We start from the raw sequence: 115,343 nt of genomic DNA, 5'->3' as shown, positions 1-115,343 counted from the left end.
TGATGAAAACCCTGGCCGGGCTGCAGCAGCCGGATGATGGTGAAATAATTTTCAACCATACGGATACTGTTAAAAACCCTTTAGCTATAAAAAAACAACTTGGCTTTTTACCGCAGGATTTTGGCGTTTACCCTAAAATATCAGCTTATGACCTGCTAACGCACATAGCCATACTTAAAGGCTTAACCCATGCCCCCACCCGTAAAGAACAGGTATTGGCGCTATTGGCACAAACCAACCTTTATCATCATCGAAATAAGGAAGTTCACACCTTTTCGGGAGGTATGCGGCAGCGCTTTGGGGTAGCGCAGGCTTTACTGGGCAATCCACAGCTAATTATTGTGGATGAACCAACGGCGGGGCTCGACCCGGAGGAGCGCAACCGCTTTAACAACCTGCTTAGCGAGATTGGTGAAGATAAGATCGTCATCCTGTCAACCCACCTGGTAGAAGATGTACGGAACCTGTGTACCCAAATGGCCGTGATGAATAAAGGAAAAATTATCGCGGCTGGAAAACCATCGGATTTTATAAATACCCTGACCGGCAAGCTATGGCAAAAAACCATTTACAAAGCGCACAAGCCCGTTTACGAGCAGCAGTATCATCTTGTTTCCGCTCAACTTACTATGGGTAAACTCCATATTCATGTTTACGCGGAGAGTGATCCCGGTAACGGGTTTGAACCGGTTAACCCGGCTTTAGAGGATGTGTACTTTCATTTGCTTACCTCCATAAATTAACAGCATGAACTCCTTATTAAAATTTGAGTTGGGCACTTATTTTAAGAAGCCCGGCATTTATATTGTCCTGATTTTACTGTTAGCGGCAGGTTTTTTTATCGGTCTTAAATTATCATTCAGCCCTAGTAGCCAGATATACCGTAATGCGCCTTATAGTATTGCCAATATGGTTGGCTTACTTAGCCTTACCACTATATTCATCACCACCCTATTCTCGGCACAAATACTGTTTAAAGAACATGATGCCGGTTTTGGTTTGATTTTATACAGCACACCAATAACAAAAAGGCAGTATTTGTTAAGCCGCTTTGGTGCCTTGTTAATAATATCATCTGCTTGCTTTGGTATACTTGTAACAGGCTTTTTGATAGGCCATTTGGCTGATAGCGACCGTGCCGACTATGGCGAATTTAACCTTTGGTTTTACCTACAGCCTGTAATTGTTTTGGCATTGCCCAACATACTGCTATGTTCGGCACTGGTAAGCACGGTTGCCTGGTTGGGGCGCAACAAATTAATGGTTTATTTAACCGGGTTGTTTCTTTATATCACCTACCTGGTTATATTAACTTATTCCGGCTCGCCCATGATGGCTGGTGCCTTACCGCAATCCGCAGAAGCGCTTAACCGGTCGGCACAGGTTGATCCCTTTGGACTTTCGGCCTTTTTTCAGCAAACCAATGCCTGGCAGGTCAGCCAAAAAAACACCATGCTGATACAGTTAACCGGCAATATGCTGTTTAACCGCCTAATTTACTTTTTGTGCTCCCTGCTCATTTTATTCATCGCTTATTTTAAGTTTAATTTCCGCATCAGCGGGAGCAGTAAAAGCAAAAAGGAGACAGAGAAAACTGTTGATGATACTCATCCTGCAACCTACAAGCCGCTGCCGGTTATAATACATGGCCGAGCGTACACCTATGCTGTACTTAAAAACCTGGTTACTCAACATATTAAAATACTGATCAAGAGCATACCGTTTTTATTGATAGCCCTTGGGCTGGTATTTTATTTAAGTATGGAATTTTATGGCAGTATTGACCAGGGCATACGCCTGCCCGAACAATATGCCAGTACGGGCTTAATAGCCAACCGCATAATTTATAACCTGCCCGGCCTGCTGCTATTGGTTATGCTGTTTTACGCGCACGAACTTTTTTGGCGAAGCCATACTTACCGTTTTAATTTGATTGAGAACAGTACCCCCGTTTCCGGCAATATACTTTTATCATCTCAATGGATCGCGCTTTCGGTGATGATGTTGTTGTTAACCACCATTGTTATGATAACCGGCATCATCTTTCAGCTCATTTATCAATACCCTCAAATTAACTGGCCGGTTTATGCAACGCTATTTTGGCTTATTAATGCACCGCTAATGATAGGTGCCGCATTAACATTACTGCTGCAATACCTGGTTAACCGTAAATGGCCCGCCTTGCTGGTCATCTGCATCGTGATGTTATTGTTAGCTACCTCAATAGGCAAATCAATAGGTATAACATCTCCATTGTTACGTTTTGCAGCAGCGTACTCAGCCAGGTACAGCGAGATGAATGGTTGGGACGATTATTTGAGAACCTTCAACTGGAGAATGGTTTTTGGCAGCAGTTTAGTGCTGTTTTTATGGATACTTGTTACCTCCGGGGGATATAGGCTATCAAAAGTAAAATTTGCACGATTGGCTTTTCCGTTGGTGATAAGTTTACTATCAGGCTGGTATATATATACTCAACTGCCATCAGTAAATGCGTCCGCAGAATTGGATAACCGGCAAGCGTATGAGCGGTTGTACCGTACATTTAATGGCGCTAACCAACCGGTTATAACCAGTGTAAAAACCAACATAGCTATATACCCACAGCACAACGCCTACCAGGTATCAGGCAAGTACAAATTAATAAATAAAGGCACCACGCCCATAAGCAAACTGCTGATTAATATGGATTCGGATCTGCAGTTCAGATCAGTAATTTATGCTTCGCCTAACAGCAAACAGGTTATCACTCCAAAAACAGGTTTTGTTATCCTTAATAAACCTTTAATACCCGGTGATAGCGCCATGCTTTCCTTTTTATTCTCTTACAAGTGGAATGGTTTTACGGGGCATCAATCCTTTAACGCTATCGTGAACAACGGCTCGTTTGTACGTATCAGTAATTATTTTCCGAGCTTTGGTTATCAGGCAGATATGGAAATAACATCCGGGGCTGAAAGGCGTAAAAGGCACTTAGGCCTTCCCTCACCGTTACGCCGGCTGGAGGCACCACGAACCAATAACGAGTTTATTAATCTGGACATGACCATCTCCGCACCCGAAGAACAAACCGTTATCGGTATAGGTAACTTAGCGCGGCAATGGCATACCAATAAGCGCAGCTATTACAGGTATCTGTCCGGCAAGCCGATTCCCTTCCGTTTCGGCTTCTCATCCGCTGTATACCGGGTACAAAAAGTAACGCACAAAGGGGTAAGTATAGCGGTTTACTATGATGCCCGGCACTTTGAGAATGTAAAGCACCTGATCAGAAACGCGGCGCGTACTTTAGACTACTGTCAGGCTAACTTTGGCCCTTATCCATACAAAATCATTCGTTTTGCCGAAGTATCTTCTTTTACTGATGGATTTGCAGGTACGGCCTACCCGGCTACCATATTTATGACGGAGCACGTGCTTTTTCATGATAATCTGAACACCGGCCAGGGACAGGATGTAATTAACGAATTGGCCGCCCACGAATTATCGCACCAATGGTGGGGTACTGCACAGTTAGCGCCTGATGAGCGTGAAGGATCAAAGGTTTTGACGGAAACTTTAGCCATGTATACGGAACTGATCATGGCCCGGCGGTACCTGGGTGCCGATGCGGTTAAGGAGAAACTGGCCATTCACCAACGTATTTACCTTGATGAGCGGGGCTTTAGTAAGGAAGTTGCCTTATACAAAGCCAAACCCGAGGACACGCACCTTTATTATGACAAAGGTATATTGGTTATGTATAAGCTAACCCGGTTGATCGGCGAAACCAATGTTAACAAAGCCCTGCACAACTTACTTCAAAAGCACACCTATCCGGGCTCCGCTACTGTTGTAACTGATCTGTTAACTGAGCTTTACCGGGTGAGTGATGCTTCCAAACACGATAAAATCAAGCAACTGTTTGTTGATCTATAATGATGACTGCGCCTTTATTTACTTTACCGCCTTAGTAGTTACCTGCACAGCAGCATTGATATTTCTTTTTACCGATCATAATAATTGTTGCTGATTAGCGGCCATTATCAGTTCGGCCACGTTTTTTACACCAAATTTCTGGATCAGGTTTTTGCGATGGGTATCAATAGTAAGCGGGCTTAAAAATAGCTCCTGCCCAATTACCTGGCTGGTTTTACCGGCAGCTATAAGCGCCAGTATTTCTTTTTCACGCCGGGTGAGGCGTGGAGCGCCCAGCAATTCATTTTTTGATGGCCTGCTGATTATTTCCATCACCTCCTTGCTATAGCATATATTACCGGCAACCGCTTCGGCAATACAATGCCGCAACTCGTCAATAGAGCTGTTTTTTAGCAAGTAACCGCTTGCGCCGTTTTGTATGGCCTGCATAATTATGCTACGCTCGGTATGGTTACTTAAAATAAGTATGATGGTTGATACAGACGCGGCCTTAATTTGCTGGCACAATTCGATCCCGCTGATGTCAGGCAGGGTAATATCCAACAAAATTAAATCTAAAGGCCGGGTGCTGATGTAATTCAAAACATCCGCCCCGCTGCAAAAACCACCGGCAATGGATATATTATCCTCATGCTGCAACAATGTTTTCAATCCTTCAATTACGATGGGATGATCATCAACTATGGCGGTAAGTAATTCAGGCATCTGCGTTTGTATTTAGCTCAATATTAATGGTGGTACCCTCGTTTATTACGGATTGTATTTCAAATTTACCTTTCAGAAACGTGATCCGGTTTTTCAGGTTATCAAGGCCCATACCCTTCCGGTTTTCCAGCACGGCGGTATCAAACCCGCAGCCGTCATCCTCCAGGGTAATAAAAAACACCGAATTGTTCTGACTGCATTGCAGCATAATACTCTGCGCTTTTGAATGCTTGATGGCATTAGAGATCAGTTCCTGCGCTATGCGGTATATATTTAGCTGTACACTCAAGGGGATATTTTTCTGAATGTTGAATGCCTGAAAATCTATATGCAAGCCATCGCGCATATAAAATTCACATAAGTCCTTCAATGCTATTTCCAACCCAAATTTCAACAGGGTTTCGGGCAGTAAATTACGGGCGATGCGCCTCAGTTCACTAACAGATGAATCTAACTGACCGATAATACGGTGCAGGTCTTTATCCTGCGATAGACCATGATTTGTACTCGACCAGCCTGACAAGCCTATCTTCACCCCCGCCAGCATACCGCCAAGGCCATCATGCAGATCGCGCGCAACACGTTCACGCTCATGCTCCTCGCCGTCCAGCATAGCCTTGGTTACTTTTAGCTGCTGCTTTTGCTCCATATCACGCAGTTGCTGCTGGTAGTTGATCTCTTTTTGTGCCGAGAGCTTCCGGCTGTTTCGTGCGTTAACGATAACCAAACCAAGCGTTACTAACAGGGTTAAACAACCCAAACCAAGCAACCACTTATACAAATGCTCATTTTTAACCTCTAAAGCGGCTTGTTTATTTTGAGCTTGCAGCGCGGCAATTTTTTGTTGATTTTGTACCGTTCGGTATTTGGTTTCCAATTCGCTTATCTTCAGCTCGGTTTGATCCTTGCTGATGCTGTCCTTTAATGTTTGGTACTTGCTTAGCCAATTATATGCTTCTTTATAATCATTAAGGTTTTGGCTGGTTTTAGCTAATTCCGAATAAATGGTGGCTTTATCATTAACCGCCGCCGTTAATGTGCCGTCCTTAACAATGTCCAGTAAAATCTGCCGTGCTTTAGCATAAGCCTTTTGCTGGCCGTAAACTTCATACTTCCTGAAAAAAAACTGCTGGTACAATTGCTTTTGATTATACTTTTTGGCTAATACCATTCCTTTATCAGCGCTTACCAGTGCACGGTCGAGTTTTTTGGCAGTAGAGTTATACAGCGCTTCGTTATAATAATATAACGGATAATTAACCGACTCGGGATAGGGCATTAACAACGCTTTAGCCTTTTGCAATAGCGGTTCCGCCTTAGCCGGTTTACCATCATAACAATGTATGCTTACGCCGTTCAGGTAAGCGAATAAAAGATTAGGCGAATTAGGGCTTTCGTTTTTCAACAGTTCAATAGCCTTTTCGTTATATACTCCCGCCTTTGCGAACTGATAATTATTCATCAGTATAGTAGAGAGCTGCGTATAAAAATGCGCCAGCATAATTTTTTCACCGGCCTTTTCCGCGTTGGGCAGTACTTTTTCAAGGATGATATGGGTAACAAATTCATAGCCTTTCTTATCCTTGTTCATTAAGGCATAATTGAACCAAGCTGCTGCCCGCCTGCCATAAGTCTTGGGCGTATTAAAAGCAGCGAAGGCTTCTTCGGCCTTTTTAAATGCGGCTGCGGCTTTAACCGTATTCAAATTAAAATAATATTGCCCTTCATAAAAATACGACAAGGCCTTGTAATAAGGATATTTTTCGGCGAGTTGCTTGCCACGCAGCAGGTAGGTTTTGCTTTTAACCGTATCCCTGAACTTCCAGTATTCTACCAGCAAAAAATTCGCATTCGCCTTGGTACTATCGGGCGTTTTAGCATGCAGAACCTTGTCCAGGCTATCCAGGTATCGCTTTTCGTTTAGCGGGATCTGCTGCTGCGCAAAAGTGCGCATAACCATGGTAAGGCATATAATAATCAGATATAGCTTTTTCATTTTACGTGTAGCGGCATGCCCGGTATCTGGCAAAACAGCTATTTCAAATATCCGCCTAAAAAGTTAAAACCGCTATACTTCTCAGCCGTGCCGCTTAAAATACCTAAAAATCAGTAGAAAAAATCACACTATTCAAGGGATTTTATTTCAATGAGCCTTGCAATAGTTTTGCGGTCTATCTATTATTTATATACAAACTATGAAAAAATCTATTTCAAAAAAACTGGTCGCGGCTATCGCTTTTGTCGTTCTGATTGCCGGTTTAACCTCATGCGGTAAAAAAGACAGTGATGACAACACCCCGGCATCCGGAGGGCGCAACGCGAAATTTACGGTTACAGTAACCGGCGCACCCGAATCGGCCTATGTATCATTCGTAATGGTTGGGCTTACCAATAATACTTCAGAAGCTACCGTTTGGAAAGTGAACGGCAAGGTACAAAACAATGAAAGTTCAGTAAGCCTGGGTGAAAACAACTTTAGCGGCAGCACCAAAACTTATGTAATTGAATCTATTAAACCATTGGATGCCATTAGCGTGGGCATACAATGCCTGAGCCCTGCAAACGAGGCCTATAAAATTAGCTACAAGGCTGAAATTAACGGCGAAGTGAAAGAGGATGTTAAGGACTTTACGGTTACAAAAAACACCGATTTTACCCACGATTACACTTACTAAAAGCACGGATACAATAAAAATCATTCGCAGGTTCATTAATTTATTAAAATCAATTTACTATGAAAAAGATCATGATTATTTGTGCAGGCCTGATGTTGTTCGGGTCGACAATTACCAAGGCGCAAGCCATTTTAGATAAGATTGACAAGGCATCAGACAAAGCCGACCGCGCCGGGCGCACGGCAGACCGCTCAAAAAATACCGGTGATAAAATACTCGGCCTGTTTGGTAAAAAGAAAGACGGTGCAGCAGAAACCAAAACTACCGTAAAACTTAGCGGTGTTGATTTTGCGACCCTGAAAGCTTTAAACGAAAAGCTGCAGGCGGCTAAAGGTATTGAAAGCACTAAGATGAAGTACAGCGCGTCGGGATCATCCATCACGCTGCAACATTCGGGCTCTACGTCTGACATCCTCAAGTCGCTGCAAAAAGCCGCTCCGGATGTATTTGCCGAAAAGAATATTGACGGCATGGATGACGGTGAGATCTCAGTAAAACTGAAATAACCTAACCCTTATATAAACCTTGTTGGTAAAGCGGCCTAAAACAGGCCACACCAACAAGGTTTTTTTTAAATATATACGATGAAAAAGATAACATTAAAGGCGCGATTCATCTGCCTGGCATTGCTCACGCTGGCCATTACAGGCTTATCGGCATGCAGTAAAAATGGCGGTGAGGCTGATCCGGATGATTCCGAAAAATATTTTAACTGCAAGATAAATGGCAAATACCGCGAATTTAATTACATGGTAAATGCCAACGATAAGCCCGCTACCGATACCGTGCATTTTGTAGTGATTGGCGGCTGGGAAAAACAGGACATGATTACCGGCTTTGGCATTAACATGCAACTTGCCGAAGGAGCAAAAGAAGCTACCTATTATGCAGATGGCAACAGTGATTTGTTACTCGCCGGTAAATACTACATCCAAAATATGAAGGACGGAAAGATTGTTGGTACCACTATTTACAATGGCGGCGATTTGGACGGAAGCAACTTTACCTTTAAAATAACCAGCTTAACCAAATGGGGCGTTAAAGGCACTTTTTCGGGCAAGCTCCGGTTGCTTGGCGGTGATGAAGTAGTTACTGTTACAGAGGGTAAATTTTCAGCACCATACAATTGATAGTTTTTAAAAACAAACTTTGGAACCATGAAAAAATATTTTTTAATTACCGGGCTGCTTATGTTTTTAAGCAGCCTTTTTGCTTTTAACGCAGCCGCGCAGAACACTGATTTTAAGGAGGATTTTTCAGCTTATAAACCCGGCGCATCTCCACGCAGTATTAAAACAAACGGTGCGGCCATAATAGCAACCCCTGCCGGGCAGCAGGGCAACTGGTTACTGTTACAGGATAAGGCCACTTACAAATTCACCAAACCTACTACCCTGCCTAAAAACTTTACATTGGAATTTGATCTATTGGCGCAGGCAGAGCAAATTAAGGACATTGCACCAGTATCATTCGGCTTTGTAAAGGATAACGCAGCCCGGCAACACATCAGCAACGGCGGTGCCTTTGTACAGTTACATTATTATGATGGTAACGCCGTTAACATTGGCAACTATGATCTGAGTAAAGAAGTAAATACCACGTTTGACCTTTCGCCAACAGCTAACCGCCCGATGCATGTTAAGCTGGTGGTAAGCGGTAACCAAATGGCAGTATACCTGGATGATAATAAGCTGGCAGATACTACATTGTTTCAACAACGGGATGCACGTTACTTTTATATAAGCGGCCCCTGGCAGTATGAGCACGGTGCTAAATTATTTGTGAGTAACTTTAACCTTTCGGCACGCTCATCAAACTAACAATTATGAATAAAAAGGCGGTACTGTTTTTTGCATCTTTTGTGATTACCGTAATGGGTTGTAAAAACAATAGCAATTCAAACACAACTTTAAAACATTCCGCCATTGCTGGTACCGCCACAATTAAACAAAAATGGCATTGGGGCCAGGAGCAAAAGCAAGACGAAAGCGCAGGTTATACACAGGTTGTCAGGGCAGGCAATACGCTCTATATATCAGGTATACCAACAAGTAACCTAAGCCCTGAAGGAATAATCGCGGTTTATAAGGATTTAGAAAAATGCTTGAATGCTTTTGGTGCATCGCCAAAAGATGTAGTGAAAGAAACCCTTTACACTACCGACATTGAGGAGATGAAAAAATACAACGGTTCAAGAAAAAAGTTTTATAAAGGCGACTATCCCGCGGCTACCTGGGTGCAGGTTAGCCGCTTATATGAGCCTGATGCCAAATTGGAAATAGAGTTGATCGCTCAATTGAATGATGTAAATAGGAAATAAAATCCTAAAAAGCTATCATCATTTACAAATAACACTTGTTCTACCTTTGGCAAAACGTTAATATATCTGAACCGGTTCTAGTGACCATAATTATCAATATTCATTAAATAAACATCATACCTTAATATTTGTATTACACCGCTTATGTTTAGCTTTTTGCTTATCGCCCCATAATACTTTTTACCTGTTATTCGTTGTTTGCTATAACAATTTAAGTAAGCAAAACATTGTAATGTATTCGCTGTTTAACAATCTCGTTACAAACAATACATTCCGATATCGTTAAAATATATGTTATTAGCCAAGCAAATATCCATTACCTTTTTTTTGAAACTGATCAAGTGGGATGTGATCGCCATATTTTCATACGCTTGCTTGGTTGGCGCGCTGGATTACGTTACCTTTTTTAAAGACCTGACCATACCGTTAAGTGTTTCCGCCATGATCGGTACACTGCTATCCCTGCTGCTTGCTTTCCGTACCGCCCAATCGTACGAACGTTGGTGGGAAGCACGAATAGTTTGGGGTGCCATAGTTAATGATAGCCGTACCCTCATCAGGCAGTTAATTCACTTTATACCGAACGATGCCAAAAAGGCCCAACATGTTAAGGATTTCGCTATAAGGCAGTCTATATGGTGTTATAGCCTGGCAGAAAGCCTGAGAAAGTGTACGCCATCACAAAAAGTTGAGCAGTACGTACAGCAAACAGGCACGGATAGTATTAACCGCCCCAACCTGTTACTATCCAAACACGCCGAACACCTGGCAGCAATAAGCGAAGCTTATAACATTAACGATAACAAACAGGTTCAAATAGATAATACTATTCAGCGGCTTACCGATTCGATGGGTAGATGTGAACGCATCAAGAATACAGTATTTCCGCGCGCTTACAGTGTATTGATACATTTTCTGATCTACGTACTGACCACCATTTTCCCTTTTGGTTTGGACGACGATCATTGGGCTATTGAGATCTGCCTGGCTACCATGGTACCTGTACTGTTTATAACTATTGAAAGAACCGCCATACTGATGCAGGATCCTTTTGAGAATAAGCCAACAGATACGCCAATGACCAGCCTCTCAAACACCATTGAACGTAATTTGATGGAAATGGCCAATATGCCTGTACCTGAACCGCTACCTCAGCCGGAAAGTTTTTATGTGATGTAACTTTTAAAAATCAATTGCCTGAGGGTTATAAGATCAAAGAAGGATCATACATTCCACAGAAATAATAATTTACTATTGTATATATGATGATGGTTCACTCCCGGCTAAAGGCAACTGGAAACAAAAAGTAGCTCCTTTGCCAAGTTTGCCCTCGATCCATAACTTGCCCGAATGGCGCTTGAGTATTTCGGCAGAAATGTAAAGTCCCAGCCCTAAGCCATCAAAACGCATCTGGGAGTTGCCTGCCCGGTAATACCTGTCAAACAGCCGCGTCATTTCTGTTTCTTCCACCCCTATTCCAAAATCCTGAACACAAACAACAATGTGGTTATCAGCAATCTTCGACCTGATCATTACCTGGTTAGCATCAGGCGAATACTTAACCGCGTTTAAAAGCAGGTTATTTAAAACCTGTTCAACACGATGGCGGTCGCCAACTATTTCGGCAGGTTCATTTGCCTCAATAATTAAGGTATGTTTAGGGGTAATAGGCTGTATATCGTGCACGGTTTCCTCCAGCAGTTTATCAAAACCAAACTGCTCGTTATTGTAAACCATTTTCCCGGCATTTATGCGCGAGGCATCCAGCAGATCACGTATCAACCGTTCTAAACGCAAAATATGCGCGCTTGATTTTTCGGTAAGCTCCTTCTGTTTTTCTGCAGATGCGGCTTTTTGTGCCAGTTGATTGTACAGCTTGATACTGGTTAAGGGCGTTCTCAATTCGTGGCTTACTATACTTAAAAACTCTTCCTTTTGGTGCTCATTGTCTTTTTGCACCTGTATATCGGTATTAGTGCCTAACCATACCGATACGCCGCCGTCATCATCAAGCAACGAGTTCGCCCGGCCAAGGTGCCACCTATATTCCCCCTTATGGTTTTTCAACCTGAATTCGAGCGCGTAATCAGCACCTGTTTCAACAGCATTTTGCCAGGCGGTTTCACAATTATAGGCATCATCAGGATGGATAAACTCAGTCCATCCATTTTTGGTGATATATTCAGGCTCTTTTCCTAAATAATTAACAACCTGCTGGTTTACAAAATTCAGCTTTCCTTCGGGCCCTGCCGTCCAAACCTGCTGGGGCATAATATTGGTGATGGTGCGAAATTTTTCTTCCCGTACTCGCAATACATCAAAGCCGGCCTTACGTTCGCGAATATCCTCAATTGTAGTGTAACCGAGGTATTCTCCCCCATCCCTGAATAAGGTAGAATTAATATTTACCCAGATGCTGTTTCCGTTTTTGCTGATCAGGCAGGTTTCCAAACTAAATGATGGCAGGTGCTTGCTCCATAATTTTTTTTGGAGTATTTGCCAGTCGTTCACAAACTCAGGATGCGAAAATTCTATGATGCGATGGCCTACTAAATCGTTTTTATCCTTACAGCCAAGTAGTGTAACCAGGGCTTCGTTAACCTGTAGTATTACCAGGTCTGACGATATAATTTTATTACCCAACCGGGAGTTCTCGAACACTGTGCGGTAGCGGAGCTGGCTTAACCGGAGCAGTTCGCCGCCGGCGTCGCTAAAGTCGCGCTGATCATTTTCCTGCCTTTGTGTTTGCTTGAGTTCGAGGTTCTCTGCCTGCAATAACCTTACCTCTGTCATTAACTGTTGTATACGTAATTCCTGATCGGTCATTGTGTAGTGGTGGATAAAATGGAAAGATAAGGCATTATTTTATTAACCCGAAACATAACTATTTGTTTTGCTTTTAAGGGGCGGTGGATTTGGCAGTTACAATTACATCTGCTATTTTTACTTACCCTTATATGATGATACAACTACATGGAATACATCAATATATTCCATACTTGCCTATACTTACTTTGAGGGCGCTATGCTATTAAATACAAATGCAATTTTTATTAAATCCATTATTTCGTACGCTTTTTGACCAACTGCCTGAACCGCGGATAATATTAAAACCAGATACACCTGATTTTACCATTGCTGCCATTAACCAGGCTTATACCTCGGCTACCGGCTATACAGCCGACCAGTTGACGGGACACAGTATATGGGATTTTTTTAAAGCTGATGCGGCCGGGAGTTCATCCGCAGAGAAGTTTAAGCAAGGACTGGCAGATGTGCTTCGGCATAAAGCAGCTATGAAGTTACCGATATTCCGTTATGATATTTCGACTGCTGAAAAAACAACACCACGCTGGTGGCAGGTAGAGATATTACCCATTACCGATGAGCAGGGAGAGATAATTTACCTCTCGTGTACTACCAATAATGTAACCATTCATGTTCAGGATCAGGCTGCGATATTACAGATACGGCATAACGAAGCGGCCATGCTGGTACAACAGCAACATGCCGAGCGGGAATTACAGCAAACAGAGCAGGCACTGCGTAGTTCGCAGGATGATCTTACTAATGTACGCCAGCAAACTGAAGATCAGTCAATACGCAATGCTGAACTAACGGACAGCGAATACCGCCTTAACCGCATTATTGCCAATACGCCGTCCGGCCTTTGCATTTTAAAGGGGGATGATTTTATTATAGAAACGATCAATAAACCGCTGCTTAATATATGGGGCCGCAAAGCGGATGACCTGATTGGCAAGCCCCTGTTATCCGCGTTTCCTGAATTTGAAGGACAGCCTTTTCCTAAGTTGCTTTCAGAGATATTGCTTACCGGTAAAACCATGACCATGCCTGAAGAGGCTGTAGTAATTATACAACCCGACGGAAGCCCGAAAAACGCGTTTGCCGATTTTAGCTACGTTCCGCTTTTTGACGTGAACCAAAAGCCGGAGGCCGTGCTGGTAACAGTTAATGAAGTAACGGATATGATTGAAGCGCGCAAGCTGTTACAGGACAGGCAGGATGAATTGGAAGCCATGAATGAGGAGCTTACTGCCGCTAATGAAGAGCTGCAAGCCATGAACGAAGAAATGACGGTTACCAACGAACAGTTGGAGAAAACAAACGAAATGCTTGAGGAAGCCCAAAGCAAACTCGATTCAACCGGCAGATAAAAACGTGCTGAAAAAAAACCGGCCAGCAAACTAATAACTTATTAGTTTGCTGGCCGGTTTTTTTATGTGTTATTATTCCTGATGATGAACAATATCTTCCAGTTCATGCAGATCAGTTTTATGCTTTTTTAGCTTTTTGTATTTCTTTTCCAGGTAATCCTGCGCATGATCTAATTGCTCCTCAATAGCGCCTGTACGTTTACCATGCAGGTAAAACCAAATGCCTGCACCCGCGGCAACTGCGCCGGTTACAGCGGCGGCTATCCACAACGTGGTATTATCTTCTTTTTTGAATGGATTTTTCATAGTCTGTGTTTTTCTAATTCAACATAAAAAATTCCTTTTAGTTGTCGAAATATAAAAATAAAGAGATTTAATTAACCCACGAGTTAAAAACATCCAACCATCACGTCAGTAATAGGCACATTGATGCTTTACCACTAACGCCTTACCCTGTTTGTATTATAGGCTACTAAATACAGGTATTCAGGTTGTTCAGCAAAGCGGTCGTTTACCACGGGCTCCTGTGGTTTTACAGCCTGATTTAAGTGGGCCTTAACCATTGTAAAAGTCGCGTTTAAAATTTCGGGCGTTACGCTTGTAATTACCGTTGGGTAATATTGTTTTTCAAACGCTTGCTTTTCGTCGGCCGTAGCCATTTCTACTTGCCAGTGTTCATCGGGTTTAAAACCATTCTCTAAAGCAGCATTACCCAGATCATAAATATATTCGCTTGCTTTGTATTGTGCTGTTTGCTTGTTGTTGATCATACTTTATTTATTACTTTTTCTTGGTGTTTACGTCGTCTTTTGATACAGATTTTTTACCGGCCTGGTAGTCAGAGGTAGATTTTTTACCTTCGGTAGCCGGTGCCTTTTTTACATTTTTAGTTCCTCTGTCTTTGCTCATGATTACAAGTATTAAATTGGTGTGTAAGTATATTTAAGCTTATTTTTTACTCTTGTTAACTATTTTGTAAATGTCCAGCCGCCTGTCTTTCAGATTTCTCACAGCACCAAAATTGTGCAGTTCCTTCAGCAGGTCAACATCAACATCGGCAATCAGTGTAGTTTCCGTATTTGGTGTGGCCTCGGCCTTGATGCCGTTGCTTGGAAACGAAAAATCCGACGGTGTAAATACCGCCGACTGCGCATACTGAATATCCATATTATGCACCTTAGGTAAATTGCCCACACTGCCGGCAATGGCCACATAACATTCATTTTCAATAGCCCTTGCCTGGGCGCAGCTTCTTACCCGGGTATAACCGTTTTGGGTATCTGTCATAAAAGGCACAAAAAGTATCTGCATACCCTGCTCGGCTAACAGGCGTGGCAATTCAGGAAATTCCACATCATAACAAATCAGGATGCCTATTTTACCACAATCGGTATCATAAGTAGCTATATGGTCGCCTCCTACCATTCCCCAGGCACTTTGTTCAGCCGGGGTAAGGTGTATCTTACGGTACATCTCATACGATCCGTCACGACGGCACAGGTAACCTACATTTTGTAATACCCCGTTTTCCATATAGGGCATACTGCCGGTAATTATGTTGATGTTGTAGCTGATGGCGTATTCCATAAACTTATCCCTTAACGGAATAGTAAAATTGGCGATCTCACGCATGGCATCGGCACCGCTCATGTGGTTATAAGCCGTCATCAACGGAGCGTTGAACAACTCCGGAAACAGCACAAAATCACTTTGGTAATCGCTGATAACATCCACAAAAAACTCGATCTGCTCGCACAGCGATTCCATATTAGGAAAAGGCCGCATTTGCCATTGTACCAGCCCTAATCGGATAATGGATTTTTTAGAGTTGATGTGTGCCGCTTCTTCATTATAATAGATATTATTCCACTCCAGCAGCGAAGCATATTCAAGCGATTGCGTGTCGCCGGGCAAATAGCCTTTTAATATCTTCCTTACGTGGAAATCATTGGCCAATTGAAAAGACAGTGTAGGATCATGTATTTCCTTACCCTTTACCTTTTCGAGATATGCCTTTGGTGTTAGCTGGCTTGAATAGTCCTTATATTTTGGTATACGGCCACCGGCTATAATTGCCCGCAGGTTGTGGCGCTCGCATATTTCTTTACGGGCATCGTACAGCCTTCTGCCGATCCGCATGCCGCGATAATCAGGATGTACAAAAAAGTCAATACCGTATAATACATCGCCCTTATCATCATGAGTAGAAAAAGTATAGTTACCCGTTATTTGGGCGTAGGTATGGTTATCGCCAAACTGATCGTAATTTACAATTAATGATAAGGCACAGCCCGCGATAGCACCGTTAACCAATATACAGATCTGCCCTTCAGGAAACAGCTCTACCAATTTAGCGATATGAGATTCGCCCCAGGATGATGCGCCTTCCCACTCAGAATAAGCCTCTATCATCGAGGCTTTAAGGCCAAGGTAATCGTCCTTGGTTAACTTACGTAATTCGATTTTTAAGTCTTCGTTCTTGATTATTTTTTCCATGTTGTATAAATGATCGCCTGACTGAGCATTAACTCCGTAACATCATGCGATTTTGATAGCGGTTGGTATTATACCTGATATAATTTAATATTAAAGACAACTGTATTGTTTGCTTTAATAATACAGGCAGCCGCGTTTTTTTGATGAGAGCTCTTCTTTATAGCCGCGACAATGAAATTTTTATAGTCGCTTATTTAACTGCCCGGATATTTGTGCGCAGATTATTTATGGTAACCGGGGAATTTTAATTGCCGGGGATACTCACGATATGGCGTATTTGGTCAATATAACATAATTTTCGGCCAATACACAATTCTTCAGGCAGATTTCATGCATACAGTATTCCAGATTACTTCCGCAAAGTCACCTTATAGCAACTAAAAATATTGTTAGAACCTATTAAACGAAGATTTAAGGGTTTGCATATAAATATGCTGATTGCAAAAGGACACTTGTAAACACCTATAATTCCTTTAGCACCTTCACCGCGTAATCAATGCCATCGGCATCTACATCAAGGTGAGTTACAAAGCGGATGCGGTGTTTATCGGTAGTACCGCATTTAATTCCTTTACCGGCCAGTTTGGCTACCACGGCATCCGTAGGCTCAATGGTATCAAACAGTACAATATTGGTTTCAACAGGCATTACATGTGTTACCCAATGGCATTGTGCTAAAACATCAGCCAAAATACGGGCATGATCGTGGTCAGCTTGTAAGCGTTCCACATGATGATCCAGGGCATAGATACCAGCCGCGGCCAAGAAGCCTGCCTGGCGCATCCCCCCGCCTAACACTTTGCGAATGCGCCGGGCCTTTTTTATGGTATCCTGATCTGCCAGTAAAACCGAACCTACAGGTGTACCCAAACCTTTTGACAGGCATACCGATATACCATCAAAGTAATTACCATAATCAAAGGCACTATCTTTAGTGTGGGTAAGGGCGTTAAATATACGTGCGCCATCCAGGTGCAGCTTTAAGTTATGCTCCTTGCATAACTGTGCTATCGGCTTTATCTGCTCCAGGGTATAGCAACTGCCACCGCCCTTGTTTACGGTATTTTCGAGCACTACCAGACTGGTATGCGGATAATGTATATTGTCGGCATTAATTTCAGGCGCTATCATTTCAGCAGTAATTATACCACGATAACCGTTAAGCAAGCGTGTTGATACGGCGGAGTTAAAAGCGATCCCCCCGCCCTCGTAACGGTAAACGTGCGCCGTTTGATCGGCTATCAGTTCATCCATTGGCTGGGTAAAGCATTTAATGGCTATCTGGTTGGTCATGGTGCCTGAGGGGCAAAACAAGCCAGCCTCCATGCCAAACATAGCTGCAGCTTTTTGTTCGAGTTCGTTCACCGTTTCGTCCTCGCCAAAAACATCATCCCCCACACGGGCATTCATCATGGCCTCAAGCATGGCGGGGGTTGGTTTGGTTATGGTATCACTGCGAAAATCGACCGTTAGCTGCATCATGTAAACTTTTATAATTTAATTACAAAGCTAATGTAATCTGCAAAACACCGCTATTCCTTTTTAAACACTATTTAAACTAAACCATCGTTGAAACACCAAGTCAATCCTCATAAAAGCTTAACTTGCACTGCTGTTTTGGGATAATTGAATAATATTAAACCGAGCCGTTATAGTCAAAAATAAAACACCTTACCCTGCGTTAGCGGATATAGCCGACTGCGATATACACCCCGGTTAAACTACCGTTAATTGCTTAATTTACGATAATGAAAAATTGCTGCTTAGTCCTTTTTATACTTACAATAACCACCTTTACCGCCTCTGCACAAAAATGGCAGGCCGGTAGCTTTACCGATGCCAAAGGCATCAGGCAAACCGGCTTAATTAACCCTAACCCCAAAGGTAAAGGCCCTGTTAAAGAGGAAGCCTTTATAGAATATAAGCTTGACGATAAAATGAACCCCATCAAGCTGAGCGCGGGTGAGTTACGCTCATTCACCATCGGGCGCGATAGTTTTGTTGTGGCGCACGCGCCGGGTAACACCCTATGGGCGGGCAAGGAATTTGATTTTGTTAAGGTGGTACTTAACGAGGAAATTAAACTGTACACCGGCAAAGGTGCCGGTAAATCAGGCGGCTTTGGTATCAGGCCGGGCCTGTCGGGCGGGTTTGGTATGGGCGGCGGCGGATATGGCGGTGTTGGCGGCGGCGTAGGTATATCTCTTGGCGGCGGCAATGGCGGCAAGCAAAAAACAGCCTACTATTTTGGGGCTAATACTGCCGAGATGATGCTGCTTACCCCTATCAACTTTAATGATATCATGAGTGATATTATGGGCGATGAACCTGAAGTGGTAAGTCTCATCCAGCAAAACAAATTTAACCTCAATAATATTGATAAGCTGATAGAATACTTTAACAAAGTAAAAGCATCTCACCAGCAATAACAGTTGATCGTTTAGTTACAATTTGTCAATACGTACCCACTGCATTCCGGCAGATTCTGCGGCTTGGGTACCGGCCTCGCCGTCCTCAAAAACCAGGCAATCAGCAGGTGCTACGCCAAGTTTTTCGGCAGCCGACAAAAACGGATCAGGATAAGGTTTACCATGCTCAGTTTCACCGGCACAAACCAGCACCTCAACCAAATCAAGTATACCCAAAATACCCAGCGTACGTTCAACAGCTTTACGCCCGCTGCCTGACACTACGGCTATGCGTACCTTACCTACGTGCGCCTTTAAATGCTCAACCACAAAAGGTATAGGCTGCGTGTGTACTATATATTCATCGTAAAATACCTGGTAACGCTGCTCGGCAAATGTAACCGGGTCAAAAGTGCTGCTATAGCGCTTGTTAATCTCTTCCACTACATTTTTTACCGGCCAGCCGGCCAGTTCGTCAACTATAGCCCCATCAAACACCAAACCGCCGTTTGCGGCAACCTTTACGTATGCTGCCTTATGTGCAGGCATATTGTCGGCAAGTGTACCGTCACAGTCGTATAAAAAAGCCTTATACCCGGCTGATATCCCGGTTAACTTTTCAAATTTAAGTTGATGTGATGCATCCATATCCATGTACAAATATTGGCAAAAATATCAGGGTGTAAGCTATTAGGGTGTAATAAATACATTAAGCTAAATCATCAAAATTAATTATCGATTTATTAACAACATTATAACTCTGAGCCAAAAATCAATCATTTAAAATAAAAATAACATAAATAACCTTTCATAAATTATATCATTATTAAAACAACGCTCCCAATAATTAAAGATTGAAACAATTTGTTGATATTTATTAAAAATTAAGCAATTTTGAAGATCAAATACCCCTGTATATATGGTTAAAAAAAATATAATTACTGAAAATTGCCATTGTTTTTTATGCAAAAACGCTATAAAAGAATGGCATGCAGCAATTTTAACACATAAAAAAATTTATAAAGTTAAAAAAGGAGAAAAAATATTTAAGGAAGGCGAACCGGTAACAGGTGTTTATTTTGTTTATTCGGGCACGGTTAAGGTTTATAAAAAATGGGATGCAGAGAAAGAGCTGATCATTCGTTTTGCTAATGACGGTGCTATATTAGGCCATCGCGGTATAGGTAAGGAAGCGGTGTACCCGGTTTCGGCTTCGGCACTTGAAGCGGGTGTGGTGTGCTTTATTGATATGGATTTTTTTGAAGCCAGCCTGAAGGTAAACCCGGAATTTGCCTACCAACTGTTAATGTTTTTTGCGGATGAGCTGCGCGAATCTGAAAAAAAGATGCGCAACCTGGCACATATGCCTGTTAAAGGCCGCGTTGCCGAAGCGTTGACTATGCTTAGCAAGCAATTTGGCACCAATGCCGGGGGTTATATAAATATCGACCTGAGCAGGCAGGACCTGGCCTCATACGCCGGTGCTACTTACGAAACCGTTTTTCGCGTAATTAACGAGCTGGTTGCCGAGAAACTCATCACCCTATCGGGCAAAAGCATTGCCATAGCTAACCAGGACGGTTTGCTTCAGTTAACCCAGGAGGCGGCACAAGTATTCGCCTGAAACAGGTAGCCGTATATCAAACGGCTATTTTCAAATATTCCCTTCTCACATCATGTTATTTCGGGCTGTTAAGCCTGAATAAAGTTTCCGTTATATTTACGCCAAAGCCTGCCGGTAACAAAACAAATGCTGATAATTGCACGTTATTATACTACCGATTGCATAAACTGAAATGATAACGAATATTTTGATCATTGACGACCAGCCGGACATGCTGGAATTGATGACTGACGTGCTTACCTCTGAAGGTTTTAACGTTACCGCACTGCTTTACACCGATGATGTTATACAAAGCGTTAGCCTGTATAATCCTGATATTGTGCTGCTTGACCACCTGCTTGCCGGTGTAAATGGTGGTGAGTTATGCCGTGAGATCAAAAACCATCCATTAACATCCTCATTACCTGTTATATTATTATCAGGTTACCCTCGCTTGCTGGAGGCTTTCGGCAATTATGGCTGCGATGCCTTTATACCCAAGCCGTTTGATTTGGATGAACTTATCGGTACCATACACCGCTGCCTTGGCGAAAGCCATTACGAACACGCTTAATTATAACTATATACGAGGTGCTGTTATTCAAGCACCTCGTATATAGTAACCGGTTTAGCTTTATTCTTAAGCACCACCTCTCCTATTTTTTCGCAACTGAATGATTCTTTGGCTTTTTCGTAAGTAGCCTCGTTTATCAGTATCTGTCCCTCTTTAGCGGTGGATTGCAGGCGTTGCGCTACGTTAACAATATCACCTATTACGGTATAATCTAACCGCTTGAGTGATGCCGAGCCGATGTTACCCGATACCACTTCGCCGGAATTTATACCAACCGATACACCCGGCTTATACTTGCGGCTGCCCGCGTCTATTTCCTCTGTCGCTTTAATTCGATCGCGCACGGTAAGCGCCGCGTCAATTGCCCTGTCTAAATGGTAATCTCCTCTAAAAACAGCCATTACCGCATCGCCCATAAACTTATCTACATGGCCACCCTGGGCTATAATTTCCTTTACTATCTGGTCAAAAAGCGTATTTAGCAAATTAACCACCGTATTTGGCGGTACCTGCTCGGTCAGTGCTGTAAAGCCGCATACGTCTACAAACATTACGGTAGCCTGCACTAACTCATTATTCAGCAGGCTGTTTTCGAACTCCTTGTGCGTCATAAAGTTGAGCACATTTTCATCAACATACATTTTAAGTATGTTATTTTCTTTGATAGCCTTAATGGTGCTTTGTAACTGGCGTACATGCGCAATGGTTTTTTGCATGGTAACGTCCAGGTCGTCAAAATCAACAGGCTTGCAAATAAAATCAAATGCGCCGCGGTTCATGGCGGTACGTATATTCTGCATATCGCCATAGGCTGAAACCACCACCGCTTTTAGTGTTGGGTTGGCTTCGGGCAAATGGGTAAGCAGGGTAAGCCCATCCATTACGGGCATGTTAATATCGCTCAGTATAATATCCAGGTCGGGGTGTTCTTTAACCTTTTCAAGCGCCTCAACACCGTTTTGCGCAAAAATAAACTCATACACACTCTCCCTTATCTTGCGACGAAACTTTTGTTTTACCAGCAGTTCCAGGTCGGCTTCATCATCAACTACCAGTATTTTGGCCATTACACATTAAGGTTTTTAAGTTTTTGTTTAAGCAGATCAAAATCAAGCGGCTTGGTTAAAAAGTCGTTAGCGCCGTTATCCATTGCCTGCTTGTAGTTCTCTTCATCGCCGTAGGCGGTTACCATCATTACCACAGGAGGTGGTGGCGGATCAGCAAAATCATTACGGATATGGCCAAGCAGCTCAATGCCGCTCATGCCGGGCATATTAATGTCTGACAGGATGAGTACCACTTCGGAGTGTTTATCTTCCAGGTATTTCAAGGCTTCCTCGCCCGACAAGGCAAAGTCAAATTCAATTTCTTGATTGCGTATCTCTTTACGAAAACGCTGTAAAAAAAGCGGCTGTACATCCGCCTCGTCATCAACAACCAGTATTTTCATAGAAGCGATAAAATTAATTAATTTTTAACAGATAGCGGAACGCAGATCACAAACTCGGTGTATTCACCCTCTTTGGTTTGCACATCAATTTTACCGTTGTGGCCTTTTACTATAATATCATAACTTAATGACAGGCCTAAACCTGTACCCTCGCCGGTAGGCTTTGTGGTAAAAAACGGTTGCATAATCTTGTCTTTAATATGCTCAGGTATGCCTATACCGTTATCGCGCACAAACACCTCTATCATTCCCTTTTTAGCGATGGTAGCCACCTCAACCACCGGGCGATACTTAGGATCGCTTTGTTTTTGCTTTTGTTGCGTAGCATAAAAAGCGTTGGTAAATAAGTTGAGCAACACGCGCCCAACATCCTGCGGCACCACCTCAACGGTTGGCAGGTTTTCGCTAAAGCGGGTAATCAACTCGGCGTTAAATGATTTGTCCTTAGCGCGTAAACCGTGATAGGCCAGCCTCAAATATTCATCAGCCAGTTTGTTAATATCGGTAGCCTCCTTAATGTTGCTGCTTTGGCGGCTATGCTGCAGCATACCTTTTACAATACCATCAGCACGCTTGCCGTGGTGACGTATTTTTTCGAGATTCTGCTTTATGTCGGCAGCTATGGCCAGGGCTTCCTCTTTGTCGCCTTTGGCAAGCTCCTCTTCCATTTCATCAATAAGCTCGGCGCTTACTTCCGAAAAATTGTTGACAAAGTTTAACGGATTCTGTATCTCGTGGGCTATGCCCGCGGTAAGTTCACCCAGCGAGGCCATTTTTTCAGACTGAATTAATTGTGCCTGGGTAGCTTTCAGCTCCTTTACCAGATCCTGCAATTCATTACGCTGCTTGGTAAGCTCGGATGTACGTTCGGCAACAACCGCTTCCAATTCATCCTTTTTAACAGCCATAACACGTAGCTCCTGCTGCTGCTTTTTAGTACTTGCCCAACGTGCGAATATCCATACAAAGGCAAGCAATACACCTATCTGAAAATAATCATCATATTCGGCATAGAACTTTGGCGTAATCAAATCTACAACCGCATCCAAAAAGCCTACAATCACTAAAGGCATATGGGTATTAATAAAGCTTTTCAGCGGTTTAAAATCAGGCTCTTTTAAGGTATAGGCTACTATAAACCCTAAAATCAACGGACCTAAAAACGGGGTAATTTCATCCGGGAAAATTCTTTCAAAAAGAAAAAATGATACGGCAACACCAATGGCCGACCACCTAAGCGTCTGATTCCATCTATCAAATAACTCCGTATGTTTTACAGAGGTGCGTAAACGTGTTAAGAGCAAAAAAGCACCCAGGTATACAAAAAAATACATAATTGAAATAAAGCAGGCCGGTTAATTTTAATGCTGGCTACCAAATATAACATTTCCGTTTATTAAACCATTACAGCCTATAAATAGAAACATTTGAATATATTAGCCTTGAATTTGAAGTTTTGGTATTGAACGCTTATTTCGATAGTATTTAAATACCGATTTACAAGTACACGTTTATACAGATGAAGCACCTGCCACGTTGGTTAATTGATACAACTTACACTGTTTTAGGGATTCTTTTTTGCGGGTTCGCGCTTAAAAGTTTTATGATACCTAATAAGTTTTTTGATGGCGGCGTAACCGGTATTGCCTTGCTTATACATGAGCTTTACCACCTTAACATCGCCTATGTAATTGTACTGGCCAATATTCCATTTGTTATAATGGGCGCTTACCAGGTTAACGCCCGCTTCGCGTTAAAAACGCTGGCTGCTATAATAGGTCTTGGTTTGTGCCTGCTGTTTTTGCCTTACCCGCAAATAACATCAGACAAGTTGCTGGTATCCATTTTTGGCGGGGTGTTTATGGGTATTGGCGTGGGTTTGGCCATTCGCGGCGGCTGCGCTTTGGATGGTATTGAGGTATTGGCCCTGTATACCGGGAAACGCATCAGCTTTACCATCAGCGAGATCATTTTAGGCATCAACATCGTCATATTCTTGATAGCAGCTATTGAAGTTACGCTACCTACCGCATTATACTCTATACTAACCTATTATGCCGCATCGCGCACCATCAGTTTTGTGATTGAAGGACTTGAAGAATACACCGGCGTAACCATTATTTCGTCAGAAAGTGAGGAAGTAAAACGCCGCCTGGTGATGGAATTAGGCCGTGGTATTACCGTTTACAAGGGCGAACGCGGCTTTTTAAAGGAAAGTTTTGATGTGAGCCACCCGGTTGATATTGTATACACTGTAGTTACCCGCCTTGAAGTTAGGCGGCTGCGCAACCTGGTACATGATATTGACTCTAAGGCGTTTGTATTTACCAGTACCATTAAAGAGGCTGCCGGCGGCGTGCTTAAACGCCGGGCAAGGCACTAAGCGTGCTTAATAATAAAACCGGCCACCTGCTGCTGCTCGTGCTCGGTCAACAGATCACCCTTGAATGTCCAGCTACCATCAATAAAAGTAATCTTACCTAAATAATCCGGATTGAGTTCATCGGGTATATCCGTGTTGTTTTCGGTAGTTTCTAGCGGTTCGGTGTATAAAAAGCTTTCGTTGTCGGTAGCATTTTTTAGCAGGCGGTAAACGCCGGTATCGGTAAGCTCGCCGCTATCATCGCGCTTTAGTATAGGCTCAATAATTATTTTTCTGACAGTTCCGTTATCTGCAGATGTTTTGAATGCTACCGGGTTGATCATGATTAGTCTGTTTAATTTGTTAACCCATAATACAGGCCATCTGTTTTAACAGTTAATCACTATAACGGTCGTTTCGCCAAGGGTATGCCGTGTTGGAGTAGCCCCTATCTTCCCAAAAACCCGGCTTATCAGCTGATAAAAACTCGATACGTTTTATCCACTTAGCACCTTTCCAGGCATAAAGCTGCGGAGTGATCATGCGCACCGGGCCGCCATGCTCGTGCGGCAGCGGCTGGCCTTCGTAGGTATGCACCAGCAGTACGTCCGGTTTAAGGGCTTCCTGTAAAGATACATTGGTGGTATAAGTATCATAACCATAGCACATAATATGGGTTGCCGTTTCCTTTGGATGAACCAAGGCCGCCAGATCAAGCAGGCTTACACCCTTCCAATGCATGTTGAGTTTTGACCAAGTGGTTACACAGTGAAAATCGGATGTATCCTTGGTTTGCGGCAGATCCATAAACTGTTTCCAGGTTAACCGCACCGGGTTTTCTACTTCGCCATCAATAGTTAGCCGCCACCGGTCTAAGCCTATTTTAGGCTGATAACCCAAATCAAGCACCGGCCATTTTGAGGTTGCTGTTTGCCCTATCGGGATAACGGGCATACCGTGCCGGTTAGGTTCGCCTGAGCCTTTGGGTTTATCGTCGGCAACGGATGGTGTATTGCGCATCTGCTCCTCAAAACGGGCCTTTAGTTTCATGCGGGCCTCAATAATGCGGTTAAGCTTATCCTGATCTTCCATAGCGATTGTTTTACTTTTCTGCCCGCAAAAGCTTTGCCATCATCCGGCTAAAAAACTCCGGCGTAACGCCTATGTAGGCGGCTATATCTTTTTTAGGCAATTGATTAATCAATGTAGGGTATCTGCGGCAAAAATTATTGTAACGGTCTTCAGCCGTAAGACTTAAATTATCCATCAGCCGCTGCTGGTAAGCTACCAGTGAATTTTCGGTTATGATCCTGAAAAACCGCTCGAACTTGGGCACTTCGTGATACAAAAGTTCCTGTTTTACCTTGGAGAGCAGTAGTATTTCGGTTGGCTCAATGGCATCTATATTTAAAGTACCGGGCTTTTGGCTAAGCAGGCTATACATATCGGCTATCCACCAGCCTGCCGGGGCAAAGTTCATTACATGCTCCAGCCCGTGCTCATCAACCGTATAGCCACGCAGGCAGCCACTGTTTACAAAAGCCGAATATTTGCAAACCTCAAATTCCTTCAATAAAAACTGCTTGCGTGTCAGCTCCTTTGGATGCAGCAGGCTTAAAAAATATTGCCTTTCCTCATCGGTAAGGCCAATGTATTTGCCAATGCTTTTCAGTATCAGATCGGTTGACATAGATAGTATCGCGATAAAAACGCAATATACCACTAAAAGCGCCGCCGTTTATCTAAAAAATAATGAACAGCGAACTACGCACCTGCTCTTTTAAGTTACGGCTGCGGTGGCCTTTGCCCTCGGTATCTTCCATCAGCAACACCTCACCTGCCGCGAACTGCCGCCTTTCGCCGGTTGATGTTTCAATTTCTACACCGCCATCAAGCAGTACAACGTACTGCCTTTGCGGTGCGGCATGAAAATCATCATAAGTTGGTACTACTTTACGGAAGATCAGCTCCTTTATTTTCACCTTTTCCGAGAAATAACCTATCGGCCCGCCCTCATGCAACGGGTAATATACTTCATCAAACTGACTGTCGCCGTTTTCATCGGCATAAACCCGGGTTACTTTAAATGCTTCCATCATTTTAATGTTTATCGTATTTATGAAACTGCATCGATGTATAAAATGCCAGCAGCCTGTCGCGCAGTTTTTTAATGAAACACATATTGATTAGCCAGATCGATCTCCTGCTGAATGATGGTATGCGGACGGCCATCAAATACCCTTACATTTACATCAGCGTTTAGTTTTTTCAGCAACTCCACGCTTTCCTCAACCCTGGTTAAGGGCACATGCGGGTCAGGGTCGCCGGTGGTTATCAGCACCGGGGTTCCGTTAAAATCGCCGGTATATTTGCCTGCATTAAACTGCTGGCCTATTAATCCGCCGGTGAAAGCTACCGCACCACCATATTTTTTGGCATTAAGGGCGATATACTCCAAGGTTAAACACGCCCCCTGCGAAAATCCCGCGAAATAAATTTTTTTGGCTGGGATGCCTTTCCCGATGATCTCATCAACCAGTTCGCCAATTACCTCAATAGCCGAGTTAAGCGCGGGCTGGTTTTGATTGTCAGCCGCCATAAAGCTGTAGGGGTACCAGCTATTATTGCTGGCCTGCGGCGCATAAATAGCCAGATCATCCGTATTTAATTCATCCGCCAGGCTGATAATATTCTCTGCCGAGCCGCCCCTGCCATGTATCATGATCAGGGCACCGCCGGCTTCGGCAAGTGGTTTGCCGGCGGTGATATATTGTTTATGATGTGTGTACATTACTTAAACTAATTTTGGTAAGGTAGTTTCTAAACTTGCACGGTATTGCTCGTATTGTGCAGGCAATTTAAGGTGCTGACCTAACTCTTCAACCGGTTCATCAACAGCGAAACCCGGATTATCAGTAGCTATCTCGAACAATACGCCACCTGGTTCGCGGAAATACAGTGAGTAGAAATAGTTACGGTCTATCTTCTCGGTAATATGTAAACCAAGAGATGCAATTTTATCGCGATACTGCATTAGCACTTCCTCATTTTTTACACGGAACGCTACGTGGTGTACTGAACCGCCCGCCACATGTCCGGCAACCTCTCCCGGTACTTCAACCAGGTCAACAATGTTGGCATTATCAACCGCGTCGGTAACAAAACGGTAGCGGTTAACATGCTGTTCCAATAATTTGTAACCGAAAACGTTGGTCAGAATATCGGCAGTTGGCTGCATTTTGTTGGTGGTAATGGTGATGTTATGAAAACCTTTGGTCGCGTTTTCAGCCTTGATCTCATCAGTTTCCCAAGGTAAACGGTTGTCGGCTGTTTTTGATACGATCAGTTCCAGTTTCAATCCATCAGGATCAAGAAAAGTTAAATACTGCTCACCAAACTTTTCGGCCACTTTGTTATAGATCACATTATGATCTTCAAAGCGTTTTTGCCAAAAATCTAAACTGCCTTCTGGTACTGAATAACCTATCTCGGTAGCCTGACGTGCTCCACGCCTGCCGGTCATGATATTTTCCCAGGGAAAGAAGGTCAGGATAGTGCCCGGCGTACCTTCTTTATCGCCATAATATAAATGGTATGTTTCAGGATCATCAAAATTCACGGTTTTTTTAACCATGCGTAAGCCTAAAGTTTTGGTATAAAAATCGTGGTTGCGTTTGGCATTGCCTGCTATTGCAGTGATGTGGTGGATGCCGTTGATTGTACTTTCCATAGTGTTTAATATTTAGTTTGTGTTTTGATTTATTGTTTTAACACTACAAATGTACCCCGCATTTTTGCCTGCCGACTTGACATAGGACAAGAAAGTATTTTATGATATTTTTTTCTGAAAACAAAAAAGCGATGGTTTTACGCATCGCTTTACATCATTTTATAGGGAGATCAAATCCTTCTTAATCGTTCCTCAAACTTTTAACCGGATTGGCATAGGCTGCTTTTAAAGATTGATAGCTAACGGTTACAAGCGCTATCAGCACAGCGCAAATACCTGCTATGGCAAATACCCACCAGCTAATGGTTATCCGATAAGCATAATTTTCGAGCCATTGATGCATGATATACCATGACACGGGAAAAGCCACCAACAACGATGAACCGACGAGCTTTACAAAATCTGCAGATAGCATAGCGACTATACCTTGCGCGCTTGCGCCCAGCACACGCCTTACCCCTATCTCCTTAACCCGTTTTTGTATGGCGAACGTGGCCAGACCAAACAAGCCAAGGCACGAAATAATTACCGACATGATGGAGAATATATTAAATAGCATACTTGTACGCTGCTCGGTAACGTAAAGTTTAGCTATATCCTGATCTACAAAGCCATAATTGTATGGATAATTTGGATACAGACCATGAAACACATCCTTCAATTTCCCGATCACCTGTTGGTAATTGGCACTATTGGTACGGATGACCACAAACCCCGCGCGGCTATTATGCCTGATGATCAGTGGTTCAATAGCTTGTTGAACGGGTTTAAAATTAAAATCCTGCACTACACCTATGATGGTACCGGCATTACCATTGGTTGATATTTTTTGTCCGATGGCCGAGGCCGGTTTCATACCCATTGCATTCAACGCGGTTTGGTTAACCAGGTAGGTGCTATCATCGGCAATTGAGTTGGCGTTGAACATTCGTCCTGCTATGAGCTTCATGCCAAAGGTTTTCAGAAAGTTTGCATCAGCACCAATATGCGGAAACACGGTTTGCGTGTTAGGGTCTTTGCCGCTCCACACCACATCGGTAGTTCCGGTGGTAAGGTTGGTTGGCAGGTGATCAATAATGGTATAATCAGTTATGCCATTGTTCAAACTTAAAAATTGCTTTAAGGCATCATAATTCGCTTTCTGGTAGCCCACTTGAGGCACCTGTACATATAACAGGTTTTGCTTATTAAAGCCGATATTCCTGTTTATGATAAAATCAAGCTGATTATTCACTATCAAGGTACTGATAATGAGTACTACTGATACCGCAAACTGGAAGATAACCAACCCACTGCGCAAATAGGAAAGCTCACCTTTGGGCGCCTTGATACCTTTTAACGCTTTTACCGGATTAAATGACGATATAAATATGGCCGGATAACTGCCGGAGATCAACCCGACAACAACGGCTATTGCCATCAACTGCGCAATCAACCTGCCATTTAATAAATTAATGCTGATATTTTTTGAAGCCAACTCATTAAACAAGGGCAGTAAGAGCCAGGCTAATAACACGCCAATCATCAATGCCAACAAAGCCACCAATAATGATTCGCCCATGAGTTGAATGATCAGGTCGATACGGCGTGCACCGATGGTTTTTCGCAGGCCAACCTCCTTTGCACGGGTGCTACCCAACGCGGTAGAAAGGTTCATGAAATTGATGCAGGCAATAACCAATATGAATATGGCGGCAATACTGAATATCTTTACATTTTGTAGGTTGCCCTGCCCTTCAACATCAAGCTGTAAACCGGCGGTAAGGTGTATATCGGTTAAGGGTTGCATTGTAAAGCTGCTTTTAGTATTGGATTGATCATTCTTCTGATGAATCAAATCAATCTGCTTTTCGAGTGAAGCTATGGACGATGATGTCGCCTCAAAATGCTTATTCAGTTTTACATAACTATAAGCCGAAAAGTTACCCCAATCATTCCCGTTAGAGACATTATAATAGCTGATGGGCAGCAACATACTGAACTGCAAATGCGCGTTATGCGGCAGATTTTTAAGAACGCCGCTTACTACATAATCGCTGTTGTAGCCGTTTTCCACTTTTAAAGTTTTACCAACGGCATCCTCAGTACCAAAGTATTTAACAGCAGCCGCTGCAGTGATTACCACATGGTTAGGCTGATCAAGTACATTGCCATTGCCCCGTATCAACGAATAACTAAAGAATTGCAAAAAATTAGCGTCGGCGTAGAGGATGCTCTTTTCATCAAATTTCTTGTCGGCAACACTAACCGTAGCAGATACAGGCACAACGCGGGTCACCATCTCAACAGCAGGAATTTGTTGTTTAAGGGCATCAACAACCGGTGGAGGCGTTACGGCGGCTACCGAGCCGGAAACATTGGAGGTAAGCCGGTATATATCAGCAGCATTCGGGGTAAACTTATCATAGCTTTTTTCATCCTGCACCCAAAGCATGATAAGTATGCTGCAAGCCATGCCCGTTGACAAGCCAAAAAGGTTAAGAAATGTAAACAACTTAAACCTTTTAAGGCTGCGAAAGGCGGTGATAAAGTAATTCTTAAGCATAGTTTTACATTAAGCTATACTATTGCAACCAAAGCAATGCCAAATCAAAATTGACTTAATATCAGCACTATAATTAAATAATGTGTTCGGTTATGATGCAATGGATGTTCGATTGCGATGGTGTTTACAAGCCCAGTATCGCCTTCATATCAGCAATGAGCTTTTCGGCCAAAGCAGTTGCTGCTGCCTCGCTGGTTGACTCCGAATAGATGCGGATGATCGGCTCGGTGTTCGACCGACGCAAATGTACCCATTCTTTACCGAATTCTATCTTCAAGCCGTCTATTGTGCTGTACGGTTGATCCCTATATTTTTCTTCGACTTGCTTGAGCAGGTTGTCGATATCCATACCCGCCTGCAGTTCTATCTTGTTCTTGGAGATATAGTACTCCGGGTAGGTTTTTCTAAGTTGGGAGATGGTTTTATTTTCTTTTGCCAGATGCGTCAGGAACAGGGCGATGCCTACCAGCGCGTCCCTGCCGTAATGTAGTTCCGGGTATATGATACCGCCATTGCCTTCTCCGCCAATGATGGCGTTGGTTTCTTTCATCTTGTTCACTACGTTTACCTCACCTACCGCAGCGGCGGTGTAGGTACTATTATGGATTTCGGTTACATCTCGTAAGGCCCTGGTGGATGATAGGTTGGATACTGTATTGCCGGGGGTATGTTTCAGGATGTAGTCCGCTACGGCTACCAGGGTGTATTCCTCGCCGAACATCGTGCCATCCTCGTTTACAAAGCATAGCCTGTCCACATCAGGGTCAACCACAATACCCAGGTCGGCTTTGTTTTCTTTTACTGTTTCCGCTATCGCCGTCAGGTTCTCGGGCAATGGCTCGGGGTTATGCGGAAAGTGGCCGTTGGGTTCGGTATACAGTTCGTATATGGTTTCTACGCCTAACGCTTTTAACAGGGCCGGTACATAGATGCCGCCGGTTGAATTTACGCAGTCTATGGCTATTTTGAAGTTAGCTTGTTTGATGGCTTCCTTATCTACCAGTGGCAGATCCAATATCAGGTCGATATGTTTTTGCAGGTAGCTGTCGTCCTGCGTTACTTTGCCCAGGCTGTCTACATCGGCATAGGTAAAATCGCTGGCTTCGGCGATGTCCAGTACTTCCTTACCATCGGTATCGCTGATGAACTCGCCTTTTTCATTCAGCAGTTTCAGGGCGTTCCATTGTTTGGGGTTATGGCTTGCCGTCAGGATGATGCCGCCCGCGGCTTTTTCCAGCGGTACGGCTACTTCTACTGTTGGTGTGGTGCTCAGGCCGAGGTCTATCACATCGATACCCAGGCCTTGCAGGGTGCCGGTTACCAGGCTGCTCACCATTTCGCCCGAGATGCGGGCATCACGGCCGATCACGATCTTGTTGATACCGGCTTTTTTTACCGCCCAGCTACCATAGGCTGAGGTGAATTTTACAATATCAAGCGGCGTTAGCCCCTCGCCGGCTGCGCCGCCAATGGTGCCTCGGATTCCGCTTATTGATTTGATTAGTGTCATTATATTAGTTTAGTTATTCCTCAAACTTCCATTTTACAAAGGCTTCAATAGCCTCATATTCAGCCAAACCGAGCGCGTTATATAAACGGGCGGTTTCACGGGTTCTATCCTCTGCCCTAACCCAAAACTCGCGCGCGTCATCACCCGGAAATACCGGCAGATCCTTTTGCGACTGGTGCTTGAATATGGCCAGCCTTTTACGCTCCACCTCCTGCGGCGATAGCGGTACAGCCATCTCTATTTCGTGTATCTCAAACTCGTGCCATGCGCCACGGTACAACCATAGCCAGCAATCCGCCGTCCATTCCTCGGTTTTGCGTAAACGGGTTAGTGCCTCCAATATTATCTCAAAACATACCTTATGCGTGCCATGTGGGTCGGCAAAATCGCCCGCGGCAAATATTTGGTGCGGTTTTACCTGCTGTAATAATTCCATGGTTTGCTGCACATCATCCTCGTACGAAATCACTTTTTCAAACTTACCACGATCATAAAACGGCAGATCCATAAATTGGATATTTTCATCGCGCAAGCCTGATAAGCGTGCCCCGGCAATGGCCTCTCCCTTACGTATTAGACCTTTAATGGTACGGATCTCTTTCGGGTCGGATTGATTAGGTTTTTTGGTTTTAAAAAATTCCTTCATGGTAGCGTACAGGTTGGTCAGATAAGTAGTGTCCTGCCGTTGTGCCTGCCCGAAATCCATAGCGAATTCCACATAACGCAGCGCATCCTCATCCCAAACAGCCGTATTGCCTGATGTTTGGTAGGCCACATGCACTTCATGCCCTTGATCGGCCAAACGAATGAACGTGCCGCCCATCGAGATCACATCATCATCCGGGTGCGGCGAGAACACAATAGAGCGTTTTACCTGCGGCAACGCACGTTCCGGCCGCTGACTATCATCCGCATTAAACTTACCGCCGGGCCAACCGGTTATGGTGTGCTGCAGCTTATTAAAAACATTAATATTGATGTTATAGACTGGACCGAAATTGGTAGCTAATTGCGACATACCATTGTTGTTATAGTCGGCCTCGGTTAGTTTTAAAATAGGTTTACCCAAGGTTTTAGCCAGCCATACCACCGCTTTTTTAGTCAGCGAATCCGTCCAGCGGCAATCTTTTACCAGCCAGGGTATACCAAAACGGGTAAGCTCAACAGCGGCATCCTTATCAATCACAAACTCAACGTTGTTTGACATTTGCAGAAACGTAGCTGGTACTTCGTTAGATATCACACCCTCAACCGCTTTTTTGATGATCGGTGCTTTTTTACCGTTCCAGGCCAGCAGGATGATCTCTTTTGCCTTGAATATGGTACCAATACCCATTGTAATGGCTTTATTAGGTACGTTCTCCTTGCCGCCAAAATCTTTTGAAGCATCCCTGCGGGTAAGATCATTCAGGGTAACCAGTCGTGTGCCTGAATTGGGTGCCGAGCCCGGTTCATTAAAACCAATATGCCCGGTACGGCCAATCCCCAAAACCTGTAGATCGATACCGCCATAGCTGTTTATCTTTTGCTCATAAGCCAGGCAGTAAGCGGCGATATCTTCCTGTTTCATGGTGCCGTCAGGAATGTTTACGTTAACCATATCGATATCTACATGATCGAACAACTGTTCCTTCATAAACCTCACATAACTTTGCTCGGCATCAGGTTGTATGGGGTAATATTCGTCGAGGTTAAAGGTGACCACATTTTTAAAGCTCAGGCCCTCCTCTTTGTACAAACGCACCAACTCCTTGTATACCTTTACCGGCGATGCACCTGTAGCCAAACCAAGTACTGCAATTTCACCTTTTGATTGCCTGCTCTTTATCAATTCAGCTATGCGATGGGCTACATCAATACTGGCTTCGGTATCATCGCTGTAAATTTTTACCGGAACCTTTTCGTAACGTGTTTCTTCTAATAAGTTTAATTTCAACATATTATATATCTATTATCTAATTCAAATCAGGCATAGCATTCTCTGTACCGGTGTAGAAGCTACTTGCCTGCCGGTAATAATTTAATACCTGTTTTTTTATTGGAATCTGTTTACATGTAAAACCCTTGCCGCCATTTACAGCAACAAGGGTTTCGGTTATGGTTTAAAAGCCACTGTCATCAAGCGCGAAGGTGTTTTTTCGATCCTTCCATGCGCCTTTGGTAAAATCAGGGAACTCCTGCGGAGCGTTACCATCGGCTATTGATTTTTCAGAGAGCGGAGTGATCACGCTCATGGTCAATGAATCATAAATATCTATCGGGGTTTGTTTTTTCTGTTTAACGGCTTCAATAAAGGCATTGAATACAAACCAGTCCATACCGCCGTGGCCTGCACCTTCGGCCAGGTGTTCGTATTTCTTCCACAGCGGATGATCGTACTTGGTAAACCACTCGCTGGCCTTATCCCATTCATCATAATTTTTTGATTTGCCTTCGATGTAAACCGCATCGGCTACATCCATCCAGATCCCCTCGGTACCCTGCACACGGAAACCTAACGAATATGGCCTTGGCAAATGCGTATCGTGCGACAGCACAACGGTTTCGCCATTAGCGCAATTCAGTGTTGTGGTTATGATATCGCCGTTTTTGAATTTAATGTCGGCGTTTTTATTTCCGGGAGATATCTTTTTAATATACGCCGGTAAACCCGGTGATTTTGAAGCGAACGATACCAAGTTGGTAAAGTGGTTGCCACGGTTAATGCCAATATAATTCATCACCGGGCCTGCACCGTGGGTTGGATAGATATCGCCGTTACGCTCAACGTTATATTGTGTACGCCATTGCGCCTCGCCTACCGTTTGCGGACCGAACTCCGCGCCGCCACCATAAAACTGCTTGCCATCATTAAACAAAACCTGGCGCAGATCGTGCTGGTAGCCGCCCTCAAGATGTACGATCTCGCCGAACAAATTTTGGCGAACCATATTCAATGCCGCCATTACATCACGGCGGTAGCAAACGTTTTCCAGCGTCATGTAAGGCACTTTGGTTTCCTCGTATACCTTCAGGATGTCCCAATGATCCTGCGTAGTAATACCGGCTATTACCTCGCAGCCTACATATTTACCGGCACGCATGGCATCAATAGCCTGATCTTTGTGAAACTGCCATGGCGTGGCTATAATCACGCCGTCAATATCTTTTCTCGCGATGAGTTTTTTGTAAGCATCCACACCGCCGGTATATTCGGCAGGCAGTTTCTTTTTGGCCTTTACAAATTGTTCGCGGCAATATTTAAGTGAGCTTTCCTGCGTATCGCAAATAGCTATGATCTCCACATCATCACGAAGTAAGCCCTCGCTGATGTGGCTCCGGCCACGCAGGCCAACACCTATATAACCAAGACGAACTTTATCCTTGGCTTTACCGAATAACATACCTGAAGGCAAAATTGTTAACCCTGCTAATCCGACAGCGGTGTTCTTAACAAAATCTCTGCGATCCATAATTTTAGTTTTTATTGAGTTGATTTGATTTTTAAATTTGAGGCAAACCTATTTTGTGCCCTTTAACAGCGTAAAGCCATATACATAAATATATGGGTACTAATATAATATAAGCGTGTTGCGGGTTAAATGAATCGGACAAGGCTCCGTAAATTAACGGGATAACCGCTCCGCCCGAAATACCCATAACCAGCATGGATGCTCCCGTTTTAGTAAATTTACCTAAGCCAGCCAAGGCCATCGGCCATATTGCCGGCCACACCAACGAGTTGGCCAGTCCTAACAAGGCGATCATTAAAACAGATGTAAAGCCACTGGTAATCAAGGCTAATATGGAGAATATAATGCCTAATATGCCGCTACCTTTCATGGCTGTTTCCTGCGTAAAGTATTTGGGTATGCAGAAAATGCCGATCAGATACCCCACGATCATACAAACCAATGTACAGGTGGTAAAAAACTTAGCCGAGCTTAACGTGATACCTTGTGCGGCACCGTAATTTATAACAGTATCACCGGCAATAACTTCAGCACCAACATATAAAAATAAGGTAAACGCCCCTAACAGTAAATGCGGGAACTGAAATACACTGGTTTTGGTAGTTACTGATGGCGTGTCAACTAGGTCCGCGTCGTCCTTTTTATCGCTGTCAATTTCGGGGAGGCTTGAGTAGTATATAAAACCTGCCAATATTACCAGCACAATTACAATGATGATGTAAGGTGTAATTACCCTTGATGCCAGCTCATTTAACTGTACAATTTTTTCATTGACAGATAGCTTTTCCAGACGCTCTTTCAAGCCGTCAGCATCCTTCAGTGCAACAGCACCTAAAACTATTGGCGCTATAGCCCCCGCTATTTTGTTACAGATGCCCATGATGCTGATACGCTTCGCGGCACTCTCCGGCGGGCCTAAAATGGTAATGTATGGGTTTGATGCTGTTTGCAATAAAGCCAAACCTGTACCCTGCACAAATAAACCAAACAGGAACAAACTATACTGGCGGGTAAGCGCTGCAGGAATAAACAACAACGCGCCAACGGCTATCACCACTAAACCCGCTGCCATGCCTTTTTTATAACCGGTAATAGTTAATATAAAAGCCGAGGGCGTAGCCATTAAAAAATAGGCTATGTAAAAGCAAAAAGCCACCAAATAGGCCTCCAGATTATTAAGTTCACAGGCCAGTTTTAGGTATGGTATCAGTACCGAATTTAACCAGGTAATAAATCCGAAGATGAAGAACAGGATACCGATCAGAATGATGGGGTTAAGTTTTGATTTTTGCGTAGGAGAATTTTCTGTTGAAATCATGTTGCTTAAATGTTTTAGTGGCCCTTAATCTACAGAAAATGCTTCACTTAGTGTAAAACTTACACGATTAAAATATTCACTCCGGTGAAAATTGGGTTCATCAGACTGAATTTGCGCCCAGCACAGGTGGTGTGGCTGCTCCAGTTCTTCGCCGCATTTAAATACGTTTATCCTGGCATCAGCATAAGATAAATTTAATGACGGATGAAATTTAAATACTATTAAAGGTATAACAAGTGATAATTCCCAGGCTATACCCACACCGGGCACCGCGCGTAAAACCGTTAAATGTTTAATACTTTTTAACAGGTTAGCCGATATAAACTGCCGGTTGTTACGGTTGCTGCCATACTGCGCCAGGCAGGTACCGGCACAATTAAACTCCAGATTATAATAATCGGTATCATCATCAAAACTAATAAAAAGCTCTACACAACTATCCTTATAAACCGGGTCGTTAGGCCGATGATAAGCAGCCCTTACTACAGGCTCGGTAACATAATACTTAATGTATAAACAATCGTCGCCATAGGCTATGGTAAACGCGGCCGATACATCAGGCAACGGCTTGCTCCAACTAGCAGGTATAAGCTGATGTTTTTGATGTTTGCCAAGCATCGCCGAAACGTTATCAATAGATAAATGCTCACCAAACGTACCGGCATTAATATATGGGATAGTTACCAAACTCATATAGCCAGCTTTGCGCCCGAATTAAGGCTTTTCATTTGTTTGATAATGGTAGCATTTAAAGCCTCCCGGTTTGCATACAGCATTTCAAATAACCGTAACTGTGCTTTGGCCCTTTGCAGGTTATGCCCTTCAAATTTTATTTTAAAATACGTATCGCCATTAATATGATCGGTTAAAAACCGCACCGCCTGTATGTAGGGCAATAGCAAAACGCCCATGATCAGCGAATTTATTTCGGCCTCTGATAAAAAGCTACCCGCCGCGGATAGGTACCCTTGCGTATAAGCATTGAACAGCGGTATGTTCAACCGGATATTGTCAAGATTTGCCTCATCCTCTACCGTGGTATTAATGATAGTGCGTATGGCATCTCCGAAATCATAAGCTACATAGCCGGGCATAACCGTATCCAGATCGATAACGCACTGCGCCTCATCATTACTGTTTAGCAGCACGTTGTTAAACTTGGTGTCGTTATGTGTAACACGCTTTGGCAGAATATTTTGCTGCTCCGTTTTTTGAAAATACCGCATGGTTTCGGCATAGCCTGCAATGTAATCGAGCTGTGCCTTAACGCCTGCTGCCCTACCCCTCATATCGTGGTTAACGGCTAACTGCAAGGCCGCAAGCCGGGTTGATATATTATGAAAGTCAGGAATCACCTCAAAAAGCCGGGCCGGATCAAGATCGGCCAGCATACATTGAAATTTACCGAATGCATTACCACCCTCGTAAGCCTGCTTTTCGGTTTCAACCACATCGTAACTTTTGGTATTACTTAAAAAATAGCACATGCGCCAATAGTCGCCGCTTTTATCCCTATAAAAATATTTGCCGTCGCGACCAGGTATCAGCGTCATCACTTCTGTATCTGCCTTAGCCGGATCAGTTGCCGATACTTTGCTTTTTAGATGATCTATCACCAAACACATGTTATCGGTAAGTGCCGGTACATTGGTAAATATATGATGATTGATACGCTGTAATAGGTAATCGGTACCACCGGCATCAATATTTTTTAAAAAATAGGTATCATTTATATGGCCCGAGCCAAAACTTTGCAGAGAAGCCGTATCCGCATTGCAGTTAAAGTTTGCAACAATCTCTGATATATTTGCTAAGCTTTGCACGCTGTATATTTTAACTTAAACTTTTAATGTTTAGCCGCCGGTGCCCGCTGTGTTCCAAATCCACACACAGCGGCACGGCAACCAAATTGAAAAAACACTAACTATTGACCTTAATTAACTTTAACGGTATGATTAAGCTTATTATAGCCTGTTGAAGCCTCCCAAACATCGTTGTTAGCCAAACGGATGCTGTATTCAGGTTTGCCTGCGAGGCTCTCATACTGATCAGGCAGGTTAAGCAGCAGCTCATACTCACCGGCAGGCATATCGTCAGGTATTTTGATGCTTTCCTCAATTTTGTTAGCACCCGAGTACCATTTACGAACATCAGATGCCAGGTCAAAAGACTTAACCTCGTTGGTTTGCTTATTGCGCAGCACCAGCTTAGCTGTACGCTTGTTAAATGGCGATGCATAACCGGCGTTCTTCAGGTTCAATACGATGTTCATGGTGGTGCCGTGTACTACATTATCGGGCAATACGGCGCTTTGCAATACAAAACGGTAGCCTAAGTTTTTTTTGATATTATCCATGCAGCCGCCGGTTTGCCAGTCGTTATTTACATCGTTGTTGTAATGGGCATTAAGATAGCTGTAGTGCATGGCTGCAAACTCTTCCTGCGCTTTACCGGCCGGTTCGCAATCGTTTGATGGACTATAACCGTCTGAACAGGTTTCACCGCCTACGGCTACATATTTACTATCGGCTTTCATGTAATTGCGCAGTACATTTACTACTGAACCGCCCGATACACGGGGCGATGAACTGTTACCATAATCCTCGTATGTTCCAAAGTCGTTTGAACTGGCCAAAAAGCAATCGTTATGAAAACCGATGCGGGCATTATCAGCCGACGTAAACGCTGTCCCATCAGCCAAGGCAGCGGATGTTATGGGCGCGTTTACTCCATTTAAAAACCGTTGTTTTATCTGCGGATAACGTACCTGTACCATTCGGTCAGCCGGTACGGCATCCAGCATGGCGCGCAATACCTCGGCACGGTCAAGCCAGTTTTTATCCAGTAACTTATTATCCTGCCCGCCATTGGTTGATGCATCGCCAAAAAAATCACTGTAATATTGTTCGCCCCAGGTACCTATAAAGCCTAATTGAACAGCAGCTATAACATCGACATTGGCTTGCAGCACTGGTTTAAGCTGCGCGATGTGGCCCAGGATAATGCTTTTGGGTGCATCGCCATAAGGCGGACAAATAAACCCCTCAGGACAATTACCAGCAGTTTGGCGCACAGTGTACACAAACCTTGGGATCAGCTTTACGCCCGCGGTACGGGCGGCAACCATATCCTTTTCTACATTGCTTAAAAATGATGCTGGTATAGGCGTTGAGGTAACGTTATCTAAAATATAGTACCTGAAAACCAGTGTGCTATGCACCTTGTAAGTAGCTCCCTCTATAGTTTGCTCGCTGCGGTAGCCTTTTAGTTCATCAGCATTAAGCAAACTGAAGTTACTGGCATGCGTTTCTGAATAGCGATAAAAGCCACGCTCCGGATTGGCAAAATCATCATTGCTTTCGGTATAGGTTACGTTAACCTTTTCTATCTGTACCAGCTTTTTGTCGTTATCCTTACAAGCCTGCATTACAGACAGCGCCGCGAAGGAGAAGCACAGGCATAAATTATTAAGTTTAAATTTCATTGTTCAGAATTAATCAGAGTTTAAAAAATATCTTTCGTTTGTATAGCCAGTAGCACAGGCCCCATTCAGCTACCCAGGCAGCCAAAGCTGATACCAGGGCGGCGATATGCACCGGAGCGTTAAAGAATTGTTGCAGCATACCGCCGGTGAAAATATTGACGAAGCCATTAACCCATTGCATGCCCACCGTTTCAAAAAACAGGTAGATGAAAATGGCGTTCATGCCCATTACGGTAAATATCCAGGCATGTTTTACGTTTTGCTTTACATCAACCAGCCAGTAAATAGCCGCCAGCATAAGCAGCACCCACCCTGCCGAAGCCAGCGCGAATGAACTTGTGCTGATGCGTTTGATGATGGGCGTTATACCACTCCAATCAAGCCCGAAGCCTAATGCAAGTGATATTATGCCACAGATAATCAGCAGCTTTATCTTTCCTGCTGATGACTTGCCTGATACCAGCAGCTTACCCGCCAGTACGCCCCAAATGGTATGTGCCGCTGTCGGGATAATGTTGATGGCTACCCAACCATCGCTGTTTATTTTACCCATCAGCACGGTATCCATGTATGCGCCAAAGTTGTGATGCTGTACAAAGGGCTGATCAAAACCCGGCATCAATACCGTGCGGTATAATGCTTCGGTTATAACCAACAACACCAGTGACACCGCAACCTGGAAAGCGAACGAGCGGTTGATGATACAATAGGCGATGATAGTAGTAACTGACAATTGTGTAAGTACATTCCATAACTCCCAAACCATTTTACCTGCATAAACACAATGCAAGGCCGTGCCGCATATAAACAGTTTCAGGCTGCGCCAAAGCACATGCTTCAGGTTATCATTCCAGCTTACGCCTTTGGCCAATTTGCGGCTGTAGGATATATACATGGCCGCACCGGCCATAAACATAAAGGCGGGCTGCACCAGATCCCAAAACCGGAGGCCATGCCATGGATGATGGAAGAACTGACCAACAATGGCGGCAAATGGCTGCGCCGGGTTCAACTCGCTCAGGGCTATAAATACATGGCAGCTCTCCGCACAAAGCAGAAGCATTATTACGCCACGCATCACATCAAGCGATATAACACGCCCTGCAACAACCTGATTTGCCGTATGGGTACTCATATATAATTGTTTATTATAATGCTATCTATATGAATACCTTATTCGCTCATATCTAATAAAAAGCTTGGGCTTCCATCATCGGGCGCACTACCCAACACTACCGACCAATCGCTTTTTATAGCTTGTATAGCTATGCGCAGTCCGCTACCTGTTAAGCCTTTAAGTTTACCACGGGCTATACGCATCTCAAACTTAACGTTAGCGCCGCTATCAACTATAGTACCCACCTGGTAAGCCTCGGCAATACTTTGTGGTGCGAAGCTAAAATCGGCCTGGTTTGTGCTGTTGTGGTAAAAAATATCTACGCCATTGGTAAGCAACTGCCCTTCAAGCAATATATCATAACCACCCTCGGTAAAGGTACCGGTTGCCAAACCGGTGGAGGGATTGTTATCCGAATCCATATAGAAATCAAAAATATCGCCATTAGCTTTTTTGCCAACCATATCAACATACACGTAAACGTAGTTACCATCATAATCCATTTTCACCTCGTTAAATACACCTTTACGTGCACCTAAATTTACAGTGGTGGTTACGTTAGCCCAATCGTTAAGCGTGTTGTCATTTATTTTAACCGGGGTGGTTTTAGCTATACGCAATACGGTTGATGCCTCAGCATCTTTACCATTAACGGTAGCATAAAGCGTAGGTACATATTTACCCTTACCCGGGTAAGCGTGCTTTGGGTTGGCATCGGTTGATGTTTCGCCATCACCAAAATCCCAGCGGTAACCGCTTACACCCTCAGTTTTAACGCTGAATGTAGCCTCGTTGCCTTCAACGGTTACATCGTATAGCAAATCTGTTTTTATTGGGGTGCTGTCTTTTTTACACGAGCTAACCATGCCTGCAGCCAGTACGCTCAGTAAACATATATAGGTCTTAATATTTTTCATATCACTTGTTCTGTTTAAATAATTACAGTTTCGGATAGTACATTATGGATTTTGTGTTACCTGCGGATTGCTCAGCACTTCATCAACCGGGATGTAGTAAATAATGCGGTTGCTGGTGTAAGGCACCGTCATGTTAGGGTAGCCGCTTGGGGTTTTGCTCAGGTCAATATCGGTTTCTTTTAAACCGGCCAGGTGGTAGCCCCAGTAATTTTTGTTGAGTGTACGTTTGTTACGGAAAACATCGTAAGCGCGGTGGCCTTCAAAAGCCATTTCTATACGGCGCTCCTCTAACACGGCATCAAGCGCGGTGTAGCCTGATGGTAGTTTGCCTGCATATAGCGATCCTTCCAAACCACGGTTCTTGCGGATCTCATCCAGGTCATTCAACGCTGCCGAAGTTTGGTTGAGTTTGGCTTCCGCCTCTGCTTTGTTCAAATACATTTCGGCCAGGCGGAACATGATCGGTGAACTTAGGTTAGGTGAGCCGCCCTGGAATGAGAACTTACTGATGTAGTACATCTCGATACCGTTCTTTTTCTGTACAGTACCGCTACCATCTTTGGCCGGCACAATGTAGCTCCAGCGCACATCTTCCGGATGTTTTGCCATCACACCCCGCAGCGATGACGAGGCATACTCCTCGCCCCAGCCTGAGTTACCGTCAGAGTAAATCATCGAGGCGATAGAACCAAATTTTCCGTAATCATCAGCCGCGGTAAAGGCTACACAAAAAATAGTTTCGGTACCGGTGGTAGCATTGGCAAAAAGGGTTGGATAGCTGGTTTTAGTTTCCAGTTTAAACCTGTTTGAACTGATTACCTGGTTTGCGTAATCCAAAGCCTTTTGATTGTCTTCTTTGTATAAATTCACCCGGCTTAGTAATGCCCATGCCGCTTCTTTCGAGGCATATTGTACACCTCGGTTCTGCGTCATTAATGTAGCTGCTTTTTCAGCATCGGCCAAAACAGATGCATACACTTCGCTAACGGTTGACCGGGCTTTTTTTGATTCGTCAGTTAACGAGGTACGCAACACAATGCCCGGCGCGCTTGGGTCAACGCTGTAAGGCTTACCAAACAGGCGCACTAAATTAAAGTGGCAAAACGCGCGTAAAAAATAACATTCGCCCAGCAATTGCTGTTTAGCGGCATCCTTATCGCCTGATTTTTCAACGGCATCGATAACCGTGTTTACGCCTGAAATAATTTTGTATGATACATACCAGAAATAACGTGTGTTGCCCTGCGACGGCGAATGGCCGAGGCTAAAGCTGTAAAACAAAGGGTCGGTGGTTACCTGTCCGCATACGATGTCATCACTCGCAAAGTCAGACAAGTGATAGTACTGGCGCAGGTACATATTGTTCTGGTCAACAATACCATTAAAGGAGATATGATCTTTAAACAATGCATAAGCGCCGTTCAGGGCGTTGGTTAAGCCCGCGGTTGTGGTCACCAGCGTTTCGGTGCTAATGGCATCGGTTGGCGTAACGGTAAGATCCTTGCAACTGCTTGCTGCCAGCAGCAACAGCACAAATATGGATGATAATTTCTTTTTCATATTCTGAATATTTAAACCGGTTAAGGTGCTGCTTTATTAAAAGTTGAAGTTAACGGTAAACAAATACTGCCTGTTGTTAGGATACTTAAAGTCGGACACGCCCGGTGTGGCAAAGCCGCCCGGCGTAATAGTTGTTTGCGGATCCTGACCCAGGAAGTTAGAGAACGTAGCCACATTGTCGGCTGTTAAACCTACGGTGATGCTTTCAAAATTCAGCTTTTTCGCGAATGCTAATGGCAGCGTATAATTGAATGCTATATTACGTATGGTAAAGTAGCTGCCATTTCTTAAATAACGGGTTGAGGTTTCGGTTGAGTTAGCCGAGTTTTGCGGACTTGGCTCGGTTGCCTCGGTATCACCCGGACCGCTCCAAACCTTCGCATTGTCAGGTAGCTTGATCTGATTGTAATACGGTTCGTGGCCATCATTCATCATAAAGCGCAGGTTGTTGCTGAATACTTTGTTGCCGTAGTTAAAATAAGTATTTATACGTAACCCAAAGCTTTTGTAACGGAAGCTATTATTAAAGCCGCCTTGAAACTTAGGCAATGCCGAACCAACTTCCTGTATGGTAGCCTCGGCGTAGTTTGATGTTTTTTCACTGGCAACAGCCTCGCCTGCATTGTTGTAAACCAGTTTCTCCCAAACAGGCGCGCCGGTTTGCGCATCAACGCCTAACCATTTTGGCATATAAAACTCGTACAGGTTGCCGCCGTTACGGTAAATCTGCGATATGCTCCATGAGCCGGTTTTAACAATATCAGCCGGCAGGCCATAAATTTTATTGTTATTAAAGTTGATATTAAAATCAGTTACCCACTCAAAGTTTTTATTGGTGATGTTGATGGTATTCAAACCAACCTCAATACCTTTATTAATTACGTTACCTGCATTCTCCCAGCGGGTTTCAAACCCTACCGAAAGAGGCTGCGATACCTGGAGCAACAGATTTTTAGTATTGTTGCGATAAGCATCAACTGTTAAGTTGATACGTTTAAACAAGCTCAGATCAAAACCAACGTTGGTTTGATGTTTGGCTTCCCAGGTTAACATCGGGTTAGCCAACTGGTACGGCACCGCGCCGGCTATTGAGTTGTATTGTGTAGTTAATGAGAACAGGCCAAGGTAACGGGTAGCACCGATATCCTGTGTACCGGTTACGCCATAACTGGCACGCAGTTTCAGGTTATTAATGGCATCGCTGCTTTTCAGGAACTCCTCATTGCTGACGATCCATGCACCTGACACTGACGGGAATGAGCCATACTGCTTGCTTTCAGGAAAAGCCGATGAACCGTCAACCCGGTAAGAGCCTGATAATATGTAACGGCCTTTGTAAGTATAATTCACTTGCGATAGGAACGAGCGCAACTCAGTACTTAGGTTATAACCATTAACCAGTTGCGTGTTCGATGCTACGTTAAGTACCTTTAAGCCTATGGGCAAGCCCCTGCCCGATCCGCCTGAATATTCAGTTCTGCCACCCTCGAAAATGATACCGGCCAAGCCACTCAAAGCATGATCGCCTTTTTCAAAATTGAACTTTAATAAGTTGTTCGAGATGCCACCATAGTTCAGTGTATTCAACTCATCTATATAACCATCATCATGGTAAGTACCTGCCGCAACCGGCGATACATAGTTAACACCTTTGTTAAATGCTGCCGATACCCTGTTGGTACTGGTGAAAGTTAACCAATTGGTGATGCGGTAGTTCAGCATAAAATCATAATTCACATCAAATCCTTTGTAGGTATGATCTGAATTTTTTACGGTATGTATCGGGTTGATCTTATCGCGTGACCACCATTTGAAGGTAGAGTTGCCATCAACATAAACCGGGTTGCCTGCCGCGTCATAAGGGTTATCCCAGGGCATGTTCAGGAATGAATAATAAATATCCATATAATCATAACTGCGGCCGGTTGATGCGCTGAGGTTGATATTGTTGGTGATATCGAGCTTTTTAGAGAAATGATAGGTTGAATTACCACGCAGGTTTATACGCTGGTAATTGGTGTTCATAAAGGTACCCTTCTCGTTATAGTAGGATGCGCCTACATAGTAATCGTTCTTTTCGGTTTTACCGCTGGCGGCTATGTACACGTTATACATCGGTGCTGCATTAAATGATTCCTTCGCCCAGTCATAATCTTGGTTGCGCAGTTCAAGCGGGCGTTCGCTGTAAAATTTGATCAGGTCAATTTTATACGAATTATCAGTAGCGCCTACTATATAGTCGCGATAAAACTCCTTTTGGTAATCGTACAGTTCATTGCTGTTCATCAGGTTCATCTTGCCGAAATCAGCCGTGCGGAAACCTGATGTAATTTTAGCCTCGAAACGGGTTTTACCGGATTTGGCACTTTTAGTAGTAACGATAATTACACCCGCGTTGGCTTGTGAACCGTATAAGGCTGTTGAGGCGGCATCTTTCAGTACAGTTACTGATTCCACATCATTCGGGTCATAATTACCACCGATTATACCATCAACTACGTAAAGCGGACTTTGATTAGCGTTAACTGATGATACCCCGCGCAGCCTGATCTCGGGCTGTGAACCCGGCGCACCCGAACTGTTTACTACTTGCAAACCGGCCACCTTACCTTGCAGCATGGTGCCCACGTTGTTGGCGGTAACGTCCTTCAGTTTTTCGGCAGATACCACCGTTACAGCACTGGTAAGTTCGCTTTGCTTTTTGCTGGTGTAACCAACTACTACCACATCATTTAACTGTGTAATGTTTTCGGACAGGAAGATAGCCACATCTTTTTGCCCGGCGGTAACCTCTACTTCCTTGCTTAAAAAGCCCATTGATGTAATTATCAGGGTTGATGTTTGTGCCGGGATGTTGATCTTGAACGATCCGTCAGCCTGTGAGGATACGCCGATGGTAGTACCTTTAACAGTGATGGCCGCGCCCGGGAGCGGCTGCTGATCGGTGCCGGAGGTAATTTTACCTGACACCGGCTGATTTTGCGAAAAGGCTCTCGCAAAAACCATCAGGCAACAAAACAGGAGTACAACTTTTTTCATATAATGTTAAGTAGGGTTAAATAAACAGTTAGTACATTGTTAATTGGAATAGTTTAAAGTTGAACCAAAAAAGGCATTAAAAAAACCTGTACAGGCCTGCACAGGTTGAATTTTATTTACGCAAACGTTTGTGTTGACTACGCAAACGTTTGTGTAATTTTTGCATTCGGCAAATTATTGTTGCCAAAATCAGGAGTTATTGAAATTTTAGCACTGTTTAGCAACAACTGTCCACAATAAACCAAGCCATTTATACCAAGAATGGTCATTTTATGGCTCTTGTAAATAGAAAAATTAATCAATCTTACGATTGCAATTGATCAAAACGTAACTTATTGTAAAAACAACACTAAGATACACCCGCTAAAACGAAATAACTTGCCTAAAACGCCTGCTATTGCTAATAGTTTACCATTTCAGAGTCTATTATCTGCTGAAAATATCCGGATTCGATATTTTCTCCTTTGTTATTTGCCTCGATGAGTTTAAAAAGGAAGTCTGTGGCTATAGATGCTTGTTTGTAAGAAAACTGCTCGATAGAGGCCAGCGGGCGGGTATCCATATATTCCCAGATGGGCAGGTTGGCAAAACTGATAAAACTAATGTCCTTATTTACTTCCAAACCCGCGGCTTTTACGGTCGCGATACAATCAAGCAATACATAATCATTAAAAACCATTACCGCGGTCGGCATCTCGTCCTGGTCAATTAGCTTTTTTATAGCCTTTACATTGTCCTGCTTACTTAATGTAGTTGAGGCGATGATATCGTAATTTATGGGAAGGTTATTTTCTTTCAGGCATTTAAAATAGATCTCGAGCCTTTGCAGGGTGGCCGCCATTTTAGCCGGGCCGTTAATAAGTCCTATTTTTTTATGCCCCATAGCTACAAAACGGCTTATAGCCTGCAGCATACCCGCATGCAGGTTGCATGACACAAAATGGATATCCTTTTTTTGCGGCACCCGGTCAAAAAAAACTATCGGTATATTATATTTTTTGAGGTTATCAAAGTGCTCGTAGGTGGATGTTTCTTTGGTGAGCGATACCAGGATGCCGTCCACACGATGATCCTTCATATTCTCCACAATACGCTGCTCACGCTCAAAACTATCCAGCGATTGGCCGATGATCACGTTATAATTGAATTGACCGGCAAAATCCTCTACCCCACACAAAGCAGATGAAAAGAAGGGTTCGGCAAGGCTGGGGATGATAACGCCGATGGTATAGGTTTTACGCTCCTTAAAATAGATGGCCGATTTATTTACTTCGTAGCCCAACTCCTTAGCCACCTTATGTACCCGCATGGTGGTTACCAAACCAATACTCGGATGATCGTGCAATGCCCGCGATACCGTAGAGATAGACACATTGAGCTTTTTGGCGATCTCCTTAATAGTAGGTAACTTATTGCTTTGCATACTTGCGGTGGTTATCTCGGTAGCAATTAATTGGTTTAACAGCACTATTATAGTAAAAAAATATAACAGTTGCTTTTTATGCAGTTAATAATAAACCCAATCACACTGATAATTCTCACCCCTAAACGAAAAAAGCCGCCCTGCTAAGCAGGGCGACTTGTATAAAAACGTTATTAATACTTAGTTTGAAATAGCGGTAACGTCGCTGCCTGTTTCAATTTCAGTTAAGGCTGTACTGCCCGACATAACAAATACCGATATACCGCGTGGCGTGATCCATGTTTTGGTTTCGGCATCAAAATCGCCACCCAGTTTCATAAACACACCCTGATCGGCCGGTGCTACGTGAGGTATTACGTACTGATTGGTACCCTGGTAAAAGAATGGCTGCTCTGCTCCCGCTTCGTCCACCAAGTTATAGTGATCATTTTCAGGCACCCGGTAACCTTTATTGGTAGTTGGGTTGTATATGGTTGTTTTACCCGTACCGCCAAAAAACACCACATCAACCGGCACTGTTTGCTCGGTTACGTTTGTGCCTTTAAATATGGCTATACCACCCGCATTGCCACTGTTTGGTAACAAACCGCTGCTGGCGCTGCCAAAACCGTCGCCATCATTGGTTACATAGGCTATGGCGCTTATCCACTTAGCTTCGCTGATATCGGTGGTGTTGGGGCCGTTTATCCGTTTGTTGCTTCCGCCCACATAAAAGAAATTACCTTTTTTAACCTGACCTGAAGTTAGGTTAAACTTATAGGTACGGCCACCGCCTGTTGCCCAGCCGCCACCCGGCGCATCGCCAACGTTTGGCTGCGCGGAACCCGCGTTGGTACAGGTCACTACAGCCATCGGCGTAACCGAAAAATCAATATTTTGCGTAGCCCTGAACTGGAAGTACTCATAATTACCGTCTGATCCTTTTGCATCATTAACAAAACCGGTTATAACTACCGGCATCTCGCCAAGTTCAGGCGCGTTGGGATCGGTTGGCTGGGTAATATCACTGATATCAGTAAACTTACGCGGCCATACCTGATAAATTGATGCTGAGTCAACCGTATTGTTAACCACCAGTATGCCGGCTACGGTTCCTCCGGCAGGTAAAAACTCCCCGGCAAATTGCGCGGTTGGTTCGGTATGCATGATAATGCTGTCCGCACCGTTCACGAGGTATTTATTACCCGCGTATTTAGTTACACCCAATACTGGAGCAGGCGAAATGGTAGCTGATTTGATGCTGACCAAAGTACTCTCATAATCATCGGGCCTTGTTTTAATAGAGTAACTTGAAACTTGCTGCACCTGAACCGGATTATCGTTAGATACCGTTGTGATGTTAGCCGAAGTAACCCCGGCTATCTGTAAAGCGCCGTTCACCCTTTTAAGTACGGTACCCTCTACATTAACCACTATACTATCACCCGATTTGTAGGTTGAGGCCGCATCGCCAAAAGGTATTTGTATACCACGGATCGCTTTGCGGCGATTGTTTTGCAGCACCAATACGCCTTGCGGTACATTGCCTGAATCGGCCATGGAAATTACTTTGCCGGTTATTTGGTAAGCCCCCAGCATATTATCCTTGGTAAGGGTAACATCAGTACCTTTATGGATAGCCCGCAAATCAACCAGCGCTATTATCGGGCTTAACTGACCATCAGCAAAGTCCTGCTTTTTACAGGCGCTGAATATCAACGCCGATAAAACTGAAATAATAAAGAATATTTTAGCTTTCATGTGTATAAATACTTGATTGTACCTGTAAACTATTGTTTTTGCCACCAAACCTGTGTACTGATCACATCTGGCCCCTGGGCTGCAACCGCGGCATTATAATTTGCCCTGTTTGATGATTGTACCGACACCGGGTAATTAAGGCGGGCGGGCATTACTCCGCCATTATCAAGCCCCGAGCCTTTTGGTAATTCAGGGTGCCCTGTACGGCGGTACTCAAACCATGATTGCAGATCGGTAAAAAATAGCGTGTAGTACTTTTGCTTGTGGATCAGCTCCATTTTTTGCTCAAGCGTATAACTGTCGTCCCACTTTATTAAGCCGAAACTCATGTAGTTCGACGGCACATTGTAACCCCACATGGTGATGGCACCGGTTATACCTGCCTCATAATATTGCTGCGCTGTTTTAGCGGTAACCCAACCTTTAGCGGCAGCCTCGGCAAGCGCAAACTGTATCTCGCCATAATTCAGGATGTTGCCTAACAATGGTTCCTTTTGTAAAGCCGTTGGCAAGGTAGATTTAGCGACCGGCACCTGCCCTACCGGGTAACCACTGGGGATACCGGCATATTCACCCTCAAATACGGTGGCCCACCTGGCAACTCGCGGGTCGCTCCATTCGTTCAGGTTATCCACAAAAAAGCTGGCCAGCTTAGGGGTGTACCAATCCGCAGGCCTCCAGGTTGAAAATGGCGACACATAAGGCGCGGTACCCGTCCATTTTAATATGGCCGATTCGGCATTATTACTGATGATCGGATAATTGGCAGCGTTTGCGTCTACCATATCTTTTATCTTATCAATAGCAGCCTGATCTTTGGCCGATACACGCAACAGCAAACGCAGGTATAATGAGTTACCCAACTTGCGCCAGTTAGCTGCCACACCTCCATAGATCGGGTCGCTGGATGATTGTACGTTTGTCCCGGTTTTCAGCAATTCATTAGCCTCTTCCAGCCGGGCGAATATATCTGCATAAATAGCTTGCTGAGAATCGTACTTAGGCAGAAATAAACCTTCTTTAGCTTTATTTGACTCGAAGTAAGGCACATCGCCATAGGTATCAGTAAGCATGGAGTAAACCCACGATTGTAGGATAAGTGAAATAGCCATATAGGTATTGCTATCGTTATCTCTGCCGCCTGTATAAATATCCTTAAGGTTGGTAAGCTGTACGTACCAGTTAGTCCACAGGTAATCGGCCTCGGCACTGCGAATTTCGTATCGGAATATCTTACCGTCGGTATCACCCATGTTAACCGTAACCTGCATCAACTCGTTGGTGATACGCTGGCTGCGGCTCATGTTTGCAGCTACAATACTGGTAATAGCAGGCGCCAGCAGCGATTGCGGCAAAGCGTATGAACTTTCGTTGGGGTTTTTTGCCAGTTCTTCAAAGTTTTTTGTGCATGATACTGAGGATAGCGACAACGATGCCATTAATCCCCAAATTATATATCTTTTTTTCATGATGATTAAAATCCTAATGTTACGTTTAAACCCAGGGTACGTGTTGATGGTAGCTGACCAAGTTCAAAACCACGGTTAATTTCTGATCCGTTAAGTGTGCCGAATTCGGGGTCGAATGCAGGCCAGTCACTGATGATCAGCAAATCACGGCCGTAAATACCAATGGTTGCTTTTTTCATCCCAACGCGTTGTGCAAAACGTGCCGGTAATGAGTAATCAATGCGTGCTTCTCTTAACTTGATATAGTCCGTTGAGTAGGTTGTTCCTTCTACGTTATCACGTCCGTAATGCGCGTTGTAGTACGTAGAGATGTTTTCGGCGATCACTGTGTTAGGACTGAAAGATCCATCAGTATTACGCACTACACCATTACCAATTATGCCATTGTAACGGCCCGGCAAGGTGGCAGTTGTTTTACCCTGCTCGGTAAGTACGGCACTTGTAAGTGAATAACCTACAGCGCCGGTTTGTGCATCAAACAAAAAGCTGAAGCCGAAAGAACCGTAATGGAAGTTATTTTGTAAGCTTCCTCTGAACTTTGGCATGGTATTGCCGATGTATTTAATATCCGGGCTTAATACCGGGTAACCGCCTTCATAAACGATTTGTCCATCAGGCGAACGCTCGTAACCACGGCCATAAAAATCGCCCATGCTGCCACCTACTCTTGCAGATATTAAACCGCGGCTACCCGGGCCATTCTGTAAAATCAGCTCCGTTTGGGTATCGGTAAGTTCTAGAATTTTGTTACGGTTAGCGGTAAGCGTACCGTTGATGGTCCAATTTAAACCATTCTTTGATTTTAACGGCGTACCATTCACTGCCAGCTCGATACCTTTATTACGAATACGCCCTGCATTAAATAGCGCTTCCGTAGCTCCTACCGAAGGGTCGGGCCGTGTCCATAAATGCTGATCCTTTGTATCTGAACTGTATAATGTCAAGTCAAAACCTACACGGTTTTTAAATAATTTAGCCTCGATACCTACCTCATGTGCAATGGTTGTAAGCGGTTTTAAATTCAAGTTAGCCAAACGGTTATCATTTTGCAGGCCACCCGGAAAGGTTGGTGATACCACATAACCATTAGTAGTTTGATAAGGCGTTAACGATCCACTACCTGTATTAGAAATCGATCCACGTAGCTTTAAATAATCAATAAACGCCGGCATTTTGAATGCCTCGGTTGGTATAAAGCTCAAGTTATAACTTGGGTAAGAGAATGACACGTTATCATTACCGCTTGCGTTAGCTAATACGCTGTTCCAGTCGTTACGGAAAGTTATATCTGCGTACAAATAATCTTTAAAGGCTAAAGTCAGCAAGCCATAAAAGCTGTTTATCTCGTATTTTGATTTATAAGGTGTAGCCACCAATATTCCCGCTTTATTGGCCAGGCTGTACACACCCGGATAAGCAAGTGAATCGGCGCTTAGCGCGTCCTGATTGTAAATATTTTTTAATGTGCTACCACCACCTGTTGCCGTGATCTCGAAATCCTTGGTTATTTTTTTGTTGTATCGTAACAAAAAGTCAGCGGTTATCTCCTGCGAGTAAATGTTCTGGGTGCGGAACATCCCTTTTCTGAACTTCTCCGTATCCCAGGGGCGCTGCTGTGTACGCTGATCGTAACCAAAATCCATTGATGTACGCACCATCAGGCTCAACTCCTTGGTAAAATTATAAGTAGCCTGAACATTACCCGTAACGCCGTGACGGTTCATGGTGTTCAGCATTTCCTGGGTAATCAGGTAAGGGTTATCCGGAAAGCTACTGAACGGAAAGCTTTGCTGAATATTCTCCCTGCCCGGCAGCCAGTAATCTTTTAACCAGTTAACATCCGCATTTGGCTGCCAGAATATATACCAGTACATAATGGATTGATTGTTATATCCTACCGACGGAAGGTTATCACTCTTTTTATTGGTATAGTTTATTTTGGTAGATACCTGTAGCTTATCGCTTACTTTTTGGTTGAGCGATAAGGCCACCGTATTACGGTCATAACCAGTGTTAGGTATTATCCACGAATTTTTTACGTTGGTTGCAGAGAACCTTGCGGTGGTTTTATCCGTACCGCCGTCAATAGTTACCGAGTTAGTATATGTTCTGCCGGTTTCAAAAAAGTTACGGCTATCATTAACGTAAGGTACCCATGGCGTGCGGGTTGTAGCTTTGGTATGGGTAACCGGATCGTACTGATAAAACATCTGCCCGTCAAACTTAGGACCCCAGGCCGAGCTGGTACTGCGTGTGCTCGCGCCATCTTCGGAGGCATTGTATGAATAGTAATCGGTGCCATCAACGCCCTGCCCGTATTCATATTGCAGATCAGGCCAGCGGTTTATACTTTCTATAGCAGTATTGGAATTAATGGTTACATTAACCCCTTTACCCCTTGCCGAGCCTGATTTTGTAGTAATGATGATGGCTCCATTAGCGCCACGCTGCCCATAAAGTGCAGACGCGTTTGAACCTTTTAGAACAGTAATATTTTCAATATCAGATGGGTTGATATCGTTCAGTCCCGAGCCAAAATCCACCGGGGTTTCATCAGCCAGGTAAGAGCTGCCACCGTAACCAGTAGAGCGGCCGCTGCCATTGTTTATCACCACGCCATCAACTACGATCAACGCTTCGTTTTCGCCGTTAAGGTTATTTTCGCCACGCAAAATAATTTTGTTTGACGCAGATGGACCACCGTTTGAGCGCAACAGGTTTAAACCCGCAACCTTGCCGGATAGCGCGTCCGTCCAGTTATTGGATGGGGCGTTGGCAATATCCTCACCTTTAATCACGGTAGCCGAATAGCCCAGCGCCTTTTCTTCGCGCTTAATGCCTAAGGCGGTTACTACAACCTCGTTCAATGAGGTGTTGGCGGTTATCAGTTTTACTTTAGCAGTATTGGTAGCCGCCTGGTACTTGGCAGTAAAGGTATCAAACCCGATCATGGCAAAAGTTACCGGCGCGCCTGAAGTTACACGAATGCTGAAACGGCCATCGGCATTGGTACTGCCTAATGATTTTTTGGCGATGTTGCTGATAGTTACACCTGCCAATGGCAGGTCATCATCCGCCGAGGTTACTGTGCCGCTAACTATAAAGGTGTCAACCTTTTTAAATACCAGGTTACCCCCTATGTTGCGTATGCCCACACCGGCCTGCTGCTCAATTTCAGTGATCAATTGTGCCAAAGTCAGATCGGTTGATGAAAGCACTACCTGGCCGGCGGTATTTACATCGGCGTTGTATGACACCTTGTAATTATATTCTGATTGCAGGCGATCAATAATGGTCGCGATAGTAACCTCCCGGCTGTTAAATTTAAGCCGCTTTGTTTGCGCGTGCAACGGCAGGGCAAACATGCAGCACAACAGGGCAGATAAGTAATTCCGAACTTTTTTGTGTAAAAATTTTCGATACATAATGATGATCAGTAAAAAATAATCGTTTGTTGATTTTTGTATTTGTAGTGTATTCCGGTAGCGTAGTTAAGGGCCTCGAGCAGTTTATTCAGGCCATTGTCCTGCATTTCGCCGCTAAACAGGCTGTGCTTTTTATTGGCTGATGGCTCAACCTCTATTTTGATATGATAATATTGCTCCAGCTTCGCCGCTATTTGCGAAGCGTTGCTCTTGCTGAAGTAAAGCGTACCATTGAGCAAACTTTTGGCTTCCTGCAGGTTTACGGCTTGCTTTTGGGCTGATCTGCCGACTACATTATAATTAAGTTGCTCGCCTGCCTTTATAAAATGCGTATGCTTGCCTTCAACAAAACCAACCAGGCCGGTGGCCACCTTAACCTCTTCGTACAAGCCTTTGTACGAGTAAACATTAAAGGATGTACCCAATACGTTTACCTGCAGATCATTGGCCGTGTGTACGATAAATGACCGCTTTGAATCATGCTTAATATCAAAAAAAGCCTCGCCTTGTAAGCGTACTTCGCGCTTTAGCTTACCGTAAACGTTACTTACCTCCAACGATGCATCCGGAGCCAGGTAAACGGCAGAGCCATCGGGCAGATTTACCTTTTTGCGCAAGGGCGATTTTTTGATCAGCGTATAATTATTTTCATAAGCTTCCTTTTCGCTTTTTAATGAATACCAGGTAAAACAGCAAACCAAAATTAGTGATGCAGCTATTCCTGCCCAGGCATACAGTTTGGTAACCTTAGTTTGCTTTACCGGCTTTGGGTCGCCATACATTTTGCTGAGCAGTTTTAGCCACTCATTATTAACTACGTCGCTTTTAACCGGCTCATTAGCCTGGCGGCCCCGCTCCTGCAGGTATTGCAGCAACGTTTTATTTTCGGGCCGCTCCGTAAGCCACGCTTTTACTTCCGCGCTTTCGGCATCGGTAGTATCATTGTTCAGGTATTTAATAAGTATCTCCCAGTTCACTGCGATCATATTTATACCTAAGAGCACCCGTAAGCCCCTTTCCACTGAAAGAAATAGTTAAGCGTTTATAAAGTAATTGTTAAGAAGTTCCTGAAAACAAGAAAAGCTGCCCTGCAAAGCAGGAACAGCCCTCATCAAGTGAAAAATCTTCAGTTAAACCAAGTCTAAATCCTGGCTGTATTTTTTACCGAAACGATCAGTAGCCGTAACGGTTATTCTTTTTGCTCCCGCCGATGGTTTGGCAAAAAACAGGTGATCGGTCAACGTAGGATCAATCCATTTATGTTTTTTGGGCAACTGGTCGCCTTTATAAAGCTCAATCGTCCATGGGTCATAATCAATACGCTGCTCCATATTGCCTTTTAACACGCCATCCTCATACCATTGCACCGTCCATTTGCTATCCCAGTTCCAAACGTTGGCCACCACTTCATCGGGCGCGGTTTGCAGGTAACCTTTTTTGTATATTTTAAGCTGATAATCTTTTGGCTTACCGGTTGATTTATAATACCAGTTGATATCGCCACCCTTAACTTCATATACGGCATAACCGGCCGGTGCGCCGTCGCTACAAATAGGGCCTGTCCACCAGGCACCGCAAACGGTACCGTGTACGTGCTCGATCATGTTGCGGTCTTCCCATTTTTCATTCATATGGGTATGGCCCGACATGATGTGGACTTTATATGGCGATAAAATTTTATACAACTGCTCGCGATTTGCTACCACACCGCCTAACTCATCCTCTTTTGCATTGTCACGGCGTTTAGCCCTGGTGTTGGTTGGTATGTGTAATGATACGACCACCGTAGTTCCCGGTTTAACGTGCGACAGATCCTGCTCCAGCCATTGCAACTGTGTTTCCGTTAAATAGCCGATATAGCGTTTTGCCGTACCGATAAAGAAAACATCATCCAACACTACGTAGTGTACCTGACCGCGGTTAAAGGAGTAATAAGTGGGACCGAAATTCTTTTTAAAAGTCTGCGCAGAATAATCATCCGTACGGGCATCCAGATCCATATCATGGTTACCGATCAGGTTAAAGAAGGGTATGCCCGACATGCCGATGGCTTGCTTATAATCTTCATAAAGCTCAAAGTGATCCCAAACCAGGTCGCCGCAACCTATCCCGTGCATCAATGTACCGGCAGGGTATGATGCCACCAGCTCTCGCAGGTCAGGTGCTGAGGTATTGAGCATGATAGCGGCATCTTTCTTAGAGATGATCTGCGGATCGGCCCAAACTACAAAAGCGTGGTTGGTATCTTCTTTTTCCAAACGCGTCAGATCAAAATCAGCTTTAAAAACCGATTGCTTGTTATCTATCTGCTTAAAAAATTTCGCTATGCTTTTTTCGTGCGGAAACGCATAACCGGCAGGCAGACTGATGTAAACAAACTGTGCCGTTTTATTGCTTAATAACTGGTAATTGCCCGCCTTATCAGTAAGTACCATGTTGATGCCATCAGTAACGGCAACATTGGCTACCCCCTGCCCATTGCTAAGCACACGGCCCTTGAGGGTAATATTGGCTATATCAACTTTTTCTGAAGCGGCAACCGCCGGTTCGGCATTGATCACCGCAGGGATAGTGAGCATGGCACCAGTTATCCCAAGGCCCTTTATAAAATCTCTTCTGTTCGACATATGTTTATTTACAAGATATCTTTTAGCAAAGAGCAAAGCCCGGCCGGTTTCCCCCGAAAAAAATCGTTAAATAAATGTTAACATTATATTAACCAGCAGCAGACCGCCAGCAATAGTGGCGCGGTCGTAATTTTCGTGGCGCATGTAGTAGCCTAATTGTTCAATGGCTTCGCGCATGTGGTATTCTATCTTCTTTTCAGTTACGTCAAGCACTTTGGCTATCTCGTGATTTTTTAAACCGGTAAGGCGCAGTTGTATAATTTCTTTACGCAAAGCGGGCAGCCTGTTTATTAACCGCTCCACTATTTTAACCGACTCCTTGGCAACCAAACGCTCAAACGGGCTAAAAGCCTGTTCGCTGATATTCCAGCAGTTATCAGTCAGCTCGTCGGTTTGCCTGGACGTAAGTACTTTTAGAGCACCGTTACGCGCCATACGAAATAGATAGGCCTTGATATTGATGATTTGCAAGCTATCTTTTTGCTGCCAAAGGTTTAAAAACATGTCCGACAGTACATCCTTAGCTTCATCGTCATCCTTAACCATGGTGCTTACGTACCTGAACAGGGATGAATAATGCTCCCTGAAAATAACTTCAAGGTTATGGAGGGTACTTATTTTAACTTCACTTTCCGTTTGCATTCCGGGTGCAAAATTAACTGGCTTTGCACCTGAAGCCGTTAAAAGCGCTATTAACTTTGTGTTAATTCTAAAGCAGTATGTTTGTTACATTAAGGCAAAACAAGGTTTAATTTTAAAAGCCCGCTTGCAATGCTCCACCACATTTCTAACTCATAATAACTCGGTTAATCTTTCTTAAAAATGGATTTGATCTTATCGATCATGCCGGTATTTGACTTTTTGTTCTGTGAACCGATCAGGAATCCGTAGGGTTTAAGTTCGGGTACATTATCGCATATTATTTTGATGATACCTATGCCGGGAATAGCGAGGATCATACCTGGAATACCCCATATCAACTCACCAAGTACAATGGCCATAATAGTAAATAAAGGGTTAACGCTTACCTGCTCGCCGACTACCAGGGGTTCGAGAATATAGGTTTGGGTAAATTGTATCAGGAAGTAGGTGCCGAGCACACCCGCAACCATACCACCATCGCCACCTTGTACAACTACGGCCAACACCGTGAGGGATGTACCGGTAACGTTGCCTACGAAGGGCACTATTTCCAGTATACCGCAAAGCACCGCGAAAAATATGGCGTTCTCTACCCCAACTATGCTAAAGCCGATGCCATACAGCACCCAAAGCATCACGATCATGAAGCTTAAGCCGCTAAGATATTTTTGGGCAACCCGGGCAGACTCATGAATAACCTCATCGGTACGTTTAAGCTGCTCATCGGGTACTATTTTTAGGATGAACTTACGTATATGGCTGCGGTAATACAACAGCAAAAACATGTATACCAACCCTAAAACCATATTTACCGCCACACCCATTATAGAACTTGCTACAGCCGCGGCCATGGTACCGGCATTGCCCGCGCCGCCTGCCTCTGTTTGCTGTTTAAGCATATCATCCTGCTGTTTCATGGATAGGCCTACGGTAGTGTTTACCCAACGTTTTATGCCTAAAAGCATTTCGCCAAGGCGCTGTTTCATGGTGCCTACATTGGTTGAAAATTCGCCCAATTGTAATGATAACATATAAACTATTACCGCAACCGATAACACTAAAGTAAACACCGATAAAAAAGAAGATAAGCCACGCGAAAGGCCTTTGGATTCGAGATAGTTGCTAAAGCCGATAAACAGCATAGCGAACAAGCCTGAAATGGCGACGGGAACTAAAAATTCCTTTGCGAAATAAAGCCCGCTGATGAGCAGGAACAAAAGGAAAAGTACAAGTACGCTGCGTTGAAGTTTAGCCATGAGCAAACAACAAGCTTAGTGTGATAAAGTTTAGATAAACTCAGGCAGCCGCGTATGCTTCAATACGCCTTGATATTTCGTTAAGCATTTCTGTGTCGCTCAAACGCTCTTCAATGTCCGTTAATTCGTGATTGTTTTTATACGATAGCATAGCCAGGTGCTGATCATTGATCTGCAGATCGAACATGTCGCCTTTAGGAGTTACTTTAACAAATGCAGGCGATCCCCAATAAGTAGTTACAAACATAATTGGGTTTGATAACAATGCGGTGTTCATAGGTACTGAAAAATTTAGCGTGTAAGGATAGTAACACATAAAAGTACCACAATGTTTTAACATTTTAATAAATTATTATAAATATTATTAATGTATTCATAACATTTATTAGGGATTGTCAGCAAATTGTCAATCACCTACCATTGATTGATCTCATTATTAAGCCAGGCGATACGCCTGTCGAGCCAGCTTTTTATCTGATTTACCTCATTATTATAAGTACCAAGTATTACCGGGTTAGGCCATACATACTCATTAAGTATAGGCCAGCGCTTAAAGTTTTGTTGCTGCGATAAATTAATGTATTTGGAATTACTATCGATATCCTGGTAAATGTGTTTAATTTCATTGCCTTTAACCTGGTTCCAGCGGTCTTTCACTTTTTTGCGGAAGGTGGCATCCTCAAACAAACGCGAAAACCATGGCCCTTCCTTTATCCACCAACCGGTTGCCTGCGTAGCCTCAGAGTAATCAACATTGCCAATGGCCAAATCAAAATCCCACAATGGGCCGAGGGTAAGTTTGCCGCCACGATCCTTATAAAAAAAGATACTGCTAAAATCCCTCGCGTCCTGGTTTTTCATCAGCTCCTGGATAATGTAATAGTTTACAAAGGAGTTTACGTCAATATACTTGGCATAACCCTCGTTCGGATCCGCAAAGTTATCGGCAAATATGGCATCCTCAGCTTGCTGCACATAGCCTTTAATGTAATTGTATTGCGCATCCGGAATATCCGACGGGGATTTAAGGGTAAAGGGTATACCATGCGACGTACGGAACCAAAAATCCTCATCCAGCCGCTGATCCCACTCCAGCAAATAACCCCCGGTTATTTTATCCGCGTCAACATCCCCTTTTTTTAGTTCAGGAATGTTTACCCGGTTTTCATGCACCTCCACCTGCTCGGTAAGCAAATAGCCGCCCAGATACTCGCCGTTCAATACCACTTCAATAAAACGGCTATCCGGCGTAAAGCCAACACCCATTTTTTTACCCAGGCTAAAGGCTAAACTGGTGCGCATTAAAGTTTTATCGGAGTAATTGGCCAGTAATACCCAATTCTTAGCGGCACCAATGCCTAACACCGCGGATTTATCAGTAAACTTTAAACGGTAAGGCTTTTTAGGATGCCCCCAGGTTGAATTACCCCTCCCCTTTATTTGCAGCGGAATGGTTAGTTTTTCCTGTTCAAATTCCCCATTGGTGTTAATTACCAACGTGCCGGTAACGTAATAATCCTTTGAGTCGACCGGTGCGCTTGTGGTGATGTAAAATATCGGTAAACCTGTAAAATTCTGAACTTTAAAATTGTAACTGCGGGTAAGGCCTTTTGGCGTTGTAAGGGCGTAAGTAACCGGTTTAGTAAAGTCAGTTTTTGTAGTACCGCTTACCAGTACGGTATCATTACCTTTTACTATGGTACCCGCTGTTTTGGCAACAAAGGTAACCACCAGTTTTTTATCGTTCTTAATGGTAGGTATAAGCGCGGTTATCTGGTTGTCCTTAATAACAGCCTTCACATCGGCCTCTACCAAGCCGGGGTTGTTTTTAGCTTCGATTATTACGGAAGTCAGCATTACGGTATCCGCCTTTTCGGGCACTGGTTCCGGTATGGGGTCTGCATCTTTTGTGGTTTTACAACTCCACGCGGCTACAGCAATAAATAAGCAAATAGTAAATCTTTTGAGCATAATCAGGTTTTTTGTTAAAATAATTGGTTCATCAAATATATAATCTTAATATCTAAGTAACATAATATTTACACATCTATATCTAAAAGAATTATATTCATTTAATTTATGGAAAATTTGAATTATATTCTTAATAATACTTAAATTTGAGAATTATGTTAGATGGAGAACTAATTCTTGATAAAACCGACCTGCATATACTCCGGTTAATGCAGGAGAATGCACGTATATCAAACGCCGATATGGCACGTGAACTGGGTATGGCACCTTCTGGCGTGCTGGAGCGGGTTAAAAAGCTGGAGCAAAAAGGGGTAATTAAACAATATACTACTGCTATCAATCCTTCGGCTTTAAAACAGAATTTATTAGCCTTTATCTCCATAAAAGCTAATGAAGGCCCGGCAAATATTGAGGCTACCAAGCATCTTGCGGCTATACCCGAGGTACAGGAAGTACACCATGTTGCCGGCGACGATTGCTACCTGGTTAAGGTTCGTACTTACGACTCGGCATCGCTGATGAACATTATGCGCAACCACCTGAGCAAGATCCCCAACATAGTGAGCACCCGCACAACCATAGTACTCGAAACCGTGAAAGAGCAACAGCAACTGGTAATACCACAAGCCTGATATACTATTAACGCCAACCCTTATGTCAACCGCACAAAATAAAGCATCAACCGTAATGGTGATCGTGTCCTTTGCACTGGTATACATTGTATGGGGCTCAACCTACTTTTTCATTCAGGTGGCTCTGCATGGCATGCCGCCATTTTTTTTAGGTGCCGCCCGCTTTTTAGGTGCCGGCATTATTATGCTGATTTGGTGCATGATTACCGGTGAAAAAGTTTGGGATCTGAAGAGTAATAAACACGCGATGATAAGCGGCCTTTTATTACTTTTTGGCGGTACCGGGGCACTTATATATGGGGAACTGGAAGTACCGAGCGCCGTATCAGCCATACTGGTATCAGCAGCGCCGATATGGTTTGTTTTGCTGGATGCCGGCCACTGGCGCGAGAATTTAAAAAGCCCCTCGACCATTATGGGTTTGCTGATAGGTTTTGGCGGTGTGGTAATGCTATTTGGCGAACAGCTTAACAGCGCACTGCACACCAGCGGAACATCAAAACTACCCTACATGGCTATACTGGTATTTGGTTCGGTGATCTGGTCTGCCGGATCATTATATTCAAAATATAAAGCCGGGAATACCTCAACTACTGTAAATACTACCTGGCAAATGCTGGCCGCGGGCCTTGCCTTTATTCCTTGCAGCTTCGCGCATGGTGAGTTGGATGGATTACAGCTTACTGAAATACCATCAACCTCATGGTGGGCGGTGGCTTATCTGATCGTGTTTGGCTCCATTGTAGCTTTCAGCGCTTATGTATGGCTGTTAAAAGTACGCCCCGCAACACAGGTAAGTACCTATGCTTATGTTAACCCTGTAATAGCGGTACTGCTGGGCATCCTGTTCGCTAATGAACAGATCACCTCCTTACAAATCGGCGGATTGGTAATAATCCTGAGCAGCGTGTTACTTATCAACCTTGCCAAGTACCGCAAGGCTAAAAAAGCTGCAGTACCGGTTACGGAACCTACTAACGTTTAATGCCGGATAAGCCTTAAACTATCTTTTCCTTTTTGCCTGATGTGATGCTGCGGTAAATGGCATCAACTATTTTCATGTCTTTAAGCCCCTCTTCTCCCGGTACGCGGGTTGGCTTTTTGTTGAGTACACATAAAGCAAAGTCATCCATTTGTGCTGCCTGCTGGTTAATGTTAGGCAACTCCATCATACCTAAGTGTGTGGTGCCTTTTATGCCGCCATACCCAAAGGCAGGCTCAAGCGCGAACTGCCCTTTTTCGGCAGTAGCTTTAAGGTAGCCCCAGTTATTGTTATAGCTTGATTTACCCGTAGTAACCAATCCACCCGGAAACTCCATCTTCCACATAATGGTTTCATCCACTTCACGAAATAGTTCATTATTGGTTTTTTGTTCGGTAGCGGTAACAAACAGCGGCTCCTGCCCTAACGTATAACGGGTACCCTGAATAGAGTATACGCCCATGTCCATCAGCGCGCCCCCGCCCGAAAGCGCCTTTTTTAAACGCCAGGCATTCGGGTCGCCCCTGTAAACGAAACCATTACCTGTATCAAGCGCGGTAACTTTGCCATATACCTTTTTTTGCCCCAGGCGCATCATCTCCATATTATGCGGATCAAAATGCAGGCGGTAACCAATGGACAGCATACGGTTAGCCTTTTTGCAGGCGGCTATCATCTCGGTACATTCAGCGGCGTTGAGTGCCATCGGTTTTTCGCATATTACATGCTTACCTGCTTTGGCCGCCCTTATGGTAAACTCCTTATGCATAGATACCGGCAGCACCACGTACACAATATCAATAGCCGGGTTGTTGGCTATCTCATCAAAATTGGTGTAGTTGTATATGTTTTTTTGAGGAATATTATATTTTTTAGCCCATTCATCGGCCTTACTTGGCGTTCCGGTTACAATACCGGCCAGGTAGCAGTGTTTGGTTTCGAGCAAGGCGGGTGCCAGTTGCCCGCCGCTATATCCACCCAGGCCAACCAGCGCTATGCCCAATTTTTTACCCTGCGGGATGAATGATTGCAGCACAGGCATAAACGCGAGTGCGCCTGTTCCAACCGATAATGTTTTTAAAAAATTTCTCCTGCTGAATGCTTCGTGATTATTCATGGCCGTAAAAGTTTAACAAATAAATTGGTTATAACGGTGTGGTGTATAAGCAACACGCTAAACAACAATTTGTTGTAGACAATTTAATTTACGCGCGGTTGTACATCAGTGTCCAATTCAATAACATTTTTACGCGCTCCTCATCCAACTGCCCGGGCTTTAAGCGCCATAACCAGTTTCTATCGGTTGATGCCGGGGTATTCATACGGGCATCCTCATCAAGCCCCAGAACATCCTGCACAGGTATAATAGCCATTTTGGCTACCGACGAAAATGCCAGCCTGGCTATTAGCTTATGCGCATTGCTTTGCTTTACCTTGATGCCGGTGTACTGGCTTATTTGCTTTTTAATTTTTTTGGTCGCATCCTGCTTATACCACCCGGCGGTGGTATTGTTGTCATGCGTACCGGTATAGACCACAAAATTATCACTGAAATTATGGGGCATATAGTCAGATTGCGGCATATTATCACCAAAGGCAAATTGTAATACCTTCATGCCGGGTAAGTTAAACCCATCACGTAATTCATAAACGGCATCATCAATATCGCCCAGATCCTCAGCTATCAATGGCAGCGAACCTAACTCATTTTGCAGCATCTCAAAAAAATCCTTACCGGGTCCGGGCTGCCATTTACCATTAATAGCGGTAGTCTCCGTCGCGGGTACTTCCCAATAATCGGCAAAGGCCCTGAAATGATCTAAACGCAGCAAATCGAACAACTCCATGTTCTTTTTAATGCGTTGTATCCACCAATTGTAATTAGTTTCTTTCAGTTTATTCCAGCAAAAAACCGGCATACCCCAAAGCTGCCCATCGGCGTTAAAATAATCGGGAGGCACACCGGCTACGCCAAGCATTTTACCTTCCTCATCTAAACTAAATAACTCCCGGTTGGCCCAAACATCTACCGAATCATAGCTTACATAAAACGGGAGATCACCAAATAATTTGATGCCAAGGCCATTGCAGTATGTGCGTAAACTGCTCCATTGCTTCGCGAAGATGAATTGCAGCCATTTAACTTTTAATACTTCATCCGCATATTTACGGGCGAACGCTTTTAAGGGCTTTTCCTTTCGCTGCTTATAATCCGGATGCCACTCAAACCACGGCTTGCCCGCATGCTGTTGTTTGATGACCACATAAAGCGCTAAGTCGTCAAGCCAGGCAGCCTGTTCACGGCTAAAAGCGGTGAACTCATCCTGCAAACTGTTATCCTGCTTTTTAAAGTTAGCCCATGCTACATTAAACAGATGTTTTTTGATCCGCTCCGCCCCTGCGTAATCTACCTCGTTTTTTGATGGCAGGTTGTTTTCTTTCAGATCAGCACTACTTAGCAAGCCTTCAGCCGCAAGCAATTCAGGACTGATCAGTAACGTATTACCCGCCATGCTTGAAAATGAGCTGTAAGGCGAATGCGCATCTACCGTTTCGGTTGGGCTAAGCGGCAGCAACTGCCAGCACTGTTGCAGGCTATTACTTAAAGCATCGGCAAAAGCTAAAGCCTGCGGTCCCATATCGCCCACGCCAAAATTTGATGGCAGCGAAGTAATATGCATCAGCAATCCCGATCTCCGTGGATTTTCAGGCCGTTCAAACTTTAATACCGCTAAGGGCAATGCCGTTTTGAACACATCTTTTATATATAATTCACCGGCTTCCGCTTTACCTTCCATGCCGGTTAGTTCATCGGTAAAATTCTCTGTCAACGTGGCCGGTAAAATTATCCGTGTTGAGGTCCAGTTAATTTCACCCGGCGTATATTCGGGCTGTATAGCCGGCAAATGCATTGGTAAAACAGTTATTAACCATTGCTGCCCCTGATGGCGGGCAAATGCTATAACATGCTGTTTGTATCTTCCCTTTACTTTAAGCGGAATGTATTTACCCTTTGCAAATAACTCTATGTTTTGGCTGCCTATAGCAAGTAACTTATGCGTGAGCCATAGCTTTATTTTGGCGTTATAACGATCATTCCAAAGGCTGTCGATCAAACCTTCCCCGTCGGATTGAACAGCGTTAAGCAGATCACTGCTCAAAGCGTAATCAACCGCACGGCGGTTATCCGGATCTACCAAGCTGAAATCCCAGCGATCACAGCCTTGGTAAATATCGGGCACACCGGGACTGGTAAATTTAAGCACCGCCTGCGCCAGTGAATTAATAATACCATGATCTGCAAGCTGCTGATGAAATGGCTCAAAACTTTTCCAGAATGCCGACTCTGGGTTTAATAATGCTGACGCAAAGTTCTTCGCGGCATTTTCATAATCCTCATCAGGCTGTGCCCATTGCGAGTGCTGCTTACCTTCGCGCAGTGCCTTTTCAAGGTATTCGTGTACGCGTTGCTCAAAGTTATCATCTCCCTGGCCCGGCATTGGATAAGCACCAACAATGGTTTGCAATATCAGGTATATATCATTAATATCAAGTTGTTTATCACCGGTAGCTTGTGGGTTTTCTTTAACCCATTCTTTCAATACATTGCTCCACACATTGGGCATGGCGCTTAGCGCGTGCAGCCTCGCACGTACATCTTCACCACGCTTGGTATCGTGGGTTGAGGTACCGTTCATGGCCAGCGGCCAGTGCTTTTGCCTGTCCAGCATCAACGTATGAAAATCATCAACAGACATACCGAAAGCATCCGGCGCATCGCCCACCTCATTATGCGCTATAAAACGGTTGTAGGTATACATCAGCGTATCCTCAACGCCTTTGGCCATCAGCGGGCCGGTAAGCTGCATACAACGCTGGTAAAATCGCAGGGCATTAGCGGCATATTCGTTACCCCGCTCCTGCGGCAACTTTAACAGGGCATCTTCAAGCAGGTTAGCTGCTTGTTTTAGTTCCTTGTCGCTGTCTTTTACCTGCTTCAGTATGTGTTCAATATTTTTAGCCTCCTCACCTTGCAGCGGCATCGCATTGCCATAGTAACGGTAAACCGGGCAATGTATCAGGAATTTAGCTATTGCCTCTTTAAGTTTTTCGTGAGAGATCCGCTTATGAGTTTCCTCATCTATGAGGTTCAGCTCACAAAAGTATTTGGTCAGGTTGGCCAATTCGCCGCCCATGTGGTTATGCAGTATATAGGCTTTCTTTTCCCAGATGTCGGCCTCTTCAAACTTAGGCTTGCCGGTAAGTTTATGGTAAAGGGCTGTAAATTGCTTCTCGCTATCGCGAAAGGTGAGCAAATTGTTTACAGCCGCCAAATACTCATAACCGGTAGCACCCTGTATAGGCCAATCTACAGGTAATTCTTCACCTTTTTCAAGTATTTTCTCTACAACAATATAAGTTTTGTCGCCGGTAAGTTTACGCAGTTGCTTGAGGTAACCGGCGGGATCATACAAACCATCCACATGATCAACCCTTAATCCCTGGAACACATCCTCTTTAAGCAGCTGTAAAATAAATTTGTGATAGTGCGCAAAAACATCGGGGTTTTGCATGTTTAAGCATATCAGTCCATTCACTGTAAAAAACCGCCTGAAGTTGATCTTGCTATCCGTTTCCTGCCAGTTGCACAGGCGGTAGTACTGCTCTTCGACGAGCTGTTGCAACTTTTTTGAGTCGCCATTAATTTTATCAATTGTGGCTGAAAGTAAGCTCTCGCTATCCTTATTTGAGAGCAATGCACCTAATTGCGTTTTAAATTCGTTAAATGCTATTTCAAAGGACTTTACCTCTTCTACCTGGTGTACTTCTTTTATTAATTGAAGCAGTTTTTCAAGAGCTTCGTTCTTGTTTTTTATAGATGAAAAAACAGCCAGGTATCCTGCTATGTTCAAAGGATAGTGGCTGTCATAGTAACTCAATCGCAAGCCGCCGTTATTGTAACTAAGTTTAAGCTCTTTGTTTTTAATAACCTCATCCATTGATGCCCCGAGGAACGGCACCATAATGCGCCCCTCAAACAAATCGCTTGTACCGGCAGTATCAAAAAACGAGGTATAAGCAGACAGGCTCCCTTTTTCGAGCACATCCATTAGCCATGTGTTTCGCGGATCAAAAGCCATGTGGTTTGGCACAATATCCTGCACCCAACTGATGCCGGCATTCTTTAACGCATAACTTACCGCCTTTAATTGTTTGATGGTGCCGATTTCGGGATTAACACGGTGCGGGTTGGTAACGTCATACCCGTGGGTACTGCCTGGCACTGCCTCAAAAATGGGTGAAGCATATAGGGTTTTGATACCCAGTTGCTGCAAATATGGTATGATCTGCTCCAGGTGCGAAAAGGTAAAATCCTTATTGAACTGGATACGGTAGGTAGAAACAGGATTAAACATGGTTGTTTATATAAATAATAAGCGACTCAGGATTTACAGATGCCGTTGCAGTAACAATACCTGGTTCAGCAGATACCGTACCACCCCATTTTTGATCGGCAGTATTGAGCAGAGGCTGCCAATTTTTACCGGCAGGCAATTCAATATTTTGTTGCTCTTTTGAGAAATTCATGGCACAGCAGACCTGCTCATTACCATGCCATCGCTCTAGCAACAAGGTGTTATTTTCCTTACTAAATGAAACCTTTAAATCACTTCTGTTTAAATATTTAAGTGCCGGATATTGCTTGCGAACTTTAATGAGTTGCTTATAAAAAGCGAACATGGTTTTATGATGATCCTTAGATAATAAATCCCATTGCAGCTTTGACCTGTTAAAGGTTTCTTCGGATTGCGGATCAGGTGTTTCACCTTCGGCATGAAAGGCTTTAAACTCTTCTTTACGGCCTTTGCGTACCGCTTCCACTAACTCTGCGTCCGTATGACTGATGAAGTACTGGAACGGATTGGTTTCAGCCCATTCCTCACCCATAAATAACATGGGCAGATACGGACTAACCATTACAGCCGCGGCCATTAGCTTTTGCATTTCAAAACTTACCAGCGTGCTGATTCGTTCGCCTAACATGCGGTTACCTACCTGGTCGTGGTTTTGAGAAAATACTACGAACTGGTTACCGGTATTATTATCGGCCCTGGCACCAAAAACCTTTTGCCTGTGCGGCGAATAAATACCATCATACACATAAGCATCGCGGTAAGCCTTAGCCAGATGCTCGATGCCGGTAAAGTCGGAATAGTACCCGGTTTTCGGCTCACCGGCGGTTACACGCAATGCATGATGAAACTCATCTATCCACTGTCCATCAATACCATAACCATGATCTTCTAAAGAATTGATATAAATAGGATCGTTCAGATCAAGCTCAACAATCAGGTGATGCTGACGGCCGGTTTTGTCTATCAATTGATTTACATGCTGTTTAATTTCTCTAAGTATGTGTACCGGGCTTAAATCCTTAATGGCATGTACGGCATCCATCCGCAGGCCATCAATATGAAAATCCCTGAACCACATCAGCGTGTTTTCTATGTAATATAAGCGTACAGCATCGCACCAGGCATCATCAAAATTGATGGCATTACCCCAAGGCGTATGGTACTTATCAGTAAAATACGCGCCAAAGTCATTAAAGTAATTCCCTTCAGGGCCAAGGTGATTGTAAACCACATCGAGCACAACGGCTAACCCTTTGCCATGGCAGGCATCAACCAAACGCATCAGTCCCTCGGCACCGCCATAAGTATCCTGAACAGCATAAGGCAGCACGCCATCGTAACCCCAGTTGCGCCCGCCTGGAAACTGGGCTACCGGCATAATTTCTATCGCGGTGATGCCAAGCTCAACCAAATGGTCAAGCTTGGCTATAGCGGCCTCAAAGGTACCTTCAGCAGTAAATGTACCGATATGCAACTCGTAAAATATATAATCGTCAAGCTTCAAATTGCTCCAGCTTGCATCTGTCCAGTTAAAGGCGGCTAAATCAACCGCCTTTGACGGGCCGTGCACACTCTCCGGCTGCGCTAACGATGCCGGGTCAAGGCGTTCCTTTTCACCATCCAGCAAAAAGGTATAAGTGTCACCCGGTTTAAGCTTATCTGTACGCAAAGCCCAATAGCTAAACTCCTGCGCTTGTAAGGGCAATTTTATCTTACTTGCTCCAAATATAATCTCAACCTTGTTTGCCAAAGGTGCCCATAAGGTAACATTGGCAACACCCTGGCTATCAAAGCTTAAACCTAAACTACGCTTGTTAATCTGTGCTTTTTTCATGCTTGTTATGATGCTGTAATAATACTACGGTACGCCCCTGCACGGTAATGGTATCACCCGCGTGGTGAGTATTTCCATCAGCATCGTAAGCTGATGTATCCATAATAACTTTCCAGGTATGGCCAAATTTTTCGGATGGCAGTTTGTAATCTATTGAATCATGAAAAGCATTGAAAATAAGATAGTAGCTATCATCTACTATGCGCTCACCTTTAGGGCCAAGCGAGTGGATGCCTTTACCGTTCAGGAAAACCGCTAATGATTTGGCAAAATCATGACTCCAGTTTTCCTCGCTCATTTCGGTACCTTCCGGTAAAAACCAGGCTATATCCTCAACTTCCTGACCCTTTACAGGTTGCCCCTGGAACCACCTTCTGCGCCTGAAGTTTGGATGTTCCTTGCGGAAATGGATAAGCTTTTGGGTAAATTTCAACAAATCAGTATCGGCATTTTCCCAATCCAGCCATGAAATCTCGTTATCCTGGCAGTAGGCGTTGTTGTTTCCACCTTGGGTACGACCCATCTCGTCACCAGCAACCAGCATAGGCACCCCTTGCGACAGGAACAGCGTTGACAGGAAATTACGTTTTTGCTGCGCACGCAGTTCCAACACCGCTTCATCGTCAGTTTCCCCCTCGGCACCACAATTCCATGAGCGGTTGTGGCTTTCACCATCGTTATTATCCTCTCCGTTAGCTTCGTTATGCTTCTCGTTGTACGATACCAGATCGTGCATGGTAAAGCCATCGTGCGCGGTTATAAAATTGATACTGGCTGTTGGCCTGCGGTAGTCATCCTGATACAGATCGGGGCTACCGGTAAAACGCTGGGCAAATTCGCCAAGCATACTATCGGCACCACGCCAGTAATCGCGGATGCAGTCGCGATATTTGCCATTCCATTCAGCCCATCCCGGCGGAAATTTACCAACCTGGTAACCGCCCTCACCAATATCCCACGGCTCGGCGATCAGCTTAACCTGTGATATGGTTGGGTCCTGGTGAATAATATCAAAAAACGCGCTTAGCCTGTTTACCTCGTGCAGCTCACGTGCCAGTGTCGAGGCCAGGTCAAACCTGAAACCGTCAACATGCATTTCGGTTATCCAGTAGCGCAGGCTGTCCATTATATACCTTAACACGTTGGGCAACATGGCGTTAAGCGTGTTACCTGTACCGGTATAGTCCATGTAAAAACGTTTATCCTCATCAACCAAACGGTAGTACGATGCATTGTCGGCCCCTTTGAATGACAGGGTTGGCCCCATCTGGTTGCCTTCGCCGGTATGGTTGTAAACCACATCCAATATTACCTCAATGCCTGCTTTATGCAGTGCCTTTACCATACCTTTAAACTCGCTAACCTGCCCGCCGGTAACCCCGGTAGACGAGTAACGCACATCAGGCGCGAAAAAGCCGATCGAATTGTAACCCCAATAGTTGCTTAACCCTTTTTCAACCAGATACCGGTCATTCACAAACTGGTGTATCGGCATTAACTCAATAGCGGTTACACCCAAATCCTGAAGGTGTTTGATGATAGCCGGATGGGCTATAGCCGCGTAGCTGCCACGAATTTCTTCAGGCACATCAGGGTGCTGCATGGTAAGGCCGCGCACATGTGCCTCATAAAATACCGATTGATGGTAAGGCGTACGCGGAAACTGGTCATCTTCCCAATCAAAATTATTATCAATCACTACCGATTTCGGGATGTATGGCGCGCTGTCTGTTTCGCTATAGCTCAGATCTTCCTGCTCGCTGCCTACTTCATAAGCAAACAATGAATCGTGCCAGTCTATAACACCGGCAATGGCCTTGGCATACGGATCGATGAGTAATTTATTAGGGTTAAAACGATGGCCGTTTTGCGGCTCGTATGGGCCATGTACACGGTAGCCATATAACTGACCGGGCTTTACGCCGGGCAAATAAATATGCCATACCTGGTGCGAACGCTCATACATTTTAATTCTTTGCGATTCTGTTGTTGCCTCAGGCGAGTCAAACAGGCATAGTTCTACACCTGTAGCATTATCGGCATAAAGCGTAAAGTTTACACCCTCGCCATCCCACGTTGAACCAAGCGGGTACGGTTTACCCGGGTAAGTATTTATTTCCATTAGATAGATTTTTAATATTATTTAGCGGTTGCGGATATATTTCGGCATCAGCTACAATCGCTGTCGTTTACTATTGCAACAGGTATCATTATTACAGCAAAACAGGTATAATGTTTAAGAGACGTTTAAAAATGGCTCAAAAAATATCTTATAAGGATAAATAAACATTAACCCCCGGTTAGGCCTGCTGTTAGTTTTGTATAAAAACCTATTATGAGAATAAAGCTTACCCTACTTACCCTTGTGGCAGGGCTAAACGGCTTTGCCCAGCAACAATTTGCACCGGTAAACCCTAACACCACCCCCGAGGCACGCAAACTGCTCAGCTACATTTATAGTATTAAAGGCAAAAGTATTATAACCGGCCAGCACAACTACCCCATCACGCCTGATAAGCATCTGGACAGCATTAAGGCGCTAACCGGCAAACAACCCGGCCTTTGGGGTGCTGATTTTATTTGGAGCGGCACCAATGACGTTGGCCAAACCATAGTTGACCAGGCCATTGAACGTTACAAACAAGGCTACCTGATCTGCCTGATGTGGCACCAGGGCCGTCCGATTGACAACCCGCCCTACGCCTGGAAAGAAAGTATACAAGCCAAGCTTACCCCTGCCCAATGGAAAGAGCTAACCACACCTAATACCGAATTAAACAAACGCTGGCTGGCTCAGGTTGACCAGATAGCGGTGTGGCTGAAAAAGCTACAGGACGCCAAAGTACCCGTATTATGGCGGCCATACCATGAGATGAATGGCGTATGGTTTTGGTGGGGCGATAAAAAAGGACCTGACGGCATCAGCAAGTTATGGAAGATGATGTACGACCGCTACACCAACCACCACAAGCTAAACAACCTGATATGGGTATGGGGAGCCAACGGCCCGCGCGACCTACCGGAAGACCAGGCCTACTCCTATAAATATTATTACCCTGGTGCTAAGTATGTAGATATATTGGGGACCGATATTTATAATGCCGATTACGAGCAGAAAGATTATAACGAGCTTTTACAGTTAGCCAAAGGCAAACCTATCGCTTTAACTGAAGTTGGAGAATTACCTAAACCTGAAATACTTAAAGCACAACCTGAATGGGTATGGTTTATGGTTTGGGGCGATTGGTTGTGGACACACAACACCAAAGACCTTGTAAAAGGCAACTATGCCCGCCCGCAAGCTTTAACGCTTGATGAGATCAGTTATAAGTAGATCGTAGCATCGTATTAAACCAAAATGCCGGGCTATGTACCCGGCATTTTGGTTTAGTTTGAAACCGTATGGCTTGGCTTCGATAAATTGCCTTGCAAATCAACAGCGCGGATGGTATAGGATGTTTTTGCATCACCCGTGTTTAGCATAAACCAGGTGAGCGGCGTGTAGCCTATGCGTTTGCCGTTGCTGTAAATATTATAGCCCATAAACTGCCGGTTATCTTTAGCTGCCGCCCATTGCAGCTTTGCCCCGGTGGTTAGCTTTTTAAGCGATAACTTTTGCGGTACGGTCGGCGGCGTGTTGTCAGGCTTTAGCTGGTTGATACAGTTCATGAGCGCGCGGAAATTGTGGTAAGTACCTTTCCATATCTGCCCTTTCAGCGCCTTTTTCATTTCAGGCTCTTTATCAATACCACCGGGGTACCAATCGCCATGCTGATGATCGATAAGATAGGTTTGAACATACATCCAGAGCTGTGTAAATTTATCGTAATACTTCAACTCGTCCTTTGGGTAAAGTGTTGACATCAACAGCAGCGAATTAAGCCCCTCGGCTTGCGCCCACCAGTTTTTACCATCCTTTATAATACTGATGCCGGGCTGATCTTTAAAACAATAGCCCTCATCATAAAAACCACCTACTTTTTTATCCCAGCCATTTTTCAGGGAATGGTCAACCATGCGTTTAGCTACCTTCAGGGTAGCCTCATCATGCCCTAAACCCAGCACGTGCGAGGCTTCCAGCATCAGGTAAGCGGTTTCCACATCGTGCCCAAAGGATACATGATCGAGGTAACGGTGCTTTAAAACACTGGTGGTTGATGAATCGCGGGTTGAAACAGGTGTCCAGTCCGGTTGAAAAAACAGGGTGAGGTAACCTTTAGGCGTAGTGATCTTATCGCGCACCAACAGCAGCATCTCGTTCAGCCTTTCGCGCAATAGGCTGTCCGGCCAAACGGTATAGAGTTCGGTAAAAGCTTCGAGCAGGTGGATAGAGGTATTCTGATCTTTATAACCTTTATCAGATGTGGACGGAAAATCAGCGGTACGCTTAATCACGGTGCCATCCAACTCCATGTGCTGGTAATAACCTTTATGTATTGGATCATGCGCATGTTTCTCTAACCACCAAAAGGTTTGCTTGGCCAGGTTTAGCGCGGCTGTATCGCCGGAGGCCTGGTAATAAGCGGCAAGCCCGTATATGGCAAAGGAGTTACCATACGATTCCTTTGGCGCGAATGAATTTTCGGCAACGTTGCCCTGCCTGTCGGTATAGGTATAAAAACCACCGTTCTGCTTGTCCCACATCTTATCCCTCAAAAACAAAAAGCCCTGTTTGGCATCGGCTTTAAAGTACGGTACGTTTGGATAAAACAATGCCGCCTTCGCGTTTGACCATACGTGCCTTGCCTGCGTAACAATCATTTTATGCTGATCGGGGGCTACTTTAAAATCATAAGTAAAAGCACTCAAAAATCCGCCATAAGCGGTATCAACTGAGCGCGGGTACCATTTGTCAAGCAGTTCCACCCTCGCGGAGCGTTCCATCTGCTTGGCGATGGTTGGCTTATCGGTTTGCGCAAACAATAACTGGGGCATTATCAGGCTGCCTGTAAGCATCAGTTTAAGGCAATCAGGAATAAGTTTATACATGGTTAAATAAGTGGTTTTACCATTAAAAGTAACTTGATTAGGGCTATATGCCGTATTTTGCCAATATATTACAAACATTTGGTAAAAATACATTACATGGCTGTTGGGCACCATGTTACTTTTAGCTTACCAACTATATAACTTAACATATCTATGCAAATTTTATACAAAAAAACCCTTTCGCTTTTTATTGTTGTAGCAACCGCCTGTACGGTTTACGGCCAGCAAAAAAAGGCGATGGTTGTCAACAGTAAAGATTACCTTGAACTGGAGGGCGTAAACGTGATGCTTGCGCATGACTTTTATCCGGAAGGCCACCAGGGCGGTGTTGGCGTTATACAGAATGGGCAGCGCACCGCTACCAACGGCGATCTGCGCCTTGAACCTACGCCGGGACAATGGTCGCCTATACCTAAGGTAGGCAAACGTGTGGTTGACCGCCAAAAGAACGAGGTTAGCGTACGCATGGAGTACCCCAACCCGGACATGAACCGCAAGGGCTTTAACCCGATCATCTACCCCGACCTGAATTTTGCTTACAACATACGGGTAAAGCCCGAAGGCCGCTCATTCCGCATTATTGTTGATCTGGATAAGCCCCTGCCCGATGAATGGATAGGCAAGGTCGGGTTCAACTTCGAGCTTTTTCCGGGCATACTGTTTGGCCGTTCGTACTATATGGATCAGCAGTTCGGCATTTTCCCGCAGCAGCCAAACGGACAGATGTATAAAGATGCCGCCGGTGAGCTGCAAACAAAACCGATGGCCAGCGGTAAATCACTAACTATAGTACCCGAGCTTGATGCCCAGCGCATGACGATCCAAAACCTGTCGGGCGGTAACCTTGAGCTGCTGGATGGCCGTGGCAAGCATAATAACGGTTGGTTTGTGGTACGTTCTCTGGTAGCTAAGGGCGCATCAAAAAACGCTATTGAGTGGCTGGTAACGCCTAACGCGGTTAGCGAGTGGCAGTCAGAACCGGTGATCCAGATATCACAGGTGGGCTATCATCCGGCACAATCAAAAATTGCCGTTATTGAATTAGATCAGAAGGATAAAACCCGTAAACAAGCCTCGTTGCTGCGCATAGGCGAAAAAGGCGGACTGGAACCTGTTTTAACATCGGCACCTAAAGAATGGGGCGATTTTTTGCGGTACCATTACCTGCAATTTGATTTTACCAAGGTGACCAAACCGGGTATGTATATGGTAAAGTATGGCAATTATCAAAGCCGTCCGTTCGCTATTAACGCGGGCGTGTTTAAAGAAAACGTTTGGCAGCCTACGCTTGATTATTTTTTACCCGCGCAAATGTGCCACATGCGCGTAAACGAGAAATACCGTGTTTGGCATGGCTGGTGCCACCTGGATGATGCCCGCATGGCCCCTATCGACTCAAACCACTTTGATGGTTATATCCAGGGCGGTTCAACACTTACCAAATACAAACCCGGTGATAACGTACCCATGCTTAACCGTGGTGCCTGGCATGACGCGGGCGACTTTGACCTTAGGGTAGAATCGCAAGCGGAGACTGTTTATGGCTTGACCCTGGCTTATGAGGAGTTTGGCGAAAAGCATGACAATACTGCCATCAATCAAACAACCTTAGTAACCGAGATACACGAACCCGATAGCAAGCCCGACCTGCTGCAGCAAATTGAGCATGGTTTATTATCAGTTACTAATGGATACAGAACATTGGGGCGCTTTTACCGTGGTATAATTGAGCCAACCTTACAACAATATGTATTATTGGGCGATGCCGCCAACCTTACGGATAACATCCCTTACAACAGCAAACAGCCACCGGTAAACGCTACGGGTATTAAAACCTGGGCTGATGACCGCTGGGTATTTACCGAGCAAAACCCGCCGCGTGAGCTGGAAGCCGCTGCCGACCTGGCCGCTGCCAGTCGCGTTATGAAGGGTTACAATGATACCCTGGCCACGCAATCCCTGCAAATAGCCAAGGAAGTTTGGAAGAATACAGCATCAAACAACATATTGCCGCGCATACAACTGGCTGCCGAATTATTGATAACAACCGGTGATAAGGAATATGCCGATTACCTGGTGAGCAAAACAGACGACATTACCAAAAACATAACCAGAACAGGCTGGTACATAGGCCGTACATTAAAGCTGGTTAATAATACACCATATAAACAAGCCGTAAACGCCGCTGTAAAAACCATGTACAGCACCATTGTGGCCGACGGCAAGAAAACACCATACGGCGTACCTTACGAACCGGATATCTGGGGTGCAGGCTGGGGTATACAGGGCTTTGGTTTCAGGCAGTATTTTTTGCATACTTCATTTCCTGATATTATCCCGACTGATTATATGCTGGATGCCTTGAATTTTGTATTGGGATGCCATCCGGGTTCAAATACATCATCATTTGTATCAGGCGTGGGTTCACAATCCATGACCACGGCCTATGGCTTTAACCGTGCGGATTGGTCGTACATACCAGGCGGCAGCGCATCAGGCACAGCCCTGATCCGCCCGGATTTTCCGGAGTTGCTGAAATGGCCTTACCTGTGGCAGCAAGGCGAGTATGTATTGGGTGGCGGCACAACCGACTACCTGTTCCTGGCCCTGGCGGCAGATCATGTGTTGAATAAAAAATAGATTCCCAAAACCTTAATAAAAAAGCGGCCTGTATCACTACAAGCCGCTTTTCTTTTATCTGCTATAAAGGATTATTTCTTTTTTAAAGCCGCTTTAATGGCTGCCTCCGCGAGTGGCTCCATTACTTTATAGCCTGCTTCGTTAGGATGTACGCCATCATAGGTCAACTCCTTTTTAAGACCTTGCTGCTCATCAGCCATCGGTGTAAAATAATCGAGGTAAACCATTTTGTTGGCCGCCGCGAACTCTTTAAGGCTTTTGTTAATTGAGGCTATTTTAGGCACCGGGTTTAATCCGCGTCTCCATGGATAATCATAAACCGGTAATATGGATGAAAGCACCACCTTAATACCATAGTGCTGTGCCAGTAAGGCCATGGATTGTATATTGCCTACAATTGTTTCTTCGGATGTTGGCCCGGTATTGCCTGCAATATCATTGGTGCCGGCCAGTATCACCACTACTTTTGGTTTCAGGTTAATTACATCCGGACGGAAACGCAGCAACATTTGCGGGGTGGTTTGGCCGCCAATGCCACGGTTAATGTAAGGTTTGCCCTTAAAAAACTCCGGGTCTTTATCACTCCAGCCCTGGGTGATGGAGTTGCCCATAAATACCACACGATCCTCCCCCTTTGCCGGTGGCTGCACCGCGGCATTTTCTTTTTCAAAGCGCTTGAGGTTTGCCCAATCTTCTCTCAAATAATTTAGTTGTTTTAACTCTTTAGCCATGCGTGCCGTATCGGCAGTTTGGCCGTAAGCTGAGGTAAATAGCAGCGCCGAAAATAGCGCCGGTAAAATAAAGGTCTTCTTCATGGTGTGTTTCTTCTCCAGTTTTTTGTTTTTTCAATAAATGCAATCAGTTCATCGGCTATCAGGCGGTGTTCATTCAGGTCAGGATGATCGCCGCAACCCTTATGATAGCGTTTGCTAAAGTAGTATTTATACACGTTTTTATCTCCTGCATTATTTACTTCGTTAACAATACCACGCAAGTAATTTTTTTGAACTTGCACCAGGCTGCTGTCGGCCATCGGGCTGGTTAGGCAAATGATGGTTGCTGATGGATAATAAGCCCGCAATCTTTTAATAAACGATACATAAGGCGGGCAAAATTTTACTGAATCAACAGGGCCATCATTTTGCCCGAGGCATACGGTTACCACATCGGGCCGGTATTTTTTAAAATCCCACCGGATAGCATTGGCGCGCAGGTTAACCTTGTCAAGTACATCGGGCATGGTAACTTCCATCTGGCAGCAACTACGGGTTAAACCAATGCCTGCTACCGCTGTTAGGTGCCACTGCGCATTTAAAGCCCGTGCCGCTATAGGCCCGTAAGCCATGTAAGCATTATGCTGATCGTACCATTGACCGGTATTGCAAGGGAAAGCGCTTTCATCGCTACCCGTACCGCAGGTTATGGAGTTGCCTATAAATTCAATTTTACGTACCGGCAATGGTGCCGGCGTAAGCAACTGTTTGCACCGTAACCCAACAAACTCCAGGTACCCAATGCCCGATTCGGTACTTTTGCAGATGGTGATCTCGTGCCGTGCGTCTGCAAGATTATTTGCAACCTTGATGATATTGGTTTTTTGGGTGAGTTTTATGCGTTGTACAGGCAGGTTATCAATGGCTACCGAGATGTAATTATGATCTTTACCCCACATCATCTCATCATTAATCAACAGCTCGCACGAGGTACCTTTAAAGGCAGTCTTGATATAAACACCCGCCGCCCAAAAGCGCGGTAACTGCGGATTGGTAAAATCAATACGGCCTACGTACTGAAAGCGCTTATCAGCCGGTTTGTATTCGGGCAGATTATCCGCGGGCGACTTCCATGCCCATAAGCCGGTTAACCATAGTGCTCCTATTAAAAAACCTAAAATCCGCATAACTGATGTCTTTATTTTGCCGGGTATATTCTGGCTGCCCAGCCGCCGCCGTTGCTCAGGTGTACTTTTATTTTATCTGATGATGATACCTTAATCACTTCACGCGTATAGTCGGTAGCATCACGGTCGGCATTAACGCCGTCTTTAAATACTTCGGCTTCATAATTCCCTTTGGGCAGGAATGACAGGTCGATGTCCAGGTAGCGCGCGGCCCAGTTGGTCATGGCTCCTACGTACCAGGTATCGCCATTACGGCGGGCAATGGCTACATGCTCGCCTACCTTGCCCAATAGCGGCACAGTTTCATCAAAAACGGTTGGTACTTTGCTTATAAAGGTGGTCGACTCCTGCTCCCTGCGGTAAGCAGACGGATTATCGGCCAGCATTTGTATCGGTGCCTCAAATATTACATACATAGCTAGTTGGTGGCTGCGTGTACCCTGGCTCATCGGATTTGAGTTGATCGGGCGGTATGATGCCTTGTTGGCATTTCGCATAGCACCCGGCGTATAATCCATCGGCCCGGCCAGCATCCTGATAAAGGGTATAGAAACATCATAGCGGGGCACATCATCATTAAGTGCCCACTTCGAGTTCTCAAGCCCCTTTACGCCTTCAAAGTTCAGTACATTGGGATAGATGCGCTGTATGCCATCAGGTTTGTACATACCATGCAGATCAACCAGCAAATGATATTTAGCGGCTGTTTCGGCAATCTTGTAAACGGATGAGGTTACCTTTTGGTCATCGCGGTCAAAAAAATCTATCTTAAAACCTTTGGCACCCATATCCGCGTATTGTTTAAATACGCCATCCATATTGGCCATTACACCATGCCAGGTAGCCCAAAGTATAATGCCTACGTTTTTTTGCTTGGCGTAGGTAATGATCTCCTGTAAATCAACAGCCGGGTTAAGCTTGGTCATGTCAACCGAGTTACTCCAGCCCTCATCCAATATTACATACTCCAGCTTGTTCTCTGATGCAAAATCAACATAGTATTTATACGTAGCGGTGTTAATGCCCGCTTTAAAATCAACGTGCGATATGTTCCAGTCGTTCCACCAGTCCCAGGCTACTTTACCGGGTTTTATCCAGGCAACGTCCTTTATACGCGACGGGCCTGCCAGCTTTTGCACCATATCGTTATTCAGCAACGTTTTATCGTCCGGCGCTACAATAACCGCCCGCCAGGGTAAACCGGCTTTCCCTTTAACGGTTGCTATGTAGTCGGCTCTTTCGGTAACCAGGGTATTCAGCCTCCGGAGCTCTTCTTTAGCAGGATATTTGGCAAAATCGGCTTTTAGGGCATGTTGTTCATTCTTGTTTTTAACTACGTACATACCGGGATAATCCTCCAATCCTGCTTCCAAAACGGCAGCCTTGGCACCATTACCCAGATCAACCAGCATGGGTAAAAAAGCAAGCGAATCAGCGCCTACCTTTGAAAGGGGCACCTCGTTATATAACGCCTCAAATGAGGTTTGGTAATAGTCGCCTTTCAGGCGCGGGTCATGTGCATAGGGAATAAATACCTTGTAATCATCAGCGAACTTAAAATTGGCATCCTCGGCCATCACCTTTACGGGTTGGGTTTTATTGAGCACAAAGCGATACGCCACACCATCATTATAGGCCCGGACTATAAAACTATAACCGCCCTTGCAATTGAGCGTTAGCTGCTGGTAATTTTCGGTTATGAATTTCTTTTTATAGTTATAGGCCTCAAACTTCGCGTTTACGGTTTGCGTTTTATTTGAGCTGACCTTTACATCATTACCCAGTATTTCACCACCTTCAAGTTTAAGGGCAGCAACAGAGGGCTGAATAATCTCGGTGCCGTTATAATTTAATGACCAACTGAGTTGCTTACCGGCACTTAAGGTAACCTTAATTTTTTTGTCGGGAGAGATAACCGTATAGCTTTTTTGCTGCGCGATGAGTTGCTGAGTGCTGAACATAGCAAGCGCCACAAGGCTAAATTTAAAGGTATTCTTCATTATAAGATTTATAAATATTGGTTTATACATATTAAAATTCAGGCAAGGTACGCTATCACATACTTGTGCCCTTTACCTATTTTAGCCAACAACACGCATAACTTAGCCTTTTAAGAGTTCATGGATAATACATGCTCAAATTTTGCTATCCGCCGGTGTATCTCCATACAGGTACGGCTGTTGTGGTACGGGCATTTCCAGATGCCTACCTTATCCTCGTGGGCCATCAGGCTGCCATCGGCATATACGCCCCACACCCACTCGCCATTTTTACTGTCAACAATATGCTGTTGTACAAATTGCCAAAGTTTGATGGATATGGCCGCGTACTTCCATTCGCCGGTAAGCTGCCAGGCGTTCAAATAACCTACCATAGCTTCTGCCTGTACCCACCAATGTTTTTCGCGCACCAAGCCGCCATGTGCCGGATCATACTCGTACCACAAACCACCGTCGGCGGTGTCAATTCCTTCGAGAGCGGCATCAGCCATCTTAACGGCATAATCCTGAAATTTGGTTTTCAATACTTCTTCACCAATAATTTCAGCGGCTTCAAGCAATAACCAGGCTGCCTCAATATCGTGCCCATAAGAGACAATGTGTGAGCGCCTGTTCCATTCCTCATCAAAAAACAATTGCAGATGAAAGGTTTCCGAATCAATAATATGGTCGTTAAAATTTTTTAGCAAGCCGATGATCTGCTGCTTTAAACCATCATCAGGCCAAACGGTATACAGGTTGGCATACGCCTCGAGCACATGCAGGTGCGTATTCATTGATTTTTTTTCGTTGGCATCCTTCACGCTCAGGCGCAAATCGTCAATAGGCTGCCACTCGCGGGTGTAGGCTTCAAAATAACCGGTGTATTGGGTATCATAGCTTTTATCTACCAGTAAATTATACAGATTTATGGCTTGCTGTTTTACTTCATCGTTATTAACGGCTTTATAATATTCGGCCAGGGCATAAATAACAAAGGCGTTGGCATAAACCTGTTTTTTGGTATCAAGGGGGTTACCAAGGTGATCCGCCGTCCAGTATATGCCGCCATATTGCGCATCAACAAATACGGTTGTTATGTATTGATAAGCCCGCTCTGCCTGTTCAAGGTAACTATCGTTTGCCTCAAAATTATATGCCGCCGCGTAAGCCCATAAAATACGGGCATTCATTACCGAGCCTTTAGGCGCGTCAACCCTGGCTTGATTAAGGTGGTTTAACCGGCCTATAAAGCCACCGTTTTGCAGATCAACCGCGTATTTACTCCAAAAGTCAAGAATATGCGTTAGTTCCTGTTTAACTTCATTGCCATATTGCAGTAGTTGACCGGTGTTTTTCAAAAGGTAAATGGTTAAACTGTGTAAGTGATAAAATAATGCAGCACCGCAAATAATGACAGAACAAGCAATGATCAAAACTACAGGCAGCAGGTAAAATGCATTAATACTTTTTTACCAAACATTTATATAAAAGCATCAAAAATTGCTTGTGAAGCAAATGGTGATTATTTTAGTACACTGTTATACCAATTATAATAAGCCAGTTATAGCATTTTAAAAACTTTGTTAATATTTTAATAAGTATTGTTGTGTAATAAAATTATTACTTAATTTACACGCAATTAATAAAAGCTAACCCTAATTAAGCTTTATGCGAAACCTGATTAAACCTCTTGCAATTACCCTTGCGGGTGCGGCCTTAATGACATCAACCGCACGAGCCCAAACCGAAACGGATGCCTTAATGATGGGCAAAAAGAATTTATGCATTGCCGCCGGGTACGCCTACAATTCGTGGGACAGGTACTGGGAAGGCAGCATGAAACGCGACAATGCCAACATCGGTACATTTTCATCATCATCCATTATGGCGATGCTTAACTATGGCCTGAGCAATGACCTGAACATCATGGTATCATTACCTTATGTATCAACCAAAACTTCGGCAGGTACCCTAAGCAGCCTGAACGGCTTTCAGGATCTGAGTTTTTACGTTAAATACAGGCCAGTACACAAAACATTCGGCAGCCAAAAACTATCGGTATTTGCCGTGGGTGGTTACAGTGCGCCGAGCCATAACTATAATGTGGATTTGATGCCGGTATCTATCGGTATGGGCAGCAATATTACCACCGGCCGTTTAATTGTTGATTACCAGTTAAGCAAATTTTTCGCAACTGCATCGGGCTCATATTTGTACCGCAGCAATGTGCAAATTGACCGTACCGCTTACTATACCACCCGCCAGATCAACTCAAACCAGGTGCAAATGCCCAACGCCGGTGTATACCAGTTCAGAACCGGGTACCGTACACCTTTTATTATAGCCGAGGCTTATGTTGACCACATGCGCACTTACGGTGGTTTTGATATCCGCCGAAATGATATGCCGTTTGTAAGCAATACCATGAACAGCACCAACGTAGGTTTTGAGGGTAAATATTACCTGCCTAAACTACGCGCGCTGGGCTTACATGCTGCCGCCTGGAAAACACTTGAAGGACGTAACGTAGGCCAAGCCACCGGTTTTATGGCTGGTGTGCTTTATACTTTAAACACGGCTAAACTGTAATTAATTATTACCTGATTTTATGAAGAAACTTTTTACCCAACCGGCTTTTGCCATATTAATAGCCGCCACCTTTACCGCCTGTAATAAGGATATTAAGGAATATAATGAGGACTTCCCGGCGCTGCAACCCGCTAAGGTTGATGCTACGGCCGGTAACTGGAAGCCGTTAGTAATAACATCGGCTGAAGAATTTAACCTGCCCGAACCGGAAGCAACAACTTCTGCCAATTATAAAAAAGAAGTAAGCGATTTAAAGGCCTTGTCGGCAAACCTTACTTCGGAGCAGCGCGAGATCATAAACTACTGGAAAGTAGGCAGCGTGCTGCGCTGGAATGAAATTATGCGCGAGCTGGTAGCCAAGCATAACCTTCCACCCTACCAAAACCCGGATGGCACCTACCCTATCCCAAGCGCGGCTAACCCGTTCTCGTACCCGCAATTTCCATTCTCAAACCCGCCTTATGCCGCCCGTGCCTACGCTTATGTTAGCGCCGCGCAGTATGACGCGCTGGTGGCTGCATGGCATTTTAAATACAAATACAACCGCCAGGCTGCTTATAAAACTGATGCTGGAATTACGATTTCAGTGCCTAAAAGCGATTTGCCATCTTATCCATCTGAAGATGCCGTGGTTGCTGGTGCATCATTCGAGATCATGAAACTACTTTTCCCGGCTGATATTGAGTACATTAAACAAAAAGCCGAGGAGGAGAAACAATATCGTATGCTTGCCGGTGTAAACGTAGCAAGTGATGTTATCGCAGGCGACTCGTTAGGCCGTTGGGTAGCCCGCAAAGTGGTAGCCCGTGCTAAAACGGATGGCATGGGTGCCGCCGTTGGTAACGCTACCGTTTGGAAAAAACTGGAAGATGATTGTATCGCCAAAGGCGAAACCCCATGGTACTCGCTTGAGATACCTAAAAGGCCGCCTATGTTACCGGTATTCGGTAACGTAAAACCGATGATGTTCGCTGCCACGGATGTAGCCTCTATCCGTCCGCCTGCGCCGCCTGCAACCAATTCAGAGATCATGAAAAAAGAAGTAGCTGAAGTATTGGACTTTACTAAAAACGCCAGCCGCGAGCGGATGCGCATTGTAAACTATTGGGCCGATGGGGTAGGCACCTATACCCCGGCCGGGCACTGGAATGCTATTGCCACAACAGAATTTGTTAAGAACCAATATAGTGAAGTACGCTGGGCACGTAACTATGCATTGCTAAACGCATCCTTAATGGATGCCGCTATTGTGTGCTGGAATACTAAATACTATTACTTTAACGCCCGCCCCTGCCAGCTTGACGGGCGCATAAAAACTCTCACAGGTGTACCTAATTTCCCGGCTTATATATCAGGGCACTCTACCTTTAGCGGGGCGGCTGCAACCATTTTGGCTTACCTGTTACCATCAAAAGCGAAGGAATTTGAAGATATGGCCAACGAAGCATCCATGTCTCGCATGTATGGTGGTATTCACTACCGGTCTGATTGTTCGGAAGGTTTAATCACCGGTCAAAAAGTGGGTAATTACGCCGTTGAAAGGGCAAAAGTTGACGGGGCCAACTAAAAACAGATACAGTATAATTATAAAAAATAAACCACCGGCAATACTACCGGTGGTTTATTTTTTATAAAGGGTTTATTATTATGTGGTTTGATCGCGAAACGCTTTCACTTCATTATGCGCTTTTTGCAGAATAGCCTGCTGTTTAGTAAGCATCTCGCGGATATAGGCCGGAATAAATTCCTCTTCGAGCGCTGATTGATAAGCCTTCAGTATCGCATCCTCGCCAAATTCACATTCATCCAGAATGCTTTTGGTGCTGTTACCTGTAAACTTTGCTTTCAGATCAAGCCACGTACGGTGTAACGTGCCTGATACTGATGTATTATTTTGTACATCTTTGGGGCTGCTTAATGCTTGCACCTCGGTTGCCAGTTCCATTTTAAACTGATGGCTTTCGCCAATGCAATTGGTAAACAGATAACGTATGTTAGCATCGCTTTCCTTTAAATCATTCAGAGCTCGTTCAAAGCCGCTGATACGGTCGTTATTGATCTGAACGAGGTCGTTCAAAATCTCAACGGTTGCTGTTGTATTTTCCATGGTAATGTTATTAACAGCTAAATTTTATCCGCTTATCTTCCTGATGATCCAGATAATAATAGCCACAACCAGTATCACAACTATGATACCAACATAAACACCGGCCTTAAATATATCGCCGATAACCTGGCAACTGCTTAAACTCATGATGGCCATCATAAAGGCCAGTATGCTAAATTTTCTCATAGTAGTGTGTGTTTTATATAGTGATATGTTATTGAAGTATTAACATAACCTATACCGTGTATGTTTTAAATTGATCTATTTTATTGGCCGATATGTTTATTTTAGCCGCCGATGGATGGATCAGATACATTTTTGAGGCTTGATAATATAACCGTACGTGGTTATAACAAATTACTGTTTGAGCGGCTGTCGCTCAGTGTCCAACAGGGGCAGCACTGGGCTTTGGTTGGCGAAAGCGGCTCGGGCAAAAGTGCCCTGCTGCAAACCATTGCCGGTAAACTCAACATTACTAATGGTAGTATTACCTATGGTTTTTGGGAGGAATACAAAAAGCAGCACCCGGAAAACCAGATCACTTTCCATCAACTGATCACGCTGCTTGAATCAAAGCATAGCTTTAAAAACCTCTCGAACACTACTGATTTTTATTACCAGCAGCGTTTCAACTCGTCAGACTCTGACGACTCGCCTACCGTGACCGAATACATTCAAAGCATTAAGCCATTAAAAGGCCGCGAACTATGGAACCTTGAGGAGGTGATCGCTTTGCTCAACCTGCAGCCATTGCTGCACAAAAAGCTGATCATGCTCTCCAACGGCGAAACCAAACGGCTGCGTATTGCATCAGCATTGATAAAAAACCCGGCGCTACTGTTGCTTGACAATCCACTTACAGGACTTGATGTAAACACCCGGCAGGAATTTAATGCGATCATCAATAAAATAGCCGATGGCGGTACTACGGTGATCATGACGGCAGCTCCTACGGAAATACCGGCATCTGTAACACATGTTGCTGTACTGAAAGATGGTGCTATTATTGAAACCAGCACACGCGAGGCGTTTGATGCATCCAAATACAATTTTAATTTGCAAAGTAAAATTGATGGCGATGCCATTGCCGCACTTACGCATCAGTCTGAGGCTTCGCCCTATGAGTACATTGTGAATATGCACGAAGTAAACATACGTTATGGCGAAAACCAGGTACTTAAAAATGTAAACTGGCAAATTAAACCGGGCGAACACTGGGCATTGTTAGGCCCGAATGGTGCGGGAAAATCAACCTTATTGAGCTTAATTAACGGGGATAACCCGCAAGCCTATGCCAATGATATTGTATTGTTTGACAAAAAACGCGGCAGCGGCGAAAGCATTTGGGATATTAAGAAACGCATTGGCTATGTATCTCCGGAGTTTTACCAATACTTTCCGGCTGATAACAGTTGCTTGCAGGTGATCGAATCCGGCTTTTATGATACGCTGGGGCTATTCCGCCCGTCAAACGCGGCCTATCAGCAAAAGGCATTGCAGTGGATGAAAGTTTTGGAGATAGACAAATACGCCCGTACCTTACTTAAAAACATACCCGCATCGGCACAGCGGCTTTGCCTGCTGGCACGCGCGCTGGTGAAAAACCCGCCGCTGTTGATTTTCGATGAACCCTGCCAGGGACTTGATACCCACCAGCAGGAACACTTTAAACGTATAGTTGAGCAGATATGCCACAACACATCCGTTACGCTGATATACGTTACCCATTACCAGCACGAAATACCCGATAGTGTGGATAAGGTTTTACGTTTGGAGAAGGGTGAGGTGGCAAACTGAACAAAATTTACAACGGGTTTAAATGCTATAACACAAAACAGAATAAACCATGCCACAGCGGCTAATAATGTCGAAATTTTATTAAACCCTGAATTAGTAAGGTTTTGACTGATATGCTTCAATCCCTCGGCAACCGAACTGTCATGTATTCTAACGAGTTCTGAATCGCCGCTTAAACCGCAGATGAACGACATATTCTGCTCACCACTTCTAACCGGTTCAGGTAATTTGTAGTATGCCATAATCTCATCATCTATGCAATAATAACGAAAATTTGGCTCCTCATTAATTATACAAAAATTGATTACGTCAACGAGATCCTCATAGTTTGCTTTACTACCAAATTTGATGCGCAAGCCGTTGGTGGTATCTTTTTTTGCAATTAGATGCTTAATGAGCGTAGAAGCATTACTTAAAGCAATGGTGGTCTTATCGGAAGGTTCGTTAATCCAGATAGTTCTGTAATGCCTGTAACTGGTATCTTTATAATTTTGATAAAAATCACTTCCAAACATAGTCGAGGTGTTTTCTATACTTCGCGTACGCCAAACAATCTCTGTCATGAAATATTTACTCGCAAATACATCATGATAAATATAAATAACTACAACAAGCGGTAATAAAACAAGACTGATTATTCCCGGATGATAGAATTTTACAGATTTAGGTTTACGGCTCATAAATCTTATGTTTAATAAATAAATATAAGCATCAATCTGTACATTTTGTGTCAATTATTGATCGGTAGTTTTATTTGGCCTATAATACATGTATTTTTGTATATATGAATACAGCCGATCTGTTACTGCGCGCCCTGAAGTTTGATTTTTTGAGTATGGAGGAAGGCGTTTACCTATATCACAACGCCCCTACCGCTGAGTTGATGCATGTAGCTAATCAGCTCCGGAAAATCCAGGTGCCGCATGGTAAGGTAACCTGGCAGATTGATCGTAATGTAAACACCACTAACGTTTGTATTGCCAACTGTAAATTCTGTAACTTTTTCCGTCGCCCGGGGCACGAGGATAGTTATATAACCGATATTGAAACATACAAACGCAAGATAGAGGAAACCTTCAGGTACGGCGGAGACCAGTTGCTGTTGCAGGGAGGTCACCACCCTGACCTCGGTCTGGAATTTTACACTACGCTTTTCCGCCAGTTAAAGGAGTTATATCCTAACTTGAAACTGCATTCGCTTGGCCCGCCGGAGATTGCCCACGTATCAAAGCTTGAAGGCATGAGCCATTACGATGTGCTTAAAGCGATGAAGGAAGCCGGACTTGACTCATTACCCGGAGCAGGTGCCGAGATTTTGAATGACCGTGTTCGCCGCCTGATATCAAAAGGTAAATGCGGCGGTAAGGAGTGGCTGGATGTAATGCGTGCGGCTCACAAGCTTAACCTGCCCACATCAGCCACTATGATGTTTGGCCACGTGGAAACTATTGAGGAACGCTTTGAACACCTGGTATGGATCAGGGAAGTACAATCAGAAAAACCTGAAGGCCACTATGGTTTTACAGCCTTTATTCCATGGCCGTTTCAGGACGACGGAACCCTATTGCGCAAAGTTCGCGGTATTACTAATAACGTAAGCGGCGATGAATATATCCGCATGATAGCCCTCAGCCGCATTATGCTGCCCAATGTTAAAAACATACAGGCATCCTGGTTAACCGTAGGCAAACAGGTAGCACAATTATGCCTGCATGGCGGCGCTAATGATTTTGGTTCGATCATGATAGAAGAGAACGTAGTATCCGCAGCGGGAGCCCCGCATCGCTTTACGGCTAAAGGTATTCAGGAATCAATTATTGAGGCCGGCTTTGAGCCGCAACTGCGTAACCAACGTTATGAATGGCGCGAGATACCTGCACAGATAGAAGAACAGGTGATAAACTACTAAGATATTTTATATAACAAAACAGGCCCTGCAATATTGCAGGGCCTGTTTTGTTATATATGGTTTGTGTTATTAGTTAACTTTAATAAACGAACCTACCAGTAATTTTAAAACGTCGTCTTTTGATAAAGGCTCATCAAACGCGGCGGTAGCTGAGGCTTTGCTTGCGCTTGTGCCTACAGCAGGTAGTTTAGTTATATCAACAGGTGCAGAAGCAGGCCCTTGAATTACATTATCCTCACCCTCGTAGTTACCGTTAACCACAGCGATGCCTGTGTCATTACCTGTAGTGGTGCTCACTATCCATGGTTTTAGGCCGAGATTTAGTTTTTTGTTAAGCACATAACGTACTACAGCGGCATGGCGCGCCTCAACCGCGTGGATAGATACCGCAGCGGTTAAAATATCGGCGTTGCTTTTTACAGCGCCAACCTGGCCTTTGTATGCTCTTACACCGGTATCTTCAAACGCTACAGACACTTTCAGGAAGGTATCATAGTTTCTCAATACATCATCAAAAGTACCGTTAGCAGTTAAGTCAAAAGTAAAGGCACTTTTCGGCGTTGCTGCTGAACCAAGCACTTTTTGTAAAAACGCTACGTGGTTGTTCTCATCACGTGATATTTTATCAAAATAGGCTGATTTATCTGATGAAGGTATCAGGCCTGTAGCAGCCCTGCCTTTGTTATAAAATTCAGCCTCAAGATACTCGAGTGTTAAGGCATAGTTCAATACTTCAACAATTGATGTTGGCAATGATTGGCCGTATGCTTTTTTAAGCAGCGTGCCAAATGCGAATGGCAAAGCGGCAACAGCCACTTTTGAACCGAAGCTTGCCATATTTCTGATAGCGCTGCGGCGCGGGTTGATACGATCGCCCAGTTCAGGATCGATCTTCTCTATATTTTCAATTACATTAAATAAGTTCATGGTAGCTGGGGTTAAAAGTTAAAGTTTTTTGCACTGATCTTGGTTTTAAGAAAGGTATTAGCTGTAGCTACAACCTTATTTGGGCCAAGGTGAATATTAAGTCCGTCAGCATCAACCTGATCGCTGTTAACAAAACTTCCAGGTGATATCAGGTTGCTGATCACCGCCGCGTGCCTTGCTTCTACCGAAACAATTTTACCGGCAATAACCAAGTAATCAACATTTTGAATTTTTGATGCAACACCATCATAAGCGGCTACACCCAAATCTTCAAATGCTTTTGCAGTGCTCAATACACTTGTACGGCTGCTAAAATCAATCTTGCTAAAATCAGGAGTAAGGCCTTTAATAGCGCCTGAACCTAATGCTGCTTTAAAAAACTCACGGTGAGCAACCTCATGGTCTCGAATGTCGGTAAGCAACAATCTTTCTTCCGATGTAAACTCAGCAGAGAATGAGCTTACTACCTGTATATAAAACGCTGCTTCTAACTGCTCAAGGGCATAAGCATAGTTTAATATACCCGGATCGCCCGATCCTACGTCAGTGGTGCCGCTTCCGTTTTCGCCTCCAACTTCCTCGTAAGCGCTGTTGTCTTTAGAGCAGGCCTGCATTGCCACAATACCGGCAACAGCAGTACTCGCCCCGGCATAACGCAAAAAGGCCCGCCTTGCCATATTTGCATTATTTAGGTTTTGTGTTTCTGTTTTCATAATACTGATATATAAAATTTTGGTTTATAATTGTACATACCTGTTTTTATCGGTTACGGTTTTATATCAGGCACAACATACCTACAACCGTAAGGAATAACCGACATAAACACAGCTAAATAGCATGAAAAACGTTGAATTACATATCGAAGCATTGATATTTTCTTCCGAGCAAAGCCTGAGGCTTGAGGAGATCATGTATTGCCTTCAGAGTGCCTTTGAGCAGGATTTTGATGATAAACAGGTATTAGATCACCTTAACAACATCCGCATCAAATACCAACAGGATGATTTCGCTATAGAATTGATTAAAATCAATAACGGCTATCAGTTTCTCACTAAAAAGCAATTCCACGCGGTTGTAAGCCTGTTGCAGGCACAACGGGCTAAAAAAAAACTCAGCCAGGCCGCTATGGAAACTCTTGCCATTATAGCCTACAAACAGCCTGTTACCAAAACTGATATTGAACAGATACGCGGCGTAAACTGCGACTACTCGATACAAAAACTACTGGAGAAAGAGTTGATAGCCATTGTTGGCAAAGCAGAGGCCGTAGGCCGGCCCATATTGTACGGCACCAGCCCGTTATTTATGGATTATTTTGGCATCAACTCGCCCAATGAATTACCTCAGATAAAAGAACTTACAACCGACAGCTCAACCATAGGTGAAGCAACGGAATAAATTTTTGCGTTTTTATACATAAAAAACGGATTTTAGTTATTTTTACTGAACGCATTTAACCCTGATTAAATAGCCAAAGCTTATAAATTATTTGAAGTAATTATTACTAACAGTTAGTATAATGGGAACGCCAAAGAAAACAGTGAACAAAAAGCCTGCTTCTAAAAATGCCGGCGAGAAAAAACCAAATGGCCTGGCTGATACCTCCAAGCCGCAAAAAAGGTTTGTTGATGACGATGATGATGACGAGTTTGAAGCCCCGCTGGACGAACTTGATTACGACTCGTTAGGCAACAGCTATGATGACGACGACGACGATTATAAATATTAATAACTCATAAAGTATTCGGATTGAACTGAATGCTTTTTTATTTTCGGCTAACGCGATAGATGCGATTGCTGTATATTAGCTTGTAATGACCAAGCTATTAACCAACTTTAAACGATATACTCTATTTGTATTGTTGTTGCTTTACGCGGCACCCGGCCGGGCACAAACAAATAAGAAACATGTTAATATTTTAGCCATCTATGAAAATGGCGGCCACCACGTAGCTTATTCGGCGGCGGCAAAAGTATGGCTTGATAAACTGGCTGCTGATAGTGGTTTTACTATCAACTATATTAACCACGCCAACCAGATCACCGACTCATTATTAAATAAACATAACCTCATTATTCAGCTTGATTTTCCGCCTTATGGCTGGGGCAAAACCGCTGAACAGGCCGTTATTAAATATATTACCGAAGGCCGGGGCGGATGGATAGGCTTTCATCATGCCAGTTTAATGGGTGATTTTGACGGCTTTAAAATGTGGGATTGGTATTACAGTTTTATGGGACATATAAAATTCAAGAACTATATAGCCACCTTTGCTGATGCTACGGTTAACATTGAGCAAAGCAAGCACCCGGTGTTTAAAGGTGTGCCATCACATTTTGAAATTAAAGACGACGAATGGTACACGTATGATAAAAGTCCGCGTGCTGAGGTAAACGTATTGGCCAGTGTTGATGAGAAGTCATACAAGCCAGCATCATCTATCACAATGGGCGATCATCCCGTGATATGGACAAACCCTAAATTTAAGGCCCGGAATATTTACATTTTTATGGGTCATTCGCCAACCCTGTTCGATAACGCGGCATATACCACCCTGTTTAAAAATGCCATTCTATGGGCTGCATCCAAAAACCCTGCTAATGAAAATTAAGGTTATACTGATATTGCTGCTGTTGGGTAAATCCAGCTACGCACAAACTAATATTTACATTAACCAGGTTGCCTTTAATAGCGAGGGACCTAAGCAGGCTGTTATTACGGTTAGTAAGCCTATTAAGGTTTACCCAAACTTTACTATCATCAACGCCTTAAATCAAAACGTATATAGCGGCAAGCCCGGCAACATGCAACGCGTTGAGGATTGGATGCCGGGTAAATACATTTATCAGGCTGATTTTAGCGCACTAAAACAAGCAGGCACTTACCGGCTTATTTTTGATGGAGATACATCCGACGTTTTTACCATAGGCAACAACCAACTGGCTACCCTTACCCTACCTGCCATGCTCAATTATTATCATAAGCAAAGGGCTAATACACCGAAGGAATTAGGAGCTGATGCGCACGTGCAACTTTTTGGCAGCGATAAACGGGTTGACCTTCGCGGTGGCTGGTGCGATGCATCGGGCGATGTAAGCAAATACTTTTCGCACCTGGCATATGCCAACTTTATGTCGCCCCAGCAAATACCATTGGTTACCTGGTCAATGCTGAATACGTGCGAAACCCTGCCCGACATGCTGGATCAAATGAACATTAAGGATTCGCTGGAGAACGAAGCTTTATACGGGGCTGATTATATTTTTCGATCGCTATCTACAGAAGGTTATTTTTACATGACCTTGTTCAGTTACTTCAAAAAAGACCCGAACGAACGGAGAGTGGTTGGCTTATTAGCCAACAGCGTTACTACCAACCAATACCAATGCGCTTTTCGTGAAGGCGGGGGAATGGGCATAGCAGCGCTGGCCCGTGCAGCACGTTGGAAAAAGCATGGCGAATATACCCAGGCACAATATCTGGCGGCAGCTAAAAAAGCCTTTGCCCACCTCTTGATTAACAATGAAAAGTATTGCGATGATGGCAACGAAAACATCATTGATGATTATTGCGCCCTGATGGCGGCCACCGAACTTTGGTTAACAACGCACCAAGCGCGCTATCAAACAGAAGCTCGTAAACGTGCCAAAAACTTAAACAAACGCCTAACCACAACGGGCTATTTTGTTGCTGATAATGGCACACGCCCCTACTGGCATGCATCTGATGCTGGGTTGCCGGTTGTGGCTTTATGCCGGTATATAACTACCGAAACTGATAAAACCTTAAAAGCCTCGGCAACAGCTACGGTAAAAAAGCATTTGTTATACCTGCTAAGGGTAACTAATAACGGTGCTAATCCGTTTGGCTATGCGCGCCAAACCATAAAGGTTCATGGTGTTATCAAAAACAGTTTTTTTATTCCGCATGATAATGAAACCGGCTGGTGGTGGCAAGGCGAAAACGCCCGGTTAGCATCATTAGCTACCGCGGCACTGGTAGGCGGCAAAATAGCTTTTAGTGATAACCATCACATACAAAACGAACTTAAAACATTTGCCACTCAACAGATAAACTGGATATTGGGGTGCAACCCTTACCAAACATGCTTTATGTATAAATTTGGCAAAAATAATGTACCTTACATGCAGTCGAGCTTCGGCCACGGCTCTGAAAGAGGTGGTATTTCAAACGGTATTACCGGTAAGGATGGCCATGCCGATGGCAGCGGGATTGATTTTAAAAGAGAGGCCGAAGGTAATGAGTGGCGCTGGACCGAGCAATGGATTCCGCATGCCGCATGGTTTATGCAGGCGGTTACCGCCCTATCCGTACAATAAGTATTATTAATAATGATCAAGTATTTCAAAAAATCCGGGGTATTACTTTTTATATTCGCAATGCTGCTCAGCGGCACTCAAAGCTTTGCACAAAAAATGCTTCCTGCATTCAGGGTTATTGCATTTTATACGGCTAAAAATGATGCGGCACACATCAGTTTTGTAAACGAGGCAAATAAATGGTTTGCCCAGGTAGCCGCGCAAAATCATTTCGCTTATGATGCCACCAACGACTGGAGCAAACTGAACAGTAAAAACCTGGCGAAATACAAAGTAGTTATATTTTTAGATACCCGCCCCGAGGCAAAAGCGCAGCGTGATGCCTTTGAAACTTACATGCGTAATGGCGGTGGCTGGATGGGCTTCCATTTTTCGGCATTCGCCCTCACCCCGTCAGATTATCCGCAAAACTGGGACTGGTACCATAATGAATTTTTAGGTTCGGGCAGTTATGTAAGCAATACCTGGCGGCCAACATCAGCCAGTATAAAGGTTGACGACCGAAACCACCCGGTTACCAAAGGCATGCCGGTATTATTCAGGGCATCACCTAACGAGTGGTACCGCTGGGAAAAAGATCTGCGTAAGAATAAAGACATCCGGGTACTTTGCTCAATAGATAGCTGCAGCTTTCCGCTGGGCACCGGGCCAAAACCCGAAGAAATATGGCATAGCGGCGATTACCCCGTGGTATGGACCAACACTAAGTATAAAATGATATACTTTAACATGGGCCATAATGATATGGATTATGAGCATGGCACCAATGAAACGCTTTCGCACACGTTTGACAGTGCCGTTGAGGATAAAATGATCGTTAATAGTTTAATGTGGCTTGGCGGTAAACTATCATCGCGATAGCAAAATATTTTTCCGGTTAGAGGCTGCTAACTAAGGTATATGACAGGAAATAAATAGGTACCAGCGATTTAATTAAGAAGCCTTTCTCGGGCGTTTTCCCCTACGCTCAGACACGGCAGAAACCGCATAGCCTGCCGGGCGAACTGATTTACGCCTGACCTGCTGCTGTACCTGTTGTACAGGCTGCTGCCTGTCGGCAAGGCGCACGCTAATGGTACGCTCATCAATACTACCACCGTCAAGGGCTTTTATTACGGCTGCCGCGCTTAACTCATCGGCCATATTAATAAAACCGTAGCCTTTGCTTTGCCCGCTCTCTATATCAGTAATAATTTTTACAGATGCTACGTGACCATACTGATGGCAAATTTCAGTGAGCTCGGCTTCATCCATGTCGCGGGGAATACCCACGATGAAAAGTTTTGTCATGATTGTTATTGTGTCAATGTTACAACGAAAAGTGTGCCACTAAATTTTATAAGTTGCAAACTATCGTGTAATTGTTGCGAAGTTAAATCAGCGAGGTGTATTTTGTACACACTTGCTGTTAATATTATACAAGGCTGACAGTACTAAAATTTATTATTTGTTATTAATAGGTTTTAACAAACGCCCAATTGGGTAGCGCAAATAAGTCTGCTCAAAAAAGGGGGAATTACGATATATAAATTCCAGTTGCGCATTGGCGCTTTGTTTCAATTCAGGTTGAGAAATTTTTGCAGTATCCAACTTTTTTTGCAGATCGGGATGCGTTTTTAAATACTGGTAAGCTATATCCTCAAAAACATAATCCGAATAGTGTTCTTTTTGCCCCAGCATCGAGTCAAAAAATCCCCATGTAAAAAATGAATCTACACCCTGCGGTTCCAGGGTTTCAACAATATACCGGTTAACCGGCTGATTGGTGTACACCACGTAATCGCCTTTATAAAACTTCACCTTATTGTTATCTATTGTTTTGAGTGATACATCGTAATGCAGGTAATGCCCTTCGTAAGGTTTGGACCGGGTTTTGTAATCGCCGATATAATAGGTCTGTATGGTAAGCGTAGTATCATGCTTTAACTGCTGCATGGTTACCTTGTTCAACTTAAACAACTCAATTATTTTAGCCCATGCCTGCGGTATAATATAAGCCACCGGTTTGTTCACCGTAGTGGTAGCTTTGTAGGTGTTATAATATTTAATCTGCTTGGTAAAGGGTTTGCTCCTGTCGTAATATAATCTCGGCAAACCGCTTATATCGCTGGGTTTATGGCCGGCTTCATAACCTTTAAAAGTTATCATATCAAACTTTTCGGCATCAAGTGCCCAGTTAAGGGCGAAGCTTTGCTGTTTGGTTACCTGGACATCGGCCTGTCGCTTCAGCTCCCCTATTTTCCAGGCATCGCGCTGACAAATAGCTACCAGGCTCTGCATAAAGTTGTAGGTGGCGTATACTTTTTTATCGTAAGGTTTGAGCATGTGTGTTTCGGTCATGTAACTGATCACGTTGTGCTGCGCGCCATACCCGGTTGAAAATCGAGGCGTTTCCAAAAAAGCTACAATGCCCGAGTCGGGCGTTTCCTTCATGCTTTCTACATAAGGTGTCATTTCAAAACCAACGACTGCCATACGTTTATATAATTCAGGCGATAAGGTTTCGGATGTATAACGTGCCAGTACAGGGTTTTGCTTATCCTTTTGTGTTTCTATCAGTGTCATTACATACTGGTAATCGGCACCGTTGCTGGCATGATTATCCAATAAAACCTCTGGCTGCCAGGTGTTGAATATCTGCATAAAGGCCATCGCGTTTCGGCTATCGGCCTTGATAAAGTCACGATTAAGATCAAGATTGCGGTAATTACCCCTGAAACCATAAGCGGCCGGTCCGTTTTGGCTGATGCGGGATACGCCCCTGTTCAGGCTCCCGTCAATATTATACAGTGCGATAAAACACAGCACCACATCATTGGGCAGTTTGTTATTTTTAAGTAGATCGCGCGTTAACATCATGCTGGCATCAATACCCTCCGGCTCACCGGGATGAATGCCGTTATTGATGAGCAGTACCCGCTTATTTTGCTTTTTTACAACAGCCGGATCAAACACTCCGCTTTTTGAAAGTACCACTAATGTTAACGGTTTTCCAACATCGGTACTTCCATAATTAATTAAGCGCAGTTGACTGGGGTATTGCTTAGCCAAAGCATTGTAATAAGCTATTACCTCGGCGTAAGTGGCTGTGTAGTTTTTATCGGGGCTTTTTTCAAAAGGGGTAAGCTGCGCTGATGCTGCCGATACAACTGCAGTTAACAGGAATATAGCAAGGAGCGCTTTTATAGATGAAGGTATTTTACAGAACATATTGACCGTAAAGTTACACTTATATCTTGACCATGATTTTCAGGATTTAAGGATGAACAGGATTTTGACTTTTTTCTGTCTTGCTAAGCTTGTCGAAGCATAAACGAACTATTTTCCCCTTGCGCGCACCCTTCGACAAGCTCAGGGTGATAACCACATTTTATTGCCTGAAAAGGCATTCTGTTAATTCCGCAAATTCTGGTTCAGCCCCCCTCGCGTACCCTTCTACAAGCTCAGGGTGACAACCTGATGTATTTAGATCGACAGCCTGTAATGCTGAGCCTGTCGAAGCATAAATGGGCTGACAAGGCATTCTGTTAATTCCCAAATTCCGCGAATTCTGGTCAAGACAAATAATTCACATAATGCTCCTCAAAGGTACCATCGCTATACAGATCGATCAGGCCGTAGCCGGGTGCGGTTTCGCGGCGGTTACCGTCCCACCAGGCGCCGCTTACGGCACCGTCGCAAATGTAGGTTACGTTGTTGTACACTAAACGCTCACGCAGATGTATGTGCCCGCTTAGGCACAGCTTTACATTCGGGTGCTGGTAAAAAAGTTTGATAATTTTTGATACATCAGTATGCATATCGCCGCCATACATTTGCCAGCGGTTTACAATATCATCTTCTATCAGGTTGGTAGCGGTTAGTATGGGTATGTGCGACATGATGAGCACCGGCATATTAGCATCAGTGCTTTTCAGCTCCTGCTCCAGCCAGTTAAACTGCGCATCACCCAGTTTGCCAATGTACCAGGTACCGTCAATATCCAGGTTAACGCTATCCAGTACAATGAACTTCCAGCCGTTTTTTACCATGCTGTAATACGGCTTGCTCAACTGTAACTGGTCGAGCGAGTATTGTTTGCCGTATACGGCCTGCCCTTTATTATTTTCGGCCCACCAAATATCGTGGTTACCCAAGCAATAGCTTACCGGCAAACTGCAATCGCTTTTCAGTATATCCTTATACAGCTTCCACTGAGTGTTGATGGTATCCATGCTCTCCTTATTCATGTCGAACACAATGTCGCCGCCGTTCAGTATCATATCCACTTTAGGCGTTTGCTGCTGCACATGATGCAGGCATTTAGCGAATTTAGCGGGGGCACCGAGTTCATTTTTCAGATGAATGTCGGTTAAATGCGCTACCCGCAGCACCTGTTTACGTGTGGGGTTTGGGGTCGCAAGTATTATTGAAGGCGCTATAAGTGCCGCGCCAAGTGTTTTTAATACGGATCGTCTTTGCATATATATTATAATCAAACAAAGCTATCACCTCCCGTTTTTACTTGAGGGATGAAGTATGTTATGAAATAATTAAATCAGCCTGTCAGGGGCTATTGCAGATAAATGGTTTGCGTAAATGCACCGTTAACCGCGGCATCCCAAACTTCAATCCTTAACCACTTGCGGCCTTTTAAATCTACCGGCCAGGCAAATTTTTTATTGCCAAATGCCTGCGTACCATTCAGTTCAATGCGGTGTCGGTACACCTTGCTGCCATCGCCTGAAATGATCTCGGCAAAACTTAGCGGGAAGGTCCAGTTTATTTGCACATTTACGGTTGCCTTGCCATTAGCAGGCAGTTTGAGGGTTTCGCCGGATGGCTTGCCATTAACGTTAAAAACCGGCAGCGTTATCTCACCTGTCGAACTAAAGAATTGTCCGGTTTGAATAGCATTCAGCACCGGCTGCCAGCCTTGCTTAAAGTCGGGCAGCTTATCCATCTTTAAATAATTCACATTTAGGTGGGCATACATTTCATTCTCGGGCTCTATGGTAAACAAATCGGCCTCGGCAATAATATTCTTTTTTAGTCCCCAGTTATTCATGTCGTCCAGCAACTCAAACACCCGGTCGCCAAAGCGGGGTTTAGACAGGTCGGCAGGGATATGCTTCCAGGCTCCGCCTAAAAAATGATCGGACAAAAAGAACTTTTCATCCTTATACTTATCAGGATAACCGGTTGAGCCTTTGGTGCGCGGATGAGCTGTCCACATCAGGCCATTCTCAGCTTCCATCAGTTTAAGCATGTCCTCCTTATCGCCTATGTGATACACCTTGCCATAGCCGGTCACCTCGCTTACAAAGGGTTGATCCTGCTTTCGTGCCATCACCCAATAAACGGGTTTGGGGAAAAATGATAGCCAATGGCCGCCTAAAAATTCGTTAGGCTCTTCGCCCGGCAGCAGTAAAAATTTATTATCTGAAAAACGGGCGCATATATCATGCAGGGCTTTTAATTCCGGCAGGCGGAGGCTGTCCGGCCCCTTAGGGTGCGCAGTATAGTGAAACTCCGCCAGGTGAATGATATCAATGCCTGTTTTTTTAAATACTTTAACAAAATTCGGACTATCGGGCACGGCCTTGCCTTTCCGCACCACATTCATTATAAACTCATTATGAAAATGGCTCGACAAAGTTTTATAACCTGCCACTTTAGGGTATATATCACTATGGGTAAACTTTTTAACCTCTGCCAATACATCGCCCGGCGAACCGGTACTTAACAGGCAAAAAAAGTTAAGGCGTTGTTGTGTATTAGGTGGGGCGTTAAACCAGGGCACAAATCGCTTATCGCCCTCTAACTCCTGCCGTATGCCAATGCCGTAGCCGGGCAGCATATTGCGGTACCCTTTGCCATACCAAACAAATTTGAGGTTAAAGGCCTCATCAAGCGGATAAAAATACTGATGCGGTGCCGGAAAAACGGCCAGGCTGCCTGTTTTACCTTGTGCCAATATGGTGCGGTACTTTACGGCAAGGTTACGGCTGGCATCTTCCGTATTAACTGTAGCGGTTTGTAATTTGTCATCTGTTGATGCCCAGGCCATTTTTTGAAAGGATGGCGTTTGGCTCACCAGGCCGGCATCATACACTATAGCGGTAGAATCAACAGGGGTCGACATTACCGCGGCCACGTTGATCAGCGGCGAGCCGTTATATAAAGTAATTTCGAGCGTACCATTAAATGAGGCTGCGCTTACTTTGCCCAGTTTTATTACCGTGCGTGAGCCGGCAGTACTAACAGCAGCCACACCCTTTTCAAATTTTACCGGGTATGATTGATGCGGCTTTTGCGGCACCTTATCAAAAAAAATATTCCAACCGTTTTGTGAGATGAGGTCGCGCTTGCCTACGGTAAGTACAAAAGCGGGGTCGAGGCCACCGCTTACTTCCCGGTATATTTTGCTCCGGCTTACCTGCATGCTTTTAAACAGGGGCTTATTACTGTCCAGGTCAAGCAACAACTGTCCATGCTCGTTACCGCCCACAGGCCAGCTAACGGTAAGTATCTTATTTTTTAAAATCGCTTTAGCAGAACTGGCCTTGTTAAAGCCTGAAAAATTAACAGTTGTTTGGGCATTAAGCAGCAAAGGGCATAGCCACAGCGCGAGGATGAGCTTTTTTAACATAGTTTTTCAATTGGTTGCAGCAAGATATAATTTTCCTTGCAAATTCAACCAACTGAAAATTATCAAGCCAATTAAGAACCGCTATCCGGTTGAAAATCCAGCGAAACGGAATTCATGCAAAAGCGTTTGTGTGTAGGCGGCGGGCCATCGTCAAATATGTGCCCCAGGTGCGAGTTACAGCGTGCGCATTGCACTTCAGTACGTTCCATACCCAGTGAATTATCAGTCAGATAGATAACGCTGTTTTTGCGTACAGGCTCAAAAAAACTCGGCCAGCCGCATTCGCTTGCAAATTTAGCATCCGAACGAAAGAGTTTGTTTCCGCAAACCGCGCAATAATAGGTACCCTTGGCATTGGCATTCCAATATTTACCTGTAAAAGCGCGTTCGGTAGCGGCCTCGCGGGCTACCTTGTATAGTTCAGTCGGCAGAATTTTTTTCCATTCCGCGTTGCTTACTTTTAATTTTTTGGTGTCGGTATTTGAGTAATAGGGATTACGTTCATGCCCCTTATCGTTTTTTATGTTTTGGGCCGAAGCGCCAAATCCTATAGCAAGCAGAAATATGATGATACTTATTTTCATGATTAGTTATTGTTTAAAAGCATTATGGTGTAGTTTAATGTATTTTGATGTTATAAACGATAAATTTGAGGAGATGGATGCTTAGATTCAGGTATATTATTTTAATATGACAATACGTTTAAGCGATAAGCAAACCGACAGGATGACGTAAAACAAAATCAGCCTGAAAACGCCGTGATGATAACCCGCCAAAGCTACCGAACTGCCTGCCAAAGCAGGTATGGCACGAGAGTTGAACTAATCTGAATATAAAAATATAAACACATGAATACTGAAAAAGCGATATTAGCCGGTGGTTGTTTTTGGGGCGTTGAGGAACTCATCAGGCAGTTGCCGGGTGTTGAAACTACCGTGGTTGGCTATACCGGCGGCGATGTGCCTAATGCCACCTACCGTAATCATGGCACACATGCCGAAGGCATCGCCATAACATTTGATCCGGAAGTATTATCATACCGTAAACTGCTGGAATACTTTTTCCAGATCCACGACCCAACTACACGTAACCGCCAGGGTAATGATATTGGTACATCCTACCGCTCCGCTATATTTTACCTGAATGATGAGCAAAAAGAAACCGCTACTACATTGATCAGCGAGTTAGAGGCTTCAGGAAAATGGCCGGGAAAATTCGTTACCGAAGTTGTACCCGCCGGTGATTTCTGGGATGCAGAAGAAGAACACCAGGCTTACCTGCAAAAACGTCCTTTTGGTTACACTTGCCACTTTGAACGTGCTGACTGGACGTTATAATCTGAATAAACATTATTAGGGAAGAGGTGTTGTTTCGGGATGAACGAAACCAGCAACCTCATCCCTTTAAATAATAATGCATTTGCGGCAGGCAATAACGCCATTAAATTCTGTGCGTATGTTTACGGCATTTACGCGCTGTTTTTGCTGGTTGAGTGTATAGATTTTTTAGCGCTGCTCCACACGCCCGAGCCCGGATTTCATGCCACATACAGCGTAGTGCATGTGGCATTTTTTATACTTGAACTCATTGTGTGCGCATCATTAACGCTGGGTTTATTATTATTACTGATAGCGAAGGACAAGAAGCCGCAAACAGTGGTAGCCGTTGTGCTAATAATAACCATCATTAGGGCGGCATTAATTTACTACCTGTACTGGAAAACTGAGCCCGAGGTTCATTTCATCCCCTATATCTACAAAAAAGCGAGTGATTTTAGTGCCCCGATGAGAGGCATAATGTTACCCCTGCAAATTATTGGCGGGCTTGTTTGCACCTGGATATGGATCAAGGCCGGCCGAAAAGCCAAAGTTGTTAGTCAAAATTAATGATGGAGATTTAGAAAAAGCTTTACAACATTTACGCGATGCCGTTGTTGTTGAGTGCAAACTCAAACCTATGAAAAAGCTACTCCTGTTCACGCTGCTATTATCGGCTGCGTTATTTACTAATAAAACTTTTGCTCAGTCAGAAGAACGCCGCAACAAGATACAATTAGTGGTTAATTATGGCGGCAAGGCTATAACCACCGAATTAAACTCGCTAAACACCTCTCTTTCACGAAATGTTGATGATGAGGTTGCGCCACCTGTAGCCGGTAAGGATACCAGTAAAACCAAGCTTCCCGGTTTAACAGGCTCCTCTTTTTACCTTACAATGGACGCTAAACAAATCGACATGGAAATGATGAAAGTGTTTTCTAAAAAACAAACCCGGTTTGACGGTACCATTACCATAACCGATACCTTTGGCAAAAACGCGCAACGTGTAATTAAATTCAAACAAGCCTCGCTATACAATTACTCCGATCAGTTTTCGGCTGCCTCTTATGGTGATACCTATGGTAGCGTGATGTTATCAATAGTATGTAAGGAAATTTCTATTAACGGTATCGAGATAGAACAATAAAGCCGGACAACAACCTAACCAGGCAAATATAAATCTCCATGAATTGGATACCTCATTTACCTGCATCACATGATTAAGCTGTCGGCTTATTTTACGCTTTGCTGCTTAGTGCTTACCCTGCTATCCTGCCATAAAAACAGAGTGGTTGAAACTTCCTTTTATTTTTGGAAGACGGTTTATCAGCCTGATAATACAGAGAAGCAATATTTTGATAGCCTGCACTGTAAAAAACTATACGTACGCATAATGGATGTGGATGATAGCGATAACGGCCCGGTTCCGGTATCGCCAATTACTTTTAAGGAGCCGATAGCAGCTTCTGTGCAAATAGTCCCGGTAGTATTTATCGTTAACCGGGTACTTAAAGGCCAAACACATGAGCAATTAAACGCGCTGGCTGCCAAAATAGCTTATTACGTAGCAGGGAAGATAAACCAGGCCGGCAAAAAATCATTCAACGAGTTACAAATTGACTGTGACTGGACACGCACCACACGCGATAATTACTTTTACCTGCTGGAGCGCATTAAGGCTAATAGCTATCTTAAAAATAAACAATTATCAGCAACGTTACGCCTACATCAGCTTAAAAACCAAAAGAGCAACGGCATCCCGCCGGTGAACCATGTTATGCTGATGTGCTACAATATGGGCAACCTGCGCAAATACGGCACCCAAAACTCCATATTGGAACAAAGCGAACTTGAAAAATATGTGGGCCGTAATTTAACTGATTACCGCCTGCCGGTAGATGTGGGTTTACCCCTGTTTAGCTGGGCAGTCGTATTCAGGCAGGGTGACTATATCGGTATAGCCAAAAGACTGGATAAGCAAACGCTCGGCAACAGATCCCTGTTTAAACTGACCGGAAAAAACTTTTACACCTTACTTAAAAACTATCCCGCTTTAGGCTTAAAACAGGGTGATGAAGTACGCTGGGAAAGCATCTCTGCCGATCAGCTTAACCAGGCATCAAACACCGTACAAAAATACCTGGCATCAGATACGGTTAACGTTATTTATTTTCATTTGGATCAATTGACACTTAAACAATACACTTATGCAACTCTGGAAAAAACTGCTGCTCTGTTTCGTTAGTTTGACAGGATGTTCGCTGATAGGCATCGCCGTTATAATGGCTTGCTCAGACGAACCGGACCCTTATGATTATTATACCTCATTTTTTCATCCGGATGTTCAAAGCCAGAAAGATTATGGCGCTTTTTACTTTACCGATTACCGCTTTACCTATACGGATGATGAACCGGTAAGCGAAGCGGCCATCAACGCTGCCGAATGGGCCGGTTACCTGGGGCAGCCGGTTAAAGCAGCGGATGTTGAAGCTGTTATGTATAACCTGGATAGCGCGGGCAAGGAAAGCGCCTACCGCTTTCTTAACCAGGAAGGTGCCGCGGCAGATAGTATTGCATCCAATGCTTTTTTGTTAGCCTTGAAAAGCCCGGAGCATATGGCAGCCCTTAAATATTACCGGTTTGCACAACAGGCGGAAAAGCTTGGCCAATCAAGCTATAATTACTGGGAACCGGCACCGCTTGATACTGCCGGATTAATAACTACGGCAAACGAAGCGTTGCAGTCAGCCACAAGCGAGAGCGATCCTTTTTTGAAGTTAAGGTACTTTTACCAGGCACAAAAGCTGAATCATTACGCGCAAAATTACACAGCCGCAAAAAGCATTTTTGATCAGCATATCGCTAAAACCTCAACTCAAAGCCATATTAAAGGCTGGGCACTGTCGCTTAAAGCGGGTGAAGATCGCCGCCTGGGTGATACGGTGCAGGCTGCCTACCTTTTTTCAAAAGTGTTTGCCACTTACCCGGAGCGCCGCGTACAGGCTTTTCGCAATTACCATTATATTGACGCGCCGTTTGATGAGGTGCTGAAACTTGCAGACAGCCCCGAAGAAAAGGCTAACCTGTATGCCATTGCAGGCTTTGCCGAGGATGAGATCAAAACAGATAATTTAGAGCAGGTTTACAGCAACGCCCCATCGTCGCCTATGGTGGGTGTATTGCTGGTTAGGGAAGTAAATAAACTGGAGCAGAATTACCTCACACCTGCGCTTTATAATAACAGCGATAAATTTTACAGCGATCAGGCACAGGTTAAAACAGAAAAGCAGTCTGCTACGGCTGGTTCAAAATGGCCGTTGTGGCTGGGTATTATAGTTCTGATTACAGGGGCTGTTCTATTAATCGTCGCATTTAAAAAACAGCCGGTTAAACCCGCTTTTAAAGTATTAGGCGGAGCTTTGCTGTTAGCAGGTGCGGCAGGTATGGTTTGGTTTTTTGTGAGCAAGCCTATTGATACTCCTACTGAAAAAAGCAGCTTGCCAAAAGGCAGCTTTTATGTAGCCCTGCCGGATAGCATAAAAAACACCTATGACGCGCATATTGAAAAACTCAGGGGCTTTTGCGAAACACTTACCAGTGAGGCTAAATATTCCGACGCGCAAATAGGCACCATTGTTAATGCCTACCTGTATTTTATGCAAAACAAACCCGACGAGGGATTGGCAGCAATTGATAATATTAACGGACAAAAACTTACCGCTAAACTGGACGATCAAAAGCAAATTATACAACTGCTGTTAACTGCCCAGCGTTTTAAACAGTTAAAACCGGTTGATGAAGCCTCGCTCCTGCCCGCTTTAAAATGGCTTGATGATAAGGTTGCTAAAGGCGTAAAAACCAAACAGGATGTATATCCGCCGCAACCGTCAAACATCAATCAGTTTGCTGTTACCCAGCGTAATTTTTATACTTATGTACTGGCACCAGCCTACCTGCGGCAAGGCGATACGGCCAAGGCAGCATTGGCTATGCTGAACAGCCAAAACGACAACAGTACAAACTACCGCTACAGCATGTACAGGGAGATGCCCGACTTTTGGTATAACTATTTGCATACCGATCATTTAAAACAACTGATAGGCTGGAAAAACAAGCGCCCGGCCGAAGCGTATATGGCTTTTTTTACCGAAGGCTTAAAACAGGTAAGCGATAGCAGCCTGTATGAGTTGCTTGGCACTATACAACTGCGCGAACATCGTTACCAGGACGCGCTGGCCTCCTTCCGTACTAAAAAGGCCAAACTTAACTTCGCGCGTGTGCCTGAAGAAGGCTTTACCGGTGGCGACCCGTTTGATGTAACCATTAACGACTATCCAAAAAACGCATCTCGTGGAGTTAATAAACTCCAGTTTGCCGAAAAAATGGCACAGCTTGAAGCCAAGCTAAAGGATGACCCAAAGAATGCCGATACCTATTTTAAAATGGCTACGGCAATGTATAATACCTCTACCTACGGTAATTCATGGTACATGATATCATACATCTGGTCGTCCTATGATTTTGGCCGCAACCGGCTTTATTATTACGACGCGGATTACGTAAAGGCCGCGTCAGCCAAACAGTATTACTTAAAGGCAAGGGATTTGAGTACCGATGCGGAGTTTAAAGCCACCTGTACCTTTATGGCCGCCAAATGCGAGCAAAAGGAACGGGAAGCTCCATCATACGAAAATTATGAAACTTATGATGAGCAGGAAAAAGCTTATCAGAAACAACTGAGGAGCAACAGCTTTTTTAAGGAGATGCAGCAATATAAAAACACAAAGTTCTACCAAAGGGCAGTTAACGAGTGCAGCTATCTGGGGGATTTTATCAGTAATCAGTAAACCCGCTATCGCAGGTGGCAGGCAGTAATTAACTGCCCGCCCCTGCCATTAGCAATTGTTCTAATATTTCGGTGTAACCGCGTTCGCTGGCAAAATCCATAGCGCTGCGGCTGTTATTATCTACGGCGTTTACATCCGCGTTGTTTTCAATCAGCATGGCGGTAAAATCATTAAAACCACATTGAGCGGCTACAATAAGCGGTGTTTCGCTATAGCTGTTACGGGCGTTTACCTCAGCTCCTGAGTTAATTAACAACTTGCCTAAATGATGATTGCCCAACCCGGCCGCATAGTGTAAGGCAGAGTTACCGCTTAACACATGCAGGTTAACATCAGCCCCGTTTTTTATTAATAGTTCGACCAGATGCATATTTGAGTTATTTACCGCTAAAATAAGCGGACTAACACCATCGTTATTTAACTCGTTTACATTCAGCTTTGCCGATTTAAGTAAGGCGATCACCGTTTCGCTCTGGTTATTGTAAACCGCCTGATGCAGCGGCGTATTTCCATGATCGTCCTTTTGGCCCATATCACCGGCTGATAGAGCAGCCACCAGGTCGCGCATGCCATTTGCAGTAGCATGGTCAAGGATAGTATAGCCTGCATTATCCTTCACCGCCGTATCCGCGCCAAGCGAAATAAGGTATAAAGCCGTTTCGGTTTTTTGAGCGAACACCGCATAAAATACCGGTGTTTGTCCCTGGTTGTTACTGCTGTTTACATCGGCACCGGCATCAGCAAGCAGTTTAATGATCTCCTTATTGCCGTTACGCGCGGCAACGTGCAGCGGTGTTTCACTTATATTATTTGCAAGGTTAACATCGGCACCGGCATCTAACAGCATTTTAACAATATCCCTGGCACCCTTAGTACAAACATAGTACAATGGGGTGTTGCCCAGGCTATCGCGCTTATCCACATTTATGCCCCCCTTTTTCAGGAAAGCCTGTATTATTCCTTTCTGCGCATTTTTACATGCGTTTAAAAACATGTTATCCATAAGCTTTTAGTTTTTTAGGCCATGGCTTCAAGCAATTGCTTTACCACGGCTTCATTATCATTTTTAACAGCTATATCCATTGCGGTTTGTCCGGCATTGTTTACCCGGTCAACAGTTGATGTATCCTGATCCAAAATAAGTGATACGATCTTTTTTCCCGACATCTTATCGGTATTAGCAGCGGCGTACATTAGTGCGGTATAACCATTTTTATCGGTATAGGTTACGTCGGCCTTGTTATCCAGCAACAGTTCGGCTATACTATATTTTATTTCATTGCCTCGTTCGGCAAAGCTCATCAGCGGCGTTTTACCCTGGGCGTTTGGTTTATTTACATCGCAACCGGCTTCAACAAGTTCTTCTGCCAGGGCACTGTTCAAATCGGCCAAGTAGCCTGCCTGGCATAGGGTATTGAGGGCTGTGTTGCTGTCGTTATCAATAGCTGCATTTAAATCCAACCCTTTGTTAATCAGTGTACGCAGCATCTTCACAATATCCTTAATATCCTGGCTCATGCCACGCCCAAAGTTGCTTACTGCTTTAGTCAGCAGATAATAAACCGTAGTTTCGCCATTACCCGAACGAAAATTTACATCTGCACCACCTTGTGTTAATAGCTGTACCATTGCGGCCGACGGATATTCGCAAGCCAGCATCAGTGGCGTACGGCGGTATTGGTCAGACACTTCATTTAAATCGACACCCGCTTTAATCAATGCCTCAACGGCTGTGGTATCACGATTAAGTACCGCTTCGTGGATGGTCATGCCGCCAGTAGCGGTATCACTTTCATCACCGGATATTATCGCGGCTATTTCCTTTACATCGCTGCGCTGTGCGTAGGTTAATGGCGTAGTATTATAAACATCTTTATCTTCCACATCAATTCCACCCTTTTCAAGCAGGATGCATACGGTTTTAGTTGCGGCCTCAACAGCGCCGCGTATGGTTTTTCGATGTGCCAGCTTTTCACAAATAATATGCAAAAGGTTTTTACCTTCCGAATCCGTTACGTCCATTTTTACGGATGCATCTGCCATCGCATGTATAAACGGGTACATATACAACTGGGCAGCTTCAGCATACGCCAGCTTACCCGAATCATTTTTCTTTTTGGGATTAACGCCTGATTTAATTAACAAAGCAGCCGTGTTATAAATACGCTCCGCCTTGGCATCCATATCCGGGCTATCCAGATCGAACTTAGTTGTGGTGAGTGCATGTAAAGCAGTATTTCCGTATTTATCTGCCGAAGGCTTGAGGCCGGACTCCGTTAAAAATTGCAAAGCTTCCGTATCTGTAAAACGGACAGCCAGGTGTATCAGGTTTTCCTCTGTTTCGTTTACAATATTATTATCAGGCAGTGCCTTGTATAAGTCCAACACGTTGGTCTTACTATCCGCGGCAGCAAACATATTGCGGTGATACGCATCCCTGATCTGATTAAATTCATTATTCATGATTAGTCGGTTTTTGGGCTATCTGTAATGCTTCAATAATATTTTTATAATTCTTATGCGCTATCGGGGTAGCAACTTCAATCACTTTCGGCATGTTGGCCAATTGCAGCCAGCAATCCGTTTTAAGCCGGATAATGGCATCCCGGGTTAAATCGCTATAGGTAATAACGTATTTTTTGGAGATAGCGTGCAGATGGTCATTCTCTTGGCTCTGCCGTTCACGCATCAGTTTGAAAAACTGATCGTTAGGCAAAGCAGGTTGCGGACTTGCAGCAGGCAATGCTGATTGCGCTTTATCAAGGCTGGTGATCGCTTGCTGATAATTGCCCGCCCAATGATGGCATAATGCCATATTGTATTGCGTGGCGGTTTCGTTTTGCGGTTCTCTTAGCAGCAAGGTGTATGCTTCGGCGTAGCGGTTTTGCGTGAACAATTGAATAATAAAGGCCTCTTCACTTGCATACTGCTGATGGTTGTTGGTAGCGGCTAATAACATATTTGCAATAGGTGTATCCATGTAAATAACAACCTATTTTATAAAAGTTTGCAATTAAAAGCCTTTTTTGCCCTCCTGAATCAATTTTGATAAGGCCCTCCTGAACATCAGGAACACCAACGTTATAACAAATGGATATAATGCGGCAAAAATTAAAATTTTTGTCATAATGCTATTATATAAACCTTCTGCTAATAAATTGATAATTAAAATTAATACGAATAAAACCGGCGCTCCGGCAAAACTAAGCCATGAAAAGGCGTAGCTATCTCTTACCTTTTTAATAAGATTTAAGAAAACGACAAAAGAACATAGCACCATTACACAGAGGTATAGTAAGGCAAAACCTAAGTTCAATAGAATATCTAATATGTACAAAATAGTGGTTATAAAACCTTCACCATCCGTGGCTATGTTCATAATGGCTATTCTGTAAGCCACGAACAAGGCAATAGCTGTCAGTAAGTTGATCGTCCAGAATTTGACTATTAGTCTCTTCATGTTTATAAACCTGTATGATAAACTATTGCCATCAAATTGGCCGTAGTTGGGGCTTTACTTTTGAAAAGAAAGCCTGATAATCATTTTTATTTTCCGGTGTGTCAATGCCGGGAAAACCACAATATTCAAAGCAGATTCTTAAATAATTGATGAACGTTGTATTATTGTGTTCATTCATAAATTTACTGTCAATACCGGGTTCTTTGGTAATTTGTATCGCGTAAGCCTCTCCGCCGCTCACATTATCTTTATGCAGATCGTCAGGCGCCATTTCTAAAAACGCGCTTCCAAAATTTTCATCCTCCACATATTGTTGTATATCTTCCGCCCACCATTCTTCTGTTACTATTTCAACTACATCATCAATACTGGCTATTACTATCGGATCAGCCATATTCCACATAAAATTACTATCAGTTTCATAATCCCATCCAAAATTTACACTGCCGACAATTTTATAGAAATACTTTAACGAGAGCGGAACATACCCAAAAGGCTTTATGGTTTCATCAAGTTGTTCAAGTAATTGGTTAACATTCGGTAAAGGCCCCTGTAACGGCTGCTCAGAATTAAATGCCGGGTTTGATTTAAACTGATAATTTATTGCTTTAAGCTCCTTATAAATCACGTTTAGGTTATAAGCTACCCTGTTAAAAGTTTCGTTCATAACCCGTTCTATATCCAACAAGTTGGCCGGCGAAAACGCGGCGGATCCTAAAGCATCTATTTCCTCATAAACCTGCTCCGTTTGCCCGGCAATATATCGATCGTAAAAGGTCATCTTTAATTAAATTTTAAAAGTTTATCCTCCGCTAAATTATACTCATAAACTTTACCGGATTCTTCATCTACATAAAGCCATTGAACTACATTACTGCCATTAGGCCCAACCGGTGCAATACCAATCATACGGTAATTACGGCCATTCCTTTCCTGCGATTCAATGGAGTAAGTCAATTCATCCTTGTTTTTAACGGCGAGTTTTAACAAAGGGTTTTTTGTTTGGGTTAGATAATATTCTGTTAGCAAGTAAACTTTATCCAGGTAGGATGTTGTAAACTCTTCATCGGTCGGCCATGTATATTTCAGTTTTTTGCCGTATGCTTTCCTGAAGGTTGATACAGGGCCATCAGCCGTTTTTTTAATGGATAGCAAAATTTTTGCGGGCATTTTTGATTCATTGTCTCCGGGTATAGTTATCGTATCGTTCTTCCAAGTAACTTGTACCGCATCTCCCCTGTTCAGGCTTCTGCTTGTATCACTGTCATTAATAAAACTGATTGTGCTATCTGCCTTTATAGCCAGTAACTGAAAGTAATCGCCATCATCCAAATACTCGGTAAAAGTCATTTGGTCGGAGTATTGGCGTGCGTCGTTATTTTTTGGGTTAACTACTGGTGATTCAGGAGTAACTATTGATTGTACTGCTTTGGGTTGCTCAGATTTTTTAAAACCGCACCCACAGAGCCCGCTGGTTAGCACAAATATGATTCCTGTTATCAGCTTATACATAGAAAATAATAATGCGTTGTTATGAACAGTAGATGTGTTTTTCAAGGTAAGAAACTTTTATTCTAAAAAAGCGACTTTGAAAGACAATTGAAAAAAGGAAATTAGTTGCAACCTAAGTATTACAGGGATAGCAATAAAAAAGCCTTTTTACTTATGTAAAAAGGCTTTTTAGAAATGGGTAAATGATGGGGCTCGAACCCACGACCCTCGGTACCACAAACCGATGCTCTAACCAACTGAGCTACATCTACCGTTTTTATAAGGTCTGCAAAAATAGTGATTTGATGCATATATGCAAAGCTTTTTTTAAATTTTACTGATACCTTTGCCGCATGGTAATTGAGTTGTTTACTGATGGCGCATCGAGCGGTAACCCCGGGCCGGGCGGATACGGAGCTATACTACGTGCTGGCCAGCACTATAAGGAACTTTCAGAGGGTTTCCGCAAAACCACCAATAACCGTATGGAACTGTTGGCCGTTATTAAAGGACTGGAGGCATTAAAGAACCCCAACCAGGAAGTTATCCTTTACTCCGACTCCAAATACGTAATAGATGCCATTGAAAAGCGCTGGGTTTACGGCTGGCTGCAAAAGGGTTTTAAGGATAAAAAGAATAAAGACCTTTGGCTGCGCTACCTTGAAGTAAGCAAACCGCATAAAGTTAAACTGGTATGGGTTAAAGGCCACGCAGGTCACCCGGAAAATGAGCGCTGCGATCAACTGGCTGTCGCGGCATCTAAGCAACCTAACTTAAAAATTGATACTCTGTTTGAGGCGGAGAATGCGAAGGTGAATTTGCTGTAATATATTACTCGTTGTAATAAGTAAACTTAAAATCATAAGCTTGAGGCTTATCTCCGGGTTCTTGCTCAGGGGCGGTATTAAAAATTTCTATTGAACCAGTTATCACATAACCCGTACTATAACCAATATCTTTGAGGATAAACACTGCTTCATCTGAGTCTGTAGCCCAAACTTTTACGCCTAAGTAAGCGGTGCCTGACCTTGCGAAAAATCCTCTATATATTCAGATATGCTGACAGGAGCAATTAATGTATAGTGTTTATATAAGGTTTTAATTTTACCATATCTGAGTTTTAATTTCCAATCCTTTATCATTTTTCTATCTCCCGGCTAACTCTATTATCTGCATATCTTGAATTTTAGCGCCGTCAATATTAAAGCGCATCAGGGTGCGTACTTTGTGCCAGCCTTGCTTACCGGCCGCGCCGGGGTTTAAGTGCAGGCATTTTATACGTTCATCAAACATTACTTTTAATATGTGCGAATGGCCACAAATGAACAACTGAGGTGGGTTAGCATATATTTCACTCCGTACGTGCGGACTATATTTGCCCGGATAGCCGCCAATATGCGTTATCCACACATCAACATCCTCACATTTAAAGCGCAGGTTTTCGGGATAAACAATGCGTACATCGGCACCATCAATATTACCATAAACGGCTTTAAAAGGCTTAAACGCGGCAAGCTGATCGGCTAAGCCTATGTTACCGATATCGCCCGCATGCCATATCTCGTCGCATTGCTCAAAATGCTTAAATACGGCATCATCCAAATAACTATGCGTGTCTGATATCAGGCCTATCCT

General features: G+C 44.1%; 98 protein-coding genes and 1 tRNA gene (2 of these 99 running past the window's edge). 32 read left to right on the top strand and 67 right to left on the bottom strand.

Translation table 11 applies throughout. The annotated features are described in order from the left end of the window. Both AC3WJC_RS07215 and AC3WJC_RS07210 read left to right on the top strand, forming a co-directional pair. Nucleotides 1-743, top strand: partial view of an ABC transporter ATP-binding protein gene (locus AC3WJC_RS07215; protein WP_492398402.1) — the 3' portion only. Its footprint begins 133 nt before the window's first position; the window shows 743 of its 876 coding nt (coding positions 134-876); its start codon lies beyond the left edge, outside the window; its stop codon occupies nt 741-743. Between the two features lie 4 nt (nt 744-747). Then, nucleotides 748-3,918, top strand: a complete 3,171-nt coding sequence (locus AC3WJC_RS07210) for an ABC transporter permease/M1 family aminopeptidase (protein WP_492398401.1) — start codon at nt 748-750, stop codon at nt 3,916-3,918. A 75-nt stretch (nt 3,919-3,993) separates the two neighbouring features. Here the strand turns inward: AC3WJC_RS07210 and AC3WJC_RS07205 are convergent, their stop codons facing one another. Next, nucleotides 3,994-4,623 carry a response regulator gene (locus tag AC3WJC_RS07205; RefSeq protein WP_492398400.1) on the bottom strand — a complete coding sequence of 210 codons (630 nt, stop codon included), beginning with the start codon at nt 4,621-4,623 and terminating at the stop codon, nt 3,994-3,996. Continuing rightward, nucleotides 4,616-6,619: a sensor histidine kinase gene (locus AC3WJC_RS07200; RefSeq protein WP_492398399.1), complete on the bottom strand. Its 2,004-nt coding sequence runs from the start codon at nt 6,617-6,619 to the stop codon at nt 4,616-4,618. Before AC3WJC_RS07200 ends, AC3WJC_RS07205 begins: the two co-directional genes overlap by 8 nt. Before the next feature lie 199 nt (nt 6,620-6,818). Here AC3WJC_RS07200 and AC3WJC_RS07195 point away from each other — a divergent pair, with 199 nt between their 5' ends. From AC3WJC_RS07195 to AC3WJC_RS07170, 6 genes are all read left to right on the top strand, one after another. Further along, on the top strand, nt 6,819-7,298 hold the full coding sequence (locus tag AC3WJC_RS07195; RefSeq protein ID WP_492398398.1) for a hypothetical protein: 480 nt from the start codon (nt 6,819-6,821) through the stop codon (nt 7,296-7,298). A 59-nt stretch (nt 7,299-7,357) separates the two neighbouring features. Next, a complete protein-coding gene (locus tag AC3WJC_RS07190; RefSeq protein WP_492398397.1) occupies nt 7,358-7,804 on the top strand; it encodes a hypothetical protein in 447 nt (148 codons plus the stop codon). A 78-nt stretch (nt 7,805-7,882) separates the two neighbouring features. Then, entirely contained in the window at nt 7,883-8,428 is a 546-nt protein-coding gene (locus tag AC3WJC_RS07185) for a hypothetical protein (protein WP_492398396.1), read from the top strand. Between the two features lie 27 nt (nt 8,429-8,455). Beyond that, entirely contained in the window at nt 8,456-9,118 is a 663-nt protein-coding gene (locus AC3WJC_RS07180) for a hypothetical protein (protein ID WP_492398395.1), read from the top strand. A gap of 5 nt (nt 9,119-9,123) precedes the next feature. Beyond that, entirely contained in the window at nt 9,124-9,618 is a 495-nt protein-coding gene (locus AC3WJC_RS07175; protein ID WP_492398394.1) for a RidA family protein, read from the top strand. 291 nt (nt 9,619-9,909) lie between these two features. After that, nucleotides 9,910-10,797 carry a bestrophin family protein gene (locus AC3WJC_RS07170; protein WP_492398393.1) on the top strand — a complete coding sequence of 296 codons (888 nt, stop codon included), beginning with the start codon at nt 9,910-9,912 and terminating at the stop codon, nt 10,795-10,797. A gap of 72 nt (nt 10,798-10,869) precedes the next feature. On the opposite strand, the gene AC3WJC_RS07165 is transcribed toward AC3WJC_RS07170, so the two are convergent. After that, the gene (locus AC3WJC_RS07165) at nt 10,870-12,444 is read right to left on the bottom strand and encodes a PAS domain S-box protein (RefSeq protein WP_492398392.1); all 1,575 of its coding nucleotides are present in this window, start codon (nt 12,442-12,444) and stop codon (nt 10,870-10,872) included. 215 nt (nt 12,445-12,659) lie between these two features. On the opposite strand from AC3WJC_RS07165, the gene AC3WJC_RS07160 reads away from it, so the two are divergent. After that, on the top strand, nt 12,660-13,796 hold the full coding sequence (locus tag AC3WJC_RS07160; RefSeq protein WP_492398391.1) for a PAS domain-containing protein: 1,137 nt from the start codon (nt 12,660-12,662) through the stop codon (nt 13,794-13,796). Nucleotides 13,797-13,868: 72 nt separating this feature from the next. Here the strand turns inward: AC3WJC_RS07160 and AC3WJC_RS07155 are convergent, their stop codons facing one another. The 5 genes from AC3WJC_RS07155 to AC3WJC_RS07135 all read right to left on the bottom strand — a co-directional run bounded on the left by AC3WJC_RS07155 (nt 13,869) and on the right by AC3WJC_RS07135 (nt 17,774). Next, nucleotides 13,869-14,102 carry a hypothetical protein gene (locus tag AC3WJC_RS07155; protein ID WP_492398390.1) on the bottom strand — a complete coding sequence of 78 codons (234 nt, stop codon included), beginning with the start codon at nt 14,100-14,102 and terminating at the stop codon, nt 13,869-13,871. A gap of 134 nt (nt 14,103-14,236) precedes the next feature. Continuing rightward, a complete protein-coding gene (locus tag AC3WJC_RS07150) occupies nt 14,237-14,566 on the bottom strand; it encodes a hypothetical protein (RefSeq protein WP_492398389.1) in 330 nt (109 codons plus the stop codon). Between the two features lie 10 nt (nt 14,567-14,576). Continuing rightward, nucleotides 14,577-14,705, bottom strand: coding sequence for a hypothetical protein (locus AC3WJC_RS07145; protein ID WP_492398388.1), 129 nt, complete (start codon nt 14,703-14,705; stop codon nt 14,577-14,579). Between the two features lie 39 nt (nt 14,706-14,744). After that, on the bottom strand, nt 14,745-16,292 hold the full coding sequence (locus AC3WJC_RS07140) for a GNAT family N-acetyltransferase (protein ID WP_492398387.1): 1,548 nt from the start codon (nt 16,290-16,292) through the stop codon (nt 14,745-14,747). Nucleotides 16,293-16,754: 462 nt separating this feature from the next. Continuing rightward, entirely contained in the window at nt 16,755-17,774 is a 1,020-nt protein-coding gene (locus AC3WJC_RS07135; protein WP_492398386.1) for a threonine aldolase family protein, read from the bottom strand. A 266-nt stretch (nt 17,775-18,040) separates the two neighbouring features. On the opposite strand from AC3WJC_RS07135, the gene AC3WJC_RS07130 reads away from it, so the two are divergent. After that, nucleotides 18,041-18,721, top strand: a complete 681-nt coding sequence (locus AC3WJC_RS07130) for a hypothetical protein (RefSeq protein ID WP_492398385.1) — start codon at nt 18,041-18,043, stop codon at nt 18,719-18,721. Between the two features lie 15 nt (nt 18,722-18,736). On the opposite strand, the gene AC3WJC_RS07125 is transcribed toward AC3WJC_RS07130, so the two are convergent. Continuing rightward, nucleotides 18,737-19,348 (bottom strand): HAD family hydrolase, encoded by a 612-nt coding sequence (locus AC3WJC_RS07125; RefSeq protein WP_492398384.1) that lies wholly within the window; start codon nt 19,346-19,348, stop codon nt 18,737-18,739. A gap of 271 nt (nt 19,349-19,619) precedes the next feature. Here AC3WJC_RS07125 and AC3WJC_RS07120 point away from each other — a divergent pair, with 271 nt between their 5' ends. Both AC3WJC_RS07120 and AC3WJC_RS07115 read left to right on the top strand, forming a co-directional pair. After that, nucleotides 19,620-20,324 (top strand): Crp/Fnr family transcriptional regulator, encoded by a 705-nt coding sequence (locus AC3WJC_RS07120; protein WP_492398383.1) that lies wholly within the window; start codon nt 19,620-19,622, stop codon nt 20,322-20,324. A gap of 172 nt (nt 20,325-20,496) precedes the next feature. Then, nucleotides 20,497-20,877, top strand: a complete 381-nt coding sequence (locus tag AC3WJC_RS07115; protein WP_492398382.1) for a response regulator — start codon at nt 20,497-20,499, stop codon at nt 20,875-20,877. Between the two features lie 23 nt (nt 20,878-20,900). Here AC3WJC_RS07115 and AC3WJC_RS07110 read toward each other — a convergent pair whose 3' ends face one another. Genes AC3WJC_RS07110 through AC3WJC_RS07100 form a run of 3 tightly spaced genes read right to left on the bottom strand, consistent with a single transcriptional unit; the run spans nt 20,901 to nt 23,661 of the window. Continuing rightward, entirely contained in the window at nt 20,901-21,944 is a 1,044-nt protein-coding gene (locus AC3WJC_RS07110) for an adenylate/guanylate cyclase domain-containing protein (protein ID WP_492398381.1), read from the bottom strand. Then, nucleotides 21,944-22,327: a response regulator gene (locus AC3WJC_RS07105; RefSeq protein WP_492398380.1), complete on the bottom strand. Its 384-nt coding sequence runs from the start codon at nt 22,325-22,327 to the stop codon at nt 21,944-21,946. Before AC3WJC_RS07105 ends, AC3WJC_RS07110 begins: the two co-directional genes overlap by 1 nt. Nucleotides 22,328-22,344: 17 nt before the next feature. Next, nucleotides 22,345-23,661, bottom strand: a complete 1,317-nt coding sequence (locus tag AC3WJC_RS07100; RefSeq protein ID WP_492398379.1) for a sensor histidine kinase — start codon at nt 23,659-23,661, stop codon at nt 22,345-22,347. A gap of 185 nt (nt 23,662-23,846) precedes the next feature. Between AC3WJC_RS07100 and AC3WJC_RS07095 the strand changes: the two genes are divergently transcribed. After that, nucleotides 23,847-24,710, top strand: coding sequence for a YitT family protein (locus AC3WJC_RS07095; protein WP_492398378.1), 864 nt, complete (start codon nt 23,847-23,849; stop codon nt 24,708-24,710). Here the strand turns inward: AC3WJC_RS07095 and AC3WJC_RS07090 are convergent. From AC3WJC_RS07090 to AC3WJC_RS06955, 28 genes are all read right to left on the bottom strand, one after another. After that, the gene (locus tag AC3WJC_RS07090; protein WP_492398377.1) at nt 24,707-25,033 is read right to left on the bottom strand and encodes a hypothetical protein; all 327 of its coding nucleotides are present in this window, start codon (nt 25,031-25,033) and stop codon (nt 24,707-24,709) included. The two genes, AC3WJC_RS07095 and AC3WJC_RS07090, sit on opposite strands and share 4 nt — an antisense overlap. Before the next feature lie 52 nt (nt 25,034-25,085). Further along, nucleotides 25,086-25,781 (bottom strand): molybdopterin-dependent oxidoreductase, encoded by a 696-nt coding sequence (locus tag AC3WJC_RS07085; RefSeq protein ID WP_492398376.1) that lies wholly within the window; start codon nt 25,779-25,781, stop codon nt 25,086-25,088. A gap of 10 nt (nt 25,782-25,791) precedes the next feature. Then, the gene (locus tag AC3WJC_RS07080) at nt 25,792-26,379 is read right to left on the bottom strand and encodes a Crp/Fnr family transcriptional regulator (protein WP_492398375.1); all 588 of its coding nucleotides are present in this window, start codon (nt 26,377-26,379) and stop codon (nt 25,792-25,794) included. Nucleotides 26,380-26,431: 52 nt separating this feature from the next. After that, entirely contained in the window at nt 26,432-26,788 is a 357-nt protein-coding gene (locus AC3WJC_RS07075) for a cupin domain-containing protein (RefSeq protein WP_492398374.1), read from the bottom strand. Nucleotides 26,789-26,856: 68 nt separating this feature from the next. Continuing rightward, nucleotides 26,857-27,480, bottom strand: a complete 624-nt coding sequence (locus AC3WJC_RS07070; protein WP_492398373.1) for an alpha/beta hydrolase — start codon at nt 27,478-27,480, stop codon at nt 26,857-26,859. A 3-nt stretch (nt 27,481-27,483) separates the two neighbouring features. Continuing rightward, the gene (locus tag AC3WJC_RS07065) at nt 27,484-28,419 is read right to left on the bottom strand and encodes a ring-cleaving dioxygenase (protein WP_492398372.1); all 936 of its coding nucleotides are present in this window, start codon (nt 28,417-28,419) and stop codon (nt 27,484-27,486) included. A 181-nt stretch (nt 28,420-28,600) separates the two neighbouring features. After that, a complete protein-coding gene (locus AC3WJC_RS07060) occupies nt 28,601-30,964 on the bottom strand; it encodes an ABC transporter permease (protein WP_492398371.1) in 2,364 nt (787 codons plus the stop codon). 124 nt (nt 30,965-31,088) lie between these two features. After that, nucleotides 31,089-32,474, bottom strand: coding sequence for a phosphoglucosamine mutase (gene glmM, locus AC3WJC_RS07055; protein WP_492398370.1), 1,386 nt, complete (start codon nt 32,472-32,474; stop codon nt 31,089-31,091). A gap of 13 nt (nt 32,475-32,487) precedes the next feature. Continuing rightward, nucleotides 32,488-34,413, bottom strand: coding sequence for a glucosamine-6-phosphate deaminase (gene nagB / locus AC3WJC_RS07050; RefSeq protein ID WP_492398369.1), 1,926 nt, complete (start codon nt 34,411-34,413; stop codon nt 32,488-32,490). A gap of 163 nt (nt 34,414-34,576) precedes the next feature. Beyond that, nucleotides 34,577-35,926 (bottom strand): Gfo/Idh/MocA family protein, encoded by a 1,350-nt coding sequence (locus AC3WJC_RS07045; protein WP_492398368.1) that lies wholly within the window; start codon nt 35,924-35,926, stop codon nt 34,577-34,579. Nucleotides 35,927-35,957: 31 nt separating this feature from the next. Beyond that, nucleotides 35,958-37,244, bottom strand: coding sequence for a sugar MFS transporter (locus AC3WJC_RS07040; RefSeq protein WP_492398367.1), 1,287 nt, complete (start codon nt 37,242-37,244; stop codon nt 35,958-35,960). Between the two features lie 24 nt (nt 37,245-37,268). Next, complete coding sequence (locus AC3WJC_RS07035; RefSeq protein WP_492398366.1) at nt 37,269-37,937, bottom strand: carbohydrate-binding family 9-like protein; 669 nt, start codon at nt 37,935-37,937, stop codon at nt 37,269-37,271. Then, on the bottom strand, nt 37,934-39,067 hold the full coding sequence (locus AC3WJC_RS07030) for a phosphotransferase enzyme family protein (RefSeq protein WP_492398365.1): 1,134 nt from the start codon (nt 39,065-39,067) through the stop codon (nt 37,934-37,936). Before AC3WJC_RS07030 ends, AC3WJC_RS07035 begins: the two co-directional genes overlap by 4 nt. Nucleotides 39,068-39,177: 110 nt before the next feature. Then, entirely contained in the window at nt 39,178-40,728 is a 1,551-nt protein-coding gene (locus AC3WJC_RS07025) for a DUF4832 domain-containing protein (RefSeq protein ID WP_492398364.1), read from the bottom strand. Between the two features lie 13 nt (nt 40,729-40,741). Then, nucleotides 40,742-41,863 carry an acyltransferase family protein gene (locus AC3WJC_RS07020; RefSeq protein ID WP_492398363.1) on the bottom strand — a complete coding sequence of 374 codons (1,122 nt, stop codon included), beginning with the start codon at nt 41,861-41,863 and terminating at the stop codon, nt 40,742-40,744. A gap of 38 nt (nt 41,864-41,901) precedes the next feature. Further along, nucleotides 41,902-42,762 carry a PKD domain-containing protein gene (locus AC3WJC_RS07015; RefSeq protein ID WP_492398362.1) on the bottom strand — a complete coding sequence of 287 codons (861 nt, stop codon included), beginning with the start codon at nt 42,760-42,762 and terminating at the stop codon, nt 41,902-41,904. Nucleotides 42,763-42,804: 42 nt separating this feature from the next. After that, nucleotides 42,805-44,322, bottom strand: coding sequence for a RagB/SusD family nutrient uptake outer membrane protein (locus AC3WJC_RS07010; protein WP_492398361.1), 1,518 nt, complete (start codon nt 44,320-44,322; stop codon nt 42,805-42,807). 36 nt (nt 44,323-44,358) lie between these two features. Beyond that, entirely contained in the window at nt 44,359-47,361 is a 3,003-nt protein-coding gene (locus AC3WJC_RS07005) for a SusC/RagA family TonB-linked outer membrane protein (RefSeq protein WP_492398360.1), read from the bottom strand. Nucleotides 47,362-47,761: 400 nt separating this feature from the next. Then, the gene (locus tag AC3WJC_RS07000) at nt 47,762-48,784 is read right to left on the bottom strand and encodes a LacI family DNA-binding transcriptional regulator (RefSeq protein ID WP_492398359.1); all 1,023 of its coding nucleotides are present in this window, start codon (nt 48,782-48,784) and stop codon (nt 47,762-47,764) included. A gap of 180 nt (nt 48,785-48,964) precedes the next feature. Continuing rightward, complete coding sequence (locus tag AC3WJC_RS06995) at nt 48,965-50,524, bottom strand: DUF5689 domain-containing protein (protein ID WP_492398358.1); 1,560 nt, start codon at nt 50,522-50,524, stop codon at nt 48,965-48,967. 29 nt (nt 50,525-50,553) lie between these two features. Beyond that, a complete protein-coding gene (locus AC3WJC_RS06990; protein ID WP_492398357.1) occupies nt 50,554-51,993 on the bottom strand; it encodes a SusD/RagB family nutrient-binding outer membrane lipoprotein in 1,440 nt (479 codons plus the stop codon). Between the two features lie 5 nt (nt 51,994-51,998). Then, complete coding sequence (locus AC3WJC_RS06985) at nt 51,999-55,418, bottom strand: SusC/RagA family TonB-linked outer membrane protein (protein WP_492398356.1); 3,420 nt, start codon at nt 55,416-55,418, stop codon at nt 51,999-52,001. Nucleotides 55,419-55,426: 8 nt separating this feature from the next. After that, nucleotides 55,427-56,404, bottom strand: coding sequence for a FecR family protein (locus AC3WJC_RS06980; RefSeq protein WP_492398355.1), 978 nt, complete (start codon nt 56,402-56,404; stop codon nt 55,427-55,429). A 144-nt stretch (nt 56,405-56,548) separates the two neighbouring features. Further along, complete coding sequence (locus tag AC3WJC_RS06975; RefSeq protein ID WP_492398354.1) at nt 56,549-58,045, bottom strand: calcineurin-like phosphoesterase C-terminal domain-containing protein; 1,497 nt, start codon at nt 58,043-58,045, stop codon at nt 56,549-56,551. Nucleotides 58,046-58,111: 66 nt separating this feature from the next. Then, nucleotides 58,112-58,687 carry an RNA polymerase sigma factor gene (locus AC3WJC_RS06970; RefSeq protein ID WP_492398353.1) on the bottom strand — a complete coding sequence of 192 codons (576 nt, stop codon included), beginning with the start codon at nt 58,685-58,687 and terminating at the stop codon, nt 58,112-58,114. 164 nt (nt 58,688-58,851) lie between these two features. Next, nucleotides 58,852-59,943: an AI-2E family transporter gene (locus AC3WJC_RS06965; RefSeq protein ID WP_492398352.1), complete on the bottom strand. Its 1,092-nt coding sequence runs from the start codon at nt 59,941-59,943 to the stop codon at nt 58,852-58,854. 40 nt (nt 59,944-59,983) lie between these two features. Further along, nucleotides 59,984-60,220: a hypothetical protein gene (locus AC3WJC_RS06960; RefSeq protein ID WP_492398351.1), complete on the bottom strand. Its 237-nt coding sequence runs from the start codon at nt 60,218-60,220 to the stop codon at nt 59,984-59,986. 137 nt (nt 60,221-60,357) lie between these two features. Next, nucleotides 60,358-61,914, bottom strand: a complete 1,557-nt coding sequence (locus AC3WJC_RS06955; RefSeq protein WP_492398350.1) for a CotH kinase family protein — start codon at nt 61,912-61,914, stop codon at nt 60,358-60,360. Nucleotides 61,915-62,069: 155 nt separating this feature from the next. On the opposite strand from AC3WJC_RS06955, the gene AC3WJC_RS06950 reads away from it, so the two are divergent. After that, the gene (locus AC3WJC_RS06950; protein WP_492398349.1) at nt 62,070-62,546 is read left to right on the top strand and encodes an Lrp/AsnC family transcriptional regulator; all 477 of its coding nucleotides are present in this window, start codon (nt 62,070-62,072) and stop codon (nt 62,544-62,546) included. A gap of 22 nt (nt 62,547-62,568) precedes the next feature. Then, nucleotides 62,569-63,531, top strand: coding sequence for an EamA family transporter (locus tag AC3WJC_RS06945; RefSeq protein WP_492398348.1), 963 nt, complete (start codon nt 62,569-62,571; stop codon nt 63,529-63,531). 13 nt (nt 63,532-63,544) lie between these two features. Here AC3WJC_RS06945 and AC3WJC_RS06940 read toward each other — a convergent pair whose 3' ends face one another. The 4 genes from AC3WJC_RS06940 to glgX all read right to left on the bottom strand — a co-directional run bounded on the left by AC3WJC_RS06940 (nt 63,545) and on the right by glgX (nt 72,901). Next, nucleotides 63,545-64,645 carry a Gfo/Idh/MocA family protein gene (locus AC3WJC_RS06940; protein WP_492398347.1) on the bottom strand — a complete coding sequence of 367 codons (1,101 nt, stop codon included), beginning with the start codon at nt 64,643-64,645 and terminating at the stop codon, nt 63,545-63,547. 88 nt (nt 64,646-64,733) lie between these two features. Then, nucleotides 64,734-68,945 carry a malto-oligosyltrehalose synthase gene (gene treY / locus AC3WJC_RS06935; RefSeq protein ID WP_492398346.1) on the bottom strand — a complete coding sequence of 1,404 codons (4,212 nt, stop codon included), beginning with the start codon at nt 68,943-68,945 and terminating at the stop codon, nt 64,734-64,736. After that, nucleotides 68,938-70,779 (bottom strand): malto-oligosyltrehalose trehalohydrolase, encoded by a 1,842-nt coding sequence (treZ, locus tag AC3WJC_RS06930; RefSeq protein WP_492398345.1) that lies wholly within the window; start codon nt 70,777-70,779, stop codon nt 68,938-68,940. Before treZ ends, treY begins: the two co-directional genes overlap by 8 nt. After that, nucleotides 70,760-72,901 carry a glycogen debranching protein GlgX gene (gene glgX, locus AC3WJC_RS06925; RefSeq protein ID WP_492398344.1) on the bottom strand — a complete coding sequence of 714 codons (2,142 nt, stop codon included), beginning with the start codon at nt 72,899-72,901 and terminating at the stop codon, nt 70,760-70,762. Before glgX ends, treZ begins: the two co-directional genes overlap by 20 nt. A gap of 213 nt (nt 72,902-73,114) precedes the next feature. Between glgX and AC3WJC_RS06920 the strand changes: the two genes are divergently transcribed. Beyond that, complete coding sequence (locus AC3WJC_RS06920) at nt 73,115-74,113, top strand: glycosyl hydrolase (protein ID WP_492398343.1); 999 nt, start codon at nt 73,115-73,117, stop codon at nt 74,111-74,113. Nucleotides 74,114-74,166: 53 nt separating this feature from the next. On the opposite strand, the gene AC3WJC_RS06915 is transcribed toward AC3WJC_RS06920, so the two are convergent. Beyond that, nucleotides 74,167-75,768: an AGE family epimerase/isomerase gene (locus AC3WJC_RS06915; protein ID WP_492398342.1), complete on the bottom strand. Its 1,602-nt coding sequence runs from the start codon at nt 75,766-75,768 to the stop codon at nt 74,167-74,169. Between the two features lie 153 nt (nt 75,769-75,921). Between AC3WJC_RS06915 and AC3WJC_RS06910 the strand changes: the two genes are divergently transcribed. Further along, entirely contained in the window at nt 75,922-78,408 is a 2,487-nt protein-coding gene (locus AC3WJC_RS06910; protein WP_492398341.1) for a glycoside hydrolase family 9 protein, read from the top strand. 71 nt (nt 78,409-78,479) lie between these two features. Here the strand turns inward: AC3WJC_RS06910 and AC3WJC_RS06905 are convergent, their stop codons facing one another. The 4 genes from AC3WJC_RS06905 to AC3WJC_RS06890 all read right to left on the bottom strand — a co-directional run bounded on the left by AC3WJC_RS06905 (nt 78,480) and on the right by AC3WJC_RS06890 (nt 83,648). Continuing rightward, the gene (locus AC3WJC_RS06905; RefSeq protein ID WP_492398340.1) at nt 78,480-79,223 is read right to left on the bottom strand and encodes an SGNH/GDSL hydrolase family protein; all 744 of its coding nucleotides are present in this window, start codon (nt 79,221-79,223) and stop codon (nt 78,480-78,482) included. Further along, nucleotides 79,220-80,308, bottom strand: a complete 1,089-nt coding sequence (locus tag AC3WJC_RS06900; RefSeq protein WP_492398339.1) for an SGNH/GDSL hydrolase family protein — start codon at nt 80,306-80,308, stop codon at nt 79,220-79,222. The genes AC3WJC_RS06905 and AC3WJC_RS06900 overlap by 4 nt, the downstream gene beginning before the upstream one ends. An 11-nt stretch (nt 80,309-80,319) precedes the next feature. After that, nucleotides 80,320-82,308 carry a retaining alpha-galactosidase gene (locus AC3WJC_RS06895; protein WP_492398338.1) on the bottom strand — a complete coding sequence of 663 codons (1,989 nt, stop codon included), beginning with the start codon at nt 82,306-82,308 and terminating at the stop codon, nt 80,320-80,322. Nucleotides 82,309-82,418: 110 nt separating this feature from the next. Then, nucleotides 82,419-83,648 carry an AGE family epimerase/isomerase gene (locus tag AC3WJC_RS06890; protein WP_492398337.1) on the bottom strand — a complete coding sequence of 410 codons (1,230 nt, stop codon included), beginning with the start codon at nt 83,646-83,648 and terminating at the stop codon, nt 82,419-82,421. Between the two features lie 310 nt (nt 83,649-83,958). On the opposite strand from AC3WJC_RS06890, the gene AC3WJC_RS06885 reads away from it, so the two are divergent. Together AC3WJC_RS06885 and AC3WJC_RS06880 are read left to right on the top strand one after the other, a co-directional pair. Next, complete coding sequence (locus tag AC3WJC_RS06885) at nt 83,959-84,879, top strand: hypothetical protein (RefSeq protein ID WP_492398336.1); 921 nt, start codon at nt 83,959-83,961, stop codon at nt 84,877-84,879. Nucleotides 84,880-84,898: 19 nt separating this feature from the next. Then, nucleotides 84,899-86,446 (top strand): vanadium-dependent haloperoxidase, encoded by a 1,548-nt coding sequence (locus AC3WJC_RS06880; RefSeq protein WP_492398335.1) that lies wholly within the window; start codon nt 84,899-84,901, stop codon nt 86,444-86,446. A 78-nt stretch (nt 86,447-86,524) separates the two neighbouring features. On the opposite strand, the gene AC3WJC_RS06875 is transcribed toward AC3WJC_RS06880, so the two are convergent. Both AC3WJC_RS06875 and AC3WJC_RS06870 read right to left on the bottom strand, forming a co-directional pair. Further along, on the bottom strand, nt 86,525-86,986 hold the full coding sequence (locus AC3WJC_RS06875) for a PA2169 family four-helix-bundle protein (protein ID WP_492398334.1): 462 nt from the start codon (nt 86,984-86,986) through the stop codon (nt 86,525-86,527). A 24-nt stretch (nt 86,987-87,010) separates the two neighbouring features. Then, on the bottom strand, nt 87,011-87,172 hold the full coding sequence (locus tag AC3WJC_RS06870; RefSeq protein ID WP_492398333.1) for a hypothetical protein: 162 nt from the start codon (nt 87,170-87,172) through the stop codon (nt 87,011-87,013). A gap of 111 nt (nt 87,173-87,283) precedes the next feature. Here AC3WJC_RS06870 and AC3WJC_RS06865 point away from each other — a divergent pair, with 111 nt between their 5' ends. Then, a complete protein-coding gene (locus tag AC3WJC_RS06865; protein ID WP_492398332.1) occupies nt 87,284-88,783 on the top strand; it encodes an ATP-binding cassette domain-containing protein in 1,500 nt (499 codons plus the stop codon). Here AC3WJC_RS06865 and AC3WJC_RS06860 read toward each other — a convergent pair. Continuing rightward, nucleotides 88,714-89,463 carry a hypothetical protein gene (locus tag AC3WJC_RS06860; protein ID WP_492398331.1) on the bottom strand — a complete coding sequence of 250 codons (750 nt, stop codon included), beginning with the start codon at nt 89,461-89,463 and terminating at the stop codon, nt 88,714-88,716. The two genes, AC3WJC_RS06865 and AC3WJC_RS06860, sit on opposite strands and share 70 nt — an antisense overlap. Nucleotides 89,464-89,567: 104 nt before the next feature. Between AC3WJC_RS06860 and mqnC the strand changes: the two genes are divergently transcribed. Continuing rightward, nucleotides 89,568-90,692: a cyclic dehypoxanthinyl futalosine synthase gene (gene mqnC / locus AC3WJC_RS06855; RefSeq protein ID WP_492398330.1), complete on the top strand. Its 1,125-nt coding sequence runs from the start codon at nt 89,568-89,570 to the stop codon at nt 90,690-90,692. A 69-nt stretch (nt 90,693-90,761) separates the two neighbouring features. On the opposite strand, the gene AC3WJC_RS06850 is transcribed toward mqnC, so the two are convergent. Then, entirely contained in the window at nt 90,762-91,619 is an 858-nt protein-coding gene (locus AC3WJC_RS06850) for a ferritin-like domain-containing protein (protein ID WP_492398329.1), read from the bottom strand. An 11-nt stretch (nt 91,620-91,630) separates the two neighbouring features. After that, nucleotides 91,631-92,332 carry a ferritin-like domain-containing protein gene (locus tag AC3WJC_RS06845; protein WP_492398328.1) on the bottom strand — a complete coding sequence of 234 codons (702 nt, stop codon included), beginning with the start codon at nt 92,330-92,332 and terminating at the stop codon, nt 91,631-91,633. A gap of 124 nt (nt 92,333-92,456) precedes the next feature. Between AC3WJC_RS06845 and scpB the strand changes: the two genes are divergently transcribed. The 5 genes from scpB (at nt 92,457) to AC3WJC_RS06820 (ending at nt 96,821) form a co-directional block, all read left to right on the top strand. Next, nucleotides 92,457-93,017 carry an SMC-Scp complex subunit ScpB gene (scpB, locus tag AC3WJC_RS06840; protein WP_492398327.1) on the top strand — a complete coding sequence of 187 codons (561 nt, stop codon included), beginning with the start codon at nt 92,457-92,459 and terminating at the stop codon, nt 93,015-93,017. Between the two features lie 121 nt (nt 93,018-93,138). Then, the gene (locus tag AC3WJC_RS06835) at nt 93,139-93,348 is read left to right on the top strand and encodes a hypothetical protein (protein ID WP_492398326.1); all 210 of its coding nucleotides are present in this window, start codon (nt 93,139-93,141) and stop codon (nt 93,346-93,348) included. A gap of 85 nt (nt 93,349-93,433) precedes the next feature. Beyond that, nucleotides 93,434-94,231: a ThuA domain-containing protein gene (locus AC3WJC_RS06830; RefSeq protein WP_492398325.1), complete on the top strand. Its 798-nt coding sequence runs from the start codon at nt 93,434-93,436 to the stop codon at nt 94,229-94,231. Beyond that, nucleotides 94,221-95,960, top strand: coding sequence for a glycoside hydrolase family 9 protein (locus AC3WJC_RS06825; RefSeq protein ID WP_492398324.1), 1,740 nt, complete (start codon nt 94,221-94,223; stop codon nt 95,958-95,960). The genes AC3WJC_RS06830 and AC3WJC_RS06825 overlap by 11 nt, the downstream gene beginning before the upstream one ends. A gap of 12 nt (nt 95,961-95,972) precedes the next feature. Beyond that, nucleotides 95,973-96,821: a ThuA domain-containing protein gene (locus tag AC3WJC_RS06820; protein WP_492398323.1), complete on the top strand. Its 849-nt coding sequence runs from the start codon at nt 95,973-95,975 to the stop codon at nt 96,819-96,821. Between the two features lie 72 nt (nt 96,822-96,893). Here the strand turns inward: AC3WJC_RS06820 and AC3WJC_RS06815 are convergent, their stop codons facing one another. The 5 genes from AC3WJC_RS06815 to msrB form a co-directional block, all read right to left on the bottom strand. Then, nucleotides 96,894-97,250, bottom strand: coding sequence for an RNA recognition motif domain-containing protein (locus AC3WJC_RS06815; protein WP_492398322.1), 357 nt, complete (start codon nt 97,248-97,250; stop codon nt 96,894-96,896). A 153-nt stretch (nt 97,251-97,403) separates the two neighbouring features. Then, nucleotides 97,404-99,170, bottom strand: coding sequence for a M14 family zinc carboxypeptidase (locus tag AC3WJC_RS06810; protein ID WP_492398321.1), 1,767 nt, complete (start codon nt 99,168-99,170; stop codon nt 97,404-97,406). A gap of 344 nt (nt 99,171-99,514) precedes the next feature. Next, nucleotides 99,515-100,423: a metallophosphoesterase family protein gene (locus AC3WJC_RS06805; protein WP_492398320.1), complete on the bottom strand. Its 909-nt coding sequence runs from the start codon at nt 100,421-100,423 to the stop codon at nt 99,515-99,517. A gap of 89 nt (nt 100,424-100,512) precedes the next feature. Continuing rightward, complete coding sequence (locus AC3WJC_RS06800; protein WP_492398319.1) at nt 100,513-102,591, bottom strand: CehA/McbA family metallohydrolase domain-containing protein; 2,079 nt, start codon at nt 102,589-102,591, stop codon at nt 100,513-100,515. 71 nt (nt 102,592-102,662) lie between these two features. Continuing rightward, nucleotides 102,663-103,175, bottom strand: coding sequence for a peptide-methionine (R)-S-oxide reductase MsrB (gene msrB / locus AC3WJC_RS06795; protein ID WP_492398318.1), 513 nt, complete (start codon nt 103,173-103,175; stop codon nt 102,663-102,665). 264 nt (nt 103,176-103,439) lie between these two features. On the opposite strand from msrB, the gene msrA reads away from it, so the two are divergent. The 5 genes from msrA (at nt 103,440) to AC3WJC_RS06770 (ending at nt 108,757) form a co-directional block, all read left to right on the top strand. Beyond that, nucleotides 103,440-103,928 (top strand): peptide-methionine (S)-S-oxide reductase MsrA, encoded by a 489-nt coding sequence (gene msrA / locus AC3WJC_RS06790; RefSeq protein ID WP_492398317.1) that lies wholly within the window; start codon nt 103,440-103,442, stop codon nt 103,926-103,928. 39 nt (nt 103,929-103,967) lie between these two features. Next, nucleotides 103,968-104,477 (top strand): hypothetical protein, encoded by a 510-nt coding sequence (locus tag AC3WJC_RS06785; protein ID WP_492398316.1) that lies wholly within the window; start codon nt 103,968-103,970, stop codon nt 104,475-104,477. Between the two features lie 70 nt (nt 104,478-104,547). Beyond that, nucleotides 104,548-105,057: a type VI secretion system tube protein TssD gene (gene tssD / locus AC3WJC_RS06780; RefSeq protein WP_492398315.1), complete on the top strand. Its 510-nt coding sequence runs from the start codon at nt 104,548-104,550 to the stop codon at nt 105,055-105,057. Between the two features lie 69 nt (nt 105,058-105,126). Next, the gene (locus AC3WJC_RS06775; RefSeq protein ID WP_492398314.1) at nt 105,127-106,155 is read left to right on the top strand and encodes a hypothetical protein; all 1,029 of its coding nucleotides are present in this window, start codon (nt 105,127-105,129) and stop codon (nt 106,153-106,155) included. Further along, nucleotides 106,118-108,757 (top strand): hypothetical protein, encoded by a 2,640-nt coding sequence (locus tag AC3WJC_RS06770; protein WP_492398313.1) that lies wholly within the window; start codon nt 106,118-106,120, stop codon nt 108,755-108,757. Before AC3WJC_RS06775 ends, AC3WJC_RS06770 begins: the two co-directional genes overlap by 38 nt. A 28-nt stretch (nt 108,758-108,785) precedes the next feature. On the opposite strand, the gene AC3WJC_RS06765 is transcribed toward AC3WJC_RS06770, so the two are convergent. The 7 genes from AC3WJC_RS06765 to AC3WJC_RS06735 form a co-directional block, all read right to left on the bottom strand. Then, complete coding sequence (locus AC3WJC_RS06765) at nt 108,786-109,760, bottom strand: ankyrin repeat domain-containing protein (protein ID WP_492398312.1); 975 nt, start codon at nt 109,758-109,760, stop codon at nt 108,786-108,788. Nucleotides 109,761-109,774: 14 nt separating this feature from the next. Then, complete coding sequence (locus AC3WJC_RS06760; RefSeq protein ID WP_492398311.1) at nt 109,775-111,220, bottom strand: ankyrin repeat domain-containing protein; 1,446 nt, start codon at nt 111,218-111,220, stop codon at nt 109,775-109,777. Further along, complete coding sequence (locus tag AC3WJC_RS06755) at nt 111,213-111,737, bottom strand: hypothetical protein (RefSeq protein ID WP_492398310.1); 525 nt, start codon at nt 111,735-111,737, stop codon at nt 111,213-111,215. Before AC3WJC_RS06755 ends, AC3WJC_RS06760 begins: the two co-directional genes overlap by 8 nt. 33 nt (nt 111,738-111,770) lie before the next feature. Next, complete coding sequence (locus AC3WJC_RS06750) at nt 111,771-112,217, bottom strand: hypothetical protein (RefSeq protein WP_492398309.1); 447 nt, start codon at nt 112,215-112,217, stop codon at nt 111,771-111,773. 31 nt (nt 112,218-112,248) lie between these two features. Next, complete coding sequence (locus AC3WJC_RS06745) at nt 112,249-112,998, bottom strand: hypothetical protein (RefSeq protein WP_492398308.1); 750 nt, start codon at nt 112,996-112,998, stop codon at nt 112,249-112,251. Between the two features lie 2 nt (nt 112,999-113,000). After that, nucleotides 113,001-113,729 (bottom strand): hypothetical protein, encoded by a 729-nt coding sequence (locus AC3WJC_RS06740; protein ID WP_492398307.1) that lies wholly within the window; start codon nt 113,727-113,729, stop codon nt 113,001-113,003. 177 nt (nt 113,730-113,906) lie between these two features. After that, nucleotides 113,907-113,980, bottom strand: a tRNA-His gene (locus AC3WJC_RS06735). 81 nt (nt 113,981-114,061) lie between these two features. Here AC3WJC_RS06735 and rnhA point away from each other — a divergent pair. Beyond that, a complete protein-coding gene (gene rnhA / locus AC3WJC_RS06730) occupies nt 114,062-114,535 on the top strand; it encodes a ribonuclease HI (protein ID WP_492398306.1) in 474 nt (157 codons plus the stop codon). 319 nt (nt 114,536-114,854) lie between these two features. Here the strand turns inward: rnhA and AC3WJC_RS06725 are convergent, their stop codons facing one another. Then, on the bottom strand, nt 114,855-115,343 hold the 3' portion of the coding sequence (locus AC3WJC_RS06725; protein WP_492398305.1) for a metallophosphoesterase family protein. 6 nt of this gene lie beyond the right edge of the window; only the last 489 of its 495 coding nucleotides appear in the window; the start codon falls outside the window, past its right edge — the gene reads right to left on this strand; it ends in the stop codon at nt 114,855-114,857.

The organism is Mucilaginibacter sp. FW306-07-L (assembly GCF_058782065.1).
The sequence above is the reverse complement of the archived record's forward strand: the minus strand, read 5'-3'. Positions and strand labels throughout refer to the sequence as shown.

What these genes read in the sequence shown, in the direction of transcription:
- AC3WJC_RS07210 (WP_492398401.1), top strand. Translation starts at nt 748, where the DNA reads ATGAACTCCTTATTAAAATTTGAGTTGGGCACTTATTTTAAGAAGCCC.
- AC3WJC_RS07205 (WP_492398400.1), bottom strand. Translation starts at nt 4,623, where the DNA reads ATGCCTGAATTACTTACCGCCATAGTTGATGATCATCCCATCGTAATT.
- AC3WJC_RS07200 (WP_492398399.1), bottom strand. Translation starts at nt 6,619, where the DNA reads ATGAAAAAGCTATATCTGATTATTATATGCCTTACCATGGTTATGCGC.
- AC3WJC_RS07195 (WP_492398398.1), top strand. Translation starts at nt 6,819, where the DNA reads ATGAAAAAATCTATTTCAAAAAAACTGGTCGCGGCTATCGCTTTTGTC.
- AC3WJC_RS07190 (WP_492398397.1), top strand. Translation starts at nt 7,358, where the DNA reads ATGAAAAAGATCATGATTATTTGTGCAGGCCTGATGTTGTTCGGGTCG.
- AC3WJC_RS07185 (WP_492398396.1), top strand. Translation starts at nt 7,883, where the DNA reads ATGAAAAAGATAACATTAAAGGCGCGATTCATCTGCCTGGCATTGCTC.
- AC3WJC_RS07180 (WP_492398395.1), top strand. Translation starts at nt 8,456, where the DNA reads ATGAAAAAATATTTTTTAATTACCGGGCTGCTTATGTTTTTAAGCAGC.
- AC3WJC_RS07175 (WP_492398394.1), top strand. Translation starts at nt 9,124, where the DNA reads ATGAATAAAAAGGCGGTACTGTTTTTTGCATCTTTTGTGATTACCGTA.
- AC3WJC_RS07170 (WP_492398393.1), top strand. Translation starts at nt 9,910, where the DNA reads ATGTTATTAGCCAAGCAAATATCCATTACCTTTTTTTTGAAACTGATC.
- AC3WJC_RS07165 (WP_492398392.1), bottom strand. Translation starts at nt 12,444, where the DNA reads ATGACCGATCAGGAATTACGTATACAACAGTTAATGACAGAGGTAAGG.
- AC3WJC_RS07160 (WP_492398391.1), top strand. Translation starts at nt 12,660, where the DNA reads ATGCAATTTTTATTAAATCCATTATTTCGTACGCTTTTTGACCAACTG.
- AC3WJC_RS07155 (WP_492398390.1), bottom strand. Translation starts at nt 14,102, where the DNA reads ATGAAAAATCCATTCAAAAAAGAAGATAATACCACGTTGTGGATAGCC.
- AC3WJC_RS07150 (WP_492398389.1), bottom strand. Translation starts at nt 14,566, where the DNA reads ATGATCAACAACAAGCAAACAGCACAATACAAAGCAAGCGAATATATT.
- AC3WJC_RS07145 (WP_492398388.1), bottom strand. Translation starts at nt 14,705, where the DNA reads ATGAGCAAAGACAGAGGAACTAAAAATGTAAAAAAGGCACCGGCTACC.
- AC3WJC_RS07140 (WP_492398387.1), bottom strand. Translation starts at nt 16,292, where the DNA reads ATGGAAAAAATAATCAAGAACGAAGACTTAAAAATCGAATTACGTAAG.
- AC3WJC_RS07135 (WP_492398386.1), bottom strand. Translation starts at nt 17,774, where the DNA reads ATGATGCAGCTAACGGTCGATTTTCGCAGTGATACCATAACCAAACCA.
- AC3WJC_RS07130 (WP_492398385.1), top strand. Translation starts at nt 18,041, where the DNA reads ATGAAAAATTGCTGCTTAGTCCTTTTTATACTTACAATAACCACCTTT.
- AC3WJC_RS07125 (WP_492398384.1), bottom strand. Translation starts at nt 19,348, where the DNA reads ATGGATGCATCACATCAACTTAAATTTGAAAAGTTAACCGGGATATCA.
- AC3WJC_RS07120 (WP_492398383.1), top strand. Translation starts at nt 19,620, where the DNA reads ATGGTTAAAAAAAATATAATTACTGAAAATTGCCATTGTTTTTTATGC.
- AC3WJC_RS07115 (WP_492398382.1), top strand. Translation starts at nt 20,497, where the DNA reads ATGATAACGAATATTTTGATCATTGACGACCAGCCGGACATGCTGGAA.
- AC3WJC_RS07110 (WP_492398381.1), bottom strand. Translation starts at nt 21,944, where the DNA reads ATGGCCAAAATACTGGTAGTTGATGATGAAGCCGACCTGGAACTGCTG.
- AC3WJC_RS07105 (WP_492398380.1), bottom strand. Translation starts at nt 22,327, where the DNA reads ATGAAAATACTGGTTGTTGATGACGAGGCGGATGTACAGCCGCTTTTT.
- AC3WJC_RS07100 (WP_492398379.1), bottom strand. Translation starts at nt 23,661, where the DNA reads ATGTATTTTTTTGTATACCTGGGTGCTTTTTTGCTCTTAACACGTTTA.
- AC3WJC_RS07095 (WP_492398378.1), top strand. Translation starts at nt 23,847, where the DNA reads ATGAAGCACCTGCCACGTTGGTTAATTGATACAACTTACACTGTTTTA.
- AC3WJC_RS07090 (WP_492398377.1), bottom strand. Translation starts at nt 25,033, where the DNA reads ATGATCAACCCGGTAGCATTCAAAACATCTGCAGATAACGGAACTGTC.
- AC3WJC_RS07085 (WP_492398376.1), bottom strand. Translation starts at nt 25,781, where the DNA reads ATGGAAGATCAGGATAAGCTTAACCGCATTATTGAGGCCCGCATGAAA.
- AC3WJC_RS07080 (WP_492398375.1), bottom strand. Translation starts at nt 26,379, where the DNA reads ATGTCAACCGATCTGATACTGAAAAGCATTGGCAAATACATTGGCCTT.
- AC3WJC_RS07075 (WP_492398374.1), bottom strand. Translation starts at nt 26,788, where the DNA reads ATGATGGAAGCATTTAAAGTAACCCGGGTTTATGCCGATGAAAACGGC.
- AC3WJC_RS07070 (WP_492398373.1), bottom strand. Translation starts at nt 27,480, where the DNA reads ATGTACACACATCATAAACAATATATCACCGCCGGCAAACCACTTGCC.
- AC3WJC_RS07065 (WP_492398372.1), bottom strand. Translation starts at nt 28,419, where the DNA reads ATGGAAAGTACAATCAACGGCATCCACCACATCACTGCAATAGCAGGC.
- AC3WJC_RS07060 (WP_492398371.1), bottom strand. Translation starts at nt 30,964, where the DNA reads ATGCTTAAGAATTACTTTATCACCGCCTTTCGCAGCCTTAAAAGGTTT.
- glmM (WP_492398370.1), bottom strand. Translation starts at nt 32,474, where the DNA reads ATGACACTAATCAAATCAATAAGCGGAATCCGAGGCACCATTGGCGGC.
- nagB (WP_492398369.1), bottom strand. Translation starts at nt 34,413, where the DNA reads ATGTTGAAATTAAACTTATTAGAAGAAACACGTTACGAAAAGGTTCCG.
- AC3WJC_RS07045 (WP_492398368.1), bottom strand. Translation starts at nt 35,926, where the DNA reads ATGGATCGCAGAGATTTTGTTAAGAACACCGCTGTCGGATTAGCAGGG.
- AC3WJC_RS07040 (WP_492398367.1), bottom strand. Translation starts at nt 37,244, where the DNA reads ATGATTTCAACAGAAAATTCTCCTACGCAAAAATCAAAACTTAACCCC.
- AC3WJC_RS07035 (WP_492398366.1), bottom strand. Translation starts at nt 37,937, where the DNA reads ATGAGTTTGGTAACTATCCCATATATTAATGCCGGTACGTTTGGTGAG.
- AC3WJC_RS07025 (WP_492398364.1), bottom strand. Translation starts at nt 40,728, where the DNA reads ATGAAATTTAAACTTAATAATTTATGCCTGTGCTTCTCCTTCGCGGCG.
- AC3WJC_RS07020 (WP_492398363.1), bottom strand. Translation starts at nt 41,863, where the DNA reads ATGAGTACCCATACGGCAAATCAGGTTGTTGCAGGGCGTGTTATATCG.
- AC3WJC_RS07015 (WP_492398362.1), bottom strand. Translation starts at nt 42,762, where the DNA reads ATGAAAAATATTAAGACCTATATATGTTTACTGAGCGTACTGGCTGCA.
- AC3WJC_RS07010 (WP_492398361.1), bottom strand. Translation starts at nt 44,322, where the DNA reads ATGAAAAAGAAATTATCATCCATATTTGTGCTGTTGCTGCTGGCAGCA.
- AC3WJC_RS07005 (WP_492398360.1), bottom strand. Translation starts at nt 47,361, where the DNA reads ATGAAAAAAGTTGTACTCCTGTTTTGTTGCCTGATGGTTTTTGCGAGA.
- AC3WJC_RS07000 (WP_492398359.1), bottom strand. Translation starts at nt 48,784, where the DNA reads ATGCAAAGCAATAAGTTACCTACTATTAAGGAGATCGCCAAAAAGCTC.
- AC3WJC_RS06995 (WP_492398358.1), bottom strand. Translation starts at nt 50,524, where the DNA reads ATGAAAGCTAAAATATTCTTTATTATTTCAGTTTTATCGGCGTTGATA.
- AC3WJC_RS06990 (WP_492398357.1), bottom strand. Translation starts at nt 51,993, where the DNA reads ATGAAAAAAAGATATATAATTTGGGGATTAATGGCATCGTTGTCGCTA.
- AC3WJC_RS06985 (WP_492398356.1), bottom strand. Translation starts at nt 55,418, where the DNA reads ATGTATCGAAAATTTTTACACAAAAAAGTTCGGAATTACTTATCTGCC.
- AC3WJC_RS06980 (WP_492398355.1), bottom strand. Translation starts at nt 56,404, where the DNA reads ATGATCGCAGTGAACTGGGAGATACTTATTAAATACCTGAACAATGAT.
- AC3WJC_RS06975 (WP_492398354.1), bottom strand. Translation starts at nt 58,045, where the DNA reads ATGTCGAACAGAAGAGATTTTATAAAGGGCCTTGGGATAACTGGTGCC.
- AC3WJC_RS06970 (WP_492398353.1), bottom strand. Translation starts at nt 58,687, where the DNA reads ATGCAAACGGAAAGTGAAGTTAAAATAAGTACCCTCCATAACCTTGAA.
- AC3WJC_RS06965 (WP_492398352.1), bottom strand. Translation starts at nt 59,943, where the DNA reads ATGGCTAAACTTCAACGCAGCGTACTTGTACTTTTCCTTTTGTTCCTG.
- AC3WJC_RS06960 (WP_492398351.1), bottom strand. Translation starts at nt 60,220, where the DNA reads ATGAACACCGCATTGTTATCAAACCCAATTATGTTTGTAACTACTTAT.
- AC3WJC_RS06955 (WP_492398350.1), bottom strand. Translation starts at nt 61,914, where the DNA reads ATGCTCAAAAGATTTACTATTTGCTTATTTATTGCTGTAGCCGCGTGG.
- AC3WJC_RS06950 (WP_492398349.1), top strand. Translation starts at nt 62,070, where the DNA reads ATGTTAGATGGAGAACTAATTCTTGATAAAACCGACCTGCATATACTC.
- AC3WJC_RS06945 (WP_492398348.1), top strand. Translation starts at nt 62,569, where the DNA reads ATGTCAACCGCACAAAATAAAGCATCAACCGTAATGGTGATCGTGTCC.
- AC3WJC_RS06940 (WP_492398347.1), bottom strand. Translation starts at nt 64,645, where the DNA reads ATGAATAATCACGAAGCATTCAGCAGGAGAAATTTTTTAAAAACATTA.
- treY (WP_492398346.1), bottom strand. Translation starts at nt 68,945, where the DNA reads ATGTTTAATCCTGTTTCTACCTACCGTATCCAGTTCAATAAGGATTTT.
- treZ (WP_492398345.1), bottom strand. Translation starts at nt 70,779, where the DNA reads ATGAAAAAAGCACAGATTAACAAGCGTAGTTTAGGTTTAAGCTTTGAT.
- glgX (WP_492398344.1), bottom strand. Translation starts at nt 72,901, where the DNA reads ATGGAAATAAATACTTACCCGGGTAAACCGTACCCGCTTGGTTCAACG.
- AC3WJC_RS06920 (WP_492398343.1), top strand. Translation starts at nt 73,115, where the DNA reads ATGAGAATAAAGCTTACCCTACTTACCCTTGTGGCAGGGCTAAACGGC.
- AC3WJC_RS06915 (WP_492398342.1), bottom strand. Translation starts at nt 75,768, where the DNA reads ATGTATAAACTTATTCCTGATTGCCTTAAACTGATGCTTACAGGCAGC.
- AC3WJC_RS06910 (WP_492398341.1), top strand. Translation starts at nt 75,922, where the DNA reads ATGCAAATTTTATACAAAAAAACCCTTTCGCTTTTTATTGTTGTAGCA.
- AC3WJC_RS06905 (WP_492398340.1), bottom strand. Translation starts at nt 79,223, where the DNA reads ATGAAGAAGACCTTTATTTTACCGGCGCTATTTTCGGCGCTGCTATTT.
- AC3WJC_RS06900 (WP_492398339.1), bottom strand. Translation starts at nt 80,308, where the DNA reads ATGCGGATTTTAGGTTTTTTAATAGGAGCACTATGGTTAACCGGCTTA.
- AC3WJC_RS06895 (WP_492398338.1), bottom strand. Translation starts at nt 82,308, where the DNA reads ATGAAGAATACCTTTAAATTTAGCCTTGTGGCGCTTGCTATGTTCAGC.
- AC3WJC_RS06885 (WP_492398336.1), top strand. Translation starts at nt 83,959, where the DNA reads ATGCGAAACCTGATTAAACCTCTTGCAATTACCCTTGCGGGTGCGGCC.
- AC3WJC_RS06880 (WP_492398335.1), top strand. Translation starts at nt 84,899, where the DNA reads ATGAAGAAACTTTTTACCCAACCGGCTTTTGCCATATTAATAGCCGCC.
- AC3WJC_RS06875 (WP_492398334.1), bottom strand. Translation starts at nt 86,986, where the DNA reads ATGGAAAATACAACAGCAACCGTTGAGATTTTGAACGACCTCGTTCAG.
- AC3WJC_RS06870 (WP_492398333.1), bottom strand. Translation starts at nt 87,172, where the DNA reads ATGAGAAAATTTAGCATACTGGCCTTTATGATGGCCATCATGAGTTTA.
- AC3WJC_RS06865 (WP_492398332.1), top strand. Translation starts at nt 87,284, where the DNA reads ATGGATGGATCAGATACATTTTTGAGGCTTGATAATATAACCGTACGT.
- AC3WJC_RS06860 (WP_492398331.1), bottom strand. Translation starts at nt 89,463, where the DNA reads ATGAGCCGTAAACCTAAATCTGTAAAATTCTATCATCCGGGAATAATC.
- mqnC (WP_492398330.1), top strand. Translation starts at nt 89,568, where the DNA reads ATGAATACAGCCGATCTGTTACTGCGCGCCCTGAAGTTTGATTTTTTG.
- AC3WJC_RS06850 (WP_492398329.1), bottom strand. Translation starts at nt 91,619, where the DNA reads ATGAACTTATTTAATGTAATTGAAAATATAGAGAAGATCGATCCTGAA.
- AC3WJC_RS06845 (WP_492398328.1), bottom strand. Translation starts at nt 92,332, where the DNA reads ATGAAAACAGAAACACAAAACCTAAATAATGCAAATATGGCAAGGCGG.
- scpB (WP_492398327.1), top strand. Translation starts at nt 92,457, where the DNA reads ATGAAAAACGTTGAATTACATATCGAAGCATTGATATTTTCTTCCGAG.
- AC3WJC_RS06835 (WP_492398326.1), top strand. Translation starts at nt 93,139, where the DNA reads ATGGGAACGCCAAAGAAAACAGTGAACAAAAAGCCTGCTTCTAAAAAT.
- AC3WJC_RS06830 (WP_492398325.1), top strand. Translation starts at nt 93,434, where the DNA reads ATGACCAAGCTATTAACCAACTTTAAACGATATACTCTATTTGTATTG.
- AC3WJC_RS06825 (WP_492398324.1), top strand. Translation starts at nt 94,221, where the DNA reads ATGAAAATTAAGGTTATACTGATATTGCTGCTGTTGGGTAAATCCAGC.
- AC3WJC_RS06820 (WP_492398323.1), top strand. Translation starts at nt 95,973, where the DNA reads ATGATCAAGTATTTCAAAAAATCCGGGGTATTACTTTTTATATTCGCA.
- AC3WJC_RS06815 (WP_492398322.1), bottom strand. Translation starts at nt 97,250, where the DNA reads ATGACAAAACTTTTCATCGTGGGTATTCCCCGCGACATGGATGAAGCC.
- AC3WJC_RS06810 (WP_492398321.1), bottom strand. Translation starts at nt 99,170, where the DNA reads ATGTTCTGTAAAATACCTTCATCTATAAAAGCGCTCCTTGCTATATTC.
- AC3WJC_RS06805 (WP_492398320.1), bottom strand. Translation starts at nt 100,423, where the DNA reads ATGCAAAGACGATCCGTATTAAAAACACTTGGCGCGGCACTTATAGCG.
- AC3WJC_RS06800 (WP_492398319.1), bottom strand. Translation starts at nt 102,591, where the DNA reads ATGTTAAAAAAGCTCATCCTCGCGCTGTGGCTATGCCCTTTGCTGCTT.
- msrB (WP_492398318.1), bottom strand. Translation starts at nt 103,175, where the DNA reads ATGAAAATAAGTATCATCATATTTCTGCTTGCTATAGGATTTGGCGCT.
- msrA (WP_492398317.1), top strand. Translation starts at nt 103,440, where the DNA reads ATGAATACTGAAAAAGCGATATTAGCCGGTGGTTGTTTTTGGGGCGTT.
- AC3WJC_RS06785 (WP_492398316.1), top strand. Translation starts at nt 103,968, where the DNA reads ATGAACGAAACCAGCAACCTCATCCCTTTAAATAATAATGCATTTGCG.
- tssD (WP_492398315.1), top strand. Translation starts at nt 104,548, where the DNA reads ATGAAAAAGCTACTCCTGTTCACGCTGCTATTATCGGCTGCGTTATTT.
- AC3WJC_RS06775 (WP_492398314.1), top strand. Translation starts at nt 105,127, where the DNA reads ATGATTAAGCTGTCGGCTTATTTTACGCTTTGCTGCTTAGTGCTTACC.
- AC3WJC_RS06770 (WP_492398313.1), top strand. Translation starts at nt 106,118, where the DNA reads ATGCAACTCTGGAAAAAACTGCTGCTCTGTTTCGTTAGTTTGACAGGA.
- AC3WJC_RS06765 (WP_492398312.1), bottom strand. Translation starts at nt 109,760, where the DNA reads ATGGATAACATGTTTTTAAACGCATGTAAAAATGCGCAGAAAGGAATA.
- AC3WJC_RS06760 (WP_492398311.1), bottom strand. Translation starts at nt 111,220, where the DNA reads ATGAATAATGAATTTAATCAGATCAGGGATGCGTATCACCGCAATATG.
- AC3WJC_RS06755 (WP_492398310.1), bottom strand. Translation starts at nt 111,737, where the DNA reads ATGGATACACCTATTGCAAATATGTTATTAGCCGCTACCAACAACCAT.
- AC3WJC_RS06750 (WP_492398309.1), bottom strand. Translation starts at nt 112,217, where the DNA reads ATGAAGAGACTAATAGTCAAATTCTGGACGATCAACTTACTGACAGCT.
- AC3WJC_RS06745 (WP_492398308.1), bottom strand. Translation starts at nt 112,998, where the DNA reads ATGACCTTTTACGATCGATATATTGCCGGGCAAACGGAGCAGGTTTAT.
- AC3WJC_RS06740 (WP_492398307.1), bottom strand. Translation starts at nt 113,729, where the DNA reads ATGTATAAGCTGATAACAGGAATCATATTTGTGCTAACCAGCGGGCTC.
- rnhA (WP_492398306.1), top strand. Translation starts at nt 114,062, where the DNA reads ATGGTAATTGAGTTGTTTACTGATGGCGCATCGAGCGGTAACCCCGGG.